This window comes from Sphingomonas sp., from assembly GCF_019635455.1.
GTDB lineage: Bacteria > Pseudomonadota > Alphaproteobacteria > Sphingomonadales > Sphingomonadaceae > Sphingomonas.
In genome coordinates this window covers 1-111,482 of the sequence record NZ_JAHBZJ010000011.1, presented here as the reverse complement: position 1 = coordinate 111,482, position 111,482 = coordinate 1, and the positions used below count along the sequence as shown (strand labels likewise).

Below are 111,482 nucleotides of genomic sequence, written 5' to 3'. Positions count from 1 at the left end.
GGCCGAGGCTGATCGGCTCACCGCTCACTTCGCAATAGCCATATTCGCCATCGTCGATCCGACGCAGCGCGGCGTCGATCTTCGCGATCAGCTTGCGCTGGCGGTCGCGCGTGCGCAGTTCGATCGACCAGTCGGTCTCCGACGATGCGCGATCGGTCAGGTCTGCCTCGCGCAGGGAGTCGGTTTGCAGCTGGTTGAGCGTCCCCGCCGCCTCGCGATGGATCGCGTCCTTCCAGGCCAACAGCTTTTCGCGAAAATACTGAAGCTGGCGTGCATTCATGAATGGCTCGTCAGCGCTGGGCCGATAGCCATCGGGAAGATCGTTCGCGGCGCGACGCTCCGGCTCGTCCTGCTGTTCGTAAACGGTTGCCATGCCACTCTCCACACCGGAAGTCCGATAGCGAAGCCGATCGGAATCCGCCCTTTGCCCGCGGGCGCTATAGGAGCGGGCCGCCCACATCACAAGCAGGCGAATCGCATAGCGCCCAGCGGCAAGCCGTTCATGGCACGGGGGAAATTGCCCGTCGCTTAAGCGCGCAACAATGTTGGGTTCATATTAACCACATTTCTTAATCAACTCTCAACATTAACGCCACCTTCGTTCCTTTTTGATACATTAACCATGCATAACGCCGGCATGATCATTAAAATCGAGCGATGGCCGTTCGAATAATAGTTAATGTCGTTGAACTTAATGTTTTCTTCTGCACTTTTGCCGCATTGGACGCACAAGGATTGTTGCATCGGCAACTTCGGGGCGCGTCCAGCAAGGCGAGAGAGTAGAACATGTCGGTTCGGATGGCATTGGCAAAACTTTGCGCTTGCGCATGCGGCGGCGCCGTTATCGGCGGCGGCGCGGTGCATGTCGCAGAGACCCGCGCCGAACGTGCGCAGGTCCAGTCTCAATCGGTTGCGAAAAAACGCGTCGTCGCGCGACGCAGCATCAAGAAGGCCGGCGGCGCGCGTCGTGTCGTTCGCCGCACGGTGACGACGACCGCGCAATGCCAGCCCCAGGTGCTGACCCTCACCTCACAGGGCGCTCCCATTCCCCTGCCCCCGCCCGTCTACGGCTCCAGCGGCGAAATGCCGATCGCCGGCGGCGGTGGTGGCGGCGGCGGCGGTGCGGCCGCTGCGGCGGGCGTGGTTGGTGGTGGCGGCGGCGGCTTTGCCGGCGGCTTCTTCGCGGGCGGCTTCTTCGGCGGTTCGGGCGGCGGCGGCAGCGGCGGCATCGTGATCTCATCGACCACCAGCACCAGCAGCGGCACCAGCGGAAGCAGCAGCAACGGCAGCTCAGCCTCCTCGACCAGCAGCAGCACGTCGAGCAGCAGCAACGGCAGCACGACCAGCAGCAGCAACGGCAGCAGCGGCATCAATATCGACATCAACATCTCGTCGGGCAGCACCTCGACCTCGACCGGCGGGTCCTCGACCTCCACCGGTGGCTCCTCGACCTCGACCGGCGGGTCGTCCAGCGGCAGCGTATCATCGACCTCGTCGACCGGCGGCTCTTCCACCGGCGGGTCCTCGACCTCCAGCGGCAGCGTCAGTTCGACCTCGTCGGGCGACGTCTCGTCCTCGACCGGCGGATCGTCCTCCTCGACCTCGTCCGGCGCCTCGTCCAGCTCGACGTCGGCGGGCGGCAGCGGCGGGTCGAGCGGCAACGTCTCGTCCGCCAGCGGCGGCAGCGGGGGATCGTCCTCGTCCACCTCGGCGGGCGGGTCCTCGGGTAATGTCTCTTCGGCGTCGGGCGGCTCGTCGGGCGACGTGTCCTCGTCCTCGAGCGGCAATGTGTCCAGCTCGGCCTCGTCCTCGGGCGATGTCAGCAGTTCGGCCAGTTCGTCGGGCGACGTGTCGTCCTCGACCTCCGCCAGCTCATCGGGCGATGTTTCGTCCTCTTCCTCGACATCGGCTTCGTCGTCGGGCGACGTGTCGTCCTCGACCTCGGCCAGTTCGTCGGGCGACGTGTCCTCGTCCAACTCCAGCGGGTGGAGCACGTCGAGCGGGTGGAGCACCTCGACCTCGTCGAGCAGCAGCTCGTCCTCATCCAGCTCGAGCAGCTCGGGTGGCGATACGCCGGGCGGTCCGGAGCCGGTCCCCGCGCCGCCGATGGTTCTGCTGTTCGGCGCGGCCGCAGCGGCGCTGGTGGTGCGCAAGCGCTTTCAGAACCGCAAGGCGGCAAAGGCCGCCGGCTGATATCCGATGATTCCGGGCGGGTCGGCGCTGCCGTCCCGCCCGCACCATCCGCCGGTCATTCGGCGTCGATCAGCACCTTTTCGATATCCACGATGGGGTGGCCGGTCAGGGTCTTGTCGATCTCGCCGATCAGCCGGTCGCTCACTTCCTTGTGATAATGTTTGCGCAGTTCGCCCAGCGTGCGCGGCGGCGCCACCACGATCAGCTTCTCGAAGTCATTGTCGAACGCCCGTTTCTTCAACAGGTCGGCGGTCTCCGCCGCGAACCGATCTTCTTCCAGCTGGTGAAAATCGGTCTCCTCATATGCGCTGCGGCCCGGGCCGACGCTCGAAAAGGAACGGCCGGGGGTGTCGGTTCCCTGTTCGCGGTCCGGCGGATTGTCCTGCTCGCGCTTGCGTTCGACCTGAAGATTGGGATGCACCGCATCGCCCTCGTTCCTCAGGAACAGCATCTTGCGGCCGTCAGCCACCACGACAAAGGCGTTGTGCGGAACCTGCATTGCGTCTCTCCTTCTTCTGATACGGGATGAACGCGCGCATGCCGCGCCGGGTTGCGCACGACTTCGCGCCCCGCCATAGCCAGCGCCCATGCACGATATCCGCACGATCCGCGAAAACCCCGCCGCCTTCGACGCCGCGCTCGCCCGTCGCGGCCTCGTCCCGCATGCCGCCCATCTGGTCGCGCTGGACGAGGCGCGCCGGGGCCTCACCACCCGTCAGCAAGAGGCGCAGGCGCGCCGCAACGACCTGTCCAAACAGGTCGGCCAGGCAAAGGCCACGAAGGACGAGGATCGCGCCCAGGCACTGATGGCCGAGGTCGCCGCGCTCAAGGACGAACTTGAGCGGCTGACCGGCGAACAGGCTTCCGCCGACGAGGCGCTGCGCGCCGCGCTTGCCGCCATCCCCAATCTTCCCGCCGCCGACGTGCCGGACGGAGCGGACGAGGACGACAATCTGCTCGTCCATTTCCGGGGCGAAAAGCCGCATTTCACCTTCGACGCGCAGGAGCATGATGCGTTCGGCCCGGCGCTTGGCCTCGATTTCGAAACCGGCGCGGCGCTCGCGGGCGCGCGCTTCACCTTTCTGCGCGGTCCCGCCGCCCGGCTCGCCCGTGCGCTTGGCCAGTTCATGCTGGACACGCTGACCGCCGATCATGGGTATGAGGAGGCGGGGGTTCCGCTCCTCGTCCGCTCGGAGGCGATGTTCGGCACCGGCCAGCTACCCAAATTCGCCGAGGACAGCTTTCAGACCACCGACGGACGCTGGCTCATCCCGACCTCGGAGGTCAGCCTGACCAACAGCGTGCGCGAACAGATTCTCGCCGCCGACGCGCTGCCCATCCGCCTCACCGCGCTCACCCCCTGCTTCCGGTCGGAAGCCGGCGCGGCGGGCCGGGACACGCGCGGCTATATCCGCCAGCACCAGTTCGACAAGGTCGAGATGGTGTCGATCGTCACACCCGACGCGTCGGAGGCGGAGCATGAGCGGATGACCGCCTGTGCCGAGGACATCCTCACCCGGCTCGGCCTGCATTTCCGCCGCATGCTGCTGTGCGCCGGCGATATGGGGTTCAGCGCCGCACGCACCTATGATCTGGAGGTGTGGCTGCCTGGCCAGGCGCGCTATCGCGAGATCAGCTCCTGTTCGACCTGCACCGATTTCCAGGCGCGCCGCATGAACGCCCGCTATCGCGGCGCGGACGGCAAGCCCGCGTTCGTCCACACGCTCAACGGCTCCGGTCTTGCGGTTGGACGGACGCTGGTGGCGGTGCTGGAGAATTACCAGCAGGCGGACGGATCGGTCGCGGTGCCGGCCGCGCTCCAGCCCTATCTGCGCGGCATCGACCGCCTCGAACCCGCCGCGTGAGGATCCTCCTCACCAACGACGACGGCGTCCACGCCCGCGGGCTTGAGGTGCTCGAACGCCTTGCCCGCACGCTCTCCGACGACATCACCGTCGTCGCCCCGCTCGAGGAACAGTCGGGCAAGGGGCGCTCGCTCAGCCTCACCGAGCCGGTGCGCCTGCGCCGCTTCGGCGAGCGCCGCTTCGCGGTCACCGGCACCCCCACCGATGCGGTGATGATGGCACTGGCGGAGATCATGAAGGACGCGCCGCCCGACCTCATCCTCTCCGGCGTCAATCGCGGCGCCAATCTGGGCGAGGATGTCAGCTATTCCGGCACCGTCTCCGCCGCGATGGAGGGCGCGCTGGCCGGCATCCGCTCGGTCGCGCTCAGCCAGCGTTACGCGCTGTCCGCGCCGGGCGAGCGGGTCAGTTTCGACGCCGCCGAACAATGGGGCGAACGCGTGCTGCGCCCGTTGATCGCTGCCGACTGGGCGCCGCGCACGCTGATGAACGTCAATTTCCCGCCGCTGCCTGCCGATCAGGTCCGGGGCATCCGCGCGGTCGGCCAGGGGTTGCGCGATTATGGACGGCTGAAGCTGGACCGGCGCACCGATCCGCGCGGCTTCGATTATTACTGGTTCGGTCTCGGCCGCGTGCCGCATACCCCGGTCGCGGACACCGACCTTGAGGCGATCGAGGCGGGCTACATCACCGTCACCCCGCTGCATCTGGACCTGACGCATCGCGAATCGCTTGATATGCTCGCGCGCACCTATGGTTGATGCCGGGGGAGGCATGCGGGAGAAACACAAGCGGATCGCGGTCGGCGGCGCCTTCGCGGCGTTGACCCTGCTGGGGGGGTGCATTCCGCCGGGCGCGGGTCCGCCCACGCGCCCGCGCACCGTCTATACCGGCGACCCCACTGCGGCGCCCCGGCGTGATGATGTCGCCGCGCTGCCGGCCCCGCCCCCCGCATGGGAGGCCCGCCCGGTCACCGCCGACGCGCGGACCATCCCCGGATCGACCTATATCGTCGAGCGCGGCGACACGCTGCGCGGCATCGCGAACAAGACCGGTGCCGGATCGGAAGCGATCGCACGCGCCAACGGCCTCGCCCCGCCCTATGTCATCCAGATCGGTCAGCGGCTGACGATCCCCGGCGGCCGCTATCACCTTGTCCGCGCGGGAGAGACGGGCATCGCCATCGCTCGCGCCTATGGCGTCGACTGGGGCCGGGTGGTGACCGAAAACGACCTTGCCGAACCCTATATCCTGCGCGTCGGCCAGCGCATCCTGATCCCGGGCGACGCCCGTCCGATGACGATCGAGGAACGCGCCGCCGCCTTCCGGCTCGACATTGACGACATCGTCACCGGCGGCCAACCGGCCATCGCCGAGCGCGCCCGCCCGACCAGGCCCACCGCATCTTCGGCCCGGGTGCTCCCCTCGACCGCCGCGGTCGCGCCGCCCACCACGCTGACCGGCGGCTTCCAGTGGCCGGTCCGCGGCGAGGTGATCCGCAAATTCGGCCCGGTCGCCAGCGGCGAACGCAGCGACGGGATCAAGATCGCGGTGCCGCTCGACACCCCGATCCTTGCCGCCGCCGACGGCACCGTCGCCTATGTCGGCAGCGAAATTCCCTCGCTCGGCGGCCTCGTCATCATTCAGCATGGCAGCGGCTGGACCACCGTCTATGGCCATGCCGGCCAGCTGCTCGTCCAGCGCGGCCAGTCGGTGAAGCGCGGACAGATGATCGCCCTGTCCGGCGATTCGGGAACGAACCGTCCCGAACTTCATTTCGAAATGCGGCAGGGGCGTACCCCCGTCGATCCGTTGACAAGGCTTCCGGCCCGCCCCTGATGCGCGATACGCCCCACGCGACGCTCAAGCGCAAGTCCGGCCTGCCGGTCTGGCTGTCGATCGGCTGGCGCGTCGCCGGCGTGCTGGCACTTGTGGGTCTGGCGATCGGTGTTCACTGGTTCGATCGTGATGGCCTGCGCGACAATTACGACGGCCATGTCAGCTTCATCGACATCATCTATTTCACGATGATCTCGATCACCACCACCGGCTATGGCGACATCGCCCCGGTGACCGAACGCGCGCGGCTGTTCGACGCGCTGGTGGTCAGCCCGATCCGCGTCTTCGTGGTGCTGTTGTTCCTCGGCACCGCCTATAATTTCGTCCTCAAACGAACCTGGGAAAAATGGCGCATGGCCCGCATCCAACGCGATCTGCACAATCACATCGTCGTCGCCGGCTATGGCCAGACCGGCTCCGACGCGGTTTCCGAACTGATCGCGCGCGGCATCGATCCGGCCGATATCGTGGTGATCGATTGCGATCAGGCCCGGCTCGACAATGCGCGCGACCGGGGGTGCAACATCCTGCTTGCCGACGCGACGCGCGATGCGACGCTGATGGACGTGAAGATCGGTCGCGCCCGCACGTTGATCGCCGCCGCCGGGCGCGACGACACCTCGATCCTCATCACCCTCACCGGCCGCCACCTCGCCCCCGATCTGTCGATCAGCGTGGTGGTCAAGGCACAGGATAACGAACTGCCCGCCCGCGCCGCCGGGGCGACCACGGTCATCAATCCGGTCAGCTTCGCCGGCCTGTTGCTCGCCAGCTCCTGCTCTGGCCGGCACATCGCCGACTATATGATGGATCTCGCCAGCTTTGACGGCCGCGTGCAACTGACCGAGCGGGCGGTGCGCCCCGACGAAATCGGCCGGCCGCTGACCGCGATCGCGACCGGGCTGGGGGTCCGCATCTACCGCGCCGGCACCCCGCACAGCTTCGCCGAGCCTGAGGCGCAGGCGCTCGCCGCGAACGACGTCATCGTCGAAATCGTGCCAAAGGGTCAGGCGATCGCCTGACCGGTCAGCGCTGGCGCGCCAGCACCCAGGCGGTCGTCACCTTGAACTTGAAGATCGGCGCATATTCGCGCGTCTCCTTCTGCGCGGCGGCGTCGAAATCGCGATAGCTGGCGATCCGCGCGAGCAGCCGGTCGCCCGCGTCGCTCAGAAACGGATAGGCGCGCGCCGCCTTGCCGGACAGCAACAGCGACGTCCCGGCGTACATCTGGAAGTCGATCAGCATCTTCTCGCTGCCCGCCCCGCTCTGCTTTGCCAGCGCGACCAGCCGCTCGATGATCGGCACCGCGCGATCGAACCGCCCCTGATCCTGCGTTATCAACAGCGTGATATGTCCCAGCATCAGCTTGATCCGCACGGATGCCGGATTCGCGGGATTGGCCGCCGCCGCCTCCAGCCGGGCCAGATAGGGCTGCGCCTCGGTCAGCTTGCCCGCGTCGATCAGCGCGATGCCATAGTGCGCCGCGGCCATATCGGTCAGCGGCGATTTCGCGCCATAGGTCTTCTCGGTGGTCGCCAGCTCGACGCGCGCGGCCTCCACCGGATCGGCCGCAGCCGCGCCCGCCCAATCGACCCGCTTGAGCGCAGGCGATCCGGATTTCGCCAGTCCGCTCACCCGCACCGCGACCGCGCGCGCCTCTCCCTCACGGCCCAGCCGGCGCAGCGTATTCGCCAGGCTCGCCATCGCGCCCAGCGTCAGCTCGTCGGCTTCGCCCGCCGCTTTCTCGTACAGCGCCACCGCCTTGCGAAACGGCGCCTCGGCCTCGCGATGCTTGTCCATCGTGTAATAGGCGGTTCCGGCACAATCATAGACGCGCCCCGCCAGCACCTGTTCATCCCGCGTCGTCTCGGGCAGTTTCCCCATCAGCGGCGTCAGCATGTCCACCGCCGCCTGCCCCTTGCCCAAATTCCATTGCGCGATGCACAGCGACACGGCGGCGATCACCGCAGTGCGCGAGGTCGGACCCGACAGCTTTCGCGCGAGCGCCAGCCGGCGCTCCGCAACAGGCTCGAACTTCTTCATGTCGAGCAGACGGTCGTAATAGCTGGTCAACGCGCCCAAGATGCCCAGCGCATCCGTGCTGTCGCGCCCGACATGGGTATCGACATAGTCGAGCGCGCGCAGGATGATGTTCTCGACCTTCGCATTCCCGGCGGTCGCGACCAGCACCGCGCTCGCAGCGGCCAGATCGGCACAGGCATCGCCCTGTGGCTGATCCTGTACGCACTTTTCGAACACCGGGATGATGGCCTGCGCCGCCGCGCCATAGTCGCGCTTCGCGAATGCCGCTTCGCCTTCGGGCGGGACCGGGATCCGGGTCGATGTCTGTGCGACGGCGGTTCCTGCCGTGCCGAGCACGCACCCGATCGCGATTGCGCGCACCACGCGCCTCCTGACCCCGGAACGATGACCGGTGCGCGTGGTGCCGGCTCTCCCTGCGTGCATGGCATGACCCCTTCCGCGCGCGATCCTATCAGCTGTCGCGAAACGGCAAAACAGTCAGTGACGGTCCGCCCCGTCGCACGCGAAGCCGCGCGCGCGGGACACCCATGTCAACCGCCGCCGCCCCCGCCCCTATCTTTTTGCCCAGAAATCCCTATGTCGCCGCGCAATCATGGCAACGCGACTCCCAGAGGCCCCCAAAGTGGGCATGGTATCGCTCGGCTGTCCCAAGAATCTGGTCGACTCCGAGCGTATCCTGACCAAGCTCCGTTCCGACGGCTACGCCATGTCGGCGGACTATGCCGGCGCGGACGTGGTGCTCGTCAACACCTGCGGCTTCCTCGACAGCGCCAAGGAAGAGAGCCTGGAAGCGATCGGCGAGGCGATTGCGGAAAATGGCCGCGTCATCGTCACCGGCTGCATGGGCAAGGAGGCGGAGGTCATTCGCGCCCGCTTTCCCAATGTGTTGGCGGTGACAGGTGCGCATCAATATGAGGAAGTGGTCGGCGCCGTCCACGACGCCGCGCCGATGCCGCCCAACGCATTCCTCAACCTGGTCCCCGACAGCGGCCTCAAGCTCACCCCGCGCCACTACAGCTATCTGAAGATCAGCGAGGGCTGCAATCACCGCTGCGCCTTCTGCATCATCCCGGCGCTGCGCGGCGACCTGGTCAGCCGTCGCCCGGACGCGATCCTGCGCGAGGCGGAAAAGCTGATCGAGGCCGGGACGCGGGAGTTGCTGGTCATCAGCCAGGACACCTCGGCCTATGGCGTCGATATCCGCAAGGAACCGCGGATGTGGAAGGGACAGGAAGTCGTCCCGCACATGACCGACCTCGCTCGCGAGCTGGGCAAGATCGCGGGACAGGCCGGCGGCTGGGTGCGGCTCCATTATGTCTATCCCTACCCCCATGTCGATCAGGTCATCCCGCTGATGGCCGAGGGGCTGGTGCTTCCCTATCTCGACATCCCGTTTCAGCATGCCAGCCCCTCGGTGCTGCGTACGATGCGCCGCCCGGCGAACGAGGCGAAGGTGCTGGAGCGTCTGCGCGGCTGGCGCGATATCTGCCCCGACATCGCGATCCGCTCGACCTTCGTCGTCGGCTTTCCCGGCGAGACGGAGGATGATTTCCAGTATCTGCTCGACTGGCTGGACGAGGCGCAGCTGGACCGTGTCGGCGCCTTCCGCTTCGAACCGGTCGAGGGCGCGGCCGCCAACGACCTGCCCGGGGCCGTCCCGGAAGCGGTGAAGGAAGAGCGCTATGCCCGGATCATGGAAAAGACCGCCGCGATCAGCGCCGCCAAGCTTCAGGCGAAGATCGGCCGCACGCTCGACGTGATCGTCGATGAGGTCGAAGGCGACGGCGCCAATGCCCGCAGCCAGGCCGATGCGCCCGAAATCGACGGCACCGTCTTTCTGCGCGACGCCGGCCACCTGAACCAGGGCGACATCGTCCGCGTCGAGATCGAGGACGCCGACGACCACGATCTTTACGGCGTACCGCTTGCCTGATCGGGTCCGCCGCGTCGCGCCGGCCGCCCTCGCCGCGCTCTGGTTTGGCCTCGGCGCGATGCAGATGCCGGCGGGCGTGCGATCGACCCCGGTCGATCCGCTGACGGTGCAGGACGACGATTTCGCCCGCCATCGCGATCCCGCCGAATGGCGGGGCCTTAGCGTCACCAGCATCGAGTTTCGCGAGGAACGCGGGGCATGGCGGCTGTGGCGTATCGCGAATGTGAAAAAGCCGCGCGGCCCGCTCTGGTTCGTCCCCCATGACAATGAAAATGCCGGGTTCGAGGCGGCGCTGGTCGGGGTCAGGGCCTATGGCGGAGTCGTCATCGCGGTCGATTCCGGGCTGGCCGATGACGGCCGTCGCCGCAACGGCGCGGTCGATCGCGGGCGACCGATCGACCCCAACCGCAATTTTCGCGACGGCTATCCCACCTATGCGCGCACCGTGCTCGCCGATTATGCCGGGGGCGCCCACCCGATCATCGCCCTGCACACCAATGCCCCCGGCTTCGACACCAGCGACTCACGCTGCAACCGCACGGATCGACCCGGCAGCGGCACCGTCTCGATCCGCTTTTGCGATGACGTGATGCAGCCGCGCGCCTCCCAGGGTCGGGCGTGGCCGTTCGACGACGACGACAGCCTCGCCTATGTCACCTATCGGTCGGGGCGATCGCCCTATTCGGCCTGGTGCGGCAAGGCGCTGGCGCTGGCGGATTTCAACGTCGTGTTCGAACGGGTGAGCGTCAGCGACGGCTCGCTGTCCAACTATGCGCTGCTCCACGGCCTCGACTATGTGAATTTCGAGACCCAGGAGCGCGGTCTGTCGCCTGCCGGGCTTCGCGAAAGCCGCAACCGGCTGGTCGCGATGATCGACCGCGCGATGGAACGCTGCGTCGCGCCATAGGGTCTGAACTAGCGGTGGGCGCTCCGGCTCGCTACATCCGCCGCGATGACCGACCTCTCCCCGCTGCTCCAGCCCGATCGCGGCCAGCCCGCCCGTCCGATCCATGTCGTCCACCCCGATGACTGGACCACGTGGCTGAACGCCCAGCCACCGCGCGTCCGCACCGCGGTCGCGGCGGCCAAGGTGACCGGAAAGGCCGGCAATCGCGCCGTCCTGCCGGGCGATGGCGCGGACGACTGGTCGATGCTGCTGGTCTGCGACGAAGGCGAAGCGTCGCCCTTTCGGATCGCGTCGCTGGGCGAACAATTGCCGGCGGGGACCTATCGCCTGGCCAATGGAGAACCGGGCGCGGCAATGCTCGGCTGGGTACTCGGCCAGTACCGCTTCGACCGCTATCGCAAGGATGAGAAGGCGGAGGGGCCGCGCGTCCTGCTGACCGGCGAACCGGGGCGCATCGACGAGACGCTTCGCCTCGCCGCCGCGACGTTCAGGGTGCGCGACCTGGTGAACACGCCCGCCTCCGACATGGGGCCGGCGGATCTGGAGGCGGAGGCCGCGTCGCTCGCCAAGGCGCATGACGCCACGCTGACCGTCACCCGCGGCGATCCGCTCGAACAGGGCTATCCGATGATCCACGCCGTCGGCATGGCCGCCGCGCGCGGCCGGGAGCCGCGGCTGATCGAGCTTGAATGGGGGGATCCCGCGCACCCCCGCCTCGCCATCGTCGGCAAGGGCGTGTGTTTCGATACCGGCGGGCTGGATATCAAGCCCGGCGCCGGCATGCGGCTGATGAAGAAGGATATGGGCGGCGCGGCGCATGCGCTGGCGCTCGCCGGCGTGGTGATGGCGCAACGCCTGCCGGTGCGGCTGCACCTGCTGGTGCCGGCGGTCGAGAATGCGGTGGCGGGCAATGCGTTTCGCCCCGGCGACGTCCTCATGACCCGCAAGGGGCTGACGGTCGAGAACACGAATACCGATGCGGAGGGTCGCCTGATCCTGGGCGACGCGCTGACGAAGGCGGTGGAGGGCAAGCCCGACATGATCCTCGACTTCGCGACGCTGACCGGTGCGGCGCGGGTCGCGCTGGGGCCGGAACTGCCGGCGTTGTTCGCCAATGACGACCGGTTGGCCGACGACCTGCTCGACGCCGGCATCGCGCAAAAGGACCCGCTGTGGCGGCTGCCGCTGTGGGACGGCTATGACGAGATGCTGAAATCGGACATCGCGGATCTGGTCAATGCGGCCGATGGCCCCTTTGCCGGCCCGATCACCGCCGCGCTGTTCCTGCGCCGCTTCGTCCCAAAGGGGATCGCCTGGGCGCATTTCGACCTGTTCGCATGGCGCCCGGCGGCAAAGCCCGGCAGGCCCAAGGGCGGCGACGCGATGAGCCTGCGCGCCACATGGGCGATGCTGAAAACGCGCTACGGCGTCTGATCCTCCGGATCGTCGTCCGGATCCAGGCACGGCGCATCGACGCTGACCCAGTGATGTTTCCGGTTTTCGTACACCGAATATTCGGGCGGCGGAAAGGCATCGCGATCGGCAAAGGCGCCCAGCGGGATCGCGACGATATCGGGCATGCTCCGCACCGCATAGGCGATGGTCCCGCCGCAGACCGGACAGAATCGGAACGTCGCACAGTCCCCGCTGTCGCCGACGACGCTGTAGGTCGAAAGCGCGCCCGTGATCGCGACCTGGGACGCCGGGAACCGCACCTGCGCGGCAAACGCGCTCCCCGATCGGCGCTGGCAGTCATGACAGTGACAGACCGACACCCGGATCGGATCGCCCGAACAGGCGGCGGCCACCGCGCCGCAACGACAGGTGGCGGTGCGCGTCACGACGGGGATCGACCAGAATGCACGGCGGACATCACCCTCTCCCTTTTCCGGCCGTACACGCTACACGGATGAGATGACGACGCAACGCAATGGCGGCCGGGTCCTGGTCGATAATCTGATCGCGCAGGGATGCGATCGCATTTTCCATGTTCCCGGCGAGAGCTTTCTCGCGGTCCTGGACGCCCTGCACGACACGCCGCAGGTCGATCTGGTCACCTGTCGGCAGGAAGGTGGCGCGGCGTTCATGGCCTGCGCCGACGCGGCGATGACCGGCCGGCCGGGCGTGTGCTTCGTCACGCGCGGCCCGGGCGCGACGAATGCCAGCATCGGCGTCCATGTGGCGATGCAGGATTCCCAGCCGATGCTGCTGTTCATCGGCGATGTCGATCGCGCGATGCGCGACCGTGAAGGGTTTCAGGAGGTCGATTTCCCCGCGATGTTCGCGCCGCTCGCAAAATGGGCGACCCGGATCGAGGATGCGCGTCGCATTCCCGAATATGTCGCGCGGGCGTGGAATGTCGCGACGACGGGTCGCCCAGGTCCGGTGGTCATCGCATTGCCGGAAGACATGTTGCTGGACCAGGTCGAGGCGGTGGACCGACCCGCATTGGCCAGCAACTATGCCGCGCTCGATCCGGACGATTTCACCCTGATGCTCGACCAGGTCCATCAGGCCGAGCGGCCGGTGGCGATCGTCGGCGGCGCGGGATGGGATCGCGCGACCGGAATCGCGTTCGACGTGTTCGCCCGCCGCTGGGGCATCCCGGTCGCGGCGGCGTTTCGACGGCAGGATGCGGTGCCGAACAACTCGCCGGTCTGGGCGGGCAATCTTGGCTATGGCCCCAATCCTAAGCTGGTCGAGCGGATCAAGGCGGCGGATCTGCTGCTGGTGGTCGGCGCCCGGCTGGGCGAGGCGACGACTGACGGATATACGCTCGTCACGCCCGATCATCCCGGCCAGACGCTCATCCATGTCCATCCGGACCCGGGCGAGATGAACCGCGTCTATCGCGTCGATATCCCGGTCGTGGCCGACGTCTATGACTTTGCGGACATGCTGACCCGCGCCGCGCCTCCCGGACCGCCGCGCGAGGACGGGCGAAACGCGAACGCCGAATGGCGCGACTGGTCGACGCCCCGCCCACGCGCGGGCGTGAAGCTCGACCTGGGCCTGTGCGTCGCGGCGATGCGGGAGCGGATCGCGCCGGACGATGCGATCATCTGCAACGGCGCGGGAAATTTTTCGGGCTGGTGGCACCGATATTGGCACTATGGCGAACAGCCGTCGCAGCTTGCGCCCACCGCCGGGGCGATGGGCTATGGCGTCCCCGCCGCCGTGGCCGCGGCCTTGCGCGCGCCCGACCGGCTGGCGATCGCGCTGGCGGGCGACGGCGACTTCATGATGAACGGGCAGGAACTTGCGACTGCGGTTCAGCACGACGCCCAGATGCTGGTGCTCGTGATCGACAATGGCGCCTATGGCACGATCCGGATGCACCAGGAGCGTGAATTTCCCACCCGATTGTCCGGCACCACGCTGAAAAATCCCGATTTCGCCGCGCTCGCCCGCGCCTATGGCTGCTGGTCCGAAACCGTCGAGGCGAGCGAGGACTTCGGCCCGGCGCTCGATCGCGCGCTGGAACACCGCGGGGTCCGCCTGCTCCACCTGAAGACCGATGTGGAGTTCATTACCGCCGGAACGACGATCAACGCGATCCGCAATCGTTAGTCAGGCGCCGGGTCAGATGGCGGCGCGCTGCCTCTCGCCCATCGCCGCGACGATCGCCTGGACCGCCCAGCGCTCGCACAGTCCGACCGCGCGGGCAAACGCCTTCACGAAGCCCTTGAGGTAGATAAGGCCGGGGATCACGTCGAACCGTTCGTCCTCGATCGCGTGGAGATAGCGGACCGGAACCCGCGTCTGCGCCGCGACCTGCTCGATCGACATGTCCCGGCGACGACGCGCATCGGCGAGCACGTGGCCGATACTGCCACGCGGTTCGACGCGCCAGTCATCGCGCGCAAAGGGAAGAACAGGCTGGTCCGTCATTGCATTCATCGGCGTCGAGCCCCCCGGCTGGCTGACTGCGCCGGCGAATCATCCCGGCCCGAGCCGCGACAATGACTCGCCTCGATCCGCGAGTCGACTCGGCTCGCCTACGAAAACGGGCCGTTTCCCGCAGAAAACGGCCCGAATAGTGGCTAGAGAGAATGAGGGAGGCGGTCAGATGTCGTCGCCAAGCGCGCCCTTGATCTTGCCGCCCAGCTGCTGGACCTTGCCCTTGGCTTCCTGACGCTCGCCTTCCGCGCGCGTTTCGGCATCGTCGCTCTGCTGCTTGACCTTGCCGATGGCTTCGTTGACGTTGCCTTTGACCTTGTCGACCAGTTCACCCATGATGTGCTCCTTCGGATTGGCGTTTGAAAGTTAAACCGATGATAGGTCCGGGAGTTCCGAGCCATCGCGCGCGATTTAGGCGCCGAACCGCATGCCCGGTCGGATAGGCGATCTCTACCATCGATATGCGCCCGCATTCGACGCGGCGCGCCGGCGCGATTTTCCGGAGCGCGCCTGGTTTGACCGGTTCATGCGATCGATCCCCCGGGGCGGACATTTGCTCGATCTGGGCTGCGGAGGTGGCGAGCCGGTGGCGCGCTACCTCATCGATCGGGGCTACCGCCTGACCGGTGTCGATATCGCCCCCGCCATGATCCAGCTCGCCCGCACCCGCTTTCCAAGACAAACGTGGATGGAGGCCGACATCGGAACCCTGGCCGCGGAACCGGGCAGCTATGACGGGATCGTCGCCTGGGACAGCCTGTCGCATCTGCGCGAGGAGACGCAGCGACAACTCGTCATCCGCATGGCGCAGTGGCTGCGGCGCGGCGGCGTCGCGCTGTTCAACACCGGCAGGGGGCTGATCCACCAGCTCGAACCGGCAGCGGACGAAGACATTTTTCACGCCGACCTGACGCCCGCAACCTGTCGCGCGCTGTTCGCGCAATGCGGACTCGCCGAACTCGCCCATGTCGCGGAGGACACGACATGCGGGGGAACCAGCGTCTGGCTGGTCGGGCGCGTCTGACGGTCAGATGAGGCCGGCCAGCGGGCTGGACGGATCGGCGTAGCGGCGCTTGCCCATGCGGCCGGCGAGATAGGCGAGGCGCCCCGCCTCCACCGCCAGGCGCATCGCCCGCGCCATCGCCACCGGGTCCTTCGCCTCGGCAATGGCGGTGTTCATCAGCACGCCGTCACAGCCAAGCTCCATCGCGACCGCCGCATCGGAAGCGGTTCCGACGCCGGCATCGACCAGCACCGGCACCTTCGCACCCTCGACGATCAGGCGGATCGTCACCAGATTCTGGATGCCGAGGCCAGAGCCGATCGGCGCGCCCAGCGGCATGATCGCGACGGCACCTGCATCCTCCAGCCGCCGGGCGGCGATCGGATCGTCCACGCAGTAAACCATCGGCTTGAAGCCCTCTTTGGCCAGAACCTCGGTCGCGCGCAGCGTTTCGACCATGTCGGGGTACAGCGTCTTCGCCTCGCCCAGCACCTCCAGCTTGACCAGATCCCACCCCCCGGCCTCGCGTGCCAGCCGCAGCGTGCGGATCGCGCTCTCCGCGTCGAAGCATCCGGCGGTATTGGGCAGGTAGGTGATCTTCTTCGGGTCGATATAGTCGGTCAGCATCGGCGCGTTCGGATCGCTGACATTCACCCGCCGTACCGCCACGGTGACGATTTCCGCGCCCGACGCCTCGACCGCGGCGGCGTTCTGCTCGAAATCCTTGTACTTGCCGGTGCCGACGATCAGGCGCGAGCGGAACGTCCTGCCCGCGACGCTCCAGCTGTCGTCGGTGACCGCCCCGGCATGATCCCCGCCGCCGACGAAATGCACGATCTCGATCTCGTCGCCGTCCTCGATCCGCACATCGGCCAGCGTCGAGCGCGGCACGACCTCCAGATTGCGCTCGACCGCGACCTTTTCCGGCACCAGACCCAGTTCACGCGCAAGATCGGCGAGGGTTATTCCACCGGCGACCCGGCGATGCTCGCCATTCACGATGATGGAAACGGTGCCGTCGGGATGAGTCTGCATGCTGGTCCTTTCGCTCGGCCGCGATATAGGGATTACGGCGCAACGCTCAAACGGAGTTCGCCTTGACCGATACGATCTATGTGCTGAACGGCCCCAACCTGAACCTGCTCGGCACGCGCGAGCCGGAGATTTACGGGTCCGATACGCTGGACGACATTGCCGGACAGCTTGAGGACCGGGCGCGCGAACTCGATCTGACGATCGATATGCGCCAGTCCAATCACGAGGGGCATCTGGTCGATTGGATGCACGAGGCCCAGGCGCGCGGGGCAAAGGCGGTGCTGCTCAACGCCGGCGCGTTCACCCACACCAGCGTGGCGCTGTACGACTGTATCCGCTCGATCCGGACGCCGGTGATCGAGGTACATCTGTCCAACCCGCACGCGCGGGAGGAATTCCGGCATTTGAGCTATGTCGGGCAGGCGGCTAAAGGAACCATCGCTGGGTTCGGCGCGCTTTCTTACCTGCTTGCGCTTGAAGCAGCGGCGCGACTCTGACACAGGGCGCGTTTTCCGGCGCGTCCGCCCCGTTACGGGCGCGCAGCCAGATTATTCGAGGTCGCATGAGCGAAGAACATAAGAAGGGCATGCATGTGGACATCGAGCTGGTTCGCCAGCTCGCCACGGTGCTTGACGACACCAACCTCACCGAGATCGAGGTCGAGGATGGCGACCGCAAGGTCCGCGTCGCGCGCAAGGTCAGCGCCGCGCCCGCGCCGGTCGCCTATGCCGCGCCGCCGGCCATGGCTGCACCCGCGCCTGCCGCCGCTCCGGCAGCGATGCCGTCGGACCCCGCGTCGATCACGCCGAGCCACGAAAATGCGGTGAAGTCGCCGATGGTCGGCACCGCCTATCTCGCCGCCGAGCCGGGTGCGAAGCCCTTCTCCGCCGTCGGCCAGCAGGTGAAGGCGGGCGATACGCTGCTGATCGTCGAGGCGATGAAGGTGATGAACCCGATCGCGGCGCCGCACGGCGGCACGATCAAGGCGATCCTGGTCGAGAACGGCCAGCCGGTCGAGTTCGACCAGCCGTTGATCGTGGTCGAGTAACACGCCTTGGCCGAGATCAAGAAGCTCCTGATCGCCAATCGCGGTGAGATCGCGCTGCGCATCCATCGCGCCTGTCACGAGATGGGGATCAAGACCGTCGCGGTCCATTCGACGGCCGATGCCGACGCCATGCATGTACGGCTGGCCGATGAGGCGATCTGTATCGGTCCGCCCGCCGCCGCCGACAGCTATCTCAACATCCCGAACATCATCTCCGCCGCCGAGATCAGCGGCGCGGATGCGATCCATCCCGGCTACGGCTTCCTCAGCGAAAACGCGAAGTTCGCCGAAATCGTCGAGCTGCATAACCTCATTTTCGTCGGTCCGAAGCCCGAACATATCCGGGTGATGGGCGACAAGGTGGAGGCGAAGCGCACCGCCGGCGCGCTCGGCCTCCCGCTCGTCCCGGGATCGGACGGCGCGATCAGCGATGTCGAGGCTGCCAAGAAGCTGGCAGCAGAGATCGGCTATCCGGTCATCATCAAGGCGGCATCGGGCGGCGGCGGGCGCGGCATGAAAGTCTGCACCGACCCCGACCAGTTCGAGAGCCTGATGCAGCAGGCGGGCAGCGAGGCGAAGGCCGCGTTCGGCGACGCGACCGTCTATCTCGAAAAATATCTCGGCAATCCGCGCCACATCGAAATCCAGGTGTTCGGTGACGGCAACGGCAACGCCATCCATCTGGGTGAACGCGACTGCTCGCTCCAGCGCCGGCATCAGAAGGTGCTCGAAGAAGCCCCCTCCCCCGTCCTGTCGACCGAAGAGCGCGACCGGATCGGCGGCATCTGTGCCAGGGCGATGGCCGATATGGGCTATCGCGGCGCGGGAACGATCGAATTCCTGTGGGAAAATGGCGAATTCTACTTCATCGAGATGAACACCCGGCTTCAGGTCGAGCATCCGGTGACCGAGGCGATCACCGGTCTGGACCTGGTCCGCGAACAGATCCGCATCGCCGAAGGGCATCCGCTGACGCTGCGGCAGGAGGACGTGCATTTCCGCGGCCATGCGATCGAATGCCGCATCAATGCCGAGGATCCCCGCACCTTCGCGCCCTCACCCGGTCGCGTCGATCAATATCATGCCCCCGGCGGCATGAACGTGCGCGTCGATAGCGGCCTGTATTCGGGCTATAAGGTGCCGCCTTATTATGACAGCATGATCGCCAAGCTGATCGTGTTCGGCACCACCCGTCAGGGCGCGCTCCGCCGCCTCCGCCGCGCGCTGGAGGAATTCGTGATCGAGGGCGGCGGGATGAAGACGACGATCCCGCTGCACCAGGCGCTGCTCGACGTTCCCGAGTTCCAGGCCGGCGAATATACGATCAAGTGGCTGGAGGAATGGCTGGCGACGCAGGACGACGCCTAGCGATCGATCAGCGGGGCGGCGGAGCAAGGGGGCAACGATGTTCGTCGGCCATTATGCGCCAGCGCTCGCCGTCGCGGCGACCGGCCGCCCTTCCCCCCGGCTCGGCACCCTGTTCGTCGCTGCCCAATTCGTCGATCTCGCCTTTTTCGGCCTGATGCTGGCGGGGGTCGAACATCTGCGGATCGTGCCGGGCATCACCGCCATGAATCCCATGGACCTCTATGACATGCCCTGGACCCACAGCCTTGCGGGTACGTGCGGCTGGGCGGTGCTGTTTGCCGCGACGCTGTGGCTGGCGGTTCGGAACTGGCGGATGGCGGCGATCGGCGCGTTGGTGGTGGTGTCGCACTGGCCGCTCGACCTGCTGGTCCACCGCCCCGATCTGACGCTCGCCGGGTCCCCGCCTGCCTGGGGTCTGGGCCTGTGGGATCATCCGGCGATCGAAATGCCGCTCGAAACGCTGCTCGTCGCGGGCGCGCTTCTGTTCTACGCGGGGCGGACGCGCCCGCGGCGCCATGGCCGTCTGTCCCTGGCGATCCTCACCCTGGCGATGGTCGTGGTTCAGGCGGTCAACTGGTTCGGTCCCCCGCCCGAGGCGGCGACCCCCGCCATTCCCCTCTCCGCGCTGCTGGCCTATGGGCTGCTTGCCACCCTGGCATGGTGGACCGGCAGGACGAGAGAGGCGAAGGCATGAAGGCGACGATCTACCACAATCCGCGCTGTTCGAAATCGCGCGAGGCGCTGGCGCTGTTGAACGACGCCGGAGCGGACGTGACGGTGATCGAATATCTCAAGTCCCCGCCCGGGCGGGCCGAACTCGCGCGGCTTTATGCGAAGGCGGGAATGTCCCCACGCGACGGCCTGCGCAAGGGAGAGGACGGCGCGAAGGCGCTCAAGGACGCCGATGACGACGCCATTCTGGATGCGATGGCGGCGGACCCGATCCTGATCGAGCGACCGCTGGTCGAAACCGATAAGGGCGTACGGCTGGGCAGGCCGCCGGAAACGATCCGCGAGATCCTCTAGGTTGCGGTCGGCCGGCGTGCGGCCATTTCGTCGGTCACGTCCAGCTTGGTTCCGTACAGCCATCGCGGGCTGCCATTCTCGGTCGCGACATCGGCGGTAAGGCGGAGCCAGCGAAGTTCGCCGTCGGTGCGCCGGATCTGCGCCTCGAAGGTGAAGCTGCCCGACCCCGCGATCGCGGCGCTGCGCAGCCGGTCGAGCTCGGCGCGCGATTCGGGCAGGTACATCGCGACGATCTCATCTCTCGACACCGGTGCGCCGATCGGGAGGCCGAACAGGTGATAGACGCCCGCGCTCCATCGCAGCTGGTCGTCGCTGAGGTCACATTGCCATGATGCCTGAAGCGGCATCAACTCTTCCGGTCCGTTCAATGCACGCGCCATGCTTTGCTCTAATGCGGAAAGCACCAACGCATCGTTACCATGGGTGACCTTGCCGGCGCGGAGCGCTATCCCCGCGCCATGCAGGACCGCACGCGCGATACGCTGATCTTTGAGCCGGGACGCAATTGCTGGCGGGTCGAGACCGCATCGCGCCTTTCGGTCATCGTGGATGCCGACGCCTATTTTCGTGCCGCGCGACAGGCGATGCTGCGGGCCAGGCACCAGATCCTGCTGATCGGATGGGATTTCGACGCACGCATCCTGTTGACGCATGACGATCCGCCCGACCATCCCGACGCCCCGCGCGAGGTGGGGGATTTCATCTCTTGGCTGACGCGGCGCAATCCCGATCTGCACGTGCATATCCTGCGCTGGGATATCGGCGCGCTCAAATCGGCGTTTCGGGGCAAGACGCTGCGTACGCTGCTGCGCTGGCGCACCGCGAACCGGCAGGTGCATCTCAAGCTCGACAGCACCCATCCGGCGGGCGCGTCGCATCATCAGAAGATCGTCGTGATCGACGATTGCCTGGCCTTTTGCGGTGGCATCGACATGACCCTGTCGCGCTGGGACACACGCGCGCATGGCGACGATCAGACAGGGCGCGTGGATCCCGATGGCTGTGCCTATATGCCGTGGCACGACGCCACGACCGCGATCGAAGGACCGGCGGCGCGCGCATTGGGCGAGCTGTGCCGCGATCGCTGGCGCCGTGCCGGCGGAGGGCCGGTGGCGGCTCCCCGGATCGATCACCAGTGCTGGCCCGACTGCCTGACCGCCAGCTTCAGCGATCAGCGCGTCGCGATCGCCCGGACGCAGCCGCAAATGCCCGACGGCGATCCGATCGAAGAGATCGAGGCGCTGTACCTCGACCTGATCGCGCAGGCCCGCAAGTTCGTCTATGCGGAGAGCCAGTATTTCGCCTCCCGCCGCATCGCCGAAGCGATCGCGAAGCGCCTGGCCGAACCGGACGGCCCGGAATTCGTCATCATCAATCCCGCCCAGGCCGATGGCTGGCTGGAACAGGAGGCGATGGACAGTGCGCGCGCACGCCTGTTTCAGGCGCTGAAGCAGCGCGATCCGCGCAATCGGCTGCGCATCTATCATCCGGTGACGGCTGCGGGCGATCCGATCTATGTTCATGCCAAGGTTCTGGTGATCGACGACCGCGTGCTGCGGGTGGGATCGTCAAATCTCAACAATCGCTCGCTGGGGCTGGATACCGAGTGCGATGTCGCTCTTGCCGCCGGAGACGACGACACGGCGCGGCATATCGCGGAAATCCGCGACAGCCTGATCGCCGAACATCTGGGGACGGATACCCGACGGGTCGCCACCGCCATCGCCGAACGCGGATCCCTGATCGCCGGAATCGAATCGCTGCGGACCTCGGGCCGCACGCTTCGGCCATATCGCACCCCCGATCTTGTCGCCGTCGAGAAATGGCTGGCCGAGAACCAGATCCTCGATTCAGGTGACGAGCCGGTGTTCGAGGCGATCGCGCGTGGCGGCCTCCTCCGCCACTTTCGCCGCTAGCGCCGGCGTTCCTCGGGCGGCAGGCGTTCGAACACCCACTCGTGATTCTCGCGGATCAATGCCGGGATCGGCCGCCGCTGCGCATCGAGCGACGGGCGGTAGCGATAGCGCTTCCGGATGAGGGTGCAGGTCAGCGCATCCACCTCCGCAAAGCCGCTGGAGCGGACGATGTTGCACTCGCCGACGCGCCCGTCGGTGCCGACGACGAACAGCACCGTCACCCGCCCTCCCAGCCCCTGATCGGCGAGAATGTCCGGATAGTCCGAATCATACAGGCGGCCGCGAATCTGCACCGGCGGGATTTCATCGCGATCCCCTGCCCCGTCGCCATTTCCGTCGCCCCCGCCGCCCCGGCCGTCGCCGATGCCGCCCGCACCGGTGCCGGGGCCGGCAATCTTTGCCGCGCCGCTCGTCGCCTGAACGCCGTCCGCCGCCTTCTCGGCGACGGTGACCGGGGGCGGTGGCACGGGGACGGGGACGACCGGCTTGGGCGCCTCGATCTCGGTCGCGCGGGAGGTCAGGTTCGGGGGGGCGGCCGCGCCCGATGGCCGGGTATCGCGTTGCTTCATCCGCACCGTCCGCTCTCTTGGCGGAACCGGCGGCGGCACCACGTCGAACGTCGCCATCGATTCGGGGTCGGCGGCGATGCGGTCGCGCACCGCCAGCCCGAACAGCAGCGCCGCGAACAGCGCCGCCGTCGCTGCCAGAGCGGCCAGACTGCCGCCGATCCGCTCGCGCGGGGTCATGAACGCGGAACTCATGCCGCCATTAACGCACAAACCCCCTGAACCGGTGCTTGCGCGGGGTGACGAACGGCCCCGCCCCGGCTATGCGCGCGCTCATGACCGAAATCACGCCCGAGATCGTCGCCGAACACGGCCTGTCGCCTGAGGAATATGCGCGGGTGCTGCATGCGCTGGGGCGCGACCCCAATCTGACCGAACTCGGCATCTTTTCGGTCATGTGGTCCGAGCATTGCAGCTACAAGTCGAGCCGCATCCACCTCAAAAAACTGCCGACACAGGCGCCATGGGTGATCTGTGGCCCCGGCGAGAATGCCGGCGTGATCGACATCGGCGACGGGCAGGCGGCGATCTTCAAGATGGAGAGCCACAACCACCCATCCTATATCGAACCCTATCAGGGCGCGGCGACCGGCGTTGGCGGCATCCTGCGCGATGTGTTCACGATGGGTGCGCGGCCGATCGCCAACATGAACGCGCTGCGCTTTGGCCGGCCCGACCATCCGAAGATGAAGCACCTGATCGCCGGCGTGGTCCACGGCATCGGCGGCTATGGCAATTGCGTCGGGGTTCCGACCGTCGGTGGCGAGGTCAATTTCCACACCGCCTATGACGGCAACATCCTGGTCAACGCGATGACCGTGGGCGTCGCCCAGACCGACAAGATTTTCTATTCCGCCGCCGCCGGCATCGGCAATCCGGTGGTCTATGTCGGCTCCAAGACCGGCCGCGACGGCATCCACGGCGCGACGATGGCCAGCGCCGACTTCGACGAGAACAGCGACGAAAAGCGCCCGACCGTCCAGGTCGGCGATCCGTTCACCGAAAAGCTGCTGATCGAGGCGTGCCTCGAACTCATGGCATCGGACGCGATCGTCGCGATCCAGGACATGGGCGCCGCCGGCCTCACCTCCTCCAGCGTCGAAATGGCGAGCAAGGGCGGCGTCGGCATCGAACTGGTGATGGACAACGTCCCCCAGCGCGAAACCGGCATGACGCCCTATGAAATGATGCTCTCGGAAAGCCAGGAGCGCATGCTGATGGTGCTCAAGCCCGGTCGTGAGGCCGAGGCGGAGGCGATCTTCCGCAAATGGGAGCTCGACTTCGCGGTCATCGGCACGGTCACGGATACCGGCCGCATGGTGCTCAAGTGGAAGGGCGAAACCGTCGCCGATATTCCGCTCGCGCCGCTGGCGGACGAAGCCCCGCTCTATGATCGCCCGCATGTGCCGACCCCGAAGCCCGCGGATTTGTCCGATGAACCGGAATCGACCGACATCACCGCCGACCTCGTCACGCTGATCGGCTCGCCCGACATCGCCTCGCGCCGATGGATCTGGGAACAATATGACCATATGGTCGGCGCCGACACCGTCCAGCGCCCCGGCGGCGACGCCGCTGTCGTCCGCGTCCATGGCACCGAAAAGGCGCTGGCGATCACCACCGACTGCACCCCGCGCTATTGCTTCGCCGACCCGGTCGAGGGCGGCAAACAGGCGATCGCGGAGGCGTGGCGCAACCTGACCAGCGTTGGCGCGACCCCGCTTGCGGTGACCAACTGCCTCAACTTCGCCAATCCGCAGCGGCCGGAGATCATGGGCCAGATCGTCGGCTGTCTGGACGGAATGGGCGACGCGTGCCGCGCGCTCGACTTCCCGATCGTGTCCGGCAACGTCAGCCTCTACAACGAATCGAAGGCGACCGGCGGCGGTTCGGCGATCCTGCCCACGCCCGCGATCGGCGGCGTCGGCATCCTCGCCGACTGGTCGAAATCGATGACCATCGCCTTCAAGGCGACCGGCGACGCGATCATCGCCGTGGGCGAGCGCATGGGACATCTTGGCCAGTCGCTCTGGCTGCGTGAAGTCCATGGCCGCGAGGAAGGCCCGCCGCCGCCCGTCGATCTCAAGGCGGAGCGGCGCACCGGCGACTTCGTCCGCGACATGATCTCCCGCGGACTGGTCAACGCGGTCCATGACGTGTCGGATGGCGGCGTCGCCGTCACCCTCGCCGAAATGGCGCTCGCCAGCGGCATCGGCGCGATGATCGATCAGGCTCAGCCGTTCGGCGTCGCCGGCAGCTTCTTCGGCGAGGATCAGGGGCTGTACATCGTGACCGTACCGGACGAGGCGCTGACCGAATTCCTCACTGCGGCGGCGCAACGCGATGTCCCGGCCGATCCGATGGGCAGAACCATTCGCGATCGCCTGATCTTTGAACTGGACGAAGGCGACTGGAGCGTCACGCTCGCGACGCTACGCGATGCGCATGAGGGATTTTTCCCGGCGCTTATGGGGACGGACGACGTGGCCGCCTGATCGGCGTCGGGCCGGTTCCGTGACAACGAAAAACGGGCGAGACCTTTCGGTCCCGCCCGTTTGTCTTCGTCGATTGCCCGAACTACGGCGACGTCGAGGCGCCGACACCCGCGACCACGCCGGCGATGACGCCGAACACGATCACGAACGTCGCGATCGAGCCGTTCGCTTCGTTGCTGTCGCCCGCATCGGACGACGCACGAACCGGCGCATTCGCGAGGCTCAGCGAGGACGCCGGCGACGCGATTGCCGCGCTGGCGAACAGCATCGGCGCAACGGCAAGCATCTTGATTGCCTTCTTCATTTACACCTCCCTGTGGTTGTGCAGCGCACAGCAAACGCCAGAACCGGATTTTATGCAAGCCCCGGATACCCGCAAGTTGCAAGTTTTGCCGACACTTGCGACCATGATCGGGACGGAAGAATGCATCCGAAAAGGATTAAACTGATGACCGGCGACACGAATCCGCCCCTGTGCGGCGAACTGGACCTGAAACCGGGCATGCGGGTCTTTATCCTGGGCATGCCGGATACCGTCCGGGACGCGGCGCGAATCGATAGCTCCGGGCTGGAGGTGCTGGCCGCGCCAAGCACTGGAATCGACGCGGCGCACCTGTTCGTCCAGCACCGCGAAGAGCTGATGCGTGAGTTGAAGGCACTTCGCCAGTTGATCGCACCCACCGGCTTTATCTGGGTTTCCTGGCCCGCAAACGCCGCACCTGCCGAAAGCGACGTTACGGCGGACGCGGTGCGGGACGTCGCGCTGCCCCTGGGCCTGTCCGATGTGAAGGCATGCGCGATCGATGATCTGTGGTCGGGCCTGAAGCTCATGGTTTGCAAGGAATCGCGCGCGTCGTGACCACCGAAGCCCCGACCGTCGCCTGGCGCCCCTATCCCGCCGCCAGCGACGGTGATCGCATCGACGCAGCGCGCGACTTCTACGAGCGCATGGCCACGCGCCGCTCCTGCCGCGCCTTTTCCGATGCGCCGGTGCCGCGCGCGATCATCGAATGGGCGATTCGCGCGGCCGGTACCGCGCCCAGCGGCGCCAATCATCAGCCATGGCATTTCGCCGTCGTTTCAAGCGTCGAGGCAAAGCGCCGTATCCGGGAGGGCGCCGAACAGGAGGAACGCGAATTCTATTCCGGCAAGGCGGGTGCCGAATGGCTGCGCGCGCTCGCCCCGCTCGGCACCGATGCCGACAAGAGCTATCTCGAAACCGTGCCATGGCTGATCGTCATCTTTGGACAGCGGCGCGGCGGGCTGGAGCCGGGCGACGACTTTCAGAATTATTATGTGACCGAAAGCGTCGGCATCGCCACCGGCTTGCTTCTCGCCGCGCTGCATCGGGCGGGAATCGCAACGCTGACGCACACCCCCAATCCCATGAAGTTCCTGAACGCGGTGTGCGCACGCCCCGGCACCGAAAGGCCGCTGATGATCGTCGCCGCCGGCCACGCCGCCTCCGACGCGACGATCCCCGAACACGCGCTCCGCAAGAAGTCGCTCGATCAGATCGCGTCCTGGCTGTAGCAAAGCGGGGGAGCAGGAAGGGGGCCTTCCGATGACAAACTCGACCACGCGCCGTGTCCTGACCGCGACCGCGATCGCCGGCACGCTCGACATCCTCGCCGCAATCGTGCTGACGCTGATCTACGGTCGAAAGATCGACGCAATGCTTCGCTACGTCGCCTCCGGGCCGTTTCCCGACGCGAAGCACTGGGGTACGGCCGGTGCGGCGCTCGGCCTCGCGGTGCATTTCGCGCTGATGGCGATCATGGCCGCGCTCTACATCGTCGCCGCCGACCGCATGGCCCGGCTCAAGTCTCAGCCGCTGCTCTGGGGCGTGATCTACGGCGCGCTCACCTGGATCGCGATGAACTGGGTCGTCGTGCCGCTCCGCTTCGGCACCACGCCCAGCCTTGTCGGCGCGGCGACTCAGCTCTTCTGTCACATCGTGCTTGTCGGCATCCCGATCGCCTATGCCGCGCGCCGCTAGGTGGAAAAAACGATGGCCTCCACCGCACCCGATCGCTTCCTCTCGCTCGATGTCGTCCGCGGCGTTGCGGTGATGGGTATCCTGCTGCTCAACATCGTCGCCTTTTCGATGCCGCTTCCGGCCTATTTCAACCCAACGGCATATGGCGGCGCGACGGGCCTCGACCTCGCCGTCTATCTCGTCAATTTCATATTGTTCGACGGCAAGATGCGCGGCCTGTTCTCACTACTCTTCGGCGCGTCTCTCCTGCTCGTGACCGAGCGGGCCGCGGCAAGGGGGGATAGTCCGGCCAAAGTCCATTTCGCGCGGATGACCTGGCTCCTCGTCTTCGGGCTGCTGCATTTGTGGCTGATCTGGTGGGGCGATATCCTGTCGCACTACGCGCTTGTCGGCATGATCGCCTTTTTCTGCCGCCGGATGGACGTGCGCAGCCTCATCACGCTCGCCGCCATGTTGTTGCTGGTGCAACTTCTGGCGTCCGCCCTGATCCCGCTCGGGGTGGCGCAGGCGCAAGCGGCCCCGACCAGGCCCGAGGCAGTCGCTCTGTTGCGCGAACTCGATACAGGGTTCGGACAACCGCCGCAGCCATGGCTCGCCGCCGATATCGCCGCGCACCGTGCGGACTGGATCGCCATCGCCCGCGACGCCTTCGCCATGAGCAGTCTCACGCCACTGCACGGCGTCCTCCAATATGGCTATGAAACGCTGGCCTATATGCTGCTCGGCATGGCGGCGTGGAAAAGCGGCATGTTGGCGGGGAACTGGACGCCCGACAGATACCGCCGCTGGGCGATCATCGGGCTGGGCCTGGGCGTCGCGGTCTATACGCTACTGGCGGCATATATGGTGTCGCGCGGCTTCGACCTGTTCTCCGTAACACTCGCCGCCTGGACACTGGCCGTCCCGATCCGGCCGGTCATGATCCTGGGCTGGGCAAGCCTCATCCTGCTGGCGATGCGCCCGGGCGGCGGTTTGACAGGTCGGCTCGCCGCAGCGGGGCGCATGGCGTTCAGCAACTATCTGCTGACGAGCGTGGTCTGCACGATGCTGTTCTACGGCTATGGATTTGGCTGGTACGGCGCACTGACCCGGGCGCAACTCTATCCGGTCGTGATCGCCATCTGGTGCGCGATGCTGCTGTGGTCGAAGCCGTGGCTCGACCGCTTCGCGTACGGGCCGCTCGAATGGGCGTGGCGCAGTCTTTCGCGCGGCGCGGCCCAGCAATTGCGGCGATCGATCCCGGCACGCAAAATCGCGAATGCCTCGCAATAACTGTTGCGAATCACTCTCATTCACCCTAACTATGCTGTGGAACGAGAGGGTGCCGATGGTCGTCTGCGTCTGCAATGCGATTCGCGAAAAGGATGTTCGGGGAGCGGCGCGTGACGGGGCGATGAGCGCCTGTCAGGCGTATCGCGCGCTGGGGCATCAGGCGAAATGCGGTCAATGCGTCCCGTTCGCACGCGCCATCATCGAGGCGGAACGCACCGCAGCCTGACGCGGCACATCGATCAGGATGGCGTATCTCACCGGCTTGCCCCTGTCGCAACGGACCTTCTGCGGCTAGGATGCCCTGAACCACAGAATGAGGACGGCGGCATGAAGGGCGACCCCAAGGTCATCGATTATCTGAACGAGGTGCTCAAGGGTGAGCTGACCGCGATCAACCAATATTGGCTCCACTATCGCATGCTCGACCATTGGGGCGTGAAGAAGCTCGCCGAATTCGAGCGTCATGAATCGATCGACGAGATGAAGCATGCGGATTGGCTGTCGGAGCGGATCCTGTTCCTCGACGGCCTCCCCAACTTCCAGCTGCTTGGTCGCCTGCGCATCGGCGAGACGGTCGAAGAAGTGCTCAAGGCCGATCTCGATCTCGAATATGAGGCGGTCGCGGTCCTCAAGGATGCGATCGAGCATTGCGAGAAGGTGCGCGACTATGTCAGCCGCGACCTGTTCCGCCGAATCCTCGACAGCGAGGAGGAACATGTCGATACGCTGGAAACCCAGTTCGAGATGATCGAACGCATGGGAATCCAGAATTACATCCAGCTGAACTCAAGGCCGGAAGAGGGCGAGTAGGCCCCGCGCCCGCCGGTCAGACGGCGCGGCGTCCAAAGCCGCCCGACGATCGGCGCTCGACCAGAGGATTCGCCTCGCGCTCGAGAATCGACAGTGTTGCCTCGAACAGGGGGCGAAGCTGCACGACATGCTTGAGCGCCTCACTCGGGCTATCGCGATTTTCCACGCAGGAACGTCCGATCATCTCGATCGCGGCGGCGCAATCGGCGAGCGGCTCGGCACCGAACTGGTGCGATTCGCCCTTCAGCGTATGGGCGGGCAGCACCAGCGCGGCGGCATTGTTGGCGCGCATTGCCTCTTCGATCTGCGCGACGGACTTCACGCCATCCTCGTGGAAATAGCCGAGAATGCGCACAAAATTCGCGCCGAGTTGCGACCGCGCCTGTGCGAACGCCGTCCAGTCGACCAGTTGATCCCGGTTGATTGCAGTCACTTGTCAGGCGTCCCGTACGATTTCGCTCCACTCTTTCATATCGGGCAGGGCGTAAACGTCTGGTTGACGCGCAGCTTCGAACCGGTCCGAATTGAAACCGGTTACCGGATCGATCGAAAGCCCCTGGTCAATCGCGATCGAACGGGTTGCGGGACGGGCGCATCGTCAATCGCACCGGAACCGCGCCAAAATCGAATTCGCGCCGCAGCCCGTTGATCAGATACCGCTGGTAGCTTGCCGGGAGCAGATCGACCCGGGTGCCGAACAGGATGAAACTGGGCGGGCGCGTCTTTGCCTGGGTGACATAGCGCGGCTTGATCCGCTTGCCCCCCGGCGCTGGCGGCGGATTGGCCTCCAGCGCGCGTTCGAACCAGCGGTTGAGCTGTCCCGTCGATACGCGCCGCGACCAGGCGTCCCGCGTTTCGAAGGCGACACGGATCAGCGTATCGAGCCCCTTCCCCGTCGCCGCCGAAACGGTGAGCAGCGGCACGCCCTTGACCTGGGCCAGCCCCTCGTCCAGCGCGCCCTTCACGCCGTTGAACAGGCTCGACTGGTTTTCCGCCACGTCCCATTTGTTGAGCGCGATGACGAGCGCGCGGCCCTCCTGCAACACCTTGTCGGCGATTTTGAGGTCCTGAACCTCCAGGCCCTTGGTCGCGTCGAGCAACAGGACCACCACCTCGGCGAAATCGACGGCACGCAAGGCGTCCGCGACCGACAGCTTTTCCAGCTTCTCCTGAACCTTGGCGCGCTTGCGCATGCCGGCGGTGTCGATCAGGCGCACGGGACGCTGGTTGCCGTCCGCATCCGCCCACAGCCATTCGACCGCGATCGAATCGCGGGTAATCCCCGCCTCCGGCCCGGTAATCAGCCGATCCTGACCGAGCAGCTTGTTGATGAGCGTCGATTTTCCGGCATTGGGGCGGCCGACGACCGCCAGCTTGAGCGGCGCGTCGGGCGCATCGGGATCCTCGCCCTCGCCCTCATCGGTCCGGTCGATATAGGGTAGCAGCGCTTCGAACAGGTCGGCGATCCCCTCACCATGCTCGGCGGAGAACGGAACCGGATCACCCAGTCCCAGTGCCATCGCCTCATGGATACCCGGTTCGGCGGCGCGCCCCTCTGCCTTGTTGGCGAGCAGCACGATCGGCGTTCCCGAACTGCGCAGCCAGCGCGCGACCTCTTCGTCCAGCGGCGTCACGCCCGCGCGCGCGTCGATCATGAACAACGCCACATCCGCCTCGCGCACCGCCGCTTCTGTCTGCGCACGCATCCGGCCCGGCAGGCTCGCCGGATCCTCATCCTCGAACCCGGCGGTGTCGATGATGCGAAACTCAATGCCGAGAAGTTCGCCATCGCCCTCGCGCCGGTCGCGCGTCACGCCGGGCTGGTCATCGACCAGCGCCAGACGCTTGCCGACCATGCGGTTGAACAGGGTCGACTTGCCGACATTGGGTCGGCCGATGATGGCAACGGTGGGACGCATCCGCGCCCTCTAACCCAAGCGCGGCCTCAGCGATAGGCGGTGATCTCTCCCTTATCGCTGAGCACGTAGAGCATGTTGTTGGCCACCACGAGCGGCAGGCTGATCGAATCGCCGACATTGATGGTCGCGCCGGGCGCGCCGTCCGTGGGCGATGCAGCAACCAGTTCTCCGCGCGAATTGCCCATCCACAGCCGGTCGCCGGCGAGCAACGGCCCGACCCAGGTGATCGGGCCTTTCTTCTTCTTCACATTCTTCCACGCGCGTTGCTGCGCGATCCAGCGAATCTTGCCGCTGCCACGCGCGAGCGCGACCAGCTTCGAATCGTCGGACATGACGAACAGCCATTCGCCCGCGACCCAGGGCGTGGAAATGCCGGCGATGCTCTGTTCCCAGACGCGCTGGCCGCTGTTCAACTCGATCGCCGCCATACGGCCGCCCTGTCCGACCGCATAGACGCGGCCCTGATCGATCACCGGATCGGCGTCGATATCGGCAAGGCTCGACACCGAGGTCGAGATCGTCGAACGCGAGAGCGTGTCCGACCACAGCGAACGACCATTTTCGTAGCGATAGGCGTTGAGTTCACCCGACGAGAAGCCGGCAACGACCGTCCCCTGTGCCGCAGCAGGCGCCGCCACACCGAACACGCCCTGCGATTCGAGCGTTCCCTGTTGCGTCCACACCACGCTTCCGTCGGCCTGCGCCAGCGCGAACAGCTGGTTGTCCTGCGACACGACATAGACGTTGCCGTTGGCGATCGTCGGCGCGCCACGCAGCGGTCCGCCCGGCTTCACCCGCCACTGCTCCGCGCCCGTTGCCGCGTCGAGCGCGACGACTTCGCCCAGGCCGTTGGTGGCATAGAGTTTGCCAGCGTCGAAGCTGACGCCGCCGCCAAAGCTGGCCTTGCGATTCTCCTCGCCCTTGAACGTCTGGGCCTGCCAGCGTCGCGCGCCGGTCGCGGCGTCGAAGGCATGCACCGTGGCCTCGGTATCCATGACGAACAGCGCGCCACCAGCGACGACCGGCGCCGCCGCGAGCCGTACCCGGCCGTTCGTGCCGGCGATCTTCGCCGACCAGACGCGCGATGGCGAGGCGGACAGCGCCAGATTGCCCATCGACTTGGCGGGATTGCCGCCCGGCTGGCTCCAGCTTTCGTTCACGGCCGCCGGCGGCAGGACCACCGCCACGTCGGCGATCGACTTGTCGGGCGAAAACCCGATCTCCGCGGCCAGCACCGGGACGCGTTCACCCAGCGTCGGCGTCTTCTTGCCGCCGCCACCCTTGAAGACCCCACAGGCGCTGAGCGCCGCAAGCGCCGCAATCGCGACCGTAACTCGAAGCGACTTGTTCATTTTGCCTTCTTGTCCTCACCTTCGTCGGCGACCGCATCGACCCCGAGTACGCCCGCCATCTGAACCGCGCGTTGACGAAGCGACCTGGGTGCCTTTTCGTCCTTGGCGATCTCCCCGAACAGCTTGCCGGCCTCGGCACGCTTGCCCTGTTGCAGATAGGCGATCGCCATCATCTCGCCCGCGCTGCCGAACCAGATATTCTCCTTTACCGCCAGCGGGCTGAGCCGGGTGATGATCTGATCGGGCTTGAGCGAATCATATTCTGCGGCGGTCTGGCGAATGATCGCCAGATCGCGAAATTCCTGTGGCAGCTTGTCGTCGGCGGCGATCCCGGCCAGCGTCGCCACCGCGCCCTTCACGTCCTTCTTCTGCAACTGGATATCCGCCTGGGTGAAGCGGGACATCGCCGCGAAGCCGTCGGAACTGGAAGCCGCGAGCGCCTTTAGCGGGGCCTCCGCCTCATCCGGCTTGTTGTCGGCCAGCGCCTTGAACGCGGCCTTGAACTGGTCACCCTCGGCACCCCGGCGCGTCTCGCCATGGCTCTGCCAGTACAGGACCCCGGCAAAGGCGATCAGACCGGCGACCACCGCCGCGATGATCCAGCGCCCGTAATGCTGCCAGATATGAAGCGCCTGATCCTTTCGCAGCTCCTCATCGACCTCGCGCAGAAACGCTTCGTTGCTTTCAGGGCTCAACGCCAAGGGGAAACTCCATCAGGAAATCGGGGGTGAACGGGCGCGGACCTTAGCCGCGAGAAACGGGAAACGAAAGCGGGTCAATCCTTGGGTTTGTACACCTGTTCCTCACCCGGAAACGATCGATCGCGGACGGCCGTCGCATAGGTCTGGACCGCGGCGGAAATACGGCCAGCCATGTCGTCGAATTTCTTCACGAAGCGCGGCGTCCGTTCGAACAGCCCCAGCATATCCTCGGTCACCAGCACCTGGCCGTCGCACTGCGCCGACGCGCCGATGCCGATCACGGGACAGGGAACCGCCGCGACGATCTCGTTCGCCAGCGTTTCGACGACGCCCTCCGCGACGATCGCGAACGAACCCGCCTCGGCAATCGCCTTCGCGTCGCCGATGATCTTGGCATATTCGGCATTGCCGCGACCGCGCGCGCCATAGCCGCCCAGCGCGTTGACCGCCTGTGGCGTGAGGCCCACATGCCCCATTACGGGAATGCCCCGCCGGGTCAGGAACGCGACGGTCTCCGCCATCGCCTCTCCCCCCTCCAGCTTCACCGCTGCGGCGCCGGTTTCCGCCATGATGCGCGACGCGGAAGCGAAGGCCTGATCGGGACTCGCCTCATAGCTGCCGAACGGCATATCGATCACCACCACGGCGTGATAGCTGCCGCGCACCACCGCGGCGCCATGCGCACACATCATGTCCAGCGTGACCGACAGCGTCGATGGCAGGCCATAGATCACCTGCCCCAGACTGTCGCCGACCAGCAGCACGTCGCAATGCGGATCGAGCAGTTGCGCCATCCGCGCCGTATAGGCGGTCAGCATCACCACCGGGTCCTTCCCCTTGCGGTTCTGGATCGCGGGTACGGTCAGCCGCTTCATCGGTGCGGGCGTGGGGTTCGCGCGGCTCGTCGCAGTGTCGAGCGTGAAGGTCGTGGACATGGCCCGCGCTCTAGCGGTGCAGGCAATGCAGCGCCAGCGGCGTCCGTATCGACGTCATGAATCATTGACTCCATGTTAGGTTTATATAACATTGAGTCGTGCATATTTTACATCGGAGGTGAAGGTGGCGTTTCGTGAGAAGATTGCGTGGGTGGCGTTTTTGAGCACGGTTTTGATCTGGGGCGCCTTTTTCGGATCGCTCGTCTTCACACCGCATGAGGCGCGCGGGCTGGCGCTGCTGGGTTCGTTCATCGTCGCCACGATCGCGCAGGCGGCGGTGATGATCGTCGCGGCGACGATCTGGGCGATCGGCGCGCCCGCCGAAGCGAATGCCCCCGCCGACGAGCGTGATCGCGCCGTCGGGCGACGGGCGACGGGGTTCGCCTATCTTACGCTGGTGCTCGGCGTGGTCGCGGTGATCGTCTGGCTGCATCTGGGACTGCACGGACCCGATACGATCTTTGCGCTGGTCGCCGCGTTCATCCTGGCCGAAGCGGTGCGGTTCGGCGCGACCGCTCTCGGCTATCGCCGGGCGGCCTGACCATGGCCTATCGCGAGCGGCTCGCCTGGATCGAACTCGTCGGAATGGCGATCGCCTATGGCGCCTATTTCATCGCGGTGGGGCTGGTGGAACCGGCACCGGGCCGGCTTGAAACCCTGTCCTATGTCGCGCTGTTCGGCGCGGCGACCGGCGTGCGATTGCTCATCCTCGGTCTCGGCTGGCTCCTGCTCCGCGCGCGGATGGGGGGCGAGGCGCGCGCCCGGCCCGACGAGCGCGATCGCGCGATCGCCCGGCGCGGCGCGAGTGTCGGTTACTACGTCCTGCTCGGCCTGATGCTGTGGGTCGGCGTGATCCTGCCCCTGACCCAAAGCGGCTGGGCGGTGGCGAACGCGGCGCTTGCCGCGATCATCGTTGCGGAAATCGTTCGCGATGTCGTGATCGTCTTCAGCTATCGCGGAGGATGGCATGGCTAAACCCCCGATCGCGAATCAGATCCGCACGCTGCGCTTCCTGGCTGGCGAAATGACTCAGGGCGAACTCGGCGAGCGGGTCGGCGTCACCCGGCAGACCATCGCCGCGATCGAACAGGGGAAATATTCGCCAACGCTGGAGGCCGCGTTCCGCATCGCACGCGTGTTCGGAAAATCGCTTGAGGACGTGTTCCAGTGGGAGGAAGATGGCAGCGGCTAGCCGAGCCAGCCGCGCCTGCCGGCGTGAAAGGCCAACCACAGCTGAAACGCCTGAATACCAAAGATCGCCGCCGGGAAGTAGGTGACCCACACCCCCTTTACCGCGACGATGTCGGTGACGAGGAACATCCAGCCGAACTGGATAACCACCGCAATCAGCGACAGTTCGGACAGCGCGAACGCCCAGCGCCGGCGCAGCAACAGGCCCACCGCGCCCAACAGGCCGGCCGCCACCGCCGCGACATAGACCGCGTGAAACCAGGTCGGCAGATCGGCATAGAGCCTGCGATCATAGTCGGTCGCGTTCGGATCCATCTCCGCGCCGAATGCGAAATGCAGATAGAGCGACGCGCATCCGGCCAACGCCCATAGCAGGAGCAGGATCGTGACCGCCTTGAACCACAGCGGTGGCGTTGATCCGGATTGCATGCGACCTCCCCCCAGACGGCTTCGCCCTCGGGTTCAGGCTAGCGCAAGCGCCGCGACATCCCAAGCGGCTATTAGAGGAGCGCGCTGGCCCAAAGATCCGGCTTGAACCCGACGAGCACGCCGCCGCGATATTCGACCACCGGCCGCTTGATCAGCGACGGATTGGCGACCATCAGCGCGATCGCCTTCGCGCGGTCAATATCGGCCTTGTCCGCGTCGTCCAGCTTGCGAAAGCTGGTGCCGGCACGATTGAGCAACGGCTCCCAGCCGACCGCATCGGCCCATTTCGACAGCCGCGCCGGATCCGCCCCTTCCTTCTTGTAATCGTGGAAGGTGCAGGCGAGCCCATTGGCGTCGAGCCAGACCCGCGCCTTTTTGACCGTGTCGCAATTGGGGATGCCATACAGCGCGATCATCGGCTCACTCCCACTCGATCGTGCCGGGCGGTTTCGACGTATAGTCATACACCACCCGGTTCACTCCGCGCACTTCATTGACGATCCGCGTCGCGACGCGCGTCAGGAAGCTGGCGTCGAACGGATAGACGTCGGCGGTCATCCCGTCGGTGCTCGTCACCGCGCGCAATCCGCACACGCTGTCATAGGTGCGGCCGTCGCCCATCACACCCACCGTCTTCACCGGCAGCAGCACGGCAAAGGCCTGCCAGATCGCGTCATAGAGACCTGCGTTGCGGATTTCCTCCAGATAGATCGCGTCCGCCTTCCGCAGGATGTCGCACCGCTCCTTCGTGACTTCGCCCGGGATACGGATGGCCAGGCCCGGCCCGGGAAACGGGTGCCGGCCCACGAACACATCGGGCAGCCCCAGTTCGCGGCCCAGCGCGCGCACCTCGTCCTTGAACAGTTCGCGAAGCGGTTCCACCAGCTTCATGTTCATCCGTTCGGGCAGGCCGCCGACATTGTGGTGGCTCTTGATGGTCACGGACGGACCGCCGGTAAAGCTCACGCTTTCGATCACGTCGGGATACAGCGTTCCCTGTGCCAGAAAATCGGCGCCGCCGACCTTTTTAGCTTCATCTTCAAAGACATCGATAAAGGTCTTGCCGATGAATTTGCGCTTCATCTCTGGATCGGTGACGCCGGCCAGGCCGTTGAGAAACAGCGTTTCGGCATTCACATGGACGAGCGGGATGTTGTAATGGCCGCGGAACAGGCTGACCACCTGATCGGCCTCGCCGCTGCGCATCAGGCCGTGATCGACGAACACACAGGTCAGTTGCTCGCCGATCGCCTCATGGATCAGCACCGCCGCCACCGCGCTGTCGACCCCGCCGGAAAGGCCGCAGATCACCCTGCCCTTGCCCACCTGTGCGCGGATTTCCTCGATCTTGGTCTGACGGAACTCCGCCATCGTCCATTCGCCCTGCAACCCACAGACGTGGCGGACGAAATTGGCGAGCAGCTTCGCGCCGTCGGGGGTATGCACCACTTCCGGATGGAACTGCATCGCGTAATAGCGGCGCGTATCGTCCGCGATCACCGCAAAGGGCGCGCCCGGGCTGGCGGCGACGGGACGAAAGCCGGGGGCAAGGTCGGTCACCTTGTCGCCATGGCTCATCCATACCTGGTGCCTCTCGCCCTCGCCCCACAGGCCGTCGAACAGGACGCAGCCATCGGCGATGTCGATAAAGGCGCGGCCGAATTCGCCGCTGTCGCCCAGCTGGACGCTTCCGCCCAGCTGCGCCATCATCACCTGCTGGCCATAGCAGATGCCGAGCACCGGCACGCCGCTTTCAAAGATCGCATCCGGCACGCGGGGCGATCCCTCGTCCAGCACCGATGCGGGGGAGCCGGACAGGATCACGCCGCCCGGCCTCATCCGCTCGAACGCCTCCGCTGCGGTAGTGAAGGGGGCGATCTCGCTATAGACGCCGGCCTCGCGCACGCGCCGTGCGATCAGCTGGGTCACCTGGCTGCCGAAATCGACGATGAGGATGGATTCGCTGGGGCCGGTCATGGCCGGGCGATAGGAAGGCTGGCGCGGGGTGTAAAGCCGAACCTCCCCTCATCCCGCCTTGGCGGTCCCGGTCGCCGGATCAGGCGCGCAGGCGCTCGATCGCCTGCGCCAGCGCGACATAGAGCTTGCCCATGTCGGACGAAAGCAGCGTCACGCCCAGCGGCGACCCGTCACGCAGCCCCAGCACCTGGCGCAGCATCGCCTCGAAATCATGGATGTAGCGGTTCACCTGCTCGCGGAATTCCTTGTCGCCGTCGTACAGCGCGGCAATTTCACGCGCCTCGCCATTATCGATCAGGCGGACCGCGCGGCGGGTGAAGACGCCGCGATCGCCCTTCAGATAGGCGGCCCAGGCGCTATCCGACACCTCGTGCGCGAACGCCTTGGTGATATCGATCGACGCGGAGTTGAGCGCCTCGACCAGTAACGACACGCGACGCGCGAAATTGTCGCGATCGGCGGTTTCGCGTTCGGACCGTGCCTCTTCGATGCGGCGCTCGACGGTGGCCGATGCCTCACCGATCGTCAGCATCTGTTGGGTCAGGCGTTCGGACGCGCGGGTGGCGGTATGGACCGCATTCTCGGCGACCTCGCCCAGTTCGATCAGCTGCTGGCGCACCCCGCTGTCGATCGCCCTGCGCATCGCCGCACCGCCCGCTTCCTCCAGCCGCCGCTCGGCCTCCGGCACCAACCCGGCCAGCGTCGCGCGGGCATGGTCGGCGGCGGCGTTCGAGGTTTCGCGGATCCGCAACAGCGCATCGACCAGCTGCGGGGCCGCCTCTTCGGCGAAGCGACGAGCATTGCCGATCGCGCGATCGACAATCTCCTCCAGCTGGTCGGTCTTCTCATGCCCCGAATCGAGCGTTTCGATCAGCGACGCCTGGGTCTTCGCCAGCGTGTCGCGCTGTTTCGAGACGACGTCGGCAATCGCCTCGATCGCATCGTGCGTGCTTTCGGCCGCCGTGACCAGCGCAAGCAGCTCCGGCTTCGATCCGGCGATCACCTTGCGGGTCTCGCCGATCCGGTCTTCCAGCCGGACGAGCGCCTCTGGCATCGTCTCGTCGATCTCGCGCGCCGACGCGTCGAGCGCGGTGAGCAGATCCTCCGCCGTGGCGATGACGCGGCGGGCGGTCTCCTCACCCACCTTCAGCGTTTCGGTCATCGCGCCGGCCGAACTGTCGAGCGCGCTGATCGAGGCGGACAGCGCCTGGGTCCGCTCCATTCCCGAACTGTGCAGCGCCGCCATCTGGCCATCCGCCTGGGCAATGCCGCCGGTGACCGAGGCGAGCAGGATATCCACTCGCGTCTGTTCCTCGCCCAGCCGTTCGGCGACGCGACCGATCGTTCCCTCGACCTCGGCGATACGCGTGCCGACCGCATCGATGCTGTCGCGTCCCGCCTTGTCGATCGCCGCCTGGTTGGCGGACAGCATCGCCAGCATTGCCTCTCCCTGCGCGGCGATTCCCTTGCGCGCCTCGTCCACGGCGGCGGCGGTGCGGTCGAGCATCGCATCGACGGTGCCGGACATCTGGTCGGCAACCGCCTCCAGCCGGGCGCCGGCGGTCTCGCTGGTCGCCTCCATCTTGGCGATGTGCGCGGCAAGCCGCTGCGCCGCGCCGCCCGCGACCTCGTCCGCCTGCCGCCCACGCTCCGCCAGCGCGGCGAGCTGTGCATCCAGCGCGGACGCGTGCTCCCCCGCCTTCAGACCCGCCGCGTCGAGCGTGGCGGCCATGCCCGTCATCTCCTCATGCGCCCGGGGCAGCGAGGCGAGGACGACCGACACGCTCTTTTCCGCACTCCCGGCGCTTTCGACCAGCTTCTTCGCCGTCGCGTCGATCGCCTTCGCCTCGGCGGCCATGCCGTTGGACACCGCCTGCAGCCGCTCGGCCGCGCCATCGCCCATCGCCATCAGCGCCGTGGTCTGCGCAGCCAGCGCGGAGCGGTTCTCCTCGATCTTGCGCGAGAGGGTGGCGACGACGCGTTCGAGGCTCGCCGCCTCGGCCCGCATCGCCCGGGCCGTCGCCCCGAACCGGCGCGCCTCGGCCCGGCTGGATCGGCGGGCGAGCAGATAGAGGATGCCGATCAGCGCCGGCGGCACGCACAGGGCGGCGATCAGCTGCACCAGCTCGACCGGCGGCAAGGGGGTGGCGAACACCGGCTGGAGCAACCAGCCGGCAAGCCCGAACCAGATGGCGGACAGACCCAGCGCCAGCACCGGCAGCCCCCATTGGCGCGGCGTGGCGGGAACTTCGGCCTCGACATCCTCGGCCGGATCATATTCCGGATGCGCGGCGCTCGCCGGCGCATCATCCTCGACGAGCACCACCTCGTCATTCCCCACCGGCGTAAGGCCGGCGCGCTTCGTTCCCCCGTTCATCGTCCCAATCTAGCACGGGTCCCGTGCGCGGGATAGCGGTTCGAAACACTTCGTTAAGCACGCGAAACCTAGGGTCGCGGCATGGCATATGATCCCGGTGCAATCGATGCGACTCTGGCGGCGGCGGTGGGTGACGAACCCGGGCTGATCGCGGAACTTCGCGAGGCGTTTCTCGACAGTGCGAAGCGGACACTGGCCGCGCTGGACGGCACCGACGATCCCGAAAGCTGGCGCGGCGCGGCGCTGCGCCTCAAGGGGCTGGCGGCGAGCTTTGGCGCGGTGCGGCTGATGGCACTGGCGCAGGACGCGGCAGACGCCCCGGCGGGCGACCGGGCGATCTATCGCAAGCTGCAACGCGCGGTCGAGCGGCTGTAACGCTCACTTGCGGGGCGGTTTGCTCAGGTTGTGATCGACCGCCGCGCGGACAAGCGCGCGGAACGCGGCAGGATCGACCTGCTCGCCCTCGCGAATGTCGATGGCGCGGCGCGTGCCGCCCTCCAGGCTGGCGTTGAAGACTCCCTGCGGGTCGTCGAGCGCGGCGCCGTTGGCGAAGGTGAGCTTGACATAGCCCTTATAGACCTCCCCGATGCAGATGATCCCGGCATGTTCCCACACCGGCACGCCGCCCGGATTGCTCGGCTTGCGCCACTTCACCGTCTCGACGACATCGGGGTCGGCCTCGCGGATCAGCGCGCGCATCGCGGCCAGTTTCTCCCCACGCCAGTCACCGAGCGCGGCGATCCGGGAGTCGATCAGGGCGGACGTGTCTTCGCCGCTCACGTCTTGCGGCTCAGTTCGCGCATCGCGTCATCGAGGCCGGCGAGGGTCAGTGGGTACATGCGGTCGTTCATCAGTTCGCGGATGATGCGGACCGAGTGCGAATAGCCCCATTGTTCCTGCGGGATCGGGTTCAGCCACACGCTCGCGGGATAGGTGTTGGTGACGCGCTGCATCCATGCGGCGCCGGCTTCTTCGTTGAAATGTTCGACCGAGCCGCCGGGATGGGTGATTTCATAGGGCGACATCGACGCGTCACCGACAAATATCACCTTGTAATCATGTCCGAATTTGTGGAGCACGTCCCAGGTTGGGGTGCGTTCCTGGAAGCGGCGGCGATTGTCTTTCCACACGCCTTCGTAGAGACAGTTGTGGAAATAGTAGAATTCGAGATTCTTGAACTCGGCGGTCGCGGCGCTGAACAGTTCCTCGCACAGCTTCACCCATGGATCCATCGATCCGCCGACATCGAGGAAGAGCAGCAGCTTCACCGCATTGTGCCGTTCGGGACGCATGCGGATGTCGAGCCAGCCCTGGCGCGCGGTGCCGTCGATCGTGCCGTCGATGTCCAGCTCGTCCGCCGCCCCCTCGCGCGCGAAGCGGCGCAGGCGGCGCATCGCGACCTTGATATTGCGGGTGCCAAGTTCGCGGGTGCTGTCGAGATTTTTGAACTCGCGCCCCTCCCACACCTTCAGCGCGCGCTTGTGCCGACTCTCGCCGCCGATCCGCACGCCTTCGGGATTATAGCCGGAATTGCCATAGGGAGAGGTGCCGCCGGTGCCGACCCATTTGCTGCCGCCCTGATGCCGGCCCTGTTGCTCTTCGAGCCGCTTCTTGAGCGTCTCCATGATCTCGTCCCACGAACCGAGCGACTTGATCGCCTCCATCTCCTCGGGCGTCAGATATTTCTCGGCCACCGCCTTCAGCCAGTCCTCGGGGATGTCGGCGCCCTGCACGCCATAGGTCGAGGCGACCCCCTTGAAGACCTTTGCAAAGACCTGATCGAAGCGGTCGAGCAGCCCCTCGTCCTTCACGAAGGTCGCGCGGGCGAGATAGTAAAAGGCCTCCGGCGTGCGATCGATCACGTCGCGGTCGAGCGCTTCGAGCAGGATCAGATGCTCCTTCATGCTGGCGGGGATGCCCGCGGCGCGGAGTTCATCGACGAAGGAGAAGAACATGATGGGGTTGTGGCGCGGCGGCGGAGCGGCGTCCAGCCACTTCTGGCATCACCCGGGACCTGTTCCGGGGTGGCGCGCCGTGGTACGGGGGGTGGCCGGATCAGCGTGCGTAGGCGTCGATCAGCGAGCCGACATAATCCGGGTCTTCGCCGGTCAGTTCGGGCGCGACGCGCGCCCGCGCCACCTTCGCGCCGTCCGCCGGCCGACCATAAATGAAGCCGTTGACCGGATAGACGGTGCTGCCCAGCCCCCGGCTGTCCCGATACCAGACCTTGACCGCGCTCCAGTCGCCCGTCGGGGAGACGTCGAACAGCGTCACATCCTGTTCGACATGGCCGCGCTCGCCATTCTGGCGCGACCAGTTGGCATGGGTAACCATCACCACCCGCGGCTCGATGACGCGGCTGACCACCGCGACATGGCCGAGCGGAAGCGGGCGCGATTTCGCGAAGGCGACGACCGCGCCGACCTCTGGCTGCTGGCCGCGCTGATATCGCCCGTCGGCCTGGCTCCACCAGGTCCAGGCATCGCCCCAGATCTGGATACCCGAAACCGCGCGCGCGAACGGCACGCATTCACCGACATAATCGAGGATCGACGCAAATGCCGATGCCGGGGCCGCGAGGAGGGAGGCGGCGCCCAGCATCGACAGCACGATCCGGCGGGGGGTCCGGTTCGACTGCATGGGAACCAGGATAAGCCCGGGCCGCTGCCGAAGCGTTTGCGGGTGCGGTTAAGCGTGCGGCAACCACGAATTGCGGCGATCAGCCTTCCCTGACCAGCGTCACCTGGGCGACCCAGATGCCCCCGCCCCGAAACCCGCCCTCGCAATACATGAGATAATAGCGCCACAGGTCGAGAAACCCGGCGTCGAATTCGGGCGGGAGCGCGCCGGATGCGATCGCCGCGTCGAACCGATCCCGCCACAACCGCAGCGTTTCGGCATAGTCCGGGCCGAAATTGCGCTGATCCTCCCAGCGCAAGCCGCAGCTTTCGGCGATCGCGCGGAAACGGGGTTCGGACAGGAGCATGCCGCCGGGAAACACATAGGCCTGGATGAAATCGACGTTGCGCGCATAGGAATCAAAGATCGCGTCATCGATCGCGATATACTGGATCGCGGCGCGCCCGCCGGGTTTGAGCGCGGCGGCGATCGCGCGAAGATAGTCCGGCCAATATTCCGCGCCCACCGCCTCGACCATCTCGATACTGGCAACGGCGTCATACTGGCCGGCGACGTCGCGATAGTCGGTCAGCGAAACCTCCACCCCGTTCAGCCCGGCGGCGGCGATGCGCGCATCGACATGCGCCCGCTGCTCGGACGAGAGGGTGAGGCCGTGGACCGCCCGCCCGTGCCGCGCGGCAAGCTCAGCAAAGGATCCCCAGCCGCAGCCGATTTCGAGGATCCGATCACCGGGCCGGGTGGCGGTGCGATCGAGAATCGCGGCGAGCTTCGCGGCCTGCGCCGCTTCCAGCGTGCGGGGCTCCCCTTCGAAGAGCGCGCTGGAATAGGTCATGCCGGCATCGAGCCAGGGGGCGTAGAAATCATTCCCCAGGTCGTAATGATAGGCGATGTTGCGCCGGGATCCGGCGCGATCGTTGCGCTGAAGCCGGTGCCAGGCCCGCTTTGCCAGACGCGTGAGTCCGTGCGCCCGCCCCGATTCGCCCAACCCCTGGCGGTTGCGGACGAACAGATCGAACAGCGGGACCGGATCGGGGCTGGTCCAGTCGCCCGCCTGCCACGCCTCGTACCAGCCGACCGATCCGCCGGTGACAAGCCGCCAGAGCGCCCGCCAGCGGCGGATTTCGACGATCGCGCGCGGGCCGGGCGCGCGACCGCCCAGGCGGCGACGGAGGCCGCCGGGCAGCGTCGCCTCGATCGCGCCCTCGCCCAGGCCACGGTCGATCCGGTCGAGCAGGCGGTGGAGCAGCGGCGCCAGCAGACGCGCAAAGGCGCCGCGCCCCTGCGCTCCCGTTCCCGTCGCCCCGTCGCGACGCCCCCTGTTGCGTGCCGATCCCTGCATCCTGCCCGCTCATGACCATGGGCGCGCGAGTCGGGCAAGGGCGAACGCTCAGCGCACCTCACGCCCCGCCGCGAGCGCGCGCTCCCGCGCCTCGCGATGCCCGATCAGCTTGACGGGATAGGCGTCGGGGCGACGGCCATGCGCGTCCGGATCGTGGATCGCCGCATCCGGCAGATCGGCAAGTTCGGGAACCCAGGCGCGGATATAGGCGGCGGCGTCGAACTTTTCCGACTGGCCGAGCGGCGCCATGATCCGGCCCCACATGTTCGAATCGATGCCGGTGCCGGCGACCCATTGCCAGTTCACGCTGTTATTGCCGTAATCGGCATCGATCAGCGTGTCCCAGAACCATTTCTCCCCCTCACGCCAGTCGATCAGCAGATGCTTGATGAGGAAGCTGGCGGCGATCATGCGGACGCGATTGTGCATCCAGCCGCTCGCCCAGAGCTGTCGCATCCCGGCATCGACGATCGGATAGCCGGTGCGCCCCCGCGTCCACGCATCGAAATCGTCGCGCGCGGTGGAGGAGCGGAAATCGCGCCAGGGCAGCGCGTCGAACCGGTCGCGGCCGTTGCGCGCGGCATAATCGGGGAATTGCAGGATGACGTTCTGGGCATAGTCGCGCCACGCCACTTCGCCCAGGAACACGTCCACCGATCCGCCGGCATCGGCAAGGCGATGCCAGACACAGGCGGGCGAAACCTCACCGAAATGAAGATGGGGACTGAGCCGCGACGTGCCTTCGCGCGACGGCAGGTTGCGCCGCGCGTCATAGTCGGCGGCTTCATCGACAAACGCATCGACACGCCGGCGCGCGCCGGCCTCACCCGGTTCCCATTCGCGCGCGAACCCATTCGCCCAATCGGGCCTTGTCGGGCGCAGGCCCCAGTCCGCCAGGTCGTCGGACGCCGGCCAGCGCGACGGGACGGGGATGTCGCGCGGGCGGTTGGCGGGCGCGGGCGGCGGCATCCGTTCCCGCAACGCGCGCCAGAAGGGCGTGTAGATCTTGTACGGCGCCCCCGACCCGGTGGTCACCGATCCTGGCGGCGCGAGATAATTGCCATCGTGACAGACCAGATCGAGCCGCTTGGCCACCGCGCGCTCGGCATTGCGCCACCAGGGTTCGTAATGGCGGATACAATGGATGCGGCGCGCGCCCACATCCCCGGCAAGGGTGGCCAGCACCTCCTCGCTCTTGCCGCGGCGCAGGATCAGGCGGGACCCCGTTTCGCGCAGGCTCTCGTCCAGCGCGGCGAGGCTGTGGTGCAGCCACCAGCGCGACGCACCGCCCATCGCGCGATGGCGCGGGGTCTCATCGTCCAGCACATAGACGGGGATCACCGGTCCCTCGCCAGCCGCTGCGATCAGCGCCGCCTGGTCCGACAGGCGCAGGTCGCGGCGAAACCACAGGAGCACCGGCACGGTCATGAACGCACCGCGCCGATGCCCGAAGCGTTCAGCCGGCGAGCAGCCGGTCGCATGCCGAACCGCCCGGCGGGGGCGGGCCGCCGGCAAAGGAGGGAGGTGCGTCCGGCCGGTCGCCACGGCCGGAAAGGCCGCGTCCTCCACCGCCAGGTCCACCCGGACCGCCGGGACCACCCTGCCCGCCACCCGGACCGCGCCCGCCGGGGGGCGGACCGCGATCGGACCGCGCGCGCGCGTCGCGCGGCGCTTCGGGACGGGGCGGCAGCGGACCGCCGATCGCGAGCTGGCCGGTGCCGACCACCTTCAGAAAGACGCGTCGATCGTCGCCGCCCAGCACCGACAGCGCAGCGAGGACGTAGCGGGTCTGCGCCTTTGCCTGGGCCGCGGCGGTCGCATCGCGCTCCTCCATCGCGCTGGCGAGTTCGGGAAGCGACAGCGGATCGCTCTCCGTCAGCTTTTCGACGGTACATTGCGCCGCCCGCGTCGCACCGGGCGCGATTGCCGGGAGCGGAACCGCCCGCAACGCGCGGATTCCGGCATCCGACACGCCCTGCGCACGCAACATCCGTTCGGTGTCGCTCAACGCCAGTTCGGGGGCGGCGGCGGGCTTGGCCGGTGCCGGCTCGACCGGACCATAGGTGGCCTGGATCGAGGCGAGGACGAACAGCGGCACGAAGGCATACATGGCGGATCTCCATCAGGGATGCCGCCACTTCGTCAGGCCAGATTGCCCGCGCATTTCGGATTGTTGCGATCGCCGGGTTATTCGACCCTGGGTTCTTTTTCGACCTGCCAGGTCTGGCCCTTGCTGACCAGCTTCTGAAGATCGGCGACCTTGCCCTCGCTGGCGGCCGCATTCTGGGCGATGACGGCGCTTTCGAAGGTCGGGGCGGGATCGTCATAGAGCACGCCGAGCGCCATCGGGAACGCGCCGAACGGCATTTCGACCAGCATGTGCGCGATCGCCCGGTTGGTGACGTCGTGGACGAGCAGCCCGGACGTGTCGCCATCGACCACGTCCACCACCTTGAGCGCGAGCCGGTCACGGTCGAGCGCGATCCCCTTTGTCCCGCCGGCGAACAGCATCGGCGCGCCATGCTCCAGCCACAGCTGGTGGCCGGCATTGGCCTTTTCGGTGAAGGGCGCGAAGACATCGGCATTATAGACGATGCAGTTCTGAAAAATTTCCACGAACGCCGCACCTTTATGTGCGTGCGCCGCCTTCAGCACTTCGGGCAGCTTCTTGTGAACGTCGATGCCGCGCGCGATGAACCGCGCGCCCGATCCCAGCGCATAGGCGCAGGGCCGCGCGGGATGATCGACCGATCCGAACGGGGTCGAGGGCGAGCGCGTCCCCTCCCGGCTGGTCGGCGAATATTGCCCCTTGGTCAGGCCATAAATCTCGTTGTTGAACAGCAGGACCTGGCAGTTCAGGTTCCGCCGCAACAGGTGCATCGTGTGGTTGCCGCCGATCGACAGGCCATCGCCATCGCCGGTGATGATCCACACGTCGAGGTCCGGATTGGCGAGCTTTACCCCGGTCGCCACCGCCGGCGCGCGGCCGTGGATCGTGTGGAAGCCATAGGTTTCCATATAATAGGGAAAGCGCGACGAGCAGCCGATGCCGCTGACGAACACCGTATTTTCCGGCGTCCCGCCGATTTCCGGCATCGTGCGTTGCACCGCCTTCAGGATCGCATAGTCACCGCAACCGGGACACCAGCGGACCTCCTGATCGGTCTCCCAGTCCTTGGGCGTCGAAGGCTTGATGGGGGTGATGTCGTTCATGGCTTTCTCCATCGGCTTGACGCGGACGCGTCAGCCGAGCGCCTCTTCGATGGCGGCTTCGATCTCATGGATGCGGAAGGGCTGGCCCGACACCTTGTTGAGCGGCCTGGCATCGACCAGGAACTGGTCGCGCAGCACCGTCTTCAACTGGCCGGTGTTCATTTCCGGCACCAACACCTTGTCATAACCCTTTAACAATGCGCCCAGATTCTTTGGCATCGGCCAGATGTGGCGGATGTGGACATGGCTGACGTCCAGCCCCTTCCTGCGCGCACGGCGCACCGCCTGGGTGATCGGCCCATAGGTTGATCCCCAGCCGACGACGACCAGCTTGCCGCCCGCCTCGCCCTGCTCGATCTCCTGATCCGGCACGTCGATCCCCGCCACCTTCTGCTGACGGATGTCGGTCATCGCCTGATGATTGGCGGGGGAATAATCGAGATTGCCGGTCCCCTGTTGCTTCTCGATCCCGCCGATGCGGTGGAGCAGGCCGGGCGTGCCGGGGCGGACCCAGGGACGCGAGAGCTTTTCATCGCGGGCATAGGGCAGGAATTTCTCACCCTCGGCCGGCGGGGTGTCGTGGAACGCGACCGGGAATGGCGCATAGCCCGACATGTCAGGCACCTTCCACGGCTCGGCGGCATTTTGAAGATAGCCGTCGGTGAGCAGCATCACGGGGGTCATGTACTGCGTCGCGATGCGCACCGCCTCGATCGCGCAGTCGAAACAGTCGGCGGCGCTGCGCGAGGCGATCACCGGAACCGGCGCGTCGCCGTTGCGGCCATAGACGGCCTGATAGAGGTCGGACTGTTCGGTCTTGGTCGGCAGGCCGGTCGAGGGGCCGCCGCGCTGGGCATTGACGATCACCAGCGGCAATTCGGTCATGATCGCAAGCCCGATCGCCTCTGTCTTGAGCGCGATGCCGGGGCCGGAGGAACAGGTGACGCCCAGGCTGCCTGCGTAGGAGGCGCCCAGCGCAGAGGCGATCGCCGCGATCTCGTCCTCCGCCTGAAAGGTGGTGACGCCGAATTCCTTGAGCCGGGCAAGATGATGCAGGATCGCCGAGGCCGGCGTGATCGGATAGCCGCCATAAAAGAGCTTGAGCCCGGCAAGCTGCGCCCCGGCGACGAGGCCGAGGCTGATCGAATCCGCGCCCGTCACCGTGCGGTACAGGCCCGGCTCCACCGGCGCGGCGGGAATGTGCAGCTGACCGACGCCCTGCGCGCCCAGTTCCGCCGTCTCGCCATAGGCATGGCCGGCGTTGAGCGCGGCGATGTTCGCCTCCGCCAGTTCGGGCGCCTTGGCGAATTTCGTGCGCAGCCATTCGACCAGCGGTTCACGATCGCGGTCGAACATCCAGAGCGCGAGGCCCAGCGTCCACATGTTCTTGCAGCGCAGCGCCTCCTTGTTGCCGAGGCCGAAGGGCTTCACCGCGTCGAGCGTCAGCTGGGAGATGTTGAGCCGCAACAGCTGCCATTTGGCGAGGCTGCCATCGTCGAGCGGGTTGGCGTCGTACTTCGCCTTGTCGAGGTTGCGCTTGTTGAACTCGCCCTCGTCGGCGATGATCAGGCCGCCCGGCTTCAGGTCGCCGACATTGGTCTTGAGCGCCGCCGGGTTCATCGCGACCAGCACGTCGGGCGCATCGCCCGCGGTTTCGATCGCCGCCGAACCGAAATTGATCTGGAACGCCGACACGCCGAACAACGTCCCCTGCGGCGCCCGGATTTCGGCCGGAAAATCGGGGAAGGTCGCCAGATCGTTGCCCGACAGCGCGGTGGACAGGGTGAACTGCCCCCCGGTCAGCTGCATGCCGTCGCCGGAATCGCCGGCGAACCGGACCACGACGGCTTCGGGGGGCGGATTGGCGGACGCCTCTTCGGGGGTCACGCGATGGATGGCAGTCGCCATTCAGTCTCTTCCTGCAAACTCGATATGCCGCGCCCTCTACGCCCGGGACGCTGGCCGTCCAAGGTAGAATGATGGGACGTGGTTGCAATCGGTTCTTTTCCGGACCCGCTATCGCCCGCCTGCCCCTGCCACTGCCCTTGCCTCCGCCAACGCCCAGGCGACGCGCACCTGATTGGCGAAGATCGGGCGGACCTTGCGCAGCTCCTCCCGCGCACCGGCGGTAAAGCCGGGAAAGCCGCGCATCCGTTCCAGCGCCCCCGCGCCGGCACGCCGGTACAGGGTGCGCGCCTCTGCAAGTGCCGCGCCCTGCCGGCGCAGACAAGTGGCCAGCGCCCATTGGCCGTTGATGCGATAGGGGTGCCAGGGCGGCAGTGCGCGCAGGATCGCCAACGCCTCGCGATAGAGCGGTTCGGCCTGGGCGGGACGCCCCATCGCCTCCAGCGCCGCGGCAAGGTTGTTGAGGCTGGCCGCGATATCGGGATGGCCGGCGGGAAGCGCCCGGCGCCGCAGCGCAAGCGCCCGGCGATAGAGCGGTTCGGCCGCCGCCGCCCTGCCCTGATCCTTGAGCGAGACCGCCAGGTTGTTGAGCGCGGTGGCGATGCGCGGATGGGTCGGCGGCAGGGCGCGTTCCCAGATCGCGAGCGCGCGGCGGAACAGCGGCTCGGCCTCCGCCTCGCGCCCCTGCGCACGCAGATTGGCGGCGAGATTATTGGCCCCGACGGCGATCGCCGGATGGCCGGCGGGAAGCGCCGCCTCCTGCAACGCCAGCGCGCGACGGTAGAGCGGTTCCGCCGCCGCGATCCGGCCCTGGCGGGAGAGGCTGCCGGCCAGATTGGCGTAGGCGGTCGCGATATCGGGATGGCCGGCGGGCAAGGACGCCTCCGCCAGCGCGAGGGCGCGGCGATAATAGGGTTCCGCTTCGCGATAACGTCCCTGCGCATTGATCGCGACGGCAAGGCTGGTGAGCTGGCGCGACATGGCGGCGCGATTCGGCGGATTCGCCTGTTCGGCGATGGCGAGCGCGCGCCGTAACAGCGGCTCGGCCTCGCCCGCGCGCGCCTGTGCGAACAGGGTATAGGCAAGATCGTCGAGCGCCTCCGCGATCAGCGGATCGTTCGGGGGGAGCCGCCGCATCCGTGCCGCCAGCACCGCGCGCAGCAGCGGCTCCGCCTCGCCAAAGCGGCCGCGTTCGTTGAGCGCCGCGCCGAGATGGGCGCGGGCCGACACTGCCATCGGCGACTCCGGTCCCCGTGCGGTATCCGCCAGCCGGATCGCGCGCCGCGCCTCCCCCTCCGCGAGCGCCGCGTCGCCGGCCAGCAGGGCAGCGTTCGACACGGCGAGGATCAGGCGCAGGCAGGCGGCCGGGGGCGCCTGCGCCTCGCACGCGTCACGCTCGTCCTTCAGCACGGCCAGCGCGTCGGCATAGGCGCCGCCGGCGATCATCCGCATCGCCGCCGCGCTCGGCTGTCGGTTCTGCGCCAGCGCGGGCGCAGTCAGGGCGGCAAGAAAGGACACCGCGAAGAGGAGATGGCGCATCCGCATCGCCCGGACATGGTAGCCGATCGTTCCGGCAAGGGAACCGTCAGCATCGGTCAGGGGGCGGCGCGTCGCACCAACAGTTGCAATCGAAGCGCTTCCGGTGTGAAGAACGAGTGTTGCGGCCGCGCGCCGTTGCAGGATCGAAGGGGCGTCGAACGAGGATGAGCGCGGTGGCGTGCAGCATGGACGTGCGGGCGGTGCGACTGTCGGCGCTCGATACGGCGGACCGGGCCGACCTGCTCGCCCGCTATGCCAACGAGGTCTATGCGCCGGCCTTTCCCGACGCCGAAATTCGCGAGGATCCGGACTATTGGCGCGGGCTGCTCGATGCCGATCCCTACCCGCCCCCGCCCCAGCCGCGGATCGAGGTGCTGGTGCTGGTCGATGGCGACGGGCGCATCGCCGGCGGGGTGACGATCGAGCTGTATCGCCGGGCGAATGCAGGGCTTCTCACCTATATCTCGGTCGCGCCGGATCGCCGGGGACGGGGGCTGGGCAAGCGGCTGATCGCGGAGGCGCGCGCGGCGCTCGACCGGTTCGCCGCACCCGACACGCCGATGTTCGCGGAGACCGAACGGATGGAGGACGCACATGACGATGACGAGCGCGCCGCCACCGTGCTGCGGCAACGGCGGCTGGCGGGCATGGGTGCGCGATGGGTGGAGTTCGATTATGTCATGCCGCCGCTGCGGCCCGACACGTCGCCCCACCGGCTGCACCTGATGATCTTCGACGGGCCGGACGCGGTGCCGGCGGCAACGGTGCTGGCGCTGCTGAACGAGCTGGCCCATGCGCTCGACACCGATCTCGACCGGTCGGGCGACACCCGCGCGATGGCCGGGTGGCTCGCCGCGCAGGACATGCTGCCGGTCGTCCCGCTGCCGGTGGTCGCGCCATGAGCGGCGGCACCCGTCCCTGTAACGAAGCGCCGATCTTTACCGGCCTCACCGAAACCTCGTTCACCTATGCCTTTGAACTGCATTTCGGCAATTGGCGGACCGACGGTGCGGGAAGCCGGTCGTTCGTGCGCGAGGACGCACATCGCGCCGGCTTTCGCCTGCGCCAGATCAGCGAGGCGCTGGACGGGCTGAAGACGACCGACGCGCCGCTGTACCAGCGGCTGATCGATCCGGTACGATCGTTTCTGGACGATGTGACGACCGGATCGCCCGGCACCAATGGCCGCCCGTTGCTGTTCGCCGCCTCCGCCGCAGAGCCGGACGCGGCCAGCCGTCGGGTGTGGGTGGTGCGGCCCGAAAGCTGGACCTATGAATATGAAAGCCTGACGACCCGCCTGTACGTGCCGGGCGAGCGGCTGTTGCCGTTCCGGATGCGCGACACGTTCTGCGTGTTCGAGAGCGGTCGCATCTTCTACCTGATCACGCTGACGCAGGACGCGATGGAGGCGGCGGAGACGCAGGAGGTCGCATGGCCCGACCCCGACGCGGTCGCAGGTCCGGCCCATCCCGCGCGCAAGGGCAGCGACCTGACCGAGCCGGCGAGCGCGTCCCTGCCCGCCCCGATCGACGAATATGCGGTGCTCCAGTTCCAGCAACTGGTGATGGACCGCAACCGGCGGGCGGGCGAGGCCGGCTATCTCGGCTTTGTACATGCGGCCGCCGAACCGGCGATCGCGGCGATCGATTCGGGCGCGATGCCCGTCTGTTCGCTGATCGATCTGGCCGACCGACGGCTGGACACGCTGATCGAGGAGGCGCGGGCGGGCCGCGCGAACGGCGTTTCGGCGATCCTCTCCCGCTACGACATCCTGCCGCTGGACGCCGCCACCGGACGCCCGCTGGCACGCGAGCCGCTGTCCCGCCACAGCCTCAGGCGGCTGTGCGTCGCGCTCGAATCCGATGTGCTGCTGCGGGTCAGCGAACTCACCCATTGCCTGTACGACCCGAGGGCGCGGCCCGAGCCGGAGACCCGGCCAGGACACACGCCGCCGGCCAAGCCCGACATTGCCGGGATGGACGCCGACTGGTCGCGCGCGCATGGCGTGCCGCCCCCGCCCGGGGCGCGGCGACCGCATGCCGATCCCGACATCTGTCGCGCCGCCCCGACCGACGGTGCCGCGCCGACGCAGCTGTACGATCGCAGCGCGCTCGCCTTTGCCGGGCTGGCACAGGGGGTTCCGGACTTTCCGTGGCAGGACGAATCGGAAATCTTCGATTCCACCCGGCCAGCCTATTTCTCGGTCGAATCCTCGCACTATGTCCATCCGCGTTTCGTGCTCGAAGTGGCGAAGAGCTGGCGTTCCTATCAGCAGGCCCGGCCGGAAATCGGCACCTGCCCCTATCTGCTGCTGATGTTCATGGTGGCGTTGCACGACGAACTGATCGTCGATGATATCGAGAATCAGGTCGATCACATGGTCTATGCCGATGGTCCGTCCCGATCGCCGGGGCAATGGCTGCGGCGCGCGGCCCCGACGGCCAGCCGGTATCGCGCGGTCCCCCTGCTCAGCGTGCTGCGCGTGCTCGACGGCGCGCGCAAGCTGGGCGGGAGCGGCGTCCATATCCTGGAGCGCAACCTGTCATGCCGGTTCGAGCTGTTCCGCTGGTCATCGATCCAGCGGTCGGGCAACATCTTTCGCTATGCCAAGGAGCGCGGCGCGCTGACCGCGATCCAGGATGCGATGGGGACCAACGCCCGGTTCGAGCGCGCGCACGCCAATGTCGATCGCATGGAATCGCTGGTCGAGGACGTGTCGGCGCTGAAGGCCACCTATGCGGCGCAGCGCACCAACTGGCTGTTGTTCGTGCTGACGCTGGTCAGCGTCATGACGCTGCCAAAGGGCTTTGCCGAACTGCTGCTGCTCACGAAGATCACGACGGTCAATCAATCGCCGCAATATCTGTGGGTGCTGGGCGCGCTCGCGACATTGCTGGGCGGCTGGTTCGTGTTCAACCTGTGGTATGGCAGCCGGGGGCGACGCGCCGCGCGCACCCCGCCCGAACGCTCATTCCCCGCCACCGAGCGCGAGGATCGAGGCGACGTGCCGCGCTGACACCTCCAGCGCATCGACTCCGTAGCCGCCACCCAATGCGCTGGCGAGCGGCAGGCCATGGGTGCGGGCCAGCGTGGCGATCCATCGGTCCCGCACGACCAGCCCCTCGCGGCTGAGCGCCAGCCGGCCCAGCCGGTCGCCCTCCCATGGATCGACCCCCGCCTGATACAGGATCAGCGTGGGATCGAACCGATCGATCAGGCCCGGCAGGCTGGTCGAAAGCGCATCCATATAGGCCGCGTCGTCGGTACCGTCGGGAAGCGCGACGTCGAGCGTCGAGCGGGCCTTGCGAACCGGGAAGTTGCGCTCCGCATGGATCGAATAGGTGGCGATCCGGGTCCGCCCGGCGGTGAGCGCCGCGGTGCCGTCGCCCTGATGCACGTCGCAATCGACGATCAGCACCCGCTCGCCCTCTTCCGCCAGCCGGTGCGCCGCGATCGCGAGATCGTTGAAGATGCAATAGCCCGCGCCGGTCGAATGCAGCGCATGGTGGCTGCCCCCGGCGGTGTTGGCGGCAAAGCCATGGGCCTGGGCGAGCTTCGCCGCGGCATAGGTGCCGCCCGGCACCACCATCGCCCGCGCCGCGACCGCAGCGGTGACCGGAAACCCGATCCGCCGCTCCTTTTCGCGCGGAACGCGGGTTTCGACAACCTCTGCCACATATTCGGGATCGTGTACCGCCTCGATCCAGCTACGCGGCATCGGTTCGGGTTCGTGCCAGTCGAGCGCGGCACCGCTCTTGCGCAGCAGATCGCGGACCAGACCGTTCTTGTTCCATTGATACTGGCTGCGCGCGGGCGCCGGCGCGACATAGAGCGGATGGTGGACGACGGCGATCGTCATGCCGCATCCCGTCGCCGGTACGCACCGCGCGGCGGCATCACGCCGCGATCGCCTCCAGCGCTTCCTGCGCCGCCATCCACGCCGCCTCCGCCGCCTCGATCTTCTTCGCAACGCCGTCGCGCAGCTTCATCAGATCGGTCATCGTCAGCCTGGCCAGATCCGGCGCGGCGGTGTCGGGATCGAACATCGCGCGATCGATGGCGGACAGCCGCTCGCCCAGCTTCGCCAGGTCGCTTTCGGCCGCGCGCGCGGACTTGCGCAGCGCGTTGCCCTTCTCACGCGCCTCCGCCGCCTCGCGCCGGGCGTCCTTGCGGTTGACGCCCTTCGCACCCTCCGCCTTCGGCTCCCTGGCCAGCACGAAGGCGATATAATCGTCCAGATTGCCGTCGAACGGCCGCGCGGTGCCGGCATCGACCAGGACCAGCCGGTCGGCGGTCATCTCGATCATGTGGCGGTCGTGGCTGACGATCACCACCGCGCCGGTATAGGCGGCAAGCGCCTGGATCAGCGCCTCGCGCGCATCGACGTCGAGATGGTTGGTCGGCTCGTCCAGGATCAGCAGGTGCGGCGCGTCCCGGGTGATGAGCGCCAGTGCCAGCCGCGCCCGCTCGCCGCCCGACAGCTTCCCCACCTCTGTCAACGCCTTGTCGCCCGGAAAGCCGAACCGACCCAGCTGCCCGCGGATCGCCGCCGGCTTCTCTCCCTCCATCAACCGCGCCATATGGTCATAAGGGGTTTCGTCGCTGCGCAGTTCCTCGACCTGATATTGCGTGAAATAGCCGACACGCATCCGGCCGGACGCGGCCTTGTCCCCGTCGATCGGCGTCAGCTGGGCCGCGAGCAGGCGCGCCAGCGTCGTCTTGCCGTTGCCGTTGCGGCCCAGCAGCGCGATGCGATCGTCGGGATCGATCCGCAAATTGAGGCGCGAGAGGATCGGGGTGCCGTCATAACCGACGCTCGCCTGGTCGAGCGTAATCAGCGGGGGCCGCAGCTGATCGGGATCGGGAAAGCCGAACGACAGGCTGGGATCGTCCACCACGGCGGCGATCGGCTGCATCCGTGCCAGCGCCTTTGCCCGCGACTGCGCCTGTTTGGCGGTCGAGGCGCGGGCGGAGTTGCGGGCGACATAGTCGGCGAGCTTGGCGCGCTCGGCCAGCTGCTTCTCGCGCGCCGCCGCCTGTTGCGCCTGCCGCTCGGCGCGCTGCCGCTCGAACTGGTCATAGCCGCCGGGATACAGCGTCAGCTTGCCCCGCTCGAGGTGCAGGATGTGGTCGACCACATTGTTCAGGAAGTCGCGCTCATGGCTGACGATGACGATCGTCGCGGGATAGGATTTCAGGAAATCCTCAAGCCACAACACCGCTTCCAGATCGAGGTGGTTGGACGGCTCGTCCAGCAGCAGCAGATCGGGCTGCGAAAACAGCAGCGCCGCCAGCGCGACGCGCATCCGCCAGCCGCCCGAAAAACTGTCGAGCGGGCGGTGCTGCGCGTCCTCGTCAAAACCCAGGCCGACCAGGATGCGCGAGGCCCGCGACGGTGCGGTATAGGCGTCGATCGCCCCCAGCCGCTCGTGGATCTCGCCCAGCCGGTCGGGATCTTCCAGCCCCTCCGCCTCCGCCATCAGCGCGGCGCGTTCGGTGTCGGCGGCGAGCACGGTGTCGAACGGCGTGGCCTTTCCCGCCGGCGCCTCCTGCGCGACATAGCCGATGCGGGCGCCCTTCGGCATATCCGCCGAGCCCTCGTCGGGATCGATCTGGCCGGCGATCACCTTGACGAGCGTCGATTTCCCCGCGCCGTTGCGCCCGACCAGCCCGATCCGCCCCTTTGGCGGCAACGCAGCCGAGGCCTGATCGATGATCGTGCGGCCGCCAAGGCGGACGGTGATTCCGGACAAGTTCAGCATGGCGGCGCTATCGGCGAGTTGGGGCAGCGCCGCAAGTGTGCGCCGTTTGACCAACTTGATCCGATCGCGGGGTTTGCGGCGGAGGCGACCGCGAAGCGACGGGTTTGAGACTGTGAGGCGACGGGTGCGCGACACCGACGCGACACCTGAGCGACAGACGGGCGACACCGGCGCAACAATCGCGCGACACCGACGCGACGGCTACGCGACCGCGAGGCGACACCGGCGCGCCACGCGAAGTCGTGGGGTTCAGTGCGTCAGCAAGATCGGGTCGAGGAGAGCAGTACGACATGGATCAGCATGAAGCAGATGAATTAGCCGAGGCTTGAGTGTGCGCGTTTCCCGGTCCGCTCCGACCGCTTGGAACTGAGATCGATACAAGCGGCACTGTCGACTTTTGCATGGATGCCTGCCGTCAAGTTTGGACCGGAAAGCGCTCCAACCAGATATCGTTCTGCCAATCTTCGTAACCAAGCAGACTTCCGAAGCGTCGTTCATATTCATTGGTCCAACTGCCGTAATTCTCAATCAACTCGAGCATCGCATCCACGCGCCAGTCTTCGCCCGGTAGCGTGTAGAAAACCCGGCGCGATAGCCAATCGGGCCTTTTTGGCATCGGCGTGTCTATGATGCGTCGGTTGATCCGACCGACCGCAACATGGCGGCTAAACATCCGATGATAGCGGAGCACACAGTCAGGCTCATTCCCGGCGATATCGCTGAACATGGCCATTGGCTTGATGCCACACAACATTAGCCCGAGTTCGCGATTCGTATGCACAAGGTAGGGAAGCGATCGGAGGAGGTCAGAAAGCATCGCTTCGATTTACGCGCGCTTTCTCAAGTTCGCTACAGAGTGGTGAGACGAACGCCCGTTTTAGCAGCACAGCGCACAATCCCGCCCCCCTACGACAACCGTCCCTCGAAATCCGCATAGCCGAACGACTTGACGACGCGCAGGTCGTCGCTGCGGCTGTCCCACAAAGCGATGCTGGGCAGCGGCACGCCGTTGAAGGTCGTGGTCTTGACCATCGAATAATGCGCCTGGTCGAGGAACGCGAAGCGTTGGCCGGGTTGCGGGAGCGACGCGAAGGCATAGTCGCCGAGGATGTCGCCGGCGAGGCAGGACGGGCCGCCGAGGCGGACGAGGACGTCACCGCCTTCGCCGAGCATCGCCGGGCGATAGGGCGCCTCGATCACGTCGGGCATGTGGCAGGTGGCGGAGATATCGACGACGCCTACGGCCATGCCGTTGTCGAACAGATCGACGAACTCGCCGACCAGGATGCCGGTATCGAGCGCGATGGCTTCGCCCGGCTCGAGGATCACCTCAAGCCCGGTTTCCGCGCGGACCTGTTTCAGGAACTCGACCAGATCGTCGCGCTGATAATCGGCGCGGGTGAGGTGATGTCCGCCACCGAAATTGATCCATTTCAGCCGGTCGAAATATGGCGCAATACGGGGCTTCAGCGCCTCCCAGGTGCGGCGGAGCGGAGGAAAATCCTGTTCGCACAGCGAATGGACGTGCAGGCCATCGACCCCGTCGAGATGTTCCGGGCGCAGCTGGTCGGCGGGAAAGCCGAGGCGCGAATGCGGCTGAGCGGGGTCGTATTTCTGAACCTCCCCCTCCGCATGCATCGGGTTGAGGCGCAAGCCGACGTCGAACCGCTCCCCCCGCGCGCGGGCAGCGGCGAGTTCGCCGCGCATCGCCGCATGCTGCGACGGGGTATTGAAGATGACGTGATCGGACAGGCGGCAGATTTCGGCCATGTCCGCCGCCTTGTACCCCGCGCAATAGGTCGCGATTTCGCCATGATAATGGTCGGCCGCCAGCTTCGCCTCCCACAGGCCGGAGGTGGCGACGCCGTCGAGATAGCGACCGACCAGATCGCCGAGCGACCACATCGAAAATGCCTTGAGCGCCAGCAGGATCCTGACCCCCGCCCGGTCGCGAATGTCGGCGATCGTCCGCAGGTTCCGCTCGACCGCCGCCGCATCGACGACGAAGCAGGGCGACGGCACGCGCGCCAGATCGAACCGGGTGAAGGCGCCCGGTTCGCCGGCCTTGGTGGACATGACAGGTGGTGCGGCGCGGATTTCGGTCATGGCAGACTCCCGATCCTCCCCGGCACGGGGAGAGGGACCATGCGAAGCATGGTGGAAGGGGCCCTCCTCGCACGGTGTCGCTGGTGGAAGGCCCCCTCCACCACCGCCTTCGGCGGCTGTCCCCCTCCCCGTGCCGGGGAGGATTCGGGACGCGCCGCGCGTTACGTCAGAACTTCAGCGGCTCGGGCAGTTCATGCACCTGCCAGGGCAGGCCATGTTTGTTCAGCATGTCCATGAACGGATCGGGGTCGAACTGTTCCATGTTGAACACCCCCTCCCCGCGCCAGGTGCCGTTCAGCATCAGCGCGGCGCCGATCATCGCGGGGACGCCGGTGGTGTAGCTGACCGCCTGGTTGCCCGTCTCCTCGAACGCGTCCTCGTGATCGCAGACATTGTAGACGTAGAAGGTTTTTTCGGCGCCGTCCTTGGTGCCGGTCGCGATGTCGCCGATGTTGGTCTTGCCCTTGGTCGTGGTGCCGAGGGTCGAGGGCTCGGGCAGCACCGCCTTCAGGAACTGGAGCGGCACGATCTCCCGCCCTTCGAACGTGATCGGCTCGATCGAGGTCAGGCCGACATTCTGAAGCACGCGCAGGTGCGTCAGATATTGTTCGCCAAAGGTCATCCAGAAGCGCGCGCGCTCCATTTCGGGGATGAACTTCGCCAGGCTCTCCAGCTCCTCATGGTACATGAGGTACATGTTCTTCGCGCCGACCTGGTCGAACTCGAACACCTGCCGCGTCGAGAGCGCCGGGGTTTCGACCCATTCGCCCTTTTCCCAGTGCCGCGCGGGGGCGGTGATTTCGCGGATGTTGATCTCGGGATTGAAATTGGTCGCGAAATGCTGGCCGTGATCGCCGCCATTGCAGTCGAGGATGTCGAGCGTGCGGATCGTGTCGAGCAGATGCTTCTTGATGTACATCGCGAACACGGATGTAACACCCGGATCGAAGCCCGATCCGAGCAGCGCCATCAACCCCGCCTGCTTGAACCGGTCCTGATACTCCCACTGCCAGCCATAGTGGAACCGCGCCTCGTCGCGCGGTTCGTAATTGGCGGTGTCGAGATAGTCGGTGCCGGTGTTGAGGCACGCGTCCATGAGATTGAGATCCTGATAGGGCAGCGCCAGGTTGACGAGCAGCTTCGGCTTAACCTGTTCGATCAGCGCGCTGGTCGCCGCGACGTCATCGGCATCGACCTGAGCCGTGTCGATCGTCACGCCGAACCGCTGCTTCACCGAGTCGGCGATCGCATCGCACTTGAACCGCCGCCGGCTGGCGAGCGTGATCTTCCCGAACAAATCGGGGTTCTTCGCCATCTTATGCACCGCGACCGAAGACACGCCGCCTGCGCCGATTACGAGAACGTCCTTCACGTTCGCACTCCTCTTGTCTGAAATCGGGGGTTAACGCACAGCCCCATATGGGACAGGAACGCCGGATGCAAAGCCGGATATGAGTTGCAAGAAAGCCAACGCATGACTTCGAAATTGGATCGACGCGCGCTGATCGCAGGGGCCGGCGCGATGGGGGTGGCGGCCGCGGCAAGCCCGGCATCGGCGCAGAACCGGGCAAAGGTGTTCGCGCCGACGCCGCCCTGGCCCCCGCGCGAACATTTCATGCTGTGGCCCGGCCTGCCGCCCGGATCGCCCCCGGGACTGGTCCCGGCGTCGGAGCCGGTGCCGCTGCCGCTCGGCACGCCGCAGCGGTGGGAAAAAGGCATCCGCCACCCCTATGTCGGCGTCTATCGCCCCCAGCAGCCGGACGGTCGCGCGGTGCTGGCGATTCCCGGCGGCGGCTATGTCTTCGTCAGCCTGATCAACGAGGGTGTGAACGTCGCGCGCGCGCTCAATCCACACGGCATCACCGTGTTCGTGCTCGCCTATCGCCTGCCCGGCGAGGGCTGGCTGGAGCGGACCGACGTGCCGTTGCAGGATGCGCAGCGCGCCATGCGGCTGATCCGCGCCAATGCCGCCCACTACCGGATCGATCCCGCCAAGCTGGGAATTTGCGGATTTTCCGCCGGCGGCAACCTGGGCGCGGCGCTGACGGTCGGTCATGAGGACGCGGTGTACCGGCCGGTGGACGTCGCCGACCGGCTGTCGGCGCGTCCGTCCTTCACCGGGCTGGCCTATCCGGTGACCAGCTTTGCCAGCGCCGGGCCAACCAGCCGCTCCGGCCCCAACCTGCTCGGCGCCGATCCGCCCGCAGGCGCCGCCGAACGCTACGACATGCTGGCCCGGGCGAGCGCCGCGATGCCGCCGCTGTTCCTCATCCACGCAATGGACGACGGCACCGTGCCGGTCACCCAGAGCCTGTCGGCGATCGAGGTCGCGCGCCGGTTCAAGGTGCCGGTGGAGGCGCATCTGCTCGAACGCGGCGGCCATGGTTTCGGCGCAGCGTCGCTCAAGCCGGCCAATCCGGGATCGACCTGGCTCGACTGGTTCGAGAAATGGACGGCGATGCACATGCGATGACCGGGCATGCGGCGAGCGGCGTCGATCCGGCGCTGCTGCGTGCCTGTCCCCCTGTCCAAGCGCGCAATACCGCCCCGCCGATTGATCCGTTGCGTTTCCGAACTGAAAAGCGCAGCTTCGCACGATCAGGGGAGGAAACGCGATGAAAAGCGAAATTCTGGGTCCGGTGATCGTGCTGGTCGGCTGGTCGCTGGTGATGCTGTTCTGGCTGGTGATCGCGCGAATGCCCGCGATGAAGCGCGCGGGGATCGACGTGAAGACGGTGACCGGCGGCCGGCCGGGGGCGCTGGACGGCGTGGTCGCGGATCGCGCCCAGTGGAAGGCCCACAACTATATCCACCTGATGGAACAGCCGACGATCTTCTATGCGATCGCGCTGGTGCTCGCGATGATCGGCCAGGGCGACGGGTTCAATGCGCAGATCGCCTGGGCCTATGTCGTCCTGCGTATCCTGCACAGCATCGTCCAGGCGACGTTCAACCGGGTGATCGTGCGTTTCGCCCTGTTCGCGCTGTCGAGCGTCGCGCTGCTGATGCTGTTCGTCCACGCGGCCATGGGATATTGGGGCGTCAGCTTCCACTGATCGACCCGTTTCCGATGCGGATCAACCGAACAGGCGGCTGAGGCTCCGTTCCAGCATCATGAGCTGCCACAGGGTGCGGCCATGTTCGGCCCGGCCGCTGCGGTGATCGTCGGCGAGGCGCGCGATCGCCCTTGGCTCGAACCAGCCCGACCCGGCGAGGATGCGCGACCGGGCGAGGTCGGCCGCCTCGTCCGCCAGCGCCTTGCGGAACCACGCCGATACCGGCGTGACGAAGCCCATTTTCGGGCGATAGAGGATGTCCTTCGGCAGATAGGGTTCGAGCGCCTTCTTCATCAGCCACTTGCCCTGCCCGCCCCGGATCCGCATCGACGCGGGCAACGTCGCGGCGAATTCGACGAAGCGATAGTCGAGCAGCGGCTCGCGCGCCTCAAGGCTCACCGCCATGCTGGTCCGGTCCATCTTGGTCAGGATGTCGCCGGGCAACCAGTGCTTGAAATCGGCATATTGCGCGCGATCGAGGCCGTCGCGCGCGGGCGCATGGCGCATCGTTTCGACATAGCGCGTTTCGGCGCGATGGCCGGCAAGCTGGGTGCGCGCGGCGTCGGTGTAGAGGCCCGCCCGCACCGCCGGGGTGGTTACCCCCACCGCCTTGGCATAGGCCGCGCCCGAATCCTCGGCCAGCGCGAGCAGGGTCGTCTTCGCGCGCAGTGGCCGGGGCGCCCAGTCCGCCTTGGGATAGAGCCGGCCCAGCGCGCCGAACACCCCGCCGCGCACCGTGGCGGGGAGCAGGCCGCGCACCCGCTCCTCTGCCGCATGGAACCGGTAGCGGCGATAGCCGGCCAGCGCCTCGTCCGCGCCGTCGCCCGACAGCGCGACGGTGACGCTCTCCCGCGCCAGCTCGCAAACACGGTAGGTGGCGAGCGCGGAAGCGTCGGCGAACGGCTCGTCGAAATGATGGACGAGCGTGTCGATCAGCGCGAAATCGTCGGACGCGACGGTCCGCACGCGATGCTGCGTCGCAAAGCGCTCCGCGACCAGCGCGGCGTGGGCGGTTTCGTCATGGCCGGCCTCGTCAAAGCCGATCGTGCAGGTCTTGACCGCGCCCCGGCTCGCTTCGGCCATCAGCGCGACGACGGCGCTCGAATCCACGCCGCCGGACAGGAACGCGCCAAGCGGGACATCGGCGATCATCCGCGAGCGCACCGCCGCGCGCAGGTGATCGACCAGTTCGGCCTCCAGATCGCGCGCCGACCCGCTCGCCCGCCGGGAAAAGTCGATATCCCACCATTGTGCCGGCTGCGGCACCGGCCGGCCCCGCTGAAGGTGCAGATAATGGCCCGCGGGCAGTTTCCTGACCCCGGCCAGGATCGAGGCATCGTCCGGCACATAGCCGAGGCCCAGAAAATCCTCGACCGCGCGGATGTCGGGAGCGCTGCGAAACAGCGGATGGGCGACCAGCCCCTTGATCTCCGACGCGAACGCCACCGCCCCGTCGGACAGTTCGACATAGTGAAGCGGCTTTACCCCCAGCCGGTCGCGGGCGAGGAACAGCGACTGGGCGCGAACATCATAGAGCGCGAAGGCGAACATGCCGTTGAGCCGCGACAGCAGCGCCGGCCCCCACGCCCGCCAGCCGTGCAGCAGGACTTCGGTATCGGAATTGCTGAGGAAGACCGCGCCCTTCGCCTCCAGCTCCGCGCGCACCTCCTGGAAGTTATAGACTTCGCCATTGTAGCTGACGACCAGATCGCCATCCGCGCTCGCCATCGGCTGCGCACCGCCCGCCAGATCGATGATCGACAGGCGGCGATGGCCCAGCCCGACGCCCGGCGCGGTCCATACGCCCGATCCGTCCGGCCCGCGATGGACGAGCGCGTCGGCCATCGCGCGGACGCGCGACGGCTCCACCGGCTTTGGTGTTCCCGGATAGTAAAGCCCCGCGATTCCGCACATGGAACGTGGCTCTAGCGGGCCGTCGCGGGCGACGCCATATCGTCGGCCAGACGATCGACCGGGCCGAGCGCCCCCAGGAACCGCTTGATCGCGGCGCGGGCGGGCAGATCGCCCTTTTCGGCCGAAACCATCACCGCGACGCCGCGCTGGCGCCCGCCGAACAGCTTTGCGCGCAACGTTTCGGCCTTGACCCTGGATTCGCTCGCGGTGGTGACGTCGCCGACGCGATACCAGGTGACGACTTCGCGTTCGACCGGCCCGGCGGTCATGCGCATCGCGCCGCCGCCGTCCAGATCGGGCAGATCCTCGATCCGCACCCATTTGTCATTCTCGCGGATCGCGCCCTGGCCGAAACCGACCAGTTCCTTGCCCTCCCGCTGGCTGCCATAGACGGCGACGGCGAGATCGACCTGCGCGCCCATTCCGTCGGCATAGCGGCCGATCACGAAATGGTCGGCGCCGGGAAAGTTGGGCGTCCATTCGGCGCGCGCGCTCGGCGGGACGCGGGTCCAGCCGGCGATCTGTGGCAGATCGACCCTGGCCGGCAGCGCGTCCGCCCGCGCGGAAATGACCGCCGCCCAGGCCATGAACAGGCTGACCAGGAACAGTCCGGTCAGCGCGACCAGTGCGGGCATCCGCGTGGTCCCGCGCCATTCCGCCTGCAACGCGGACGCGTCGAACCATGGCGCATCGGGATCGCGATCGAACCATTTCCAGCCCAGCGCCAGCACGCCGGCCATCACCGCGCCAAAGAAGAACCAGCCATAGACGATATGGTCATAGCCGGTCGCCGCCTCGACCGAGGTGAGATAGGCGGCATAGACGGTGCCGAACGCGCGGATACCGTTGGCGAGCATCGGCACGATCAGCGCCACCGCCATGAACGCGGCCCGGCGGCGCCAGCTGACGAAACACACATTCGCGACCAGCGCGCCATAGGCGATCATCGCGATCACGAACTTGGCGCCCGAACACGCCTCTGCCACCTCGAACCAGCCATTGGGCGTGGTGATGAGCACGCCGTCCACTTCCGCCGGAACCCCGGTGAGGTGAAGCAGCGGCATCAGGATCGCGACGGTCAGGTCCTGAAGCGGCTTTTCCAGCCCCTCCCCGAACGGCACCAGGAAGAACATATAGGCGAGCGGGAACAGCAGCGCGCGCGTGACATTCGGGCCGAGGATCGCGATCATCGCACCCTGCAACATCGCGACAAGCCCGAAATGACGGAACAGCGCGACGCCCGCCGCATCGCCCAGCAGCCAGGCAAAGGCGCCGCCACCGATGACGGCGAGGCCCGGCCACCATGCGACGGGCGACACCGCCGGCAGATCGGCGCGGCGTTGCCATACCAGCCAGCCGACGACCGGCGCGACGAACAGGCAGTGGCCGAACGTCGTGTTGGTCCAGTAGATCGCGACCAGATCGCCGACATCGCGGTGGAACAGGACCAGCAGCGCGGTCCAGGCGCCGGCCAGCACCGCGAGGTGCCGCCGCCACAGCGCGTCGATCCCCCGCCCCGCTTGCGCGAAGGCGCCCCCGGGCAAGGCGAGCGTCATGCCGCCGACCGGCGCGCCTGCGCATCCTTTGACCGCGGCGGCAGGCCCAGGATCGGGTCGAGCGCCGCGAGCTTCGCATCCCAGCTGTAATGATCGATCACCCGCTGCCGCGCGAGTGCGCCGAATTCGGCGGCGGTCGCGGGGTCCTCGAGGATCTTGTTCACCGCATCGGCGATTTCGCCCACCGTCTCGCCGATCTCGATCGTGCCGCCATGATCGATGCCGGTCGCCGCAGCGGCGGTCGCCACCACCGGGCGCGCCATCGCCATCGCCTCCAGCACCTTGTTCTGGACACCGCGCGCGAGCTTGAGCGGGGCGACGACGACCGAGGCGGCGTCGAGCCACGGACGCACATCGGGAACTTCGCCCGTCACCACGACGCCGGCATGTTTGGCCAGCGCCTTGACCGCGTCGGTCGGCTTTCGCCCGACGATCGCGAACTGCGCATGCGGATGCCGCAAGTGGATATGGGGCAGGATCGTCTCGACGAACCAGGTCACGCCCTCGATATTCGGGCGATAGTCCATCTGGCCGGTGAAGACGATCAGTTCGCCCATCGTATCGATCCGCTTGAACTGCCCGCGCGGGTCGAACGCCTCGGTATCGATCCCGTTGGAAACGGCGTGGACGCGCTCGGCACCGGTCCGCTCGCGAAAGAGCGCGGCCTCCTCCTCGCTCACGAACAGGCTGGCATCGACGCGCGCGGCAACCGCCTTTTCATACTGGGCGAGCAGGCGTGCCTCGCGGCGGAGCATCCATCCGCTCACGCCCTTGCTGGTCTTGCCGTAGCTCGCGAACTTGGCCGAATCCATGTCGACAAAGTCCATCACCACCTTTTGCCGCGGCCGGGCCGGCACATATTGCGCCATCTGGCTGGAAAAGACGTAGATGGTGTCGATCGCGTGGCGGGCGAGCATCAGCTGTACCGCGCGATGCAGCTCGGCATTGTCGAAGGCGGTGAGCGACAGCGGCTTGTGCGAGATCAGTGCCTGAATCCCCGCGGTCGCCTGACGCTTTCCACGCCATACGATCTGGCGGTTGCCGGTCAGCTTGGCCAGCGCGCCCTTGCGCTTCAGGTCCGCCGGATCGTCCGCGAACGCGACCAGATGCACGCGCTTGCGGGCCGAGAGATAGCGCAGGATGTTGAACGCGCGGATCTTGTCGCCGCGATCGGGCGGAAACGGCACGCGATGCGCGAGAAACAGGATGTCACCCATCAGCCAAGCCCCCTGGCGATCCACGGCCCGACGCGATTGGCGATGGCGAGCGGCAGCCGGCTCCACAGCGCGACCTGCAACCGGTATTTGGGATTGAGCGGGTTCGCGTCCCGCACCGACGCGCCGGGCGCGACGCGATCGAAATAGGTGAGCGGGGCCGGATCGAAGCCCCAGTTCTTCTTGAACGCGGCGGCGCCGGTCCCGACCTTTGACCGGCCGAAATCAAACCGCGTGCAACCCCGGCCGCGCGCATGGCGCATCAGTTCGAAATACATGCGATCATTGGCGCGCAGCCGCCGCGCGGCGGCGGTTCCCCCGCCCCAATAGGGGAAGACCGTTCCCCGCCAGTACAAACTCAAGACGCCGGCCACCGCTGTTCCCCCATGCCGTACCATAAGCACATCGGCGGCATTGCCAAATTCGTGCAACACCTGTGTGAACAGGCGGCGAGGAAAGACGGGGGTGCCGAGATTGCGCACAGATTCGGCATAGACCGCATAATGCGCCGCGACGTCGGACATATCCTGTCCGACCGAAATCGAGAGATCGGTGTCGAGCGCCTTGCGCACCTCCGCCCGCTGCTTGCGCGGGATAGCGAGCAGCTGTGCCGCATCGTCGGCCGCCAGATCGCGCGCGAAGCCGAGATAATGGCTGTCATCGACCGTCCATTCGGGACCGGGACGCGGACCGCCGCGCACCTCGACACTGGGGCAGCTCAAGCGTTCGGCCAGGCGCCAGCACGCATCGGCGAGCGCGGCGACGATATCGGCGCGGTCGGCGAGGATGCCGCCCCCCACCCCAAAGCCCGCCGACGCGAGCACGCGGCCGAACAGCGGCGAATGGAGTTCGGTCAGCGGCATCACCCCGACAATGCCCTGAATGCCACGCTCGGCCACCAGATAGTGGCTGGTCTGGCCGCAACCGACCGCGACCGCCGCGCTCCACCCAGGCAGGTGGAACGGTGTGCCGTCGGGATGTTCATGGACATAGGCGCCGATCCGCGCGCGATCGATCGCGTCATCCAGACGCGCGATCCGCAGCGCGAGCGGGCGCAGGGTGGCAGGCGCGTTCAATGCAGCCTCTCACGTTCGGCGGCGGCGACGCGATCGGTGCGATCCCAGCGGTGGCCGGCGATCAGCGCGCGCATCTTGCCCGCCATCGCGCCCAGCCGGCTGTAATGGCGGAGTTTCGAACGCAGCGGCGCGCCCGCGACGCGCGGCTGGCCGGGGTCGATCTCCCACGGGTGGAAATAGAAGATCGCCGGATGCCCCTCTTCGTTGAGGTCGCGGATCGCGCGACGCACCACCGATCCGGGAAGCAGGCGGAAAAAGCCACCGCCGGTCGTCACCTCACGCCCGAGGAACCGGGCGGTGGTCACCGGCAGCTCGATCAGCTCGGCATCGGCAACGGGACGATAGGCGCGGCGCGGTGCATCGGCCCAGCCATAATGGTCATGCCCGATCGGCGCGACGCTGGAGGAATAGGCATAGCCCTCCTCCGCCAGTACCTGATGCGCCCAGGGCGTGCGCTGGTCGATCGAAAAGCTGGGCGCGCGATAGCCGCATATGCGCTGGCCGGTCGCCTCCTCCAGCACCGCGCGCGCGCGGGACAGATCGGCCCGGAACTGCGCCGGCCCCATCGTGAAGACGCGCTGATGATCCCAGCCGTGACTCGCGACTTCATGGCCGGCTTCGGCGATCCGGCGCATCAGCGCGGGATGCCGCTCCGCGACCCAGCCCAGCGTGAAGAACGTCGCCTTTACCCCGCCGGCGTCGAACAGTTCGAGCACGGCATCGGTATTCGCCTCGACCCGGTGTTCGAGCGCGCTCCAGTCGTCGCGCGCGATCACGGTTTCGAAGGCGCCGACCTGGAACCAGTCCTCGACATCGACGGACAGTGCATTGGCGGGTGCCGGGTCGGTGGAAAGGGCGGCGGCCATCGTCAGGCGGCGGTTCCACGCCGCGCCGACGGGCGCGCGTCCTCCGCCTCGATAAAATCGACCATCAGCGTCAGCACCCGGCGCAACGCCGCGTCCTGTTCCTCCAGCCGCCCCTCCAGCCGGGCAATCCGCGCGACCAGGTCGTCGGCGCCAGGGGCGGCGGCGGATGGCGCGGGGCGAACCGGATCGCGCGCCGGATCGGCGCTCGCCGTGGCCGGAGCGGGCGGCGGCGCGGCGGCAGTGGCGGGACGTCCGTCGAACGCCATGTCGCTGTCGAGATCGGCGATCACCGCATCGACATCGGCGCCGGTAAAGCTGTCGATCTGTTCGATCGCACCGAACAGGAGCACGCGCCCCGCCAGCTGGTTCACCTTGCGCGGGATGCCGTCGGACCAGCGATGGATCGCCGCCACGGCGTCATTCTTGAACCGCGGCTTGCCCCGCCAGCCGACGACCGAGAGGCGATGGATCAGATAGGGTTCGACCTCTTCGCCATCCATCGGATCGAGCTGATGCATCGCGATCACCCGCTGACGCAGCTGTTCGAGCCGGGGATCGGACAGGCGCGCGCGAAATTCGGGCTGGCCGAGCAGGAAGATCTGCAACAGCGGATAGCCGCCGGCCTGAAGATTGGAGAGCATGCGCAGCTCTTCCAGACTCGCGATCGGCAGCGCCTGGGCCTCGTCCACGATCAGCAGCGTGCGCTTGCCCGCCCGCGCCATCGCGTGGAGCGCCTTTTCGATTGCGGCGATGACCTGCGACTTGGCGGCGCCGGCGCTGTCGATGCCCAGCCCGCCGGCGACCATGTGGAGCAAGTCCTCCGCCTCGATCTGGGTGGTGACCAGCTTGACCACGTGCATCCGCTCGCGGTCGATCGTCCCCATCAGATGGCCGATCAGCGTCGTCTTGCCGACCCCCGGCTGACCGGTGATGACGATGAAGCCCTCACCCTGGCTGAGGCCATAGCCAAGATAGGCCATCGCCTTTTTATGCGTGGCGGTATCGAACCAGAATGCCGGATCTGGCGTCAGCTGGAACGGCCGTCCGCTCAATCCATAATGGTCGTCGTACATCATTCCACCCTGGCCGGAGCCGTTAGAAGCCGTAGCGCAGGCCGAACAGCGCCTGCGCATTGGTGCCGTTGACGCCGCCTTCGACATCGAAGGTCGAGACCCCGACCGACGCCGACGCGCTGAGCGCGCCAAAGCTGCGCGAATAGGAGCCGCTGGCCCCCGCCCCCAGCACGCCGGGCGCATTGGCCACCCCGCTGAGGAAATAGTTCACATAGGCATTGCCGCTGATCGCGGAGCGGCTGTCAAGCGCCTGCGACGCGAAGAACTGTGCGTAATAGGTCTCGTCGCTGGTCCCCGCGAGCGCGGAACTGCCCGCCGGCACCAGATAGCGGCGATTGGCATAGCCCGCGCCAAAGCCCATCGTGGTCGGCCCGGCATTGAGCGCGAGGACCCCGGTGACGCCGCGTGCGCGGTAGTTGGCCGATGCGATCGAGCCGAGCGTGTTGGTCAGGCACCCGCCCGCCCCCGATCCGTTGCCAAAGACACAGCCATTATAGGCGTTGCCGAACGGGCTGTTGGGCGTGGTGAAGCTGGTCGGCAGGCTGGACAGGTCGTCGATCAGCTGGCGACCGAAACTTTCCACCGAATCATAGACGCCGACCTGAAGCGCCGATCGGCGCGACATCTGCCACTGGAGCGAGCCGGTATAGCTCATCGAATCATAGCGACGCCCGACCCGCGCCTCGAGCATGAAGCGCGAGCTGGGCTTGTAGAGCACGCCCGCGTCCCAGAAGAGCCCGTCGGTTTCGTAGGCGATCCGTTGCGGCGAGGCGGGATCGGTCACGAACCGGCCCGCACCGTCGCGAACGATCGCGCCAGAGGTATCGCGCAGCGCATCCTTCTGGCTGATCTCGATCTTTTCATAGCCGACGCCGCCGACCACCGCGAGTCCGGCACCGACCGGCAACACCGCGTCGGCGCGGCCGAACTTGCCGTCATAGGTCTGATTGAGCTGGCTCGCCTGTTCGCGCTGCCAGGTGCCGGCGACGCTGACGCCGACGGGCAGGATCGTCCCCGCCTTTACCCCGGCGCGCACCTGCGCCAGATGGCTGGTCGAACTGTCGTACACATCGACCGGCGGCTGGCTGGGGTCGATCGCGGGGATGTCCGGCGCCTCGACCTTGTTATAGCCGAAGCGATAGGCCGCGCTGATGCTGGCCGGGCCGTCGCCGGTGTTGAAGGTGGGGCCGGCATAGGCCGAATAGACCTGGCTGATGTTGCGGACGTTGCCGGCCAGGTTGCCGGGCGCGTCGCCGCGAATATCGGTGCGTGCGCGAGTGGCGAGCGCGCCGCCCTCGACCGTGAAGCCCGGCGCGACGCGCACCGCCGCACGGGCCAGGCCGCTATGCGTGTCGGTGTCGGCGACGTTCTTCTGATAATCGAACCGGTGCTCATATTGGTAGGAAAGCTGCACCTCGACCCGGCGGGTGTGGATCGACGCGTCGATCCCCGCGCCCAGCGTCGAATAGGTCAGCACCTCACCCCCGCCCGACAGGTCGGCGACCAGCACCTGGCTGGCATCGACATGGGCGCGGATCGACTTGCGCCGCTCCTTGGCCGATGCGGGGACCGCGATGAGGGCGGTGGCGGCGAGCGCCGCGACGATCAGTTTCATTTGTCCGGCTCCCCATAATAGGCGCCATAGCTGCCGAAGCGGCGCCCCCCCGGCTGGAACGTGACGTTGTTGAGGACGAGCTGGATATGCGCGCACGCGTCGAGCAGGCCGACCGCTTCGCGCAGATCGCTTTCGGTGGTGCGATCCGCGCGGACCACCATCATCACCTGACCGACATGGTCGGCGAGCACCGAGGCCGGCGACGCCGCGAGCGCGGGCGGCGAATCAAAGATCACGATGCGGCGCGGATTGGCGGCGGCCAGCCCGTCGAGGATCGCATGGGCGCGCGCGCTGGCGAGCAATTCGGTGTCCGCGTTCGATTTCGTCCCGGCCGGAAGCACCGAAAGCTGCGGCACGTCGGTATCGACGATGCACTCCTCCGCGCTGGCGACATTGCCGGCCAGCACGTCGAGCAGGCCCACGCCGTCCGGCGCGCCGAGCTTGTTCAGGACATCCGGCTTCGCGAAATCGGCATCGACGAGCAGAATCTCGACATCCTTTTCGGCGGCCATCGAAAGCGCGAGGTTGATCGCGCAAAACGTCTTGCCGTCGTCGGGCTTTGCCGAACAGACGAGGACCATCCGCCCCTTGTCGTCATCATCCCTGCGGATCGTGCGCGAGGTGGCGAGCAGCTGCCGCTTGATAAGGCGGAACTCCTCGGCCAGCGCGGTCACCGCCGCGCCGGGAACCAGCATGCCGGCAGCCGCGAGCTTGACGCGATCGATAGCCACGGCCCGACGTCCGGTGGGTGCCGGCTGGGGCGCGGGCGTCGCATGATCGGGGCGCAGCGGCGCACGCGGCGGCTCGACCGTGTCGAACAGCGGCCGGTGCAGCGGCGCGGCCGGCTGTGGCGCGGCCGGTGTCGGCTCGACCGGAGCCGAACGATTCTGCGGCGGCGAAAACGCGTAGATCGCGGCGGCCCGTTCGACGAGCGATCCGCGATAACGCCGGGGAGTCTGGTCGTTCATCGCATCCCCCCTCAGGCCACCATGCCGCGCTGGAACATTTCCAGCCCCATCAGCGCCACCCAGGCGACCGCCAGGCCGCCGGTCGCGCCAAGGAACAGGTGGAAACGCCGCCGGCGCAGCGCGATCTGGGCGTCGGACAGCACGCGACCGACCGACCCGATCACCGGCATGCCGCTCACCTTTTCAAGGCGATTGGAGGTGGCGAAGGTGCCGGCGATCTGGCTGAGGCCGAACGCGGCGGCGATCCCGCCACCAAGTCCCGCCAGCAGCACGCCGGTGAGCAGCAGCGGCCGGTTCGGCGCGGTGGGCGAGCGCGGCGCGGTCGGCGGATCGATCACGCTGAACTTCACCGCATCGGCCTGGCTCGCGGCCTGGCTGCGCAGCTTCACCTGCTCACGGTCGGTGAGCAGCTTGTCATACTGGGCCTTCAGCACCTCGTAATTGCGATCGATCTCGGCCTGTTCCTGCGCCGCGGCCGGATCGCCCGCCATCTTTTCGTCGAACGACTGGATATCCGCCTCGATCTGGGCCTTGCGGTTCATCAGCGCGGCGACCTGCGCGGCCTTGTCCGCCTGCATCGCCTTGAGGCTGAGATAGAGCGGGTTGGCGGTCGCGCTGGTTCCCCCGCTGACCGTCACGCGTTCGCTGCGCGCTGCGGTCTGGGCCGCGGCGAGCTGGCTCTTGAGCGCCTGAACGTCGGGATGGTTATCGGTCCATCCGCGCGCGCGGGCTTCGGCCAACTGTCCTTGAATAGCCGAAACTCGCGCGCGCGCCGGTCCCGCGACGGCGGTGCCGCCCGAACCCGATACGGTGGCGGACGTCCCCGCCATCTGACCGTTGACCGCCGCCAGCGCGCTCTGCGCGGCGGCGAGATCGGAATTGACCTGCGCCAGCTGGCTGCGCGCCGCCGACAGGCGATCGCTCAACGTCCCGGTGCCGGGCAGCGAGCCGAGATAGCGCGCCTGGAAATCCGCCTTTTTCGCTTCGGCGTCCTGGAGCTGTTTCTGCCGCTGGGCGAGCTGCTGGTCGAGGAACTGAAGCGACTGGCTGGCATCGTCACGCCCCTGCGCCAGATTGTCCTCGACGAAGATGTCGATCAGCTTCTGGACGATGCTGCGGGCAAGCTTCGCATTGTGCGCGTCGGAATTGCCGGTATCGGCGACGGTCGCGGAAATTTCGAACAGGCTGTCCTGCGCCTGCACCACCTTGATCATCCGCTGAAGACTGGCGACCCGGTCGGCGACATCGCGATCGGTGGCGACGGTGTCGGCGAGCGCGGTCCCGCGCACGACCTTTTCCAGATTGACGGCGCTGGTCAGCGTCTGGCGCACGCGGTCGATATCGCGCTGCTGCTCCTGCTGGGTGGCGAGGCCGTCGCCGGGGACCAGCTGACGCAGCTGAACGAACACGCGCGCGCGGCTTTCATACTGGTTGGGAATCTGGGACACGACGAGCCAGCCCGCCAGGCAGATCGCCCAGGCGGCCGCGATGGCGATCCAGCGGCGTTGCCACACCCCATGGATCGCGCCGCGAATCTCGGTCCAGATATCCCCCATCAGCGCCGGACCCTCAGAACATGCTCTCGGGGATGATGACGACGTCGCCCGGCTCCAGCCGGACGTTCGCGCTCGTGTCCCCGTTCTTGAGCAGATCCGACAGGCGGACCCGATATTCGCGTTGCCGCCCCGACGCCTTGTCGAAGCGGATCAGCCGCGCGCGGTTACCCGCGGCGAATTCGCTGAGGCCGCCGACCGCGATCATCGCGTCGAGCAGCGTCATATTGGCGCGATAGGGAATCGACGCCGGCTTCTCGGTCGCGCCGACGACGCGGATCTGCTGGCTGAACGTACCCGAAAACCCCTCGACGATCACCGAGACGATCGGATCCTTGATATATTCGCTGAGCGCGTATTTCAGGTCGTCGGCCAGCATCGCCGGCGTCTTTCCGACCGCCGGCATGTCGCTGATGAGCGGCGTCGTGATGCGTCCGTCGGGCCGCACCTGCACCTTTGCCGACAGGTCGGGATTGCGCCACACGAAGACCTGAAGCGTGTCGAGCGGGCCGATGACATATTCCTCGCCCGGCCCTTCGCGGCTGGCGACGAACGTCGTCGGCGGCAATTCCGCACGGCCACCGCCGCCCATACAGCCCGACAGCGCCACCGCCATCATCGGCAGCAGCGCCAGCATCCTGCCAGTCTGACCCAAACGCATCACCCGGAACCTCCTTCCACCCCGCAGCACCGTCGGCGTCCCGACGGCTGATCTGCGAGATTTCCGGAAAGCTATGGGGCGTCAGAGGTAAAGATTGCGTTAGGCGTTCCGCGTTCCGGTGAGGATTTCGCCAGGATTTCGGCGGCGGGGCCATGGCCCAGAAAGGCGGAAGGACTGGCGGTCGCGCCATAGGCGCCGGCCAGGAAAACGGCGATCACGTCGCCGATATCGGCGCGGGGCAGCGCCACCCGGTCCGCCAGCCGGTCGAGCGGGGTGCAGAGCGGACCGACAATCGACACGGTTTCAGTCGCTTCGAAACCCAGTTTGTCGGCGACCGCGACGGGATAGTTGCGGCGCACGACGGTGCCGAAATTGCCGGTCGCGGCGAGCTGGTGGTGAAGACCGCCGTCGCAGACGAGGAAGGTCTCGCCCCCGCTTTGCTTCCGATCGACGACACGGGTCAGGTACACGCCGCTTTCGGCGACGAGCCAGCGGCCGAGCTCGACGGCGAAGCCCGCGCCCGCCGCCGCAAGCGCGCTGTCGGCGATCGCCCGTTCGAGCGCCTGCCCGATCGCCGCGACATCGACTGGCCGGTCGCCGGCGAAATAGGGGACGCCCAGCCCGCCACCGAGATTGACCAGCGGTGGGAAATGGCCCGATTCCTCTGCCAGTCGCCCGGCCAGCGCCACCGTCGCCGCCTGGGATTCGATGATCGCGGCGGTATCGAGCGACTGGGACCCGGCGAAGATATGAAAGCCGCGCCAGTCCGCGCCCGCCGCGATCAACCGGCGCACCAGCGCGGGAACCTCCGCGACATCGACCCCGAAGGGGGAGGCGCGGCCGCCCATCTTCATCCCCGACCCACGCAGTTCGAAATCCGGATTGACCCGCACCGCAAGCCGCGGCGTGACGCCAAGGCGTTCGGCGATGGCGCGCGCGCGATCCCCCTCGGCCGCGGATTCGAGGTTGATCGTCGCCCCCGCGCGGATCGCCGCTTCCAGCTCGACATCGCGCTTGCCGGGTCCGGCAAAGCTGATCGCCGACGCCGGCTTGACCGCGAGCGCCCGGTCCAGTTCGCCCGCCGACGCGATATCGAGTCCATCGACAAGCGGCGCGATCGCGGCGAGCAGGTCCGGCAGCGGATTGGCCTTGATCGCATAATGGATATCCACCCGCGCGGGCAGTGCGGCGCGCAGCCGCGCGACCCGGGCGGCGACAATGTCGAAATCATAGACGAACAGCGGCGATCCCGCGCCGGCCACCCAGTCGGACGCGGCACGGCCGGCGATCGTCAACGCCGCCTGGCCCGCGAATTCCGGGGGGATCGGCCCCATCGGCTTCATGACGTCACTCCTTCGCACGGCAGCTTTGGCAGGTGCCGCAGCGCATTGCCCGCATAAAGCGACAATCGCGTTCCGGCGACCGGATACCAGCGGCCGGGTGCATCGGACCGCGAAAAGACGAGGCGATCGCCCGCCATCGCCGCCTCCACCCCTTCCGGCGCCAGCGTATCAGGCCGCGAACCGCGCACGCCCGGGATAATGTGATAGCGCGCCTCCACCGAGCCGGCCCGCATCGATCCATCGGCGCGCAGGACGATGCGCGCGCCCGATCCGGCATAGCATCCGGCAAGCTCCGCCGGGGTGAGCGGACGAACCGGTTCCCCCGGGTGCAGCACCAGCCAGGCGGCGACGCCAAGGACCAGCACCGGAAGCAGCCAGCCGCCGCGACGCACCCGCTTCACGCGATCCCCGCCTTCATCGCGGCACGGTCGAGCTTGCCATTGGCGTTGCGCGGCAGGCTTTCGCGCCAGTCATAGCGGACGGGTTGCATGAAGTTCGGCAGATCGCGGCGCAGACGGTCGCGCAGCGCCGCCTCGGCGCGAGCGCGGTCACCGCGCGCGACCGCCACCACCACGACCGCCTGTCCCAGCCGCGCATCGGGCGCACCGAATGCCGCCGCCTCCACCGCTTCGCCACCCGCCAGCACCGCCTCCTCAACCTCGGTCGGGCTGATGCGGTTACCGGCGGACTTGATCATCTCGTCATCGCGGCCGACGAAACGGAGCAGGCCGTCCGTCCCTTCCACCACCGTATCGCCCGACCAGACGGCGATCCCGCCCATCGCCGACCATGCCGGTGCGGGACGGAACCGCGCGGCGGTACGTTCGGGATCGCCCCAATAGCCCTGGGCCACCAGCGGGCCGGCATGGACCAGCTCGCCCGGCTCCCCCGGCGCGGCGCGCGACCCGTCAGGGCGTACCACCATCACCTCGGCAAAGGGGATCGCCCGCCCCATCGAATCGGGATTGGCATCGACCAGCGCGGGATCGAGATAGGTCGATCGGAACGCCTCGGTCAGCCCGTACATCGGATACAGATCCGCCTTGGGAAAGCGCGCCCGCAACGCACGGACCATCGGCACGGTGAGCGCGCCGCCGGAATTGGTGAGCCGCCGCAGCCGCCGCGCCGCAAGCTCCGGCCAGTCGGCTTCGAGCAGCTGGACCCACAGCGGCGGCACCCCGGCGATCGAGGTGACGCCATGCCGTTCCACCGCCTTCACCACGTCGCGCGCGGTGAGATAATCGAGCGGCACCACCCGCGCGCCCGCCGCCCAGGTGGAGAACAGCTGATTTTGTCCATAGTCGAAGCTGAACGGAAGCACCCCCAGGACCCGGTCCGACGTTTCGATCCGCAGATAATGCGCCACGCTGATCGCGCCCAGCCACAGGTTCGCGTGGCTGAGCATCACGCCCTTTGGCCGGCCGGTCGATCCGGAGGTATAGAGGATCGCCGCCAGAGCCGCCGGATCGGCGGCGCAGGGCGGCAGGCCCGGCCCGTCGAGCGGCAGGTCCTCCTCCCCCACGATCCGGCAGGAATCCGGCAGGTCGGCGGCGCCCAGCGTCATCGCGCGCGACGGCTGGGTCACCAGCAGCTTGGCCCCGCTATCGCCCAGAATATGCGCGACCTGCGCGCGTTTGAGCACGGGATTGATCGGGACATGCACATATCCCGCCCGCGTCGCGGCGAGCGGCATCAGGCACGCGACCCGCGTCTTGGGCAACCAGGTCGCGACGCGCGCGCCCGGCGCAAGCCCCTGTCGGCCCAGCCAGTGCGCGACCGCGGCGACCCCCGCCTCCAGCTGGGCATAGCTGAGTGCGCCCGCCCGATCCTCCAGCGCGATACCGCCATCGCCCGCGCGTGCGGCGCCCCAAGCGGGCAGCGCATCGATCGGTCGCGCAAGGGGATCGAGGTCGATCATCGCGCCTCCATAGCCCGCATCGGTTAACGATGCAGCGGTTTCGCGCACCGCGTCGCCGGCCCCAGTGGCACTTGGCAGCACCGCGCACAGCCGGTAACGGGGCGCGAACCGCATTTTGGGGGATTTCGGCGTTGCAACCCGACGGATTTCACGAGGTCGAGGAAACGGTGCGCGGCGTGCTGCGCGACATATTGGGGATTTCCGCCGATCGCGCCGCCGCGTTCGACGCGGCGACCCCGCTGTTCGGCGCGCTCCCCGAACTCGATTCGATGGCCGTCGCCAGCGTGTTGACCGAGATCGAGGATCGGCTGGGCATCATCATCGACGATGACGAGGTGGATGGCGACATGCTCGAAAGCTTCGGCGCGCTGGTCACCTTCGCCGCGGCCAAGGCGCTCACCTGATCGCGTTCGACGCCTATGACTGGGCCGGGGGCCGCGAGGCGATTCTTCGCTTCGGCCCCGAACGCGGGCCGGTCGTCGTCGTCGCGCCGCCGCTGTTCGAGGAGGCGAACCGCACGCGCGCGTTCGTGGTGACGGTGCTGCGTGCGCTGGCCGATCGGGGCATTGCCGGCGCGCTTCCCGACCTGCCCGGACAGGGGGAGAGCATGATGCCGACCCACGCCACCGACCTGCCGACCCTGCGGGCCGGCTTCGCGGCAGCGGTGGCGAGCCGATCCGGGCCGGCCTTCGCCCTGGCGATCCGCAGCGGCGCGTTGCTCGACGGCGATGCCGAGGTCGCGGGACGCTACCACCTCTCGCCGACGACCGGGGCGGAACTGGCCCGCGAACTCGCCCGCATCGGTCAGGCCGCGGCGCGCGAAGCGGGCGAGCCGTTCGACGCGGCCGGCCTGAACGCGGCGCGCGCGCCGGTGGAACTCGCCGGCAATCGAATCGCACCCGCGCTGCTGGCCCAGCTTCGCGACGCGATGCCGTCGTCCCGGGCCAGCCGCACCATGCGCCTGACGCGCGAAACGAAGCCGGGCGATGCGACGATCGCCGGCCCCCCGCTCTGGCGCCGCGCCGAACCGGGGAACGATCCCGACTTCGCCCGGGCCGTTGCCGACGACATTGCGACGTGGATCGCGACATGCGCCGGCTGATCGGCTTTTCCTGCGCCGGCGAAACGCTCGCCGCGACGATCGACCCCGCGCCCGGCACCACCGGCCTGCTGATCGTTTCGGGCGGAAACGAAATCCGCATCGGCGCGCATCGGGGCATGGCCGAACTGGCGGCGACGGTCGCGGCGGCAGGGGCTCCGGCATTCCGCTACGACCGGCGCGGAATCGGAGATTCATCAGGTGAAAACAATGGGTTCGAGTCAAGTGCGCAGGACATCCGCGAAGCGGCAGCAGCCTTTCGCCGCGAAGCGCCCCAGCTCACCCGCATCGTCGCATTCGGCAATTGCGATGCCGCCAGCGCGCTGATCCTGTACCATGCACAGGCGGGGATCGACGCGCTGATCCTCGGCAATCCCTGGGTGGTCGATCGGGCGGAGGGCGACGACGCCCTGCCCCCCGCCGCCGCGATCCGCGCGCGCTATATCGAAAAGCTGAAAAACCCACGCGAACTGCTTCGCCTGTTCACGGGCGGCGTCAATATTTACAATCTTGTCCGTGGGTTATTGAAGATATCCGATAAAATATTGGAAGATTCAGCCAGCTTTTCCGGCGGTCTCGCCGCCGCGCTGGCGGAGGTGAAAATCCCGGTCACGATCCTTCTCGCCGAGCGTGACAACACCGCGCTCGCCTTTGCCGACCTTTGGAAGGGCGACGCCTTCACCGCCACGCGCGCGCGCTGCGCCGTGAACAGCTGCGCCACCGACAGCCACAGCTTTGCCCGCCCCCAGGACAAGGCCTGGCTGAGCGAACAGGTGCTGGCGGTGTTGGCACGGATGGAGTCCGGGTCCGGGCCAGACACGTAGCGTCGGGCGGCCCGCTGGCCGCGATTGCGAACGGCGCGACGGCCTCGCGCGATCAGGCCACAGCTTCGGCCATCGCCTCGAACTCCGCTTCCGCCAGAAAGCGTTCGGCGTCGAGCGCGGCCATGCAGCCGGTGCCGGCGGCGGTGATCGCCTGGCGATACACCTTGTCCATCACGTCGCCGCACGCGAACACGCCCGGCACGCTGGTGCGGGTCGTCCCACTCTCAACCGTGATATAGCTGTCGGCGTCCAGCTCCAGATGTCCGCGGAACAGTTCGGTCGCCGGATGATGCCCGATCGCAACGAAGCCGCCCTCGACATCGATGGTCGATTCCGCGCCGGTCACGGTGTCGCGCAGGCGGAGTGCCACCAGCCCCTCCGGATCGCCGCCGCCGACGAATTCGACCACTTCCTTGTTCCACAAGGTGCTGATCCGCTCGTTCGCGAACAGCCGCTGCTGAAGGATCTTTTCGGCCCGCAGCGCGTCGCGGCGGTGGATCAGCGTGACGTCGGGGCTGTGATTGGTCAGGTACAGCGCCTCTTCGACGGCGGTGTTGCCGCCCCCGATGACCGCCACCTTCTTGCCGCGATAGAAAAAGCCGTCACAGGTCGCGCACGCGCTGGCGCCCTTGCCCTTCATCGCCTCCTCGCTGTCGAGGCCGAGCCATTTGGCCTGCGCGCCGGTCGCGATCACCAGCGTATCGCCCAGATAGACAGTACCGCCATCGCCGACCAGGCGGAACGGGCGCTGCGTCAGATCGACCTCGACGATCGTGTCGTAGAGCATCTGCGCGCCGACATGTTCGGCCTGCGCCTGCATCTCCTGCATCAGCCACGGCCCCTGGATCACCTCACGGAAGCCGGGATAATTCTCGACATCGGTGGTGGTCATCAACTGGCCACCCGGCTGAATCCCCTGCACCACGATCGGCGACAGCCCGGCACGCGCACCATAGATCGCGGCGGACAGGCCGGCGGGACCGGAACCGAGAATGAGCATGCGGGTGGAATGGGTTTCGGTCATCGTCACATCCTGTTGGCGGCGCCGTATCTAGGGTCACGACGCCGCCATTGGCAACATGGGCGCGGAACCCGATCCTGCCAGCAAAGCGATTCTGTTGTGGACGAAAGCCGGTTGCGGGCGCCGCCGGCTTGGGCGAAGCTGGCGCGATGATGATGATCCGCCGCGTGCTGCTCACCGCCCTGTTTGTCCCAGCCGCCGTCTGGGCGCAGACCGCTCCCACCTCCCCGCCGACGCCTGCCCCATCGCCCGCCGCCACGCCGAAGCCGGCGACGCAGAAAGTGGCGATCGATACGTCCGAAGGGCGGATCGTCCTGGAGCTGGAGACCGAGCGGGCGCCGGTCACCGCCCGCAATTTCCTGCGCTATGCCGATCAGAAGCGGCTGGACGGGACCTGGTTCTACCGATCGGTAAAGGTCGCGGACAAGTTCGGCTTCATCCAGTTCGGGGTCGATGGCGACCCCAAGCGTATCCTGCCGCCGATCGCGCACGAGCCGACGACGAAAACCGGCGTGAAGCACGTCAATGGCGCGATCTCGACCGCGCGGCTGGCCCCCGGCACCGCACGCGGCGAATTCACGATCAGCGTGGGCGATCAGCCGTCACTCGACGCCGATCCGTCGCGTCCTGGCGACAATCTTGGCTATGCCGCGTTCGGCAAGGTGGTCGAGGGGATGGACGTGGTGTGGAAGATCCTCGACGCCAAAACCTCCCCGACCAGGGGCGACGGCGTGATGAAGGGGCAGATGCTGGAACCGAAGATCCGGATCGTCAGCGTCCGGCGCCTTCCCTGATCCGGTCCCTGGCCGCTAACGCCCCTTTGCCGCCTCGGCCGCGCGGAGAAGACGGAAGACATTGCCCGACCAGATTTTCGCCAGATCCGCCTCCGAATAGCCGGCGGCGATCAGGCGTTCGGTGATCTTCGGGAGATAGGTGATATCCTCGAAATCGCGCAGCCCGCCGCCGCCGTCCCAGTCCGCACCCATGCAGACATGATCCGGCCCGGCGACCTTCAGCAGGTACAACAGGTTGCGCATATAGATTTCGAAATCCGCGTCCTGCACCGGCGTCGTCGCGTCGAGCGCGCGGATGTCGGCGGTCAGCTTCTTCTGCTGTTCGGGGGTCAGGCTGGCGATATTGTCGGCCATGTCCGACAGCCGGTTGCGCTCCGCCGTGTAATTGGCCTTTGCGACGAAGAAGCTGTTCATGCACACTGCGCCGCCCTTGGCCACCAGCTTGCGGATGCGGGCGTCGTCGATATTGCGGGGATGGTCGAACATCGCGCGCGGGCCGGAATGCGAAAGGATGATCGGCGCCTTTGACAATTCCAGCATCTGATCGAACGTATCGTCGGACGAATGGCTGCCGTCGATCAGCATCCCCAGCCGGTTCATCTCCGCCACCCATTTGCGGCCGAGCGGCGACAGCCCCTTCCAGGTGCGGCTGCCGGTCGCCGAATCCGCCAGCTGATTGTCCTTCGAATGCACCGGCCCGGCCATCCGCACGCCGCGTTTGTAGAATGCGTCCAGCAGCGAAATATCCTCGCCCAGCGGATAGCTGTTTTCGATGCTGATAAAGGCGAACCGCTTGCCGGCACGGTCGGCGGCGATCGCCTGGGCCGGGGTGGTGACCAGCCGGATGCGGTCCGGATAGGCGCCGATCGTCCGCTCGATCTCGCCCAGGCGCTTGAACGCGAACGCCCTGGCGTCGGCGAACCCCTGGGGCGTCACCGGACCCTGGCGGGTGTAGATCACGAACATCCCGCCATCGAGCGCGGCGTCCATCCGGCCAAGATCGACCTGAGCCAGATCCGTGCGCCAGTCGTGCCGATCGCCGAACTTCCAATAGGGATTGGCGAACCAGACCGGCGTATCGAGATGGGTGTCGAGCGTCAGCAGCCGGTCGTGCAGCGAACGCGCCGCCGGCGGCGCCTCCGCCGGCTGAACGCCGCCGGTCGAACAGGACGCGGCGGCAAGCGCGGCCAGCGGGAGGATCAGGGGACGCATGACAGGCTCCTTCGGGTCCGTTGCCGGTCGAGCCTATCGCCTGTGTCCGCCCGCGCAAGGGCGATGCGGTTCAGCGCGCCGAATAACGCTGTCCGTCGAACCGGACGGCGGGCGCAATGCCCTGTGCCACCGAGCAGGTGAAGCCATAGGGCCGGCGCTGGCCACGATAGCCATCGCCCAGTTCGATCGTGCCGCGCACCGTCCATCCATTGGCGGCGGCATCGACGCGACTGATCCCGGTCACCTGCGCCAGCCGGGCCATGCCGCGCCCTTCATCCTCGGCGGCGGCGGCGCAGCTGTCCACGGCGCTGTCCTCGTCCACCACATCGACCGGCCGGTCATCGGGACCGCCACCGGTGCCGTCGCCATAGCGCGGGTCGCCGATCCGCGGCGGCGGGGGCGGCGCATCCGCGGGCGGCGGCGGCGGATCGGCGCGCCGCCGGTCCCCCGACGTCGCCAGCGCGATGATGCCGCCCGCGATCAGCGCGCCGAGCAGCACGTCGCCGCCATCGATCCGGTCGCGATGCCGGGGCGGATAGCGGCCGCGCCACTGCGCCTCCGCCGGCACCGCCATCGATACCGTCGCCAGAACCGCCGCAGCCGCACCGATCGCCCTTACCTTGCCCAACATGGCCCGCCCTTTCGTTTCAAAGCTGAAACGGTGCTAGGCGAGCGGTGCTTTCACGGCGATGAACCGGTTCTAGGAGGCACACGACCGCTTCAACGCGACGGCGGATATTTGCCCGCAAACGCCGACTTTATGTCCGCGACGGTGAGCGCGCGCCAGTGGCGCCCGCTCCATCCCCCTCGATCACTTCACCGGATCGACCTTGAGGCCGGTCCATTTCGCGGCGAAGGCCCACAGGTCGGCGGTCTCCTCGATCACCTTGTCGGTCGGCTTGCCCGATCCGTGTCCGGCGCGCGTTTCGATGCGGACGAGATGCGGCTTCGGCCCGATATCGGCAGCCTGCAACGCGGCGGTGTATTTGAAGGTATGGCCCGGAACCACGCGGTCATCGGTATCGGCGGTGGTGGCGAGGATCGCGGGGTAATCCTTGCCCGCCTGGATGTTGTGATAGGGCGAATATTTGAGAAGGTTGCGGAAATCCGCCTCTTTCGACGGGAACCCGTAATCGCTGGTCCAATAGCGCCCGGCGGTGAACTTGTCGAACCGGAGCATGTCCATCACGCCGACCGCCGGCAATGCCGCCGCGAACAGGTCGGGCCGCTGGTTGACGACCGCACCGACCAGCAGGCCGCCATTCGATCCGCCCTGGATGGCCAGACCATCCTTTGTCGTGATCCCCTGAGCCTTCAGATATTCGCCGGCGGCGATGAAATCGTCGAACACATTCTGCTTGTTCATCAACCGGCCCGCATCGTGCCATGCCTTGCCATATTCGCCGCCACCGCGGATGTTGGCGAGCGCGAATACCCCGCCCTGCTCCACCCAGGCGAGCCGCGAGGTCGAAAAGCTGGGCAGCTGGGTGATGTTGAACCCGCCATAGGCATAGAGCAGGGTCGGCGCCGGCCCGGTCACATCCTTGCGTCGGACAATGAACATCGGGATCTTCGTGCCGTCCTTCGACGTGTAGAAGCGCTGTTCGACGGCGATCTTGCTCAGGTCGATCGCCACCTTCGGGGCCGCCCACACGGTCGCCTTGTTCTTCGCCACGTCATAGCGATAGACGACGCTTGGCGCGTTGAAGCTGGTGAAGATGTAGAAGCTTTCATTGTCGTCCTGATCGCCGCCAAAGCCGCCGGCGGTGCCGATGCCGGGCAACGCCACCTTGCCGTCCGGCTTCCCGTCCAGGGTGAAGCGACGCACCTCGGTCTTCGCATCGACCAGATAGGACAGGATCAGGCGCCCGCCGACCATCGACGCGCCGTTGAGCACCGCCTGATCCTCTGGCACCAGATCGGCGACCACCGGCTGGGCGCCCGAAATGTCCATCGTCACGATCTTGCTGCGCGCCGCATCCTTCGTCGTCGAGACATAGAATTTCGGCCCGACATTGCCGATCACGCCCCATTCGGACTCGAACCCGCTGACCAGCTGGCGCGGTTTCCACTCGGCGCTCTTCAGGTCGATGACGCTCAAATCGTTGTTCGACGATCCCGGCGTCGAATAGAGGATCGCGTAGCGGCCGTCGTCGGTCAGGCCGATGCCGTGCAGATTCTTGGGTGCGTCGGGCGTCGAATAGACCAGCCGGTCCGCAGATTGCGGCGTCCCGAGCCGGTGAAAATAGACGGCGTGATTGTCGGCGCCCGCCTGAAAGGCGGTCCCCTCCCTTGGCTCCGGAAAGCGTTCGTAAAAGAAGCCGGATCCGTCCTTCATCCAAGCAAGGCCGGTGAACTTCGCCCATTTCAGCTCGTCGTCGAGCAGCTTGCCGCTGTCCACGTCGAGCACGCGGATCGTGCGCCAGTCGGTGCCGCCATCCTGCACGCCATAGGCGAGCTTCTTCCCATCCTCCGACGGCGCCCATTCGGCGAGCGCAGTCGCGCCGTCCTTTGCCCAGCCATTCGGATCGATCAGCACCCGCCCCTGGCCGTTCAGCGTGTCACGGACATACAGGACCGACTGGTTCTGAAGGCCGGAATTGCGAAAGTAGAAATAGCGCCCGCCCTTCTTGTACGGCGCACTGAACCGCTCATAGTTGAACAGCTGCTTCAACCGGTCGCGAAAGATGTCGCGGCCCGGCAGCGTCTTCAGATAGGCATCGGTGACCTTGTTCTCCGCGGCGACCCATGCCGCCACTTCCGGATCGTTGCGCACATCGTTTTCAAGCCAGCGATAGGGATCGGCGACCTTTACCCCGAACTGCTCCTCGACGACGTCGCCGCGCTTTGTTTCGGGATAGGTGATGGGCGCGGTCATCGTGGCTTTGGTCTCCGTCTGGGCAATGGCGTTGGGGGCGGCGAAAAGGAGGGGCAGGGCAAGAAGCGACGCGCGGCGCATGGGGTTCTCCTGGGAAGGGATTGCGCAACCCTATTGGCAAGACGTGCGCGGTCAAGCGCCGGTACGCCGATCGGGCGGGGTCGGCGGTCGCGATTACGCAGACCGCCCCGCTCGCCACCGACGATACGATCAGCGGATGGGCGATCTTTGCGATCGCATATGCGTGCCGCACGGCCGGAACCGATTCGCGCCACGCCGGGAAGCCCGTTCACATGGCGATCGAGGGCGGCGGCAGGAAACGTCGGCGCGGCAACCGGTGCCGCCCCATGCCATATCCGACCCGCGTGGCGGGACGATGGTGATCGGTGATTTCAGCCAAACGGCCGTGACGCAGCGGACGCGGACTGAACCGTTCCCTTGATATAGAGTTCGTACCGATCTCTTTCGCTCGCTACGTTGCTGGCGATGTAAACCGTCTTGCTGAACGGACCCACACGCCCTTGGGTGCTGTAGTGGACGATGATCTTGCCTGATTTGCCCGGCAGGATCGGCTCCTTCGGCCAATCCGGCGTTACACAGCCACAGCTTGCGCTTGCGCTCTGGATGATGAGCGGTTCCTTGCCGACGTTCTTGAACATGAAGATATGCTCTGCGACCGGACCTTCCGGGATCGTGCCGAAATCGAAGGTTTCGCCGGAAAACAGGAACCTGGGCGCCTTTGGATTTTGCGCTGCCGAAAACGCCGGAAAAGCTGCCAGCGACGCCGCCGCGACCGCCGCGACAACCCGATTTGCGACCCTACCGTTCATTGTTCGACCCTCCGCCATCACGCCTTGTCATCCTTGATCGCGCGTGAGGGAGGCAACTGGCAGAATGACCAGTTGCCCCGTGCCGGCCGCGGCACCGCAGGCAAACGAAAGGGGCGGCCGCGCCGTTGCGCGACCGCCCCTTTCCGTTTCGTGCGGCGCCGCGATCAGGCGGCTTCGTCGAAATCCTCATCGGCCATCACCGGACCCGAGTCCTGGCCCTTGGCCGAAACGTCGCGATCGACGAACTCGATGATCGCCATCGGCGAGGCGTCCGACGCGCGCGGGCCGATCTTGACGATGCGGGTATAACCGCCGTTGCGATCGGCGTAGCGCGAAGCCAGCGTGTCGAACAGCTTCACCAGCTGCGCGTCGTCCAGCAGGCGGGCATGGGCGAGACGGCGGTTCGACAGGCCGCCCTTCTTCGCCAGCGTCACCAGCTTTTCGATATACGGGCGCAGTTCCTTCGCCTTGGCGACGGTGGTGGTGATCTGCTCATGCTTGATCAGCGCGGCCGACATGTTGCGGAACAGCGCGGCGCGATGCGCCGAGGTGCGCTGGAGCTTACGACCGCCGTATTTATGGCGCATGGGTATTTCCTTCGTTCGTTCGGGGGCCGTATCAGGTACCCCGGAGCAGGCGATGTACCGGCCACCGCCCAAAACCAGTCACATGTCGTGAGGCCGCTGGCAAAACCCGACTTCGCGCCGAAAGTCAAGGCTGCGCGTTGCGCTCCCTATCTCTCATTTCCATGCCTACCGCTGATTTCAGTACTGCATTGCGAAAGTTCGGCGACGAGAGCAGCCTCAGGCTTTGGTCGATATTGTGATCGCAATGGCATTTGTCGACGCAAATCTGCCGATGCACCGCCCGGCCGGTCGCGCTCTTGACGAGTGCATTGAGATCGTAGCCGAAATCGCGAATGTTTCCCATCAACGTGCGATGCATATCTTTGAGATTGGGATACCCGATCTTTTCGCACGGGTAGACGTTACCATCCGGCGACATCACGACCCGAAGCTTGCCGGACGTACATGCCTTTTGAAATTCCGGCTGCTCGAAATAGTCGGCATTGGCGGCGCGCGTGGCCTGGCGAAAGGCAGCAAGCACGCGATTGTGTCGATCGAATTTGCGAAAATAATAGTCGCTCGCCGCACGGAACCCGTCGATATCCAATGGCGGTGCATAACCGCCATGGGTGCGAACCAACTGAAAACTGAAATCCTCAACGCCGACCTGATCGTGAAGAAAATCGATCAAGTCGATGAAGCGATGCTGATTATGTTCGTTGTAGGTCGCGAGAGCGACAACGGTGATCTGCGGATACGACGCAGACATCTCCAGCGCTTGGTCGATTGACGTACGCCAACGGGCAAAGCTGCCCTTGAGTTGCGTAAAATCGTCCATTTCCTTCGGATCCGAAGAGTTGATCGAGAAGTGCAGCCGTAGATTGCCGCAAATACGTTCGCCCACATGACGGATGAAAGGTGCATAGCGATCTGTGAACCAGCCGTTGGTAGGGATGCAGACGACACCTGCGCGCCATTTGTTGGAAACGGTGACGGCAAGATCCGCGATGTCGTGCCTCGTAAAAGGCTCCCCACCGCCGAGATGCACACGCTGCATCGCTGGGATAAAGGTTGCCATCCGCTCAATTTCTTCGACCGACAGCCGCTCCCGGCGATTGTTGAGCGCGTCGTGCACAAAACAATGACGGCACTTCATGTTGCAGATGTCGGTGACGAAATAGGTCACCTCGGTCAGTCGGTGATGAAAAAGCAGCGGTGGAACGTGCCGAAGATTGCCGATCATACTCGCTCTCGACCACACCGATTTGCCAGATATTGGCTTCGTGCCTCCAGCCAAATGTATCTAACCCCTTCCTTGCCGTCGAGATATGCCCGCGAAACGATCAAATTGAAGATGAAATAGACTGCCCAGCGCGCAGGCAATTTTCGAAAAATCCGTTTTAACAGGATCCGACGAGAAAGCGGTCCCCTGTAAGAAGGTCCGGTCGCATCGGTCGCAGCGTTTTCCAGCCGCGCATAACGTATGCGACGCCGAAACCAGTCATCGATCCCATTGTCGAATTGATGGTGCAGGATACGACCGTGAAGTCGGCCGCACTCCCCGTTGAATTGCAGCTTTTCGTGGACGGCGCCGTAATAGCGTACAGCGCCGGGGATCAGCATGCGTTCGATCCAGAACGTCGATGTCAAATTGTGACGGAGGACTTTTCCGTGCAGCACAACATGGCGCCGGACAAGATAGACCAGACGGTTGCTTCCCGAAGCCGCAACCCCGGCCAATTCATCTCCGAGTGCCTCACTCGCCTCTTCATCGGCATCGAGTACAAACAGCCAGCGGTTACGATATCGGATACCTTGCAGCCCGAAATTGCGTTGATCGGCATAGTCTGTGAATGCGCGCTCGACGATCCGGACGTTGGAAAAGCGCGCCGCACGCTCGATCGTCGCATCGACGCTTCCCGAATCCAGCACGACCACGTCGTTCGACCAGTGAACGGAGCGAAGACATCGCTCAATATTACGTTCCTCATTGAGCGTCAGGATCAGCACGGAAACGCCGCATCCGTCACCGGTGAGGGGCACCACAACCGCTGGTTCCAGAGGTGCAGGACAAGGCGACACAACCATCTCTCCGCCACATGGCAGCGATCATGAAGACGCCACGCCGGAGATCAAGTCGAATATCGCGACGCCTGCGCCCGCATACCAAACGGGGGCGCCTCCTGCGAGACGCCCCCTGTGTCGTAATCCAGCAGATTGCGTGCCTTACCCCATGATCTCCTGTTCGAGCTTCTTGGCCATTTCCTCGATATTCTCGGGCGGCCAGCCCGGGATTTCCATGCCGAGGCGCAGGCCCATGCTCGACAACACTTCCTTGATCTCGTTCAAGGACTTGCGGCCGAAGTTCGGCGTGCGCAGCATCTCGGCCTCGGTCTTCTGGACCAGGTCGCCGATATAGATGATGTTGTCGTTCTTGAGGCAGTTGGCCGAACGGACCGACAGCTCCAGCTCGTCCACCTTCTTGAGCAGATAGCGGTTGATCGTCGCGGTGTCGCCCGCGCCCGCTTCCGAAGCGGCCGGAGCGGCCTGGCCGATCGGCGCCGAACGCGCGATCGCCGAATCGTCGAAATGGACGAACAGCGCCAGCTGGTCCTGAAGGATGCGCGCGGCATAGGCGAGCGCGTCTTCCGGCGTCACGGTGCCGTCGGTTTCGATCGACAGGCTGAGCTTGTCGTAATCGAGTTCCTGGCCGACGCGGGTATTCTCTACCTTGTAGCTGACCTGGCGGACCGGCGAGTAGAGCGCATCGACCGGGATGAGGCCGATCGGCGCGTCGGCCGGACGGTTCGCGGCGGCGGGGACATAGCCCTTGCCGGTATCCGCGGTCAGTTCCATGTTGAGCGTCGCGCCGTCATCAAGATGGCAGAGGACGAGATCGGGGTTCATCACCTCGATATCGCCGGAAACGGCGATGTCGCCGGCCTTCACTTCGGCGGGACCGGTGGCGCTGAGCTGAAGGCGCTTGGCGCCCTCGCCCTGCATCTTGAGCGCGATCTGCTTCACGTTGAGGACGAGATCGGTCACGTCCTCGCGCACGCCGGCGAGCGAGCTGAACTCGTGAAGGACGTTCTCGATCTTGATCGAGGTGACCGCGGCGCCCTGAAGCGACGAGAGCAGCACGCGGCGCAGCGCGTTGCCGAGCGTCAGGCCGAAGCCCCGCTCGAGCGGTTCGGCGACGAAGGTCGCCTTGCGCTTGCCGTCACCGCCCTTTTTCTCAAGGCCGTTCGGCTTTTTCAGTTCCTGCCAGTTCTTTGCGTTGACAGACACGGGCTTCCCCTGGGTTGGGCAGGACGGGGGCTGTCCTGCCAGTAAAGAGAGCCGCCCCGCCCCGGACCCGGCTTCCCGGATCCGCAGGCGACGCGGAAAGGTAGATCAGACGCGGCGGCGCTTCGACGGACGAACGCCGTTATGCGGGATCGAGGTCACGTCGCGGATCGAGGTGATCTGGAAACCGACCGCTTGCAGCGCACGAAGCGCCGATTCGCGGCCCGAACCGGGACCCTTTACCTCGACCTCGAGCGTGCGGACGCCGTGTTCGGCGGCCTTGCGGCCCGCATCCTCGGCCGCGACCTGCGCGGCATAGGGGGTCGACTTGCGCGAGCCCTTGAAGCCCATCATGCCGGCCGACGACCAGCTGATCGCGTTGCCCTGGGCATCGGTGATCGTGATCATGGTGTTGTTGAAGCTGGCGTTCACATGGGCGACGCCGGCGGTGATGTTCTTGCGTTCGCGACGGCGAAGACGCTGCGGTGCTTGTGCCATTATTCAGTAATCCTTCGAAAATCGAAGCAGGCGGGCCGCGACGAAGCGGCCCAGCGGCTTACTTCTTCTTGCCAGCGATCGGCTTCGCCTTGCCCTTGCGGGTGCGCGCATTGGTATGCGTGCGCTGGCCGCGAACCGGCAGGCCCTTGCGATGGCGCAGACCGCGATAGCAGGCCAGGTCCATCAGGCGCTTGATGTTCATCGCGGTTTCGCGACGAAGGTCGCCCTCGACGGTGTAGCCCGCGTCGATGGCCTCGCGGATCTGCAACACTTCCTGGTCGGTCAGGTCCTGCACGCGACGTTCGGACGCGATGCCCAGCTTGTCGGTGATTTCCTTGGCCTTGGCCGCGCCGATGCCGTGGATATACTGAAGCGCGATCAGAACGCGCTTGTTGGTGGGCAGGTTGACGCCCGCAATACGTGCCATGAACTTTGTTCTCCCAGCTCCACGGGGCGCTGCATGGCAGCCTTGCACCCCATCTCTTCGCGTTGACCCGAAACGCAGGACGCCGACGTGCGCGAACGCGCCGCCGGATCAGCCTGACTTTCGGAAGGCATGGCAACTAGGGAGAGCAGAGAAAGCTGTCAAGCGATGGCGCGCCTGTCAAGCCAGGTTTTTTCGAATCATCGCGCAGGTGGCGGTTCCCGCCCCATCCCGCCTTGCCGCACACCGTCACTTGTCGCACATCGTCAAACCCGACGGAATAGCGCCATGCTCGCCGCACCTCGCGATCGCGCGATGATATCGAACGTTGGTATTTGGCGGCGAAGGCCGGCCAGACCCGGAACAATTCGCCGCAGATCAAGACCGTTCTCGTCAAGAAGTCATCGGGGGCGTCCGCCCGCGATGGCCGTCATCGCGGGACCAGTCGCCGGTCACGACTCCCAGCCGGACGGTGCGTCACACGGCGTGCCGCCCGGCCCTTTCCGGATCGGAGCGGATGGCCCGCACGCGAACTGAGCGGCATCAGTGCCGCCGATTCGGGTATCTCTGCACGACAGGGTGTCAGGTCGCCGCCCCCTCGACCGCCCCCTGCCCGACCGCGCCCTGCCCGATCGTCGCCGGCCCGATCGTCACCGGTTCGACCCACGGTTCCGCACCCGCTTCGCGCCGACGCAGGAACGGTTGCCATTTCACATAGGCGAGGCTGCGCCATGCCCATTCCAACGGCCCGTTTGCGAAGACGCGGACCCACAGGTTCGCGACGACAATGCACAGGACAATGACCGCGGTCGCGATCCAGAACTGCGTCGCCCAGCCGAACCGGTTCCACAGATTGAATCCATAAGGCGCGAACAGGATGTGCAGCCCGATGATCTGTTGCAGGAAATAGAGTGAAAAGGCGGTGCGGCCCGGCGCCTTGAAGATCGACAGGATATGCCGGCCGGCCGCCGCCTTCATGGCGAGATTGACCAGCGCCAGGTGTCCCAGCCCCGTCGCCAGCCGCGCGAACTCGCTGGTGATCCAGATCGTTTTCGGAATGGGGCTGAAGCTCATCATCTCGAACGTGCCGACGCCCCGCGCCGTCAACCCGAAGCCATAGGCGACGAGCGCGAGGATCACGTAAAAGCGCGCGCTCCGTTCGCCCTGAATAATCCCCCATTTCCACAGCGCGATCCCGATCAGCATCGCGCAGAACGCCTCGATCACCGACATCCAGATGATACCCTGACCGATGAAGAAGGTGATCCACATGCCCCAATAAAGCTGGGCATAGGCGACGACGCCGCCGGAATGGCCGGCGACTTCATTCGCAAGGTCCTTTCTGGATTGCTCGCTCGGCCTGAACCGGTCCAGCTTGGTCTGCCATTCGGCCAGCGCGGCCCTGTCCTGCGCCGATGGAGCGACGCCTGCCGCCTGCCGGGCCTCAGCGGCATGGACACGCTCGACCAGCGCTGTCCGGCCGGCATATTCGACCCCGCCCCCGACCGCCGTGACCAATGCAAGGCCGCAGCCAAGCGCGACCAGCGTCTTTGGCCCCAGCTTGCGAAACGGAAACAGGAACAGCGAGGCGAGCGCATAGACGGTAAGGATGTCGCCGATCCACATCACGACGAACACGTTGACGAGGCCGAACGCCAGCAGCCACAGCGTCCGGCGCATGAACAGGTCGGCGACCGCCACCGGCCCGTCCGGGCGCATCGCCCGCGCGGTCAGCACCATGAAGCCGGCACCGAACAGGAATTCGAGCAGGCAGCGCTGTGTCCCCGACAGGAAGATCTCCTGCCCGGCCCAGGCGATCTGGTCCGCCGTGCTCCATCCAATCAACCGAACATCGCCGAACAGGAACGCGATGGGTGACGCCTCGGCGGGAATGTTGAGATAGAAGATGCCCAGGATCGCGAGCCCGCGAAGAATGTCCAGGACATCGATCCGTGCGCGTCCACGCACCGGCCCCAATTGCACCGTTTCCGTCACGACTCACCCCCACGCCGCGCCAAATCGGCGAAGGGTTATCGGTCCGGATCAGGGCGTCAATTCATTTCCCCGCTTCCATGCGCGGCATCAGGCGGCGGTCGAGAAAGTCGAGGATCGTGCGCCAGAGATGCACGTTGACCCCCGACCCGGCAAACCGGTGCGTCTGGCCGGGATAGAGCATCGTTTCGAACGGCACCGCGCCGGCCTGCATCCGCGCCATCATCACCGTCGAATGTTCCAGCACGACATTGTCGTCCGCCATGCCGTGGATCAGCAGGAGCGGATCGGCGATCTTCAGCGCGTCCTGCACCGTATCGGCCTTCAGATACGCGTCCGGCACCTTGCGCGGGTCGCCCATATAGCGTTCGGTATAATGGGTGTCGTACAATTCCCATTTGCTCACCGGCGCGCCGGCGATGCCCGCGGCAAAGACGTCGGGCGCCGCTTCGAGCAGCTTGAGCGTCATATAGCCGCCATAGGACCAGCCATAGGTCACGATGCGATCGGCATCGACGAAGTCCAGCCCCTTCAGATACGCCGCGCCGGCGAGCTGGTCCGCCACCTCGACCCCGCCCATCGCCTGGAACAGATGGTCCTCGAACGCCTTGCCGCGATTGGCGGCGCCGCGATTGTCGATCACGAACCAGATATAGCCGCGATCGACCAGATATTGCTGGAGCGGTGTCGTCCCGCCCCATGCGCGGCTGACCTGTTGCGAATGCGGGCCGCCATAATGGTGGAAGAAGACGGGATATTTCTTCCCCGGCTCCATCTTCGGCGTAATCATTTCCCAATGCAGCACGGTGCCGTCCGCCGCGCGAATCGTGCCGAACGTCTTTTCGCGGTGGCTGGGAAGATAGGGCGCATAGGGGTGATCGCCCGCGACCCGGTTCTCATTCACCCAGGCGAGCCGCTTGCCCGCGCCGTCGGTCAGCATCACCTGTGGCGGCTGATCGGGGTTGGATCGGGTGAGGATGATCCGGCTGGCGGTACCGTTCGCGCTCGCCGCGTTCCACCAGCCAGGTTCGGTGATCCGGCTGACGACGCCCGGCCGGCCGAGATTGACGGTATAGAGATGGCGTTCGAGCACCCCGTCGCGATTGCCGGAAAAGGTCACGCGCCCGCTCGCCTCATCCACCCCGACCAGATCCGCGACGTCCCAGTCGCCGCTGGTCAGCTGGGTCCATTTACCGTCCGTCAGCCGGTAGAGATGGCCGTGTCCGTCGCGTTCGGACCACCAGATCAGGCTGCCATCACGGAGCGCGCGATAGGCGTCGGACAGGTTCACCCAGCTGCGCGCACCCGATTTCTCGCTGAACAACACCCGCGACGTGCCGGTCGCCGGATCGACGGCGAGCATGTCGAGCACGGTCTGCGCGCGATTCTGGCGCTGGACCAGCAATGTCCGGCCGTCGGGCGCCCAATCGACGCGGGCAAGGTAGATGTCGGGGTCCGCCCCCAGATCAACCTTGACCCGCCCCGACCCGTCCGGGTTCATCACATAGAGATCGACCAGCACGTTGGGCGTCCCGGCCTTGGGATAACGCTGGTCATAGACGCGCGTCCCCTCCGCCCCGATCGCGGCGCGGCTGACGATGCCGACCGGCGCCTCGTCAAAGCGTTCGACGGCGATGCGCCGGTCGTCGGGGGACCACCAATAGCCGGTGCGGCGATTCATCTCTTCCTGCGCGACGAACTCCGCCTCGCCGAAATGGACGGTTCCCGCACCCTCGCGCGTCGCCTGCGCCTCGTTGCCGGTGGCCAGGTCGAGCACGACGAGATTCTGGTCGCGCACGAAGCTGGCGAAGCCGCCCTTTGGACTGATGACCGGATTGAGTTCGGCCGCCTGGGTGGCGGTCAGCCGGCGCACCTTGCCATCGAGCGTCGCGAGATACAGGTCGCCGTCGAGCGGCACCAGGATCGACTTGCCGTCCGGCGCCCAGTCATAGGCGACGATGCCACGCGTCCCGCCGATCCGCGCGCGCTCGCGCTGCATCTTTTCGGCCTCGGACAGTTCCGCGCCGGTTCCCAGCTTCAGGCTGTCGACCAGCATGCGCCATTCGCCGGTCGTGGTGTCCATCGCCCACAGGTCGAACCGCTGTCCGTCGTCCGGTCGGTTGCGCAGCACGGTCACATATCTGCCGTCCGGCGACAATTTGAGCGCACGCGGGGTCGATCCGGCAAGGTCGGGGCTGGCGAACACCCGTTCGAGCGTCAGGTCGCTGCGTTGCGTCGCCGCCTCAACCGGCATCGCCAGCGCCCCGGCGACCATCGCCGCAATTCCCGTTATCGAACGCCACATCGCCACCATCCGGATTTCGTCAATCGCTCCCGGCTATCGGCGTTCGCGGCGCGCGTAAAGCCTTGGCCTTGCGCGGACGCGCGCGCACCCGTATCGCCCGGCCATGCAGATCGAGGGCGACTTTGCGGCGAACGGACACGCGCTGGTACGCGGATTGCTGCCGCGCGAAATCTGCAACGCGTTCCTCAACCAGTTGCAGGCGGGCCTGCGCCACTCCAACGTCGCGTTGAGCCAGATCACCAAGGAATCGGTGATCCTGAAACGCGGCGCACCCGAATTATACGGGTTCGACTATCCGCCGATGCTGACGCTGTTGTGGGGGCTGACCCCGGTCGTCGCTTCGCTTGCCGGGCGCGACCTGTTGCCCACCTACAGCTATCTGCGGCTGTATCGTGAGGGCGACATCTGCCGCGTCCACGCCGATCGGCCGTCCTGTGAGGTGAGCCTGTCGCTGACGCTGGACTATAGCGACGGCGCGCCCTGGCCACTGGAAGTCGCGGCGCGGCGCAACCCCAACCCGACGATCGAGATCGAGGACGGGTTCGACGGCCCCAGCGTCGGATGGGCGATGGAGCCGGGCGACGGCGTGATCTATGACGGCGTCCACCTGCGCCACGGTCGTACCCAGCCCAATCCCAATGGCTGGTCGGCGCATCTGTTCCTCCACTGGGTGGAACGCGGCGGCAAGTTCGCCAGCCACGCGTTCGACCAGAATGCCGAACAGGCACGCCCCGCCAATTTCAGCTTCACGTAACTCCGGGCGCCGATCCTGCGGCGATCAGTTCGCTCACCGTGACGACGCGATAGCCCCGCGCCCGCAGCCCGTCGAGGATCATCGGCAGCGCGGCACGCTCGACCGAGCGGCTGGCATACATCGGATGGATGAGGATGATCGATCCGGGCCGCACCGACCGCAGAACCGCGTCGGCATAGGCACGCGCCCCGCCCGGGCGCGCGACCGGCTCCTCAAAATCCCACATCGCGATCGTCTTGCCGGCGACAGCGCGGGCCAGGCCGGTGAACTTCGCGCCATAGGGTGGGCGAAACAGCGTGGGGCGTGGCGCGCCGGCGGCCATCACGGCGGCATCGGTGCGCGCGATTTCGTCCCGATAGCGCGCCGCGAAGGGCGAAATCATGCGGCCATGGGCGAAGCTGTGATTGCCGACCTCATGCCCGGCCGCGACGATACGGCGCACATCGGCGGGATCGCGCGCCACTTCCGCTCCGATCAGGAAGAAGGTGGCGTGGGCGCCGTGGGCGGCAAGGACCGGCAGAACGGCATCGGTGCCGATCCGGGTCGGCCCGTCGTCGAAGCTGAGCGCGACCACCCGATCCCGCACCGCGACATGACAGACGACCGGCGCGCCGAACGCCCAGCAACGCGCCTTCATCGCGGCGCGCGCGCCCCAGGCGCCGGCGAGCAGGACCAGCAGGCCCGCCGCGCCAGACATCGCCCATCGCCGTGCGGTCATTCCGCCTCCCCGGTCTCAAGGACCAGCCGCGGCCCCGCCCCACCCGCGCCAAGCGCGTCGTCCGGATTGTAGAGCGCACATTTGCGCAGCGACAGGCATCCACAGCCGATACATTCGTCGAGCTTTGACCGCGTGCGTTCGAGCAGCGCGATGCGCCGATCGATCTCGCGACGGAAGCCGCGACTGATGCGATCCCAGTCGCGGACCGTGGGCGTGCGGCCCTGTGGCAGCTTGCCCAGTTCCGCAGCGATTTCATCGATCGTCAGCCCCAGCTTCTGGGCGATCAGCGCGAAGGACAGGCGCCGGATATCCGATCGGAGGAACCGCCGCTGATTACCGCGCGTGCGGAGCGGCGCGACCAGCCCACGTGTTTCGTAAAAGCGGATCGCCGACACCGCGAGCCCAGTGCGGGCCGCCAGTTCCCCGATCGTCACAAGCTCGTCCCCGCGCACCGCATCTTTCCGCTTGACCTCAACTTAACTTGAGGTTGTACCGAAGGCGGGCATTCACGCAACCGCAAAGGAAAGCGCCATGTCCACGACCTTCATCGAGCATGTGAACCTGACCGTTTCGAACCCCGCGCGTTCGGCGCGGCTGATGCGCCATCTGTTCGGATGGGATGTCCGATGGGAGGGTGCGGCGATGAACGGCGGCCGGACGATCCATGTCGGCGACGATCGCTTCTACCTCGCGCTCTACGCCCCGCCCGCCGGCGATGCGACGCGCCACCCCAAGGGGACGCCGCTCAACCATGTCGGGATCGTCGTCGAAGACCTGGACGCGATCGAGGCGAAAGTGGAGGCAATCGGCCTGGTTCCGTTCAGCCATGGCGATTACCCGCCGGGCCGGCGCTTCTACTTCCTCGACCATGACGGGATCGAGTTCGAGATCGTCAGTTACGGGTGACATCGCCCCCGCCCCGCCGGGTTCGCTGGCACGTGTCGCGTGCGCGAAGGGCGCCGGCGCGCGCCGCGTATCGGCCCGCTCCGGCCCTGTGCCGCCGCCACCTTGCCGGCAGGGCGGATCGGCACGGCCCCGAATGCAAGCGGGGCGCGGAAGGCATCCCCTCCGCGCCCCGCGAATGCTGTAGGAAAGCCCCGCTTATTCGGCGGCGGCGGTTCCCTTTGCCGGACGCGGATCGCGGCGCTCGGCAATGCGGGCCGACTTGCCGGTGCGGCCACGCAGATAATAAAGCTTCGCACGCCGCACGACGCCGCGACGGACGACCTCGATGCTATCGACGTTCGGCGAATAGAGCGGGAACACGCGCTCGACGCCCTCGCCGAACGAAATCTTGCGGACGGTGAAGTTGCTGCCCATGCCCTTGTTCGAGCGGGCGATGCAGACGCCTTCGAAATTCTGGACGCGGGTGCGCTCGCCTTCGACGACCTTCACACCGACCTTCAGCGTGTCGCCGGGGCGGAAATCGGGGATCTTCTTGTCGGCGGCGAACTTCGCGACGTTCTCCGCCTCGATCTGCTGGATGAGGTTCATTCTCATTCGTCCTTCTGTCGCCGCGCGCCAGAGGGAGGTTGGACCCGAGCGCCCTCATGGCGCTCCCAAAGATCCGGCCTCCTTAGCCGTGTATCGCTCTCTGCCTGTTGCTTGCGCCAGGCATCGATCCTCGCATGATCCCCCGATCGCAGCACTTCGGGGATCGTGCGCCCTTCCCATTCCACAGGTCGGGTATATTGCGGATATTCCAACAGCCCCGTCTCGAAGCTCTCGTCATCCCCGCTGGAAGGCGCGCCCATTACGCCGGGAAGCAGGCGAATGCAAGCGTCGAGAAGCACCAGCGCCCCCATCTCTCCGCCCGACAGGATATAGTCGCCGATCGATACCTGTTCGATGGCACGCGCGTCGAACAGGCGATCGTCAAACCCCTCGAACCGGCCGCACAGGATCGTGACGCCGGGACCGGCGGCCAGGGCGCGGATGCGCTGCTGGGTAAGCGGCGCACCGCGCGGGGTCATCGCCAGCATCGGGCGGGCATATCCCACGCTGTCACAGGCGGCGGCGAGGACGTCCGCCTTCAGCACCATCCCCGCCCCGCCGCCCGCCGGCGTATCATCGACGGTGCGGTGCCGGTCCGTCGCGAAGTCGCGGATCTGGACGGTGTCGAGGCTCCATTTTCCATCGGCAAGCCCGCGCCCGGCGATCGACATGCCGAGCGGCCCCGGAAACATCTCGGGATAAAGGGTCAGTACGGTCGCGGCGAAGGTCATCGGGTCCAGTTCTCGGTCTTGAGCCCCGGGATGTCGGCGAAATCGGCCTCGTTGTTGGTGACGAGCGTCACCCCCAGCGCGAGCGCGTGTGCCGCGATCAGGCGATCGAAACGGGCGTGACGGAATGGGATCGTGGCACAGACGCGGGCCGCCTCGCGATCGAAATCAAGCAAGGGAGCCGCCGCATAGAGCGCATCTGCCGCCGCGCGCGCTCCAGCATCGACATCGACAAGGCCGCGCTCCAGTTCGGCGTGAGCGATCGTGGAAATCGCGACCGAGCCGCTGTCTTCGCGCGACAGACGTTGGGCGGCCGGGCTGTTCAGATCGGCGAGGATGTAAATGCAGATATTGGTGTCGAGAAGGTAACGGAACTCAGCCACGCTTCATCCGCTTCAAATCCCAGTCCAACTCACGCTCCTCGAACGCGCGATCTTCAGGCCGTATCGGCTTGAGCCAGGGAATCTTGCCGGCAAAACCACTGATATCGATCTTCTTCGGTTCCTCCGCGACAGGTTCGACGGAGAATCCCTGCCGCTCCTCGCGCAGCACGACTTCGGTGCCTTCCTTCATCCCGAGCGCCTTGGGCAGGCGCAGCGCGAGCGAATTGCCCGACTTGAAGATCTTGGCGCGATATTCCTCGCTCATGGCCGGCCTTTCGTATATACGTGATGTATATACATTCGTCACGCCGATGCGACAAGGAACGATCTTCGCCTCATCGCGCTTTTGCCGCCATGGAAGATTGCATCATCGTCGGCGCGGGGCCGGCCGGGCTGACGGCGGCGATCTACCTCGCCCGCTATCATCTGTCGATCCGGCTGTTCGATTGCGGGTCGAGCCGCGCGGCGCTGATCCCGCGCACCCACAATCATGCCGGCTATCCCGAGGGGATTGCGGGGGTCGAACTGCTGCGGCGGATGCTGGCGCAGGCAGAGACTTATGGCGCGGTGCGTGAGCCGGCGAAGGTGACGCGCATCGAACCGGTGCCGGGCGGGTTCATCGTCCATGCCGGCGCGCGGCGCTTTCAGGCGCGGTCGGTGCTGCTGGCGACCGGCGTGATCAACCATCGTCCGGAGAGGCTGGACGATGCGCTTCACGACCGCGCGCTGGCCGGCGGGCTGATCCGCTATTGCCCGGTGTGCGACGGCTATGAGGTGACCGACAGGCGCGTCGGCGTGATCGGCACCGGTGACCACGGCATGCGTGAGGCCCTGTTCCTTCGCGGCTTCACCCGCGATGTCACGCTGATCGCGCCCGATGTCGAACACCGGCTGGACGCGGCATGCGCACGCGCGCTGGACGATGCCGGGATCGGGCGCGTCGATGGGCCGTGCGGCAATTATGCGATCGAGGACGATCGAATCGCGTTCGACACCGCGGGCGGACGCATGTCGTTCGATAGCGTCTATCCCGCGCTGGGTTCGCGTATCCGGTCCGACCTTGCCGTCGCGGCGGGGGCGAAGGCGACGGGCGAGGGCTGTCTGGAGGTGGACGCCCATCAGCGGACATCGATCCCTGGGCTGTTCGCGGCGGGCGACGTGGTGCTGGGGCTGGACCAGATCAGCAACGCGATGGGCCAGGCGGGTGTCGCCTCGACCGCGATCCGCAACCTGCTGAGCGAACAGCGCCCGATCCGGCGGTGAGCGGTCGGGGATTGTCGTCGGGCCTGCAAACAGGATTATCGGCGGACGTGGCGAAGCGACGGTCGCGGATCGGTCCCGGCGGGGCCTGACGTTCAGCGGGCCAGGCCGGTGCGCAGCGCGAACGCCCAGTCCCCCTGCCCCTCGCGCGCCGCCTTGGCCGCCGCCGCCGCATGATCGTAGGCGACCGCGCGCAGATCGACGTCATCGCCACGGATCAGGGCATAGCGCGCACGCGGATCCCCGGTCTGGACCGCATAGGGATACGGATTCGCGCCGAGATAGGCCTGAAGGCCCACGCTGCCCGGGTTCGCCACGATCCGCCCGTCCGCAAGCGTTCGGACATCCGGTAGATGCGTGTGACCGCACAGCGTCATCGGCGCGCACGCATCGCCCAGCCGCGCCGCGACCTCCGCATCGGTGGCGGCGCGCAGGCCATCCGGTTCGATCGTCACCAGCAGATGTTCGTGATCGCAACGCGCGGTGCCGTGAACCATATCGATGCCATGCACCACGCGCGTCGCCGGCTGCGCCGCCAGCCATCGCAACTGCCCCGCGTCCAGCGCGGCGCGGGCGAAGCGATCGGACGGAGCGATCCGGTCCGGCGGGTCGGTGAGCAGCTGGCGCTCGTGATTGCCGGCGATCGTCGGCCAGTCGGCGCGCATCAGCAGATCGGCGGTCTCGGCGGGCCAGAGCGGCCCCGACAGGCTGTCCCCCAGATTGACGAAGGCGGTGGCCCCGGCGGCGCGGGCATCGGCGATGACGGCTTCGAGCGCGGGGAGATTGCCGTGAATATCGGAGAGGATCGCCAGCGTCATCGCGGCGTCAGTCCGCCCACCCATCGGCGACGGTAAGCGTCCGCGTATCCCAGCGCGGCACTGCGTTCGGCGCCATCGGCACCATGAAGCGCTTGCCGTCGGGCCGCTCGATCTCGACGACATCGCCCGCGCCGAAATTCTCGACCGCGACGACGGTGCCGATCGCACCGCCCCCCTCGTCCACCACCGCCAGCCCGATCAGGTCGGCGTGGTAGTATTCGCCGTCAGCCAGGGGGGGCAGCGCATCGCGCGCGACGGTGAGTTCGGTGCCGCGCAATGCCTCCGCCGCGTTCCGGTCGGACACCTCGGCAAACCGGGCGATCGCCCCGTTATTCCCGGGACGCACCGATCGGAGCGTCAGCGCGCCGCCATTGAAACGGCGGTGCGCCGACAGATCATCGGCAAAGACCTTCAGGCGGACCTCGCCCGTCACGCCGTGCGCGCCGATGACGACGGCAAGCGTGACGGGGCGGTCATTCGACAAGGATCAGCCCTCGGCCTTTTCCTCGCCGGCTTCCGCAGTCGCTTCGGCGGCCGGGGTCTCTTCGGCAGTCGCTTCGGCGACCTGCTCGGCTTCGGCGCTCGGCTCTTCGGTCGCGGCTTCGACTTCGGCAGCGACGACGGCCTCGGCCTCCGCCTGCTTCGCCTCGGCTGCGGCTTCCTCGGCGGCCTTCAGCTTCTCGGCGCGCTCCTCGGCGCGTTCCTTGGCCTTCTCGCCCGGCTCGGCCTTGTTCGGGTTGTTGCGCGCGGCGCGCTCACGGACGCCGGCGGCATCCAGAAAGCGGGCGACGCGGTCGGTCGGCTGCGCGCCATGGCTCAGCCAATGCTTCGCGCGATCGGCGTCGAGCTTCACCCGCTCGCCCGAATCCTTGGCGAGCAGCGGGTTGTAGGTGCCGATCTTCTCGATGAACTTGCCGTCGCGGGGCGACCGCGCGTCGGCGACGACGATCCGGTAATAGGGCCGCTTCTTCGAGCCGCCGCGCGACAGACGCATGCTGAGTGCCATTTAACTTCTTCCTTCTTTCAAATTCAAACGGTTGAAATCACTTCTTCTTGTTCAGGAGCTTCGCCAGCTCGGGCGGTATCTCGCCATCGCCGGGCAGGCCGGGAAGCCCGCCGCCCGGTCCGCCGAGCTTGCCCATCATCTCGCCCATGCCGGGGCCGCCCAGCGCATTGCCAAGGCCACCCATGCCCCCCTTGCCGAGCATCGAGAGCATGCCCTTCAGGCCGCCCATCTTCTTGATGCGCTTCATCGCGGTGGACATTTCCTGGTGCATCTTGAGCAGCTTGTTCACGTCCTGAACGGTCGTGCCGCTGCCCTTGGCGATGCGGATCTTGCGCTTGGCGTTGATGAGTTCGGGCTTGCCGCGCTCCTTGGGCGTCATCGACGTGATCATCGCGTCCATGCGGAGCAGGATGCGTTCATCGACATTGCCTGCGGCCATCGCGGCCTGCGCCTTCTTCATCCCCGGGATCATGCCGGCGAGCGCGCCGATGCCGCCCATCCGCCGCATCTGGGCCAGCTGCCCCCGCAGGTCGTTCATGTCGAACTGACCCTTGGCGAGCCGGGCCGCCATCTTTTCGGCGTCCTCCTGCTCGATCGCCTGCGCGGCCTTTTCGACCAGCGAGACGACATCGCCCATGCCAAGGATGCGGCCGGCAACGCGGCTGGGATGAAACGGCTCGATCGCGTCGAGCTTTTCACCGATGCCGGCGAACTTGATCGGCTTGCCGGTGACCGCGCGCATCGACAGCGCCGCACCGCCGCGCGCATCGCCGTCCATGCGGGTCAGCACGACGCCGGTAAGCGGCACCTGATCGGAGAAGTTCTGCGCGACATTGACCGCGTCCTGACCGGTCAGGCTATCGACGACGAGCAGGATTTCCTGGGGCTTCGAGATGTCGGCCACCGCCTTCATCTCGTCCATCAGCTGCTGATCGACATGCAGGCGGCCCGCCGTGTCGAGCATCAGCACGTCGAAGCCCTGAAGCTTCGCGGCCTGCATCGCGCGGCGGGCGATATCGACCGGCTGCTGCCCCGCGACGATCGGCAGCGTCGCGACCTCCGCCTGGGTGCCGAGCACCGCCAGCTGCTCCTGCGCGGCGGGACGGTTGACGTCGAGCGACGCCATCATGACCTTCTTGCCCTGCTTGCGGAGCAGGCGCGACAGTTTCGCCGTGGTCGTCGTCTTGCCCGAACCCTGAAGCCCGACCATCATCACCACCGCCGGCGGGGTGACGTCGAGATGAAGTTCGGCGGTGTCCGGCCCCAGCATCGCGACCAGCGCGTCATTGACGATCTTGACGACCTGCTGGCCCGGCGTGACCGACCGCAGCACCTGCTGACCCACCGCCTGTTCGGTGACGCCATCGACGAAGCTGCGCGCGACGGGCAGTGCGACATCGGCCTCGAGCAGCGCGATGCGCACTTCACGCATCGCGGTCCGCACATCCGCTTCGGTCAGCGCGCCACGGCCCTTCAGACGGTCGAATACGCCGCCAAGCCGCTCGCTCAGACTGTCAAACACTCGCTTCTCCCATTGCTCCCAGGCCCGAAACGCATAAAACGCCGGCGGACGAAACCTCGTCGGCCAGCGTTGCCCCGCCGGGCATATGTCGTCGCGCTCCATGGGAACGGCCGGGGCCGCATAGCCGCATGCGCAGATAAGTGCAACCACGCGCCGCTTTAACCCCATCTACACTCTCGCCATGGAATATCCGGTCCGTGCATCAGCATTCAGGGGAACGATCCGGCATGGCGCGGGACACAGACGTCGACAGCGAGGCCGAACGCGCACCGACCGGCAGTGACATGATCACCGGCGCGATCAGCGTCGCCGCCATCCTGATGTTCGTCGGCACCGGCAGTTCGGTGCTGTCCAAGACGCTCAAACATTATTTCGAGGGCGAGGCGCCGGCGGACCGCACGCTGATCATCGCGCTGTTGCTGAACGTCGCGCTGATCCTGTTCGGCTGGCGCCGCCACCGCGCCCTGTCGGATGAAGTCCGCATCCGCACCGAAGCGGAGGAGCGCGCGCACATGCTGGCGAGCCGCGATCCGCTGACCGGCTTCCTCAACCGCCGCAGCGTCGCGGAGGAAGGCGCGGCGATGTTCGTCAACGCCCAGCGACGGCGCAAGGCGATGGCCATGCTGGTCATCGACCTCGACCATTTCAAGACGGTCAACGACATGCACGGCCATGCGGTCGGCGACTCGCTGCTCCGCTGCGTCGCGGGCGAGATCGCCGCGGCGATGCCGCCGGTCGCGCTGACCGCGCGGCTGGGCGGCGACGAATTCGCCTGTGGTTTCCTGTTCGATTCCGAACATCCCGACGTCGTCGAGCGGATCGCCGACCGCATCGTCGCGCGGATGGCCCAGCCGTTCGAGGTGGACGGCCTGCGCCTGCATATTTCGGGATCGGTCGGCCTCGCCCGTTCGGATTTCGATTGCCCGAGCATCGATTCGCTGATGCGCGCCGCCGACATCGCGATGTACGCGGCCAAGAAATCGGGGCGCAACCGCCACGCCTGGTTCGACCATTCGATGGAGCGCGAGCTACAGGCGCGCAACGAGCTGGAATCGGGGCTGCGCAGCGCGATCCCGCGCGGCGAGATCGTCCCCTATTTCGAGCAGCAGATCGATCTCACTACCGGCCGGCTGCACGGGTTCGAGGTGCTGGCGCGGTGGGAACATCCGACCCGCGGGCTGATCAGCCCCGAACTGTTCATCCCGATCGCCGAGGAAACCGGGATGATCGCCGACATGTCGCTGTCGATCATGGCGCAGGCGTTCACCGCCGCGCGCGACTGGGACGCCTCGCTCAACCTGTCGATCAACATCTCGCCCTGGCAGTTGCGCGACGCGTGGCTGGCACAGAAGATCATCAAGGTGCTGACCGAAACCGGCTTCCCCGCCAGCCGGCTGGAGATCGAGATCACCGAAAGCGCGTTGTTCGAGAATCTGGCGCTGGCGCAGTCGATCGTGGGCAGCCTGAAGAACCAGGGCGCGCAGCTGGCGCTGGACGATTTCGGCACCGGCTATTCCAGCCTGGCGCATCTGCGCGCGCTGCCGTTCGATCGCATCAAGATCGACAAGAGCTTCATCATCTCGCTCAACGAAAGCGTCGATTCCGCCGCGATCGTCAATGCCATCGTATCGCTGGGCGAAAGCCTGAACCTGCCGATCACCGCAGAGGGCGTGGAGGACGCGGCGATCGAGGCGCGGCTGAAGGCGCTGGGCTGCGCAAAGGCGCAGGGCTGGCACTATGGCAAGCCGCTGTCGGTCGCGGGGGTGCGCCGCATGCTGGCCGAACGCCGCCTGCTCGTCCGCCCGCAAGGGGAAGCGGCGCCGCGCATCGATACGATCACCGACAATACCCGCCGGGCCGCAGGCTGAACGCCTACCAGCCGGCGTCCGGCCGCTTCAGATAGTCGCGCTCCTCGCGCGTGCTTTCACGCCCCAGCGCCGCGTTGCGGCTGGGAAACCGGCCGAACTGTTCGATGACGACGGCATGCTCCATCGCAAAGCGCAGATTTTCCGGGCGTCCGAGCGCGGTGAATTTCTGAAGGCTCATCCGCTGCGCCTCGACATTTTCGGCGTGCATCAGCGGCATATAGAGAAACGCCGCGCGGTCCGGCGCCATCTGCGCGTCCCACCCCTTGGCGATCCCCTCCAGCGACAGCGACAGCGCGAGCGAGTCGGCGGCAAATGCCCGTGCGGTGCCGCGATGGATGTTGCGGCTGAACTGATCGAGCAGGATCACCGCGGCCAACAGGCAGTCCGGCCCGTCGCGCCAGCCGGCGGCACCGCTCGCCAACACCATGTCGTGCGCTTCGCCGAACCGGCCGGCGATCGTGCGATCGAGCGCATCGTCCTTCGCGAAATGCTGCTCCGGCGTCAGTTCATCGAACCAGAAGCGCAGCACCGCCTGCGCACAATCATGGACTTCGCCCGTTCCGGACCCTAGATCGCCGCTCATGTCGTCCTCCATCGCCGCTCCAGAGGTCATCAGCCTCGGCTGCCGGCTCAATCTGGCCGAAAGCGAAACGATTCGCACCCTGCTTGGCTCCCGCGACGTCGTCGTGGTGAACAGCTGTGCGGTGACGAACGAGGCTGTGCGCCAGACGCGTCAGGCGATCCGCCGCGCCCGGCGCGACCGCCCGTCGGCCCAGATCGTCGTCACCGGCTGTGCCGCGCAGATCGATCCGCAAGGCTTTGGCGCCATGACGGAAGTCGATCGCGTGATCGGCAATGCCGAAAAGCTGCGACCGGACGCGTGGCGGTCCGACGATGCGGCGCTGGTCCAGGACATCATGGCGGTGCGCCAGACCGCCCCGCATCTCGCCTCCAGCTTTTCGGCCCATGCCCGCGCCTTCGTCGAGGTGCAGAACGGGTGCGACCATCGCTGCACCTTCTGCGCGATCCCCTATGGCCGGGGCAACAGCCGGTCGGTGCCGGCGGGCGCGGTGATCGACCGCATCGCCACGCTGGTCGCGGCGGGGCATCGGGAGGTCGTTCTGACCGGCGTCGATCTGACCAGCTATGGCCCGGACCTGCCGGGCGCGCCGACGCTGGGCCAGCTGGTCGAGCGGGTGCTGGCGCACACGCGGGTCGAACGGTTGCGCCTTTCCTCGCTCGACGGGGTGGAGATCGACGATCGGCTGTTCGCGCTGCTGACACAGGAGGCGCGGGTGATGCCGCACGTCCATCTGTCGCTTCAGGCGGGGGACGACATGATCCTCAAGCGGATGAAGCGGCGCCATGCGCGCGCCGACAGCGTGGCGCTGGTCGAACGGCTGAAGGCCGCGCGGGAGGACATCGCGATCGGCGCCGACCTGATCGCGGGCTTCCCGACCGAGGATGAAGCGATGGCGGCGAACACGCGCGCGCTGATCGACGATTGCGACATCGTCCATGCCCATATCTTTCCCTACAGCCCGCGCGACGGCACCCCGGCGGCGCGGATGCCACAGCTGCCCCCCGGCGTGGCGAAGGCGCGTGCGGCGGCGTTGCGCGAACGGGCGGCGGCGCGGCGGTCGGCATGGCTGGACTCGCTGGTCGGAACGCGGCAGGCGGTGCTGGTCGAACGGCCGGGTGACCAGGGCCATGCCGGCAATTTCGCGGCCGTGCGCCTTTCCCAGCCGGCACAGATCGGGACGATAGCGACAGTGAAGATCGACAGGGTTGAGGATGGCAGGTTGAGCGGGGTGCCGGCATGAGCGGACCGAGTTGGCGCGATCGCCTGCTGGGCGGGTTCAAGAAGACATCGGACCGGCTGGTCGGCAATCTTGCCGGGCTGGGCGCGGCGCGGCTCGACGGCGAGACGCTGGACGAGATCGAGGAAGCGCTGATCGCCAGCGACCTTGGCCCGGCCACCGCGATGCGGATCCGCGACCGGCTGGAAGAGGAGCAGGTCGAGCGCGGGATGGAGGAACTGGGCATCCGCCTGGTCGTCGCCGAGGAGATCGAAAAGGCGCTCGCCCCCGTCGCCCGGCCGCTGATGACCGACAAGGGGCGGCCACAGGTGATGCTGGTGATCGGCGTCAACGGATCGGGCAAGACGACGACGATCGCGAAGCTCGCCGCGATCCTGAAGGGCGACGGGCTTAAGGTGATGCTGGCGGCCGGCGACACGTTTCGCGCCGCCGCGATCGGCCAGCTCAAGACCTGGGCCGATCGGGTCGGCGTACCGATCGTGTCCGGCGCGGAAGGCGGCGATGCGGCGGGCATCGCGTTCGAGGCGCTCAAACGGGCGAACGAGGAACAGGTCGATGTACTGATCGTCGATACCGCCGGCCGGTTGCAGAACAAGCGCGAGTTGATGGACGAACTGGCCAAGATCCGCCGCGTGCTGGGCCGGATCGACCCGGGCGCGCCGCACGACGTGCTGCTGGTGCTCGACGCCACCACGGGCCAGAACGCGCTGAGCCAGATCGAGGTGTTCAAGGAGGTTGCCGGCGTGACCGGCATCGTGATGACCAAGCTGGACGGCACCGCGCGCGGCGGCGTGCTGGTCGCGGCGGCAGAGAAATACCGGCTGCCCATCCATGCGATCGGCGTGGGCGAGAAGGTGGACGACCTGCGCGGGTTCGATCCGCACGAGGTCGCGCGGATCATTGCCGGAGTCGAAACGTTTCAGAAGGGATGAGAGCCGGCGCCTTCCCCATTGGCACGATCGCGGGGCCGCGCGACGGCGGCGATCCGCAAATTCACCCTCGACTTTCCCCGACACGAACCGGCATGGGAGCAGCATGACTGACGCCGCATCCACGAAACCCGCCCCCTCCCCCGGCCTGCGCATGCTGATCGATTTCGGTCCGCTGGCGATTTTCTTCCTGGTCAACACCTTCGCGCCGGGACCGCAGCTGGCGCGGGTGCTGATCGCGACGGCGGCGTTCATGGTCGCGATCTTCCTCGCGATGGGGTTGTCGCTGTGGAAGACGCGGCACATTTCGCCGATGCTGTGGATTTCAGGCGTGCTGGTGCTGGTGTTCGGCGGGCTGACCCTGTGGTTCCACGATGAAACCTTCATCAAGGTCAAGCCGACCATCGTCTACGCGATGTTCGCGATCGTGCTGGCATATGGCCTGATCGCCCGGAAACCGCTGCTCCAGATGCTGCTCGAAAGCGCCTATCCCGGGCTGACGGCCAAGGGCTGGCGGCTGCTGACGATCAACTGGGCGGTGTTCTTCGCCGTGATGGCGGTGCTGAACGAAATCGTGTGGCGTACCCAGAGCTGGGATTTCTGGGTCGGCTTCAAGCTGTGGGGCGTGGTGCCGCTGACGCTATTGTTTGCCGCCGGCAATATCCCGATGCTGCTGCGCCACGGCCTGACGACCGATCCGGAAATCGTCGACAAGGCGCTCCCGCCCGAGGGGTGACGCGAACGGGCCGAGGTCACCCCCGGCCCGTCCACTCGGATTTGTCGAGGCGTTCAGCCCTGGTCGGCGCGGCTTACGCCTTCGCCGTCGAGGTTGGCGGCGACGAAATCCCAGTCGATGATCTTGGTGATCGCGTCGAGATAGCCCGGGCGCGCGTTGCGATAATCGATGTAATAGGCGTGTTCCCAGACGTCGATCGTCAGCAACGGCTTATAGTCGTAGACCACCGGCGTATCGGCGTCGTGCAGCGACGTCACCTTGATCTCGCCGCCGTCGAGCACCAGCCAGCCCCAGCCGTTGGAGAAATGCCCGGTCGCCTCGGCCACCAGCTTTTCCACCAGCGCTTCCTTCGATCCGAAGCTCTTCTCGATCATCTCGGCGAGCTTGCCGGTCGGCTCCTTCTTTTCCGGGGTCAGGCCGAACCAGTAAAAGCTGTGGTTCCAGATCTGTGCGCTGTTGTTGAACAGCGCCTTGTCGCCGGTTTCCTTCGCGTGCCGGATCACCTCCGACAGCTTCTTGCCCTCAAGCCCCTTGTCGGCGACGAAGCCGTTGGTCTTGTCGACATAGGCCTTGTGATGCTTGCCATAGTGAAATTCGAGCGTCTCGGCAGAGATGGTCGGCGCGAGCGCGTCCTTCGCATAGGGGAGCGTGGGAAGTTCGAATGCCATGGGAAAAACCCTCCGTTTTTCGTGAAGTCGCGCCCGACTAACGCATCAGCCCCCTGTCCGCTGCACAATTTTTTCTCGTGACGGGATCGAAACGGGCGATCAGCCGCCGGCGCCGAGCAGTTCGTGGCGTTTAAGCGCGTGGCGCAGCTGATCGTAGCTGAGCCCGAGCGCGTCGGCGGTCGCGCGCTGGTTGAACCGGTTTTCCGACAGCGCGCGGGACAGCAGCTGATGCTCGAACCGGTTGACCCGGCTCTTGAAGTCGCCGGGCATGTCGTCGTCCTGCGGCTGGGGGATCGGCCCCGGCTCTTCGGTGGTCAGTTGAACCGGCGCGGCATTGCCGGGGCGCGGCAGCGGGCGTGGACGATAGGGCGAGGCGAAGGGATCGACCTGGATCGCATCGACCGGCCCCTCGCGATCCCAGCGATAGACCGCGCGCTCGACCACGTTGCGCAATTCGCGGACATTGCCGGGCCAGTCGTGATCGGTGAGCGCGTCGAGCGCGGTCGGGCCGAACCCCTCCCACGCGCGCCCGATTTCGGCGGCCATGCGGCGACCGAAGAATTCCGCCAGCACCAGCACGTCGCCGGCCCGGGCGCGCAGCGGCGGCAAGGTCACCACCTCGAACGAGAGGCGGTCGAGCAGATCGGCGCGGAACGTCCCCCGCTCGACACGATCGGGCAGATGTTCGTTGGTGGCGGCGACGATGCGGACATCGACCCGCAGCGGGCGCGAGGCGCCGATCCGGGTGATCTCGCCATATTCGACCGCGCGGAGCAGGCGATCCTGCGCCGCCATGCTGAGCGTACCGAGTTCGTCGAGGAACAGCGTGCCGCCATCGGCCTCCTCGAACCGCCCGGCCCGGCCCTTGGTCGCGCCGGTGAACGATCCGGCCTCATGCCCGAACAGCTCCGCCTCGATCAGCGTTTCGGGCAGCGCGGCGCAGTTCATGACGACGAGCGGCTGGTCCCAGCGCGCGGACAGGCGGTGGAGACGCTCCGCAACCAGTTCCTTGCCGGTCCCACGCTCACCGATCACCAGCACCGGCCGGTCGAGCCCGGCGGCGCGCGAGGCGAGTTCGAGCGCGTCAAGAAACGCGCCGGACTGGCCGATCACCTGAGTCGTTCGCTCCATGCGCGAACCTTTGGGATATTTTCCCAACACTTGGCAAGTGCGCAGTTCCGCGCCCAGCCAATCGAACCAGCAACCCGCAGATTTCTGCGATTTTCGCGAATTGGCACGCCCCCTGCAATGCTGTGGGCAAGCCGCAAGACGGCATCACGAACGAGATCCAAGGGACGGAACATGACGTACAAGGGCCACACCAGCTTTCGCACCACCCTCGCGGCGATCGCCTGCACATTGGTGGTCAGCACCACCTGCCTGATGGGCGCGATCGCACCGGGGGCCGCCCATGCGGCGACGATTTCCGCTCAGCCCGGACGCTGAGCGATCCCCGCCGGGCGGGATCCCCTAGCCCGCCCGGCGGCACGAAATTCCAAGGAGTAGCTTTCAGATGGGCATTTTCTCTCGCACCCGCGACATCATCGCCGCCAACTTCACCGACCTTCTCGACAAGGCTGAAGACCCGGCGAAGATGATCCGCATGATCATCCTCGAAATGGAGGAGACGCTGG

The 111,482-nt window shown here is 66.7% G+C and carries 117 protein-coding genes (1 of these 117 running past the window's edge); 43 read left to right on the top strand and 74 right to left on the bottom strand.

The window, feature by feature from the left end; translation table 11 throughout:
- The 4 genes from dksA to KF783_RS13710 all read right to left on the bottom strand — a co-directional run.
- A protein-coding gene (dksA, locus tag KF783_RS13725) for an RNA polymerase-binding protein DksA (RefSeq protein WP_294080249.1) crosses the window boundary here: on the bottom strand, positions 1-373 show its 5' portion. 86 nt of this gene lie to the left of the window's left edge; 373 of the gene's 459 nt are visible here — the first part of the coding sequence; the start codon lies at positions 371-373; its stop codon lies beyond the left edge, outside the window.
- A 200-nt stretch (positions 374-573) separates the two neighbouring features.
- Positions 574-1,002 carry a hypothetical protein gene (locus KF783_RS13720; protein ID WP_294080247.1) on the bottom strand — a complete coding sequence of 143 codons (429 nt, stop codon included), beginning with the start codon at positions 1,000-1,002 and terminating at the stop codon, positions 574-576.
- A gap of 62 nt (positions 1,003-1,064) precedes the next feature.
- The gene (locus KF783_RS13715; protein WP_294080245.1) at positions 1,065-2,153 is read right to left on the bottom strand and encodes a hypothetical protein; all 1,089 of its coding nucleotides are present in this window, start codon (positions 2,151-2,153) and stop codon (positions 1,065-1,067) included.
- Positions 2,154-2,248: 95 nt separating this feature from the next.
- A complete protein-coding gene (locus KF783_RS13710; RefSeq protein WP_294080243.1) occupies positions 2,249-2,692 on the bottom strand; it encodes a host attachment family protein in 444 nt (147 codons plus the stop codon).
- An 88-nt stretch (positions 2,693-2,780) separates the two neighbouring features.
- Between KF783_RS13710 and serS the strand changes: the two genes are divergently transcribed.
- The 4 genes from serS to KF783_RS13690 are packed head-to-tail and all read left to right on the top strand — an operon-like array spanning position 2,781 to position 6,919.
- Complete coding sequence (serS, locus tag KF783_RS13705) at positions 2,781-4,058, top strand: serine--tRNA ligase (protein WP_294080241.1); 1,278 nt, start codon at positions 2,781-2,783, stop codon at positions 4,056-4,058.
- Positions 4,055-4,819 carry a 5'/3'-nucleotidase SurE gene (gene surE, locus KF783_RS13700; RefSeq protein WP_294080239.1) on the top strand — a complete coding sequence of 255 codons (765 nt, stop codon included), beginning with the start codon at positions 4,055-4,057 and terminating at the stop codon, positions 4,817-4,819. The genes serS and surE overlap by 4 nt, the downstream gene beginning before the upstream one ends.
- A gap of 13 nt (positions 4,820-4,832) precedes the next feature.
- On the top strand, positions 4,833-5,897 hold the full coding sequence (locus KF783_RS13695; protein WP_294080237.1) for a M23 family metallopeptidase: 1,065 nt from the start codon (positions 4,833-4,835) through the stop codon (positions 5,895-5,897).
- Positions 5,897-6,919 (top strand): potassium channel family protein, encoded by a 1,023-nt coding sequence (locus KF783_RS13690; protein WP_294080234.1) that lies wholly within the window; start codon positions 5,897-5,899, stop codon positions 6,917-6,919. Before KF783_RS13695 ends, KF783_RS13690 begins: the two co-directional genes overlap by 1 nt.
- A 4-nt stretch (positions 6,920-6,923) precedes the next feature.
- Here KF783_RS13690 and KF783_RS13685 read toward each other — a convergent pair whose 3' ends face one another.
- The gene (locus tag KF783_RS13685; RefSeq protein ID WP_294080233.1) at positions 6,924-8,300 is read right to left on the bottom strand and encodes a tetratricopeptide repeat protein; all 1,377 of its coding nucleotides are present in this window, start codon (positions 8,298-8,300) and stop codon (positions 6,924-6,926) included.
- A gap of 232 nt (positions 8,301-8,532) precedes the next feature.
- Here KF783_RS13685 and rimO point away from each other — a divergent pair, with 232 nt between their 5' ends.
- The 3 genes from rimO to KF783_RS13670 are packed head-to-tail and all read left to right on the top strand — an operon-like array spanning position 8,533 to position 12,214.
- Complete coding sequence (gene rimO / locus KF783_RS13680) at positions 8,533-9,873, top strand: 30S ribosomal protein S12 methylthiotransferase RimO (RefSeq protein ID WP_294080232.1); 1,341 nt, start codon at positions 8,533-8,535, stop codon at positions 9,871-9,873.
- Positions 9,866-10,780 (top strand): hypothetical protein, encoded by a 915-nt coding sequence (locus KF783_RS13675; protein ID WP_294080230.1) that lies wholly within the window; start codon positions 9,866-9,868, stop codon positions 10,778-10,780. The genes rimO and KF783_RS13675 overlap by 8 nt, the downstream gene beginning before the upstream one ends.
- Positions 10,781-10,825: 45 nt before the next feature.
- Positions 10,826-12,214 (top strand): leucyl aminopeptidase family protein, encoded by a 1,389-nt coding sequence (locus KF783_RS13670; protein WP_294080229.1) that lies wholly within the window; start codon positions 10,826-10,828, stop codon positions 12,212-12,214.
- Here KF783_RS13670 and KF783_RS13665 read toward each other — a convergent pair.
- Positions 12,202-12,621 (bottom strand): GFA family protein, encoded by a 420-nt coding sequence (locus tag KF783_RS13665; protein WP_294080227.1) that lies wholly within the window; start codon positions 12,619-12,621, stop codon positions 12,202-12,204. The genes KF783_RS13670 and KF783_RS13665 overlap by 13 nt on opposite strands.
- A 73-nt stretch (positions 12,622-12,694) precedes the next feature.
- Between KF783_RS13665 and KF783_RS13660 the strand changes: the two genes are divergently transcribed.
- Positions 12,695-14,350, top strand: a complete 1,656-nt coding sequence (locus KF783_RS13660; RefSeq protein WP_294080225.1) for a thiamine pyrophosphate-dependent enzyme — start codon at positions 12,695-12,697, stop codon at positions 14,348-14,350.
- Positions 14,351-14,362: 12 nt separating this feature from the next.
- Here the strand turns inward: KF783_RS13660 and KF783_RS13655 are convergent, their stop codons facing one another.
- A complete protein-coding gene (locus KF783_RS13655; protein ID WP_294080223.1) occupies positions 14,363-14,671 on the bottom strand; it encodes a helix-turn-helix transcriptional regulator in 309 nt (102 codons plus the stop codon).
- 174 nt (positions 14,672-14,845) lie between these two features.
- The gene (locus KF783_RS13650) at positions 14,846-15,016 is read right to left on the bottom strand and encodes a CsbD family protein (RefSeq protein ID WP_294080221.1); all 171 of its coding nucleotides are present in this window, start codon (positions 15,014-15,016) and stop codon (positions 14,846-14,848) included.
- A gap of 91 nt (positions 15,017-15,107) precedes the next feature.
- On the opposite strand from KF783_RS13650, the gene KF783_RS13645 reads away from it, so the two are divergent.
- Entirely contained in the window at positions 15,108-15,704 is a 597-nt protein-coding gene (locus KF783_RS13645; RefSeq protein ID WP_294080219.1) for a class I SAM-dependent methyltransferase, read from the top strand.
- 3 nt (positions 15,705-15,707) lie between these two features.
- Here the strand turns inward: KF783_RS13645 and thiS are convergent, their stop codons facing one another.
- Complete coding sequence (gene thiS / locus KF783_RS13640; RefSeq protein WP_294080192.1) at positions 15,708-16,718, bottom strand: sulfur carrier protein ThiS; 1,011 nt, start codon at positions 16,716-16,718, stop codon at positions 15,708-15,710.
- 62 nt (positions 16,719-16,780) lie between these two features.
- Here thiS and aroQ point away from each other — a divergent pair, with 62 nt between their 5' ends.
- The 5 genes from aroQ to arsC all read left to right on the top strand — a co-directional run bounded on the left by aroQ (position 16,781) and on the right by arsC (position 20,160).
- Entirely contained in the window at positions 16,781-17,215 is a 435-nt protein-coding gene (gene aroQ / locus KF783_RS13635; protein WP_294080190.1) for a type II 3-dehydroquinate dehydratase, read from the top strand.
- Positions 17,216-17,280: 65 nt separating this feature from the next.
- A complete protein-coding gene (gene accB / locus KF783_RS13630) occupies positions 17,281-17,766 on the top strand; it encodes an acetyl-CoA carboxylase biotin carboxyl carrier protein (RefSeq protein WP_294080189.1) in 486 nt (161 codons plus the stop codon).
- Positions 17,767-17,772: 6 nt separating this feature from the next.
- Positions 17,773-19,134, top strand: coding sequence for an acetyl-CoA carboxylase biotin carboxylase subunit (gene accC, locus KF783_RS13625; RefSeq protein WP_294080187.1), 1,362 nt, complete (start codon positions 17,773-17,775; stop codon positions 19,132-19,134).
- Positions 19,135-19,171: 37 nt separating this feature from the next.
- Positions 19,172-19,828 carry a hypothetical protein gene (locus KF783_RS13620; protein WP_294080185.1) on the top strand — a complete coding sequence of 219 codons (657 nt, stop codon included), beginning with the start codon at positions 19,172-19,174 and terminating at the stop codon, positions 19,826-19,828.
- The gene (gene arsC / locus KF783_RS13615) at positions 19,825-20,160 is read left to right on the top strand and encodes an arsenate reductase (glutaredoxin) (RefSeq protein WP_294080183.1); all 336 of its coding nucleotides are present in this window, start codon (positions 19,825-19,827) and stop codon (positions 20,158-20,160) included. The genes KF783_RS13620 and arsC overlap by 4 nt, the downstream gene beginning before the upstream one ends.
- On the opposite strand, the gene KF783_RS13610 is transcribed toward arsC, so the two are convergent.
- Positions 20,157-20,540 (bottom strand): PAS domain-containing protein, encoded by a 384-nt coding sequence (locus KF783_RS13610; protein ID WP_294080181.1) that lies wholly within the window; start codon positions 20,538-20,540, stop codon positions 20,157-20,159. The two genes, arsC and KF783_RS13610, sit on opposite strands and share 4 nt — an antisense overlap.
- Before the next feature lie 78 nt (positions 20,541-20,618).
- Here KF783_RS13610 and KF783_RS13605 point away from each other — a divergent pair, with 78 nt between their 5' ends.
- Positions 20,619-22,076 carry a phospholipase D-like domain-containing protein gene (locus KF783_RS13605; RefSeq protein WP_294080330.1) on the top strand — a complete coding sequence of 486 codons (1,458 nt, stop codon included), beginning with the start codon at positions 20,619-20,621 and terminating at the stop codon, positions 22,074-22,076.
- Here the strand turns inward: KF783_RS13605 and KF783_RS13600 are convergent.
- Complete coding sequence (locus KF783_RS13600; RefSeq protein ID WP_294080179.1) at positions 22,073-22,837, bottom strand: TonB family protein; 765 nt, start codon at positions 22,835-22,837, stop codon at positions 22,073-22,075. The genes KF783_RS13605 and KF783_RS13600 overlap by 4 nt on opposite strands.
- 80 nt (positions 22,838-22,917) lie before the next feature.
- Here KF783_RS13600 and purL point away from each other — a divergent pair, with 80 nt between their 5' ends.
- Positions 22,918-25,137 carry a phosphoribosylformylglycinamidine synthase subunit PurL gene (purL, locus tag KF783_RS13595; protein WP_294080327.1) on the top strand — a complete coding sequence of 740 codons (2,220 nt, stop codon included), beginning with the start codon at positions 22,918-22,920 and terminating at the stop codon, positions 25,135-25,137.
- An 82-nt stretch (positions 25,138-25,219) separates the two neighbouring features.
- Here the strand turns inward: purL and KF783_RS13590 are convergent, their stop codons facing one another.
- Positions 25,220-25,441, bottom strand: a complete 222-nt coding sequence (locus tag KF783_RS13590) for a hypothetical protein (protein WP_294080178.1) — start codon at positions 25,439-25,441, stop codon at positions 25,220-25,222.
- 144 nt (positions 25,442-25,585) lie between these two features.
- Between KF783_RS13590 and KF783_RS13585 the strand changes: the two genes are divergently transcribed.
- The 6 genes from KF783_RS13585 to bfr all read left to right on the top strand — a co-directional run bounded on the left by KF783_RS13585 (position 25,586) and on the right by bfr (position 29,218).
- On the top strand, positions 25,586-25,996 hold the full coding sequence (locus KF783_RS13585) for a hypothetical protein (protein ID WP_294080176.1): 411 nt from the start codon (positions 25,586-25,588) through the stop codon (positions 25,994-25,996).
- Positions 25,997-26,085: 89 nt separating this feature from the next.
- Positions 26,086-26,670 (top strand): nitroreductase family protein, encoded by a 585-nt coding sequence (locus KF783_RS13580; protein ID WP_294080325.1) that lies wholly within the window; start codon positions 26,086-26,088, stop codon positions 26,668-26,670.
- Positions 26,671-26,701: 31 nt separating this feature from the next.
- Positions 26,702-27,136, top strand: a complete 435-nt coding sequence (locus KF783_RS13575; RefSeq protein WP_294080174.1) for a hypothetical protein — start codon at positions 26,702-26,704, stop codon at positions 27,134-27,136.
- Positions 27,137-27,148: 12 nt separating this feature from the next.
- Positions 27,149-28,408, top strand: coding sequence for a DUF418 domain-containing protein (locus tag KF783_RS13570; RefSeq protein ID WP_294080172.1), 1,260 nt, complete (start codon positions 27,149-27,151; stop codon positions 28,406-28,408).
- A gap of 55 nt (positions 28,409-28,463) precedes the next feature.
- Entirely contained in the window at positions 28,464-28,634 is a 171-nt protein-coding gene (locus KF783_RS13565; RefSeq protein ID WP_294080323.1) for a (2Fe-2S)-binding protein, read from the top strand.
- A gap of 101 nt (positions 28,635-28,735) precedes the next feature.
- On the top strand, positions 28,736-29,218 hold the full coding sequence (gene bfr / locus KF783_RS13560) for a bacterioferritin (RefSeq protein ID WP_294080171.1): 483 nt from the start codon (positions 28,736-28,738) through the stop codon (positions 29,216-29,218).
- 16 nt (positions 29,219-29,234) lie between these two features.
- Here the strand turns inward: bfr and KF783_RS13555 are convergent, their stop codons facing one another.
- The 5 genes from KF783_RS13555 to panB all read right to left on the bottom strand — a co-directional run bounded on the left by KF783_RS13555 (position 29,235) and on the right by panB (position 34,125).
- Positions 29,235-29,651 carry an Hpt domain-containing protein gene (locus KF783_RS13555; RefSeq protein ID WP_294080170.1) on the bottom strand — a complete coding sequence of 139 codons (417 nt, stop codon included), beginning with the start codon at positions 29,649-29,651 and terminating at the stop codon, positions 29,235-29,237.
- 127 nt (positions 29,652-29,778) lie between these two features.
- Positions 29,779-31,137, bottom strand: coding sequence for a ribosome biogenesis GTPase Der (der, locus tag KF783_RS13550; protein ID WP_294080168.1), 1,359 nt, complete (start codon positions 31,135-31,137; stop codon positions 29,779-29,781).
- A 26-nt stretch (positions 31,138-31,163) separates the two neighbouring features.
- The gene (locus KF783_RS13545; RefSeq protein WP_294080167.1) at positions 31,164-32,489 is read right to left on the bottom strand and encodes a PQQ-like beta-propeller repeat protein; all 1,326 of its coding nucleotides are present in this window, start codon (positions 32,487-32,489) and stop codon (positions 31,164-31,166) included.
- The gene (locus tag KF783_RS13540) at positions 32,486-33,190 is read right to left on the bottom strand and encodes a tetratricopeptide repeat protein (RefSeq protein ID WP_294080165.1); all 705 of its coding nucleotides are present in this window, start codon (positions 33,188-33,190) and stop codon (positions 32,486-32,488) included. The genes KF783_RS13545 and KF783_RS13540 overlap by 4 nt, the downstream gene beginning before the upstream one ends.
- Positions 33,191-33,264: 74 nt before the next feature.
- Complete coding sequence (gene panB / locus KF783_RS13535; RefSeq protein ID WP_294080163.1) at positions 33,265-34,125, bottom strand: 3-methyl-2-oxobutanoate hydroxymethyltransferase; 861 nt, start codon at positions 34,123-34,125, stop codon at positions 33,265-33,267.
- Between the two features lie 160 nt (positions 34,126-34,285).
- Between panB and KF783_RS13530 the strand changes: the two genes are divergently transcribed.
- From KF783_RS13530 to KF783_RS13520, 3 genes are read left to right on the top strand one after another with little or no spacing between them, the layout of a single operon-like run.
- Positions 34,286-34,666, top strand: coding sequence for a hypothetical protein (locus KF783_RS13530; RefSeq protein WP_294080161.1), 381 nt, complete (start codon positions 34,286-34,288; stop codon positions 34,664-34,666).
- A gap of 2 nt (positions 34,667-34,668) precedes the next feature.
- Positions 34,669-35,100, top strand: coding sequence for a hypothetical protein (locus tag KF783_RS13525; RefSeq protein WP_294080159.1), 432 nt, complete (start codon positions 34,669-34,671; stop codon positions 35,098-35,100).
- On the top strand, positions 35,093-35,317 hold the full coding sequence (locus KF783_RS13520) for a helix-turn-helix transcriptional regulator (protein ID WP_294080158.1): 225 nt from the start codon (positions 35,093-35,095) through the stop codon (positions 35,315-35,317). Before KF783_RS13525 ends, KF783_RS13520 begins: the two co-directional genes overlap by 8 nt.
- Here KF783_RS13520 and KF783_RS13515 read toward each other — a convergent pair.
- From KF783_RS13515 to KF783_RS13500, 4 genes are all read right to left on the bottom strand, one after another.
- Positions 35,314-35,745 carry a hypothetical protein gene (locus KF783_RS13515; protein ID WP_294080157.1) on the bottom strand — a complete coding sequence of 144 codons (432 nt, stop codon included), beginning with the start codon at positions 35,743-35,745 and terminating at the stop codon, positions 35,314-35,316. The two genes, KF783_RS13520 and KF783_RS13515, sit on opposite strands and share 4 nt — an antisense overlap.
- Positions 35,746-35,816: 71 nt before the next feature.
- Positions 35,817-36,161: an arsenate reductase gene (locus KF783_RS13510; RefSeq protein WP_294080155.1), complete on the bottom strand. Its 345-nt coding sequence runs from the start codon at positions 36,159-36,161 to the stop codon at positions 35,817-35,819.
- Positions 36,162-36,165: 4 nt separating this feature from the next.
- Complete coding sequence (gene guaA, locus KF783_RS13505; protein ID WP_294080153.1) at positions 36,166-37,722, bottom strand: glutamine-hydrolyzing GMP synthase; 1,557 nt, start codon at positions 37,720-37,722, stop codon at positions 36,166-36,168.
- Between the two features lie 79 nt (positions 37,723-37,801).
- Positions 37,802-40,099, bottom strand: coding sequence for a hypothetical protein (locus KF783_RS13500; RefSeq protein WP_294080151.1), 2,298 nt, complete (start codon positions 40,097-40,099; stop codon positions 37,802-37,804).
- 81 nt (positions 40,100-40,180) lie between these two features.
- Here KF783_RS13500 and KF783_RS13495 point away from each other — a divergent pair, with 81 nt between their 5' ends.
- Positions 40,181-40,474 carry an Hpt domain-containing protein gene (locus KF783_RS13495; protein ID WP_294080150.1) on the top strand — a complete coding sequence of 98 codons (294 nt, stop codon included), beginning with the start codon at positions 40,181-40,183 and terminating at the stop codon, positions 40,472-40,474.
- A gap of 3 nt (positions 40,475-40,477) precedes the next feature.
- On the opposite strand, the gene KF783_RS13490 is transcribed toward KF783_RS13495, so the two are convergent.
- From KF783_RS13490 to KF783_RS13450, 9 genes are all read right to left on the bottom strand, one after another.
- Complete coding sequence (locus KF783_RS13490; RefSeq protein ID WP_294080148.1) at positions 40,478-40,879, bottom strand: DUF1801 domain-containing protein; 402 nt, start codon at positions 40,877-40,879, stop codon at positions 40,478-40,480.
- Positions 40,876-42,054, bottom strand: coding sequence for a VWA domain-containing protein (locus KF783_RS13485; protein ID WP_294080146.1), 1,179 nt, complete (start codon positions 42,052-42,054; stop codon positions 40,876-40,878). Before KF783_RS13485 ends, KF783_RS13490 begins: the two co-directional genes overlap by 4 nt.
- Before the next feature lie 100 nt (positions 42,055-42,154).
- Positions 42,155-42,739 (bottom strand): CHAP domain-containing protein, encoded by a 585-nt coding sequence (locus tag KF783_RS13480; protein WP_294080143.1) that lies wholly within the window; start codon positions 42,737-42,739, stop codon positions 42,155-42,157.
- A 79-nt stretch (positions 42,740-42,818) separates the two neighbouring features.
- Positions 42,819-44,078, bottom strand: coding sequence for a cyclopropane-fatty-acyl-phospholipid synthase family protein (locus tag KF783_RS13475; protein WP_294080141.1), 1,260 nt, complete (start codon positions 44,076-44,078; stop codon positions 42,819-42,821).
- 48 nt (positions 44,079-44,126) lie between these two features.
- Positions 44,127-45,506, bottom strand: a complete 1,380-nt coding sequence (locus tag KF783_RS13470) for a deoxyribodipyrimidine photo-lyase (protein WP_294080139.1) — start codon at positions 45,504-45,506, stop codon at positions 44,127-44,129.
- 28 nt (positions 45,507-45,534) lie between these two features.
- Positions 45,535-46,188, bottom strand: a complete 654-nt coding sequence (locus tag KF783_RS13465; RefSeq protein WP_294080138.1) for a hypothetical protein — start codon at positions 46,186-46,188, stop codon at positions 45,535-45,537.
- Between the two features lie 77 nt (positions 46,189-46,265).
- Positions 46,266-47,291, bottom strand: a complete 1,026-nt coding sequence (locus KF783_RS13460) for a 2-oxoacid:ferredoxin oxidoreductase subunit beta (protein ID WP_294080137.1) — start codon at positions 47,289-47,291, stop codon at positions 46,266-46,268.
- 30 nt (positions 47,292-47,321) lie between these two features.
- Positions 47,322-49,199: a 2-oxoacid:acceptor oxidoreductase subunit alpha gene (locus tag KF783_RS13455; RefSeq protein WP_294080135.1), complete on the bottom strand. Its 1,878-nt coding sequence runs from the start codon at positions 49,197-49,199 to the stop codon at positions 47,322-47,324.
- Between the two features lie 108 nt (positions 49,200-49,307).
- Positions 49,308-50,735, bottom strand: a complete 1,428-nt coding sequence (locus KF783_RS13450) for a tetratricopeptide repeat protein (RefSeq protein ID WP_294080133.1) — start codon at positions 50,733-50,735, stop codon at positions 49,308-49,310.
- 164 nt (positions 50,736-50,899) lie between these two features.
- On the opposite strand from KF783_RS13450, the gene KF783_RS13445 reads away from it, so the two are divergent.
- Complete coding sequence (locus KF783_RS13445; RefSeq protein ID WP_294080131.1) at positions 50,900-51,637, top strand: GNAT family N-acetyltransferase; 738 nt, start codon at positions 50,900-50,902, stop codon at positions 51,635-51,637.
- The gene (locus tag KF783_RS13440) at positions 51,634-53,751 is read left to right on the top strand and encodes a hypothetical protein (protein ID WP_294080129.1); all 2,118 of its coding nucleotides are present in this window, start codon (positions 51,634-51,636) and stop codon (positions 53,749-53,751) included. Before KF783_RS13445 ends, KF783_RS13440 begins: the two co-directional genes overlap by 4 nt.
- Here the strand turns inward: KF783_RS13440 and KF783_RS13435 are convergent.
- The 5 genes from KF783_RS13435 to KF783_RS13415 form a co-directional block, all read right to left on the bottom strand.
- Positions 53,704-54,594, bottom strand: coding sequence for a histone deacetylase (locus KF783_RS13435; protein WP_294080127.1), 891 nt, complete (start codon positions 54,592-54,594; stop codon positions 53,704-53,706). The two genes, KF783_RS13440 and KF783_RS13435, sit on opposite strands and share 48 nt — an antisense overlap.
- Positions 54,595-54,631: 37 nt before the next feature.
- Positions 54,632-56,497, bottom strand: a complete 1,866-nt coding sequence (locus tag KF783_RS13430; RefSeq protein ID WP_294080125.1) for an ABC-F family ATP-binding cassette domain-containing protein — start codon at positions 56,495-56,497, stop codon at positions 54,632-54,634.
- Positions 56,498-56,912: 415 nt separating this feature from the next.
- Entirely contained in the window at positions 56,913-57,230 is a 318-nt protein-coding gene (locus KF783_RS13425) for a hypothetical protein (protein WP_294080123.1), read from the bottom strand.
- Between the two features lie 173 nt (positions 57,231-57,403).
- Entirely contained in the window at positions 57,404-58,573 is a 1,170-nt protein-coding gene (locus KF783_RS13420) for a carboxynorspermidine decarboxylase (protein ID WP_294080319.1), read from the bottom strand.
- Positions 58,574-58,769: 196 nt separating this feature from the next.
- Positions 58,770-59,975: a saccharopine dehydrogenase family protein gene (locus KF783_RS13415; RefSeq protein ID WP_294080121.1), complete on the bottom strand. Its 1,206-nt coding sequence runs from the start codon at positions 59,973-59,975 to the stop codon at positions 58,770-58,772.
- Positions 59,976-60,077: 102 nt separating this feature from the next.
- On the opposite strand from KF783_RS13415, the gene KF783_RS13410 reads away from it, so the two are divergent.
- The gene (locus KF783_RS13410) at positions 60,078-61,076 is read left to right on the top strand and encodes an alpha/beta hydrolase (RefSeq protein ID WP_294080119.1); all 999 of its coding nucleotides are present in this window, start codon (positions 60,078-60,080) and stop codon (positions 61,074-61,076) included.
- 142 nt (positions 61,077-61,218) lie between these two features.
- The gene (locus KF783_RS13405; RefSeq protein WP_294080117.1) at positions 61,219-61,659 is read left to right on the top strand and encodes an MAPEG family protein; all 441 of its coding nucleotides are present in this window, start codon (positions 61,219-61,221) and stop codon (positions 61,657-61,659) included.
- 21 nt (positions 61,660-61,680) lie between these two features.
- Here KF783_RS13405 and KF783_RS13400 read toward each other — a convergent pair whose 3' ends face one another.
- The 13 genes from KF783_RS13400 to KF783_RS13340 all read right to left on the bottom strand — a co-directional run bounded on the left by KF783_RS13400 (position 61,681) and on the right by KF783_RS13340 (position 77,416).
- Positions 61,681-63,573 carry an XrtA/PEP-CTERM system amidotransferase gene (locus KF783_RS13400; protein WP_294080115.1) on the bottom strand — a complete coding sequence of 631 codons (1,893 nt, stop codon included), beginning with the start codon at positions 63,571-63,573 and terminating at the stop codon, positions 61,681-61,683.
- Positions 63,574-63,584: 11 nt separating this feature from the next.
- Positions 63,585-65,129, bottom strand: coding sequence for an exosortase A (gene xrtA, locus KF783_RS13395; RefSeq protein WP_294080113.1), 1,545 nt, complete (start codon positions 65,127-65,129; stop codon positions 63,585-63,587).
- On the bottom strand, positions 65,126-66,346 hold the full coding sequence (locus tag KF783_RS13390; protein WP_294080111.1) for a TIGR03087 family PEP-CTERM/XrtA system glycosyltransferase: 1,221 nt from the start codon (positions 66,344-66,346) through the stop codon (positions 65,126-65,128). Before KF783_RS13390 ends, xrtA begins: the two co-directional genes overlap by 4 nt.
- Positions 66,346-67,371 carry a FemAB family XrtA/PEP-CTERM system-associated protein gene (locus tag KF783_RS13385; protein WP_294080317.1) on the bottom strand — a complete coding sequence of 342 codons (1,026 nt, stop codon included), beginning with the start codon at positions 67,369-67,371 and terminating at the stop codon, positions 66,346-66,348. Before KF783_RS13385 ends, KF783_RS13390 begins: the two co-directional genes overlap by 1 nt.
- 44 nt (positions 67,372-67,415) lie before the next feature.
- Complete coding sequence (locus KF783_RS13380; RefSeq protein WP_294080109.1) at positions 67,416-68,285, bottom strand: XrtA system polysaccharide deacetylase; 870 nt, start codon at positions 68,283-68,285, stop codon at positions 67,416-67,418.
- Positions 68,286-68,287: 2 nt separating this feature from the next.
- Positions 68,288-69,358, bottom strand: coding sequence for an AAA family ATPase (locus KF783_RS13375; RefSeq protein ID WP_294080107.1), 1,071 nt, complete (start codon positions 69,356-69,358; stop codon positions 68,288-68,290).
- Between the two features lie 22 nt (positions 69,359-69,380).
- On the bottom strand, positions 69,381-70,973 hold the full coding sequence (locus tag KF783_RS13370; RefSeq protein ID WP_294080105.1) for a hypothetical protein: 1,593 nt from the start codon (positions 70,971-70,973) through the stop codon (positions 69,381-69,383).
- Positions 70,970-71,941, bottom strand: a complete 972-nt coding sequence (locus tag KF783_RS13365) for an AAA family ATPase (protein ID WP_294080103.1) — start codon at positions 71,939-71,941, stop codon at positions 70,970-70,972. Before KF783_RS13365 ends, KF783_RS13370 begins: the two co-directional genes overlap by 4 nt.
- An 11-nt stretch (positions 71,942-71,952) precedes the next feature.
- Complete coding sequence (locus KF783_RS13360) at positions 71,953-73,497, bottom strand: XrtA system polysaccharide chain length determinant (RefSeq protein WP_294080102.1); 1,545 nt, start codon at positions 73,495-73,497, stop codon at positions 71,953-71,955.
- 13 nt (positions 73,498-73,510) lie between these two features.
- Positions 73,511-74,155, bottom strand: a complete 645-nt coding sequence (locus KF783_RS13355; protein ID WP_294080100.1) for an XrtA/PEP-CTERM system exopolysaccharide export protein — start codon at positions 74,153-74,155, stop codon at positions 73,511-73,513.
- Positions 74,156-74,226: 71 nt separating this feature from the next.
- The gene (locus tag KF783_RS13350; protein WP_294080099.1) at positions 74,227-75,498 is read right to left on the bottom strand and encodes a pyridoxal-dependent decarboxylase, exosortase A system-associated; all 1,272 of its coding nucleotides are present in this window, start codon (positions 75,496-75,498) and stop codon (positions 74,227-74,229) included.
- Complete coding sequence (locus KF783_RS13345; protein ID WP_294080097.1) at positions 75,495-75,899, bottom strand: hypothetical protein; 405 nt, start codon at positions 75,897-75,899, stop codon at positions 75,495-75,497. The genes KF783_RS13350 and KF783_RS13345 overlap by 4 nt, the downstream gene beginning before the upstream one ends.
- A complete protein-coding gene (locus KF783_RS13340) occupies positions 75,896-77,416 on the bottom strand; it encodes an acyl-CoA ligase (AMP-forming), exosortase A system-associated (protein ID WP_294080315.1) in 1,521 nt (506 codons plus the stop codon). The genes KF783_RS13345 and KF783_RS13340 overlap by 4 nt, the downstream gene beginning before the upstream one ends.
- Positions 77,417-77,547: 131 nt before the next feature.
- Here KF783_RS13340 and KF783_RS13335 point away from each other — a divergent pair, with 131 nt between their 5' ends.
- From KF783_RS13335 to KF783_RS13325, 3 genes are all read left to right on the top strand, one after another.
- Positions 77,548-77,820 carry a phosphopantetheine-binding protein gene (locus tag KF783_RS13335; protein WP_294080096.1) on the top strand — a complete coding sequence of 91 codons (273 nt, stop codon included), beginning with the start codon at positions 77,548-77,550 and terminating at the stop codon, positions 77,818-77,820.
- Positions 77,821-77,948: 128 nt separating this feature from the next.
- Positions 77,949-78,518 (top strand): hypothetical protein, encoded by a 570-nt coding sequence (locus KF783_RS13330; protein ID WP_294080094.1) that lies wholly within the window; start codon positions 77,949-77,951, stop codon positions 78,516-78,518.
- Complete coding sequence (locus tag KF783_RS13325) at positions 78,506-79,339, top strand: hydrolase 1, exosortase A system-associated (RefSeq protein WP_294080092.1); 834 nt, start codon at positions 78,506-78,508, stop codon at positions 79,337-79,339. The genes KF783_RS13330 and KF783_RS13325 overlap by 13 nt, the downstream gene beginning before the upstream one ends.
- A 52-nt stretch (positions 79,340-79,391) precedes the next feature.
- On the opposite strand, the gene trxB is transcribed toward KF783_RS13325, so the two are convergent.
- The gene (gene trxB / locus KF783_RS13320) at positions 79,392-80,363 is read right to left on the bottom strand and encodes a thioredoxin-disulfide reductase (protein ID WP_294080091.1); all 972 of its coding nucleotides are present in this window, start codon (positions 80,361-80,363) and stop codon (positions 79,392-79,394) included.
- Between the two features lie 149 nt (positions 80,364-80,512).
- On the opposite strand from trxB, the gene KF783_RS13315 reads away from it, so the two are divergent.
- Positions 80,513-81,154: a peptidylprolyl isomerase gene (locus KF783_RS13315; protein ID WP_294080313.1), complete on the top strand. Its 642-nt coding sequence runs from the start codon at positions 80,513-80,515 to the stop codon at positions 81,152-81,154.
- Between the two features lie 15 nt (positions 81,155-81,169).
- On the opposite strand, the gene KF783_RS13310 is transcribed toward KF783_RS13315, so the two are convergent.
- From KF783_RS13310 to KF783_RS13255, 12 genes are all read right to left on the bottom strand, one after another.
- Positions 81,170-82,366: a dipeptidase gene (locus KF783_RS13310; RefSeq protein WP_294080088.1), complete on the bottom strand. Its 1,197-nt coding sequence runs from the start codon at positions 82,364-82,366 to the stop codon at positions 81,170-81,172.
- 70 nt (positions 82,367-82,436) lie between these two features.
- On the bottom strand, positions 82,437-82,997 hold the full coding sequence (locus tag KF783_RS13305; protein WP_294080087.1) for a hypothetical protein: 561 nt from the start codon (positions 82,995-82,997) through the stop codon (positions 82,437-82,439).
- A gap of 180 nt (positions 82,998-83,177) precedes the next feature.
- Positions 83,178-85,325 (bottom strand): prolyl oligopeptidase family serine peptidase, encoded by a 2,148-nt coding sequence (locus tag KF783_RS13300; protein ID WP_294080086.1) that lies wholly within the window; start codon positions 85,323-85,325, stop codon positions 83,178-83,180.
- Between the two features lie 311 nt (positions 85,326-85,636).
- Entirely contained in the window at positions 85,637-86,074 is a 438-nt protein-coding gene (locus KF783_RS13295) for a DUF1573 domain-containing protein (protein WP_294080085.1), read from the bottom strand.
- Positions 86,075-86,238: 164 nt separating this feature from the next.
- A complete protein-coding gene (gene rplQ / locus KF783_RS13290; RefSeq protein WP_294080083.1) occupies positions 86,239-86,661 on the bottom strand; it encodes a 50S ribosomal protein L17 in 423 nt (140 codons plus the stop codon).
- Positions 86,662-86,785: 124 nt separating this feature from the next.
- Positions 86,786-87,883 carry a radical SAM protein gene (locus KF783_RS13285; protein ID WP_294080081.1) on the bottom strand — a complete coding sequence of 366 codons (1,098 nt, stop codon included), beginning with the start codon at positions 87,881-87,883 and terminating at the stop codon, positions 86,786-86,788.
- The gene (locus KF783_RS13280; protein ID WP_294080079.1) at positions 87,880-88,650 is read right to left on the bottom strand and encodes a glycosyltransferase family 2 protein; all 771 of its coding nucleotides are present in this window, start codon (positions 88,648-88,650) and stop codon (positions 87,880-87,882) included. The genes KF783_RS13285 and KF783_RS13280 overlap by 4 nt, the downstream gene beginning before the upstream one ends.
- A 216-nt stretch (positions 88,651-88,866) precedes the next feature.
- Positions 88,867-89,928: a DNA-directed RNA polymerase subunit alpha gene (locus tag KF783_RS13275; protein WP_294080078.1), complete on the bottom strand. Its 1,062-nt coding sequence runs from the start codon at positions 89,926-89,928 to the stop codon at positions 88,867-88,869.
- Positions 89,929-90,033: 105 nt separating this feature from the next.
- A complete protein-coding gene (gene rpsK / locus KF783_RS13270; protein ID WP_066579261.1) occupies positions 90,034-90,423 on the bottom strand; it encodes a 30S ribosomal protein S11 in 390 nt (129 codons plus the stop codon).
- 58 nt (positions 90,424-90,481) lie between these two features.
- Positions 90,482-90,850: a 30S ribosomal protein S13 gene (gene rpsM / locus KF783_RS13265; protein ID WP_294080076.1), complete on the bottom strand. Its 369-nt coding sequence runs from the start codon at positions 90,848-90,850 to the stop codon at positions 90,482-90,484.
- A gap of 579 nt (positions 90,851-91,429) precedes the next feature.
- Positions 91,430-92,842 carry a DUF418 domain-containing protein gene (locus tag KF783_RS13260; RefSeq protein WP_294080075.1) on the bottom strand — a complete coding sequence of 471 codons (1,413 nt, stop codon included), beginning with the start codon at positions 92,840-92,842 and terminating at the stop codon, positions 91,430-91,432.
- A 61-nt stretch (positions 92,843-92,903) separates the two neighbouring features.
- Positions 92,904-95,093, bottom strand: a complete 2,190-nt coding sequence (locus KF783_RS13255) for a DPP IV N-terminal domain-containing protein (RefSeq protein ID WP_294080311.1) — start codon at positions 95,091-95,093, stop codon at positions 92,904-92,906.
- A gap of 154 nt (positions 95,094-95,247) precedes the next feature.
- On the opposite strand from KF783_RS13255, the gene KF783_RS13250 reads away from it, so the two are divergent.
- A complete protein-coding gene (locus tag KF783_RS13250) occupies positions 95,248-95,898 on the top strand; it encodes a hypothetical protein (RefSeq protein ID WP_294080074.1) in 651 nt (216 codons plus the stop codon).
- Here the strand turns inward: KF783_RS13250 and KF783_RS13245 are convergent.
- Together KF783_RS13245 and soxR are read right to left on the bottom strand one after the other, a co-directional pair.
- Complete coding sequence (locus tag KF783_RS13245) at positions 95,891-96,616, bottom strand: polysaccharide deacetylase family protein (protein WP_294080073.1); 726 nt, start codon at positions 96,614-96,616, stop codon at positions 95,891-95,893. The genes KF783_RS13250 and KF783_RS13245 overlap by 8 nt on opposite strands.
- Complete coding sequence (gene soxR, locus KF783_RS13240; protein ID WP_294080072.1) at positions 96,613-97,068, bottom strand: redox-sensitive transcriptional activator SoxR; 456 nt, start codon at positions 97,066-97,068, stop codon at positions 96,613-96,615. The genes KF783_RS13245 and soxR overlap by 4 nt, the downstream gene beginning before the upstream one ends.
- Positions 97,069-97,147: 79 nt before the next feature.
- On the opposite strand from soxR, the gene KF783_RS13235 reads away from it, so the two are divergent.
- Positions 97,148-97,522, top strand: a complete 375-nt coding sequence (locus tag KF783_RS13235) for a VOC family protein (RefSeq protein ID WP_294080071.1) — start codon at positions 97,148-97,150, stop codon at positions 97,520-97,522.
- A 195-nt stretch (positions 97,523-97,717) separates the two neighbouring features.
- Here the strand turns inward: KF783_RS13235 and rplS are convergent, their stop codons facing one another.
- Genes rplS through KF783_RS13215 form a run of 4 tightly spaced genes read right to left on the bottom strand, consistent with a single transcriptional unit; the run spans position 97,718 to position 99,486 of the window.
- On the bottom strand, positions 97,718-98,110 hold the full coding sequence (gene rplS, locus KF783_RS13230) for a 50S ribosomal protein L19 (RefSeq protein ID WP_294080070.1): 393 nt from the start codon (positions 98,108-98,110) through the stop codon (positions 97,718-97,720).
- Positions 98,111-98,112: 2 nt separating this feature from the next.
- A complete protein-coding gene (gene trmD, locus KF783_RS13225; protein WP_294080069.1) occupies positions 98,113-98,841 on the bottom strand; it encodes a tRNA (guanosine(37)-N1)-methyltransferase TrmD in 729 nt (242 codons plus the stop codon).
- Entirely contained in the window at positions 98,838-99,221 is a 384-nt protein-coding gene (locus tag KF783_RS13220) for a type II toxin-antitoxin system VapC family toxin (protein WP_294080067.1), read from the bottom strand. Before KF783_RS13220 ends, trmD begins: the two co-directional genes overlap by 4 nt.
- On the bottom strand, positions 99,214-99,486 hold the full coding sequence (locus tag KF783_RS13215; RefSeq protein ID WP_294080066.1) for an AbrB/MazE/SpoVT family DNA-binding domain-containing protein: 273 nt from the start codon (positions 99,484-99,486) through the stop codon (positions 99,214-99,216). The genes KF783_RS13220 and KF783_RS13215 overlap by 8 nt, the downstream gene beginning before the upstream one ends.
- A gap of 89 nt (positions 99,487-99,575) precedes the next feature.
- Here KF783_RS13215 and KF783_RS13210 point away from each other — a divergent pair, with 89 nt between their 5' ends.
- Positions 99,576-100,484: an NAD(P)/FAD-dependent oxidoreductase gene (locus KF783_RS13210; protein ID WP_294080064.1), complete on the top strand. Its 909-nt coding sequence runs from the start codon at positions 99,576-99,578 to the stop codon at positions 100,482-100,484.
- Between the two features lie 92 nt (positions 100,485-100,576).
- On the opposite strand, the gene KF783_RS13205 is transcribed toward KF783_RS13210, so the two are convergent.
- The 4 genes from KF783_RS13205 to ffh are packed head-to-tail and all read right to left on the bottom strand — an operon-like array spanning position 100,577 to position 103,827.
- On the bottom strand, positions 100,577-101,299 hold the full coding sequence (locus tag KF783_RS13205; RefSeq protein WP_294080063.1) for a metallophosphoesterase family protein: 723 nt from the start codon (positions 101,297-101,299) through the stop codon (positions 100,577-100,579).
- Between the two features lie 7 nt (positions 101,300-101,306).
- Positions 101,307-101,783 (bottom strand): ribosome maturation factor RimM, encoded by a 477-nt coding sequence (rimM, locus tag KF783_RS13200; RefSeq protein ID WP_294080062.1) that lies wholly within the window; start codon positions 101,781-101,783, stop codon positions 101,307-101,309.
- Positions 101,784-101,786: 3 nt separating this feature from the next.
- Complete coding sequence (rpsP, locus tag KF783_RS13195; protein WP_294080061.1) at positions 101,787-102,305, bottom strand: 30S ribosomal protein S16; 519 nt, start codon at positions 102,303-102,305, stop codon at positions 101,787-101,789.
- A 37-nt stretch (positions 102,306-102,342) separates the two neighbouring features.
- Positions 102,343-103,827 (bottom strand): signal recognition particle protein, encoded by a 1,485-nt coding sequence (ffh, locus tag KF783_RS13190; protein ID WP_294080060.1) that lies wholly within the window; start codon positions 103,825-103,827, stop codon positions 102,343-102,345.
- 227 nt (positions 103,828-104,054) lie between these two features.
- Here ffh and KF783_RS13185 point away from each other — a divergent pair, with 227 nt between their 5' ends.
- A complete protein-coding gene (locus tag KF783_RS13185; protein ID WP_294080058.1) occupies positions 104,055-105,695 on the top strand; it encodes an EAL domain-containing protein in 1,641 nt (546 codons plus the stop codon).
- Between the two features lie 4 nt (positions 105,696-105,699).
- Here the strand turns inward: KF783_RS13185 and KF783_RS13180 are convergent, their stop codons facing one another.
- Positions 105,700-106,278, bottom strand: a complete 579-nt coding sequence (locus tag KF783_RS13180; RefSeq protein WP_294080057.1) for a DUF924 family protein — start codon at positions 106,276-106,278, stop codon at positions 105,700-105,702.
- 10 nt (positions 106,279-106,288) lie between these two features.
- On the opposite strand from KF783_RS13180, the gene mtaB reads away from it, so the two are divergent.
- The 3 genes from mtaB to KF783_RS13165 all read left to right on the top strand — a co-directional run bounded on the left by mtaB (position 106,289) and on the right by KF783_RS13165 (position 109,180).
- Positions 106,289-107,518, top strand: a complete 1,230-nt coding sequence (gene mtaB, locus KF783_RS13175; RefSeq protein ID WP_294080309.1) for a tRNA (N(6)-L-threonylcarbamoyladenosine(37)-C(2))-methylthiotransferase MtaB — start codon at positions 106,289-106,291, stop codon at positions 107,516-107,518.
- Positions 107,515-108,447, top strand: a complete 933-nt coding sequence (gene ftsY / locus KF783_RS13170; RefSeq protein WP_294080056.1) for a signal recognition particle-docking protein FtsY — start codon at positions 107,515-107,517, stop codon at positions 108,445-108,447. Before mtaB ends, ftsY begins: the two co-directional genes overlap by 4 nt.
- A gap of 103 nt (positions 108,448-108,550) precedes the next feature.
- Positions 108,551-109,180 (top strand): septation protein A, encoded by a 630-nt coding sequence (locus KF783_RS13165; RefSeq protein WP_294080055.1) that lies wholly within the window; start codon positions 108,551-108,553, stop codon positions 109,178-109,180.
- 53 nt (positions 109,181-109,233) lie between these two features.
- Here the strand turns inward: KF783_RS13165 and KF783_RS13160 are convergent, their stop codons facing one another.
- Complete coding sequence (locus tag KF783_RS13160) at positions 109,234-109,848, bottom strand: superoxide dismutase (RefSeq protein ID WP_294080054.1); 615 nt, start codon at positions 109,846-109,848, stop codon at positions 109,234-109,236.
- Between the two features lie 99 nt (positions 109,849-109,947).
- On the bottom strand, positions 109,948-110,979 hold the full coding sequence (pspF, locus tag KF783_RS13155) for a phage shock protein operon transcriptional activator (RefSeq protein ID WP_294080052.1): 1,032 nt from the start codon (positions 110,977-110,979) through the stop codon (positions 109,948-109,950).
- 171 nt (positions 110,980-111,150) lie between these two features.
- On the opposite strand from pspF, the gene KF783_RS13150 reads away from it, so the two are divergent.
- Together KF783_RS13150 and KF783_RS13145 are read left to right on the top strand one after the other, a co-directional pair.
- Positions 111,151-111,294 (top strand): hypothetical protein, encoded by a 144-nt coding sequence (locus tag KF783_RS13150; protein ID WP_294080050.1) that lies wholly within the window; start codon positions 111,151-111,153, stop codon positions 111,292-111,294.
- Positions 111,295-111,361: 67 nt separating this feature from the next.
- The coding region (locus tag KF783_RS13145; RefSeq protein WP_294080307.1) for a PspA/IM30 family protein at positions 111,362-111,482 on the top strand (121 nt) is incomplete at its 3' end.

Coding starts and splice junctions, on each gene's coding strand:
- rplS (WP_294080070.1), bottom strand. CDS start 98,110: ATGAACCTCATCCAGCAGATCGAGGCGGAGAACGTCGCGAAGTTCGCC.
- KF783_RS13710 (WP_294080243.1), bottom strand. CDS start 2,692: ATGCAGGTTCCGCACAACGCCTTTGTCGTGGTGGCTGACGGCCGCAAG.
- KF783_RS13495 (WP_294080150.1), top strand. CDS start 40,181: ATGGCATATGATCCCGGTGCAATCGATGCGACTCTGGCGGCGGCGGTG.
- ftsY (WP_294080056.1), top strand. CDS start 107,515: ATGAGCGGACCGAGTTGGCGCGATCGCCTGCTGGGCGGGTTCAAGAAG.
- KF783_RS13150 (WP_294080050.1), top strand. CDS start 111,151: ATGACGTACAAGGGCCACACCAGCTTTCGCACCACCCTCGCGGCGATC.
- KF783_RS13205 (WP_294080063.1), bottom strand. CDS start 101,299: ATGACGCTGGCGATCCTCTCCGATATTCACGGCAATCTCCCCGCGCTC.
- KF783_RS13475 (WP_294080141.1), bottom strand. CDS start 44,078: ATGCAGGGATCGGCACGCAACAGGGGGCGTCGCGACGGGGCGACGGGA.
- KF783_RS13295 (WP_294080085.1), bottom strand. CDS start 86,074: ATGAACGGTAGGGTCGCAAATCGGGTTGTCGCGGCGGTCGCGGCGGCG.
- KF783_RS13365 (WP_294080103.1), bottom strand. CDS start 71,941: ATGAACGACCAGACTCCCCGGCGTTATCGCGGATCGCTCGTCGAACGG.
- KF783_RS13255 (WP_294080311.1), bottom strand. CDS start 95,093: ATGCCGGTTGAGGCGGCGACGCAACGCAGCGACCTGACGCTCGAACGG.
- KF783_RS13350 (WP_294080099.1), bottom strand. CDS start 75,498: ATGAAGCCGATGGGGCCGATCCCCCCGGAATTCGCGGGCCAGGCGGCG.
- arsC (WP_294080183.1), top strand. CDS start 19,825: ATGAAGGCGACGATCTACCACAATCCGCGCTGTTCGAAATCGCGCGAG.
- bfr (WP_294080171.1), top strand. CDS start 28,736: ATGAAGGGCGACCCCAAGGTCATCGATTATCTGAACGAGGTGCTCAAG.
- KF783_RS13695 (WP_294080237.1), top strand. CDS start 4,833: ATGCGGGAGAAACACAAGCGGATCGCGGTCGGCGGCGCCTTCGCGGCG.
- KF783_RS13380 (WP_294080109.1), bottom strand. CDS start 68,285: ATGGCCGCCGCCCTTTCCACCGACCCGGCACCCGCCAATGCACTGTCC.
- KF783_RS13305 (WP_294080087.1), bottom strand. CDS start 82,997: ATGTTGGGCAAGGTAAGGGCGATCGGTGCGGCTGCGGCGGTTCTGGCG.
- KF783_RS13570 (WP_294080172.1), top strand. CDS start 27,149: ATGGCCTCCACCGCACCCGATCGCTTCCTCTCGCTCGATGTCGTCCGC.
- KF783_RS13425 (WP_294080123.1), bottom strand. CDS start 57,230: ATGGCCATGTTCAGCGATATCGCCGGGAATGAGCCTGACTGTGTGCTC.
- KF783_RS13370 (WP_294080105.1), bottom strand. CDS start 70,973: ATGAAACTGATCGTCGCGGCGCTCGCCGCCACCGCCCTCATCGCGGTC.
- KF783_RS13180 (WP_294080057.1), bottom strand. CDS start 106,278: ATGAGCGGCGATCTAGGGTCCGGAACGGGCGAAGTCCATGATTGTGCG.
- KF783_RS13670 (WP_294080229.1), top strand. CDS start 10,826: ATGACCGACCTCTCCCCGCTGCTCCAGCCCGATCGCGGCCAGCCCGCC.
- serS (WP_294080241.1), top strand. CDS start 2,781: ATGCACGATATCCGCACGATCCGCGAAAACCCCGCCGCCTTCGACGCC.
- KF783_RS13660 (WP_294080225.1), top strand. CDS start 12,695: ATGACGACGCAACGCAATGGCGGCCGGGTCCTGGTCGATAATCTGATC.
- KF783_RS13510 (WP_294080155.1), bottom strand. CDS start 36,161: ATGATCGCGCTGTATGGCATCCCCAATTGCGACACGGTCAAAAAGGCG.
- KF783_RS13310 (WP_294080088.1), bottom strand. CDS start 82,366: ATGCGTCCCCTGATCCTCCCGCTGGCCGCGCTTGCCGCCGCGTCCTGT.
- KF783_RS13525 (WP_294080159.1), top strand. CDS start 34,669: ATGGCCTATCGCGAGCGGCTCGCCTGGATCGAACTCGTCGGAATGGCG.
- KF783_RS13620 (WP_294080185.1), top strand. CDS start 19,172: ATGTTCGTCGGCCATTATGCGCCAGCGCTCGCCGTCGCGGCGACCGGC.
- KF783_RS13315 (WP_294080313.1), top strand. CDS start 80,513: ATGATGATCCGCCGCGTGCTGCTCACCGCCCTGTTTGTCCCAGCCGCC.
- trxB (WP_294080091.1), bottom strand. CDS start 80,363: ATGACCGAAACCCATTCCACCCGCATGCTCATTCTCGGTTCCGGTCCC.
- KF783_RS13235 (WP_294080071.1), top strand. CDS start 97,148: ATGTCCACGACCTTCATCGAGCATGTGAACCTGACCGTTTCGAACCCC.
- KF783_RS13610 (WP_294080181.1), bottom strand. CDS start 20,540: ATGGCGCGTGCATTGAACGGACCGGAAGAGTTGATGCCGCTTCAGGCA.
- KF783_RS13650 (WP_294080221.1), bottom strand. CDS start 15,016: ATGGGTGAACTGGTCGACAAGGTCAAAGGCAACGTCAACGAAGCCATC.
- KF783_RS13520 (WP_294080158.1), top strand. CDS start 35,093: ATGGCTAAACCCCCGATCGCGAATCAGATCCGCACGCTGCGCTTCCTG.
- rpsK (WP_066579261.1), bottom strand. CDS start 90,423: ATGGCACAAGCACCGCAGCGTCTTCGCCGTCGCGAACGCAAGAACATC.
- KF783_RS13360 (WP_294080102.1), bottom strand. CDS start 73,497: ATGGGGGATATCTGGACCGAGATTCGCGGCGCGATCCATGGGGTGTGG.
- KF783_RS13480 (WP_294080143.1), bottom strand. CDS start 42,739: ATGCAGTCGAACCGGACCCCCCGCCGGATCGTGCTGTCGATGCTGGGC.
- KF783_RS13300 (WP_294080086.1), bottom strand. CDS start 85,325: ATGCGCCGCGCGTCGCTTCTTGCCCTGCCCCTCCTTTTCGCCGCCCCC.
- KF783_RS13420 (WP_294080319.1), bottom strand. CDS start 58,573: ATGTCCACCAAGGCCGGCGAACCGGGCGCCTTCACCCGGTTCGATCTG.
- KF783_RS13580 (WP_294080325.1), top strand. CDS start 26,086: ATGGCCACGCGCCGCTCCTGCCGCGCCTTTTCCGATGCGCCGGTGCCG.
- panB (WP_294080163.1), bottom strand. CDS start 34,125: ATGTCCACGACCTTCACGCTCGACACTGCGACGAGCCGCGCGAACCCC.
- KF783_RS13400 (WP_294080115.1), bottom strand. CDS start 63,573: ATGTGCGGAATCGCGGGGCTTTACTATCCGGGAACACCAAAGCCGGTG.
- KF783_RS13545 (WP_294080167.1), bottom strand. CDS start 32,489: ATGAACAAGTCGCTTCGAGTTACGGTCGCGATTGCGGCGCTTGCGGCG.
- KF783_RS13355 (WP_294080100.1), bottom strand. CDS start 74,155: ATGCGTTTGGGTCAGACTGGCAGGATGCTGGCGCTGCTGCCGATGATG.
- KF783_RS13210 (WP_294080064.1), top strand. CDS start 99,576: ATGGAAGATTGCATCATCGTCGGCGCGGGGCCGGCCGGGCTGACGGCG.
- KF783_RS13285 (WP_294080081.1), bottom strand. CDS start 87,883: ATGATCGGCAATCTTCGGCACGTTCCACCGCTGCTTTTTCATCACCGA.
- accB (WP_294080189.1), top strand. CDS start 17,281: ATGAGCGAAGAACATAAGAAGGGCATGCATGTGGACATCGAGCTGGTT.
- KF783_RS13445 (WP_294080131.1), top strand. CDS start 50,900: ATGAGCGCGGTGGCGTGCAGCATGGACGTGCGGGCGGTGCGACTGTCG.
- KF783_RS13500 (WP_294080151.1), bottom strand. CDS start 40,099: ATGAACGGGGGAACGAAGCGCGCCGGCCTTACGCCGGTGGGGAATGAC.
- rpsP (WP_294080061.1), bottom strand. CDS start 102,305: ATGGCACTCAGCATGCGTCTGTCGCGCGGCGGCTCGAAGAAGCGGCCC.
- der (WP_294080168.1), bottom strand. CDS start 31,137: ATGCGTCCCACCGTTGCCATCATCGGCCGACCCAATGTCGGCAAGTCG.
- KF783_RS13645 (WP_294080219.1), top strand. CDS start 15,108: ATGCCCGGTCGGATAGGCGATCTCTACCATCGATATGCGCCCGCATTC.
- KF783_RS13575 (WP_294080174.1), top strand. CDS start 26,702: ATGACAAACTCGACCACGCGCCGTGTCCTGACCGCGACCGCGATCGCC.
- KF783_RS13515 (WP_294080157.1), bottom strand. CDS start 35,745: ATGCAATCCGGATCAACGCCACCGCTGTGGTTCAAGGCGGTCACGATC.
- KF783_RS13605 (WP_294080330.1), top strand. CDS start 20,619: ATGCAGGACCGCACGCGCGATACGCTGATCTTTGAGCCGGGACGCAAT.
- KF783_RS13585 (WP_294080176.1), top strand. CDS start 25,586: ATGACCGGCGACACGAATCCGCCCCTGTGCGGCGAACTGGACCTGAAA.
- rimO (WP_294080232.1), top strand. CDS start 8,533: ATGGCAACGCGACTCCCAGAGGCCCCCAAAGTGGGCATGGTATCGCTC.
- thiS (WP_294080192.1), bottom strand. CDS start 16,718: ATGCAGACTCATCCCGACGGCACCGTTTCCATCATCGTGAATGGCGAG.
- KF783_RS13655 (WP_294080223.1), bottom strand. CDS start 14,671: ATGACGGACCAGCCTGTTCTTCCCTTTGCGCGCGATGACTGGCGCGTC.
- KF783_RS13185 (WP_294080058.1), top strand. CDS start 104,055: ATGGCGCGGGACACAGACGTCGACAGCGAGGCCGAACGCGCACCGACC.
- KF783_RS13455 (WP_294080135.1), bottom strand. CDS start 49,199: ATGGCGACTGCCATCCATCGCGTGACCCCCGAAGAGGCGTCCGCCAAT.
- KF783_RS13565 (WP_294080323.1), top strand. CDS start 28,464: ATGGTCGTCTGCGTCTGCAATGCGATTCGCGAAAAGGATGTTCGGGGA.
- KF783_RS13440 (WP_294080129.1), top strand. CDS start 51,634: ATGAGCGGCGGCACCCGTCCCTGTAACGAAGCGCCGATCTTTACCGGC.
- KF783_RS13390 (WP_294080111.1), bottom strand. CDS start 66,346: ATGGGTGACATCCTGTTTCTCGCGCATCGCGTGCCGTTTCCGCCCGAT.
- KF783_RS13325 (WP_294080092.1), top strand. CDS start 78,506: ATGCGCCGGCTGATCGGCTTTTCCTGCGCCGGCGAAACGCTCGCCGCG.
- KF783_RS13245 (WP_294080073.1), bottom strand. CDS start 96,616: ATGACCGCACGGCGATGGGCGATGTCTGGCGCGGCGGGCCTGCTGGTC.
- KF783_RS13160 (WP_294080054.1), bottom strand. CDS start 109,848: ATGGCATTCGAACTTCCCACGCTCCCCTATGCGAAGGACGCGCTCGCG.
- rplQ (WP_294080083.1), bottom strand. CDS start 86,661: ATGCGCCATAAATACGGCGGTCGTAAGCTCCAGCGCACCTCGGCGCAT.
- pspF (WP_294080052.1), bottom strand. CDS start 110,979: ATGGAGCGAACGACTCAGGTGATCGGCCAGTCCGGCGCGTTTCTTGAC.
- KF783_RS13215 (WP_294080066.1), bottom strand. CDS start 99,486: ATGAGCGAGGAATATCGCGCCAAGATCTTCAAGTCGGGCAATTCGCTC.
- purL (WP_294080327.1), top strand. CDS start 22,918: ATGACCGAAATCACGCCCGAGATCGTCGCCGAACACGGCCTGTCGCCT.
- KF783_RS13450 (WP_294080133.1), bottom strand. CDS start 50,735: ATGCGCCATCTCCTCTTCGCGGTGTCCTTTCTTGCCGCCCTGACTGCG.
- KF783_RS13460 (WP_294080137.1), bottom strand. CDS start 47,291: ATGAACGACATCACCCCCATCAAGCCTTCGACGCCCAAGGACTGGGAG.
- KF783_RS13465 (WP_294080138.1), bottom strand. CDS start 46,188: ATGTATGCCTTCGTGCCGCTGTTCGTCCTCGCCTCGATCCAGGCCACC.
- KF783_RS13250 (WP_294080074.1), top strand. CDS start 95,248: ATGCAGATCGAGGGCGACTTTGCGGCGAACGGACACGCGCTGGTACGC.
- KF783_RS13405 (WP_294080117.1), top strand. CDS start 61,219: ATGAAAAGCGAAATTCTGGGTCCGGTGATCGTGCTGGTCGGCTGGTCG.
- KF783_RS13410 (WP_294080119.1), top strand. CDS start 60,078: ATGACTTCGAAATTGGATCGACGCGCGCTGATCGCAGGGGCCGGCGCG.
- KF783_RS13435 (WP_294080127.1), bottom strand. CDS start 54,594: ATGACGATCGCCGTCGTCCACCATCCGCTCTATGTCGCGCCGGCGCCC.
- KF783_RS13485 (WP_294080146.1), bottom strand. CDS start 42,054: ATGTTCTTCTCCTTCGTCGATGAACTCCGCGCCGCGGGCATCCCCGCC.
- rpsM (WP_294080076.1), bottom strand. CDS start 90,850: ATGGCACGTATTGCGGGCGTCAACCTGCCCACCAACAAGCGCGTTCTG.
- KF783_RS13600 (WP_294080179.1), bottom strand. CDS start 22,837: ATGAGTTCCGCGTTCATGACCCCGCGCGAGCGGATCGGCGGCAGTCTG.
- KF783_RS13375 (WP_294080107.1), bottom strand. CDS start 69,358: ATGTACGACGACCATTATGGATTGAGCGGACGGCCGTTCCAGCTGACG.
- trmD (WP_294080069.1), bottom strand. CDS start 98,841: ATGACCTTCGCCGCGACCGTACTGACCCTTTATCCCGAGATGTTTCCG.
- KF783_RS13470 (WP_294080139.1), bottom strand. CDS start 45,506: ATGACCGTGCCGGTGCTCCTGTGGTTTCGCCGCGACCTGCGCCTGTCG.
- KF783_RS13430 (WP_294080125.1), bottom strand. CDS start 56,497: ATGCTGAACTTGTCCGGAATCACCGTCCGCCTTGGCGGCCGCACGATC.
- xrtA (WP_294080113.1), bottom strand. CDS start 65,129: ATGACGCTCGCCTTGCCCGGGGGCGCCTTCGCGCAAGCGGGGCGGGGG.
- guaA (WP_294080153.1), bottom strand. CDS start 37,722: ATGACCGGCCCCAGCGAATCCATCCTCATCGTCGATTTCGGCAGCCAG.
- KF783_RS13340 (WP_294080315.1), bottom strand. CDS start 77,416: ATGATCGACCTCGATCCCCTTGCGCGACCGATCGATGCGCTGCCCGCT.
- KF783_RS13590 (WP_294080178.1), bottom strand. CDS start 25,441: ATGAAGAAGGCAATCAAGATGCTTGCCGTTGCGCCGATGCTGTTCGCC.
- KF783_RS13165 (WP_294080055.1), top strand. CDS start 108,551: ATGACTGACGCCGCATCCACGAAACCCGCCCCCTCCCCCGGCCTGCGC.
- KF783_RS13690 (WP_294080234.1), top strand. CDS start 5,897: ATGCGCGATACGCCCCACGCGACGCTCAAGCGCAAGTCCGGCCTGCCG.